The 115,343-nt window shown below is 34.0% G+C and carries 99 protein-coding genes and 2 tRNA genes (2 of these 101 only partly in view); 69 read left to right on the top strand and 32 right to left on the bottom strand.

Features of this window, described 5'->3' with window-relative positions:
* Window positions 1–1,114: the 3' portion of a M56 family metallopeptidase gene (locus BUA46_RS02615; RefSeq protein WP_019386119.1), read on the top strand. It extends 509 nt beyond the left edge of the window; only the last 1,114 of its 1,623 coding nucleotides appear in the window; the start codon falls outside the window, past its left edge; its stop codon occupies window positions 1,112–1,114.
* Between the two features lie 112 nt (window positions 1,115–1,226).
* The gene (locus tag BUA46_RS02610) at window positions 1,227–1,703 is read left to right on the top strand and encodes an energy transducer TonB (RefSeq protein WP_019386120.1); all 477 of its coding nucleotides are present in this window, start codon (window positions 1,227–1,229) and stop codon (window positions 1,701–1,703) included.
* Between the two features lie 128 nt (window positions 1,704–1,831).
* Here BUA46_RS02610 and BUA46_RS02605 read toward each other — a convergent pair whose 3' ends face one another.
* From BUA46_RS02605 to BUA46_RS02595, 3 genes are read right to left on the bottom strand one after another with little or no spacing between them, the layout of a single operon-like run.
* The gene (locus BUA46_RS02605) at window positions 1,832–2,566 is read right to left on the bottom strand and encodes a Bax inhibitor-1/YccA family protein (protein ID WP_019386121.1); all 735 of its coding nucleotides are present in this window, start codon (window positions 2,564–2,566) and stop codon (window positions 1,832–1,834) included.
* Between the two features lie 20 nt (window positions 2,567–2,586).
* Window positions 2,587–3,729 carry a glycosyltransferase family 2 protein gene (locus BUA46_RS02600; RefSeq protein ID WP_019386122.1) on the bottom strand — a complete coding sequence of 381 codons (1,143 nt, stop codon included), beginning with the start codon at window positions 3,727–3,729 and terminating at the stop codon, window positions 2,587–2,589.
* Window positions 3,726–4,700 carry a lysylphosphatidylglycerol synthase domain-containing protein gene (locus tag BUA46_RS02595; RefSeq protein WP_019386123.1) on the bottom strand — a complete coding sequence of 325 codons (975 nt, stop codon included), beginning with the start codon at window positions 4,698–4,700 and terminating at the stop codon, window positions 3,726–3,728. The genes BUA46_RS02600 and BUA46_RS02595 overlap by 4 nt, the downstream gene beginning before the upstream one ends.
* A gap of 30 nt (window positions 4,701–4,730) precedes the next feature.
* On the opposite strand from BUA46_RS02595, the gene BUA46_RS02590 reads away from it, so the two are divergent.
* The 8 genes from BUA46_RS02590 (at window position 4,731) to BUA46_RS02555 (ending at window position 10,471) form a co-directional block, all read left to right on the top strand.
* Window positions 4,731–5,372, top strand: a complete 642-nt coding sequence (locus BUA46_RS02590; protein WP_019386124.1) for a porin family protein — start codon at window positions 4,731–4,733, stop codon at window positions 5,370–5,372.
* Window positions 5,365–5,919 (top strand): crossover junction endodeoxyribonuclease RuvC, encoded by a 555-nt coding sequence (gene ruvC, locus BUA46_RS02585; protein WP_019386125.1) that lies wholly within the window; start codon window positions 5,365–5,367, stop codon window positions 5,917–5,919. Before BUA46_RS02590 ends, ruvC begins: the two co-directional genes overlap by 8 nt.
* The gene (hemW, locus tag BUA46_RS02580) at window positions 5,919–7,070 is read left to right on the top strand and encodes a radical SAM family heme chaperone HemW (protein WP_019386126.1); all 1,152 of its coding nucleotides are present in this window, start codon (window positions 5,919–5,921) and stop codon (window positions 7,068–7,070) included. The genes ruvC and hemW overlap by 1 nt, the downstream gene beginning before the upstream one ends.
* A complete protein-coding gene (locus BUA46_RS02575) occupies window positions 7,067–7,816 on the top strand; it encodes a cyclase family protein (protein ID WP_019386127.1) in 750 nt (249 codons plus the stop codon). Before hemW ends, BUA46_RS02575 begins: the two co-directional genes overlap by 4 nt.
* On the top strand, window positions 7,817–8,425 hold the full coding sequence (locus BUA46_RS02570) for a DUF4230 domain-containing protein (protein WP_019386128.1): 609 nt from the start codon (window positions 7,817–7,819) through the stop codon (window positions 8,423–8,425).
* Window positions 8,425–8,790: an MmcQ/YjbR family DNA-binding protein gene (locus tag BUA46_RS02565; RefSeq protein WP_019386129.1), complete on the top strand. Its 366-nt coding sequence runs from the start codon at window positions 8,425–8,427 to the stop codon at window positions 8,788–8,790. The genes BUA46_RS02570 and BUA46_RS02565 overlap by 1 nt, the downstream gene beginning before the upstream one ends.
* Before the next feature lie 156 nt (window positions 8,791–8,946).
* A complete protein-coding gene (locus BUA46_RS02560) occupies window positions 8,947–9,774 on the top strand; it encodes a hypothetical protein (protein ID WP_019386130.1) in 828 nt (275 codons plus the stop codon).
* A gap of 118 nt (window positions 9,775–9,892) precedes the next feature.
* Window positions 9,893–10,471 carry a PhnA domain-containing protein gene (locus BUA46_RS02555; protein WP_019386131.1) on the top strand — a complete coding sequence of 193 codons (579 nt, stop codon included), beginning with the start codon at window positions 9,893–9,895 and terminating at the stop codon, window positions 10,469–10,471.
* On the opposite strand, the gene BUA46_RS02550 is transcribed toward BUA46_RS02555, so the two are convergent.
* On the bottom strand, window positions 10,468–11,313 hold the full coding sequence (locus tag BUA46_RS02550; RefSeq protein WP_019386132.1) for an AraC family transcriptional regulator: 846 nt from the start codon (window positions 11,311–11,313) through the stop codon (window positions 10,468–10,470). The two genes, BUA46_RS02555 and BUA46_RS02550, sit on opposite strands and share 4 nt — an antisense overlap.
* Before the next feature lie 157 nt (window positions 11,314–11,470).
* Between BUA46_RS02550 and BUA46_RS02545 the strand changes: the two genes are divergently transcribed.
* The 5 genes from BUA46_RS02545 (at window position 11,471) to BUA46_RS02525 (ending at window position 16,686) form a co-directional block, all read left to right on the top strand.
* Entirely contained in the window at window positions 11,471–12,400 is a 930-nt protein-coding gene (locus BUA46_RS02545) for a dihydrodipicolinate synthase family protein (RefSeq protein ID WP_019386133.1), read from the top strand.
* 73 nt (window positions 12,401–12,473) lie between these two features.
* Complete coding sequence (locus tag BUA46_RS02540) at window positions 12,474–12,782, top strand: DUF1272 domain-containing protein (protein ID WP_019386134.1); 309 nt, start codon at window positions 12,474–12,476, stop codon at window positions 12,780–12,782.
* The gene (locus tag BUA46_RS02535; RefSeq protein WP_019386135.1) at window positions 12,779–14,365 is read left to right on the top strand and encodes an aldehyde dehydrogenase (NADP(+)); all 1,587 of its coding nucleotides are present in this window, start codon (window positions 12,779–12,781) and stop codon (window positions 14,363–14,365) included. Before BUA46_RS02540 ends, BUA46_RS02535 begins: the two co-directional genes overlap by 4 nt.
* A 21-nt stretch (window positions 14,366–14,386) precedes the next feature.
* Window positions 14,387–15,397 carry a 4-hydroxyproline epimerase gene (locus BUA46_RS02530; RefSeq protein ID WP_019386136.1) on the top strand — a complete coding sequence of 337 codons (1,011 nt, stop codon included), beginning with the start codon at window positions 14,387–14,389 and terminating at the stop codon, window positions 15,395–15,397.
* Window positions 15,398–15,438: 41 nt separating this feature from the next.
* On the top strand, window positions 15,439–16,686 hold the full coding sequence (locus BUA46_RS02525; RefSeq protein ID WP_019386137.1) for an NAD(P)/FAD-dependent oxidoreductase: 1,248 nt from the start codon (window positions 15,439–15,441) through the stop codon (window positions 16,684–16,686).
* Window positions 16,687–16,690: 4 nt separating this feature from the next.
* Here BUA46_RS02525 and BUA46_RS02520 read toward each other — a convergent pair whose 3' ends face one another.
* Window positions 16,691–17,122, bottom strand: a complete 432-nt coding sequence (locus BUA46_RS02520; protein ID WP_019386138.1) for a YybH family protein — start codon at window positions 17,120–17,122, stop codon at window positions 16,691–16,693.
* 289 nt (window positions 17,123–17,411) lie between these two features.
* Between BUA46_RS02520 and BUA46_RS02515 the strand changes: the two genes are divergently transcribed.
* Window positions 17,412–17,690 carry a hypothetical protein gene (locus BUA46_RS02515; protein ID WP_019386139.1) on the top strand — a complete coding sequence of 93 codons (279 nt, stop codon included), beginning with the start codon at window positions 17,412–17,414 and terminating at the stop codon, window positions 17,688–17,690.
* On the opposite strand, the gene BUA46_RS02510 is transcribed toward BUA46_RS02515, so the two are convergent.
* From BUA46_RS02510 to BUA46_RS02500, 3 genes are all read right to left on the bottom strand, one after another.
* Window positions 17,691–18,791 carry a DUF4407 domain-containing protein gene (locus BUA46_RS02510; RefSeq protein ID WP_019386140.1) on the bottom strand — a complete coding sequence of 367 codons (1,101 nt, stop codon included), beginning with the start codon at window positions 18,789–18,791 and terminating at the stop codon, window positions 17,691–17,693.
* Between the two features lie 84 nt (window positions 18,792–18,875).
* Complete coding sequence (locus tag BUA46_RS02505) at window positions 18,876–19,736, bottom strand: DMT family transporter (protein WP_019386141.1); 861 nt, start codon at window positions 19,734–19,736, stop codon at window positions 18,876–18,878.
* 120 nt (window positions 19,737–19,856) lie between these two features.
* Window positions 19,857–21,245, bottom strand: coding sequence for a dipeptidase (locus BUA46_RS02500; RefSeq protein ID WP_019386142.1), 1,389 nt, complete (start codon window positions 21,243–21,245; stop codon window positions 19,857–19,859).
* Window positions 21,246–21,346: 101 nt separating this feature from the next.
* Here BUA46_RS02500 and BUA46_RS02495 point away from each other — a divergent pair.
* Window positions 21,347–21,428, top strand: a tRNA-Leu gene (locus BUA46_RS02495).
* A 54-nt stretch (window positions 21,429–21,482) separates the two neighbouring features.
* Here the strand turns inward: BUA46_RS02495 and BUA46_RS02490 are convergent.
* Window positions 21,483–22,580 (bottom strand): endonuclease/exonuclease/phosphatase family protein, encoded by a 1,098-nt coding sequence (locus BUA46_RS02490; protein WP_019386143.1) that lies wholly within the window; start codon window positions 22,578–22,580, stop codon window positions 21,483–21,485.
* 261 nt (window positions 22,581–22,841) lie between these two features.
* Here BUA46_RS02490 and BUA46_RS02485 point away from each other — a divergent pair, with 261 nt between their 5' ends.
* On the top strand, window positions 22,842–24,890 hold the full coding sequence (locus BUA46_RS02485) for a transketolase family protein (protein ID WP_019386144.1): 2,049 nt from the start codon (window positions 22,842–22,844) through the stop codon (window positions 24,888–24,890).
* Window positions 24,891–24,905: 15 nt separating this feature from the next.
* On the top strand, window positions 24,906–25,562 hold the full coding sequence (fsa, locus tag BUA46_RS02480; protein ID WP_019386145.1) for a fructose-6-phosphate aldolase: 657 nt from the start codon (window positions 24,906–24,908) through the stop codon (window positions 25,560–25,562).
* Between the two features lie 88 nt (window positions 25,563–25,650).
* Here the strand turns inward: fsa and BUA46_RS02475 are convergent, their stop codons facing one another.
* The 4 genes from BUA46_RS02475 to BUA46_RS02460 all read right to left on the bottom strand — a co-directional run bounded on the left by BUA46_RS02475 (window position 25,651) and on the right by BUA46_RS02460 (window position 34,727).
* Complete coding sequence (locus BUA46_RS02475; protein WP_019386146.1) at window positions 25,651–28,533, bottom strand: alpha-amylase family glycosyl hydrolase; 2,883 nt, start codon at window positions 28,531–28,533, stop codon at window positions 25,651–25,653.
* 90 nt (window positions 28,534–28,623) lie between these two features.
* A complete protein-coding gene (locus tag BUA46_RS02470) occupies window positions 28,624–29,979 on the bottom strand; it encodes a SusF/SusE family carbohydrate-binding protein (RefSeq protein ID WP_019386147.1) in 1,356 nt (451 codons plus the stop codon).
* Between the two features lie 20 nt (window positions 29,980–29,999).
* Window positions 30,000–31,547, bottom strand: a complete 1,548-nt coding sequence (locus BUA46_RS02465; protein WP_035105927.1) for a RagB/SusD family nutrient uptake outer membrane protein — start codon at window positions 31,545–31,547, stop codon at window positions 30,000–30,002.
* Between the two features lie 12 nt (window positions 31,548–31,559).
* Window positions 31,560–34,727: a SusC/RagA family TonB-linked outer membrane protein gene (locus BUA46_RS02460; RefSeq protein WP_026009894.1), complete on the bottom strand. Its 3,168-nt coding sequence runs from the start codon at window positions 34,725–34,727 to the stop codon at window positions 31,560–31,562.
* A gap of 339 nt (window positions 34,728–35,066) precedes the next feature.
* On the opposite strand from BUA46_RS02460, the gene BUA46_RS02455 reads away from it, so the two are divergent.
* The 10 genes from BUA46_RS02455 (at window position 35,067) to BUA46_RS02410 (ending at window position 52,097) form a co-directional block, all read left to right on the top strand.
* Window positions 35,067–36,140: a LacI family DNA-binding transcriptional regulator gene (locus tag BUA46_RS02455; protein WP_019386150.1), complete on the top strand. Its 1,074-nt coding sequence runs from the start codon at window positions 35,067–35,069 to the stop codon at window positions 36,138–36,140.
* A gap of 189 nt (window positions 36,141–36,329) precedes the next feature.
* Window positions 36,330–37,691: an MFS transporter gene (locus BUA46_RS02450; protein WP_019386152.1), complete on the top strand. Its 1,362-nt coding sequence runs from the start codon at window positions 36,330–36,332 to the stop codon at window positions 37,689–37,691.
* Between the two features lie 3 nt (window positions 37,692–37,694).
* Entirely contained in the window at window positions 37,695–38,360 is a 666-nt protein-coding gene (gene pgmB, locus BUA46_RS02445; protein WP_019386153.1) for a beta-phosphoglucomutase, read from the top strand.
* 2 nt (window positions 38,361–38,362) lie between these two features.
* Window positions 38,363–40,672, top strand: a complete 2,310-nt coding sequence (locus BUA46_RS02440; protein ID WP_019386154.1) for a glycoside hydrolase family 65 protein — start codon at window positions 38,363–38,365, stop codon at window positions 40,670–40,672.
* Between the two features lie 30 nt (window positions 40,673–40,702).
* Complete coding sequence (locus BUA46_RS02435; RefSeq protein WP_026009895.1) at window positions 40,703–42,820, top strand: glycoside hydrolase family 97 protein; 2,118 nt, start codon at window positions 40,703–40,705, stop codon at window positions 42,818–42,820.
* An 8-nt stretch (window positions 42,821–42,828) separates the two neighbouring features.
* Window positions 42,829–44,808 (top strand): glycoside hydrolase family 13 protein, encoded by a 1,980-nt coding sequence (locus tag BUA46_RS02430; RefSeq protein ID WP_019386156.1) that lies wholly within the window; start codon window positions 42,829–42,831, stop codon window positions 44,806–44,808.
* A 45-nt stretch (window positions 44,809–44,853) separates the two neighbouring features.
* On the top strand, window positions 44,854–46,038 hold the full coding sequence (locus tag BUA46_RS02425) for an alpha/beta hydrolase (protein ID WP_019386157.1): 1,185 nt from the start codon (window positions 44,854–44,856) through the stop codon (window positions 46,036–46,038).
* A complete protein-coding gene (locus BUA46_RS02420) occupies window positions 46,038–47,918 on the top strand; it encodes an alpha-amylase family glycosyl hydrolase (RefSeq protein WP_019386158.1) in 1,881 nt (626 codons plus the stop codon). Before BUA46_RS02425 ends, BUA46_RS02420 begins: the two co-directional genes overlap by 1 nt.
* A 54-nt stretch (window positions 47,919–47,972) precedes the next feature.
* On the top strand, window positions 47,973–49,625 hold the full coding sequence (locus tag BUA46_RS02415; protein WP_019386159.1) for an alpha-amylase family glycosyl hydrolase: 1,653 nt from the start codon (window positions 47,973–47,975) through the stop codon (window positions 49,623–49,625).
* A gap of 99 nt (window positions 49,626–49,724) precedes the next feature.
* Window positions 49,725–52,097 (top strand): GAF domain-containing protein, encoded by a 2,373-nt coding sequence (locus tag BUA46_RS02410; protein ID WP_019386160.1) that lies wholly within the window; start codon window positions 49,725–49,727, stop codon window positions 52,095–52,097.
* Here BUA46_RS02410 and BUA46_RS02405 read toward each other — a convergent pair.
* On the bottom strand, window positions 52,094–53,374 hold the full coding sequence (locus tag BUA46_RS02405) for a Pycsar system effector family protein (RefSeq protein ID WP_019386161.1): 1,281 nt from the start codon (window positions 53,372–53,374) through the stop codon (window positions 52,094–52,096). The two genes, BUA46_RS02410 and BUA46_RS02405, sit on opposite strands and share 4 nt — an antisense overlap.
* Window positions 53,375–53,529: 155 nt before the next feature.
* Here BUA46_RS02405 and msrB point away from each other — a divergent pair, with 155 nt between their 5' ends.
* The 7 genes from msrB to BUA46_RS02370 all read left to right on the top strand — a co-directional run bounded on the left by msrB (window position 53,530) and on the right by BUA46_RS02370 (window position 61,969).
* Window positions 53,530–53,991 carry a peptide-methionine (R)-S-oxide reductase MsrB gene (gene msrB, locus BUA46_RS02400; protein WP_019386162.1) on the top strand — a complete coding sequence of 154 codons (462 nt, stop codon included), beginning with the start codon at window positions 53,530–53,532 and terminating at the stop codon, window positions 53,989–53,991.
* A complete protein-coding gene (gene msrA, locus BUA46_RS02395) occupies window positions 53,981–54,520 on the top strand; it encodes a peptide-methionine (S)-S-oxide reductase MsrA (protein ID WP_019386163.1) in 540 nt (179 codons plus the stop codon). The genes msrB and msrA overlap by 11 nt, the downstream gene beginning before the upstream one ends.
* Window positions 54,521–54,564: 44 nt before the next feature.
* Window positions 54,565–55,053, top strand: a complete 489-nt coding sequence (locus BUA46_RS02390) for a peroxiredoxin family protein (RefSeq protein WP_019386164.1) — start codon at window positions 54,565–54,567, stop codon at window positions 55,051–55,053.
* A 9-nt stretch (window positions 55,054–55,062) separates the two neighbouring features.
* Complete coding sequence (locus BUA46_RS02385; RefSeq protein WP_019386165.1) at window positions 55,063–56,625, top strand: protein adenylyltransferase SelO; 1,563 nt, start codon at window positions 55,063–55,065, stop codon at window positions 56,623–56,625.
* Window position 56,626: 1 nt separating this feature from the next.
* Window positions 56,627–57,166 (top strand): peptide-methionine (S)-S-oxide reductase, encoded by a 540-nt coding sequence (locus BUA46_RS02380; protein ID WP_019386166.1) that lies wholly within the window; start codon window positions 56,627–56,629, stop codon window positions 57,164–57,166.
* 42 nt (window positions 57,167–57,208) lie between these two features.
* On the top strand, window positions 57,209–58,171 hold the full coding sequence (locus tag BUA46_RS02375) for an aldo/keto reductase (RefSeq protein WP_019386167.1): 963 nt from the start codon (window positions 57,209–57,211) through the stop codon (window positions 58,169–58,171).
* Window positions 58,172–58,261: 90 nt separating this feature from the next.
* Entirely contained in the window at window positions 58,262–61,969 is a 3,708-nt protein-coding gene (locus BUA46_RS02370; RefSeq protein ID WP_019386168.1) for a metallophosphoesterase, read from the top strand.
* Here BUA46_RS02370 and BUA46_RS02365 read toward each other — a convergent pair.
* Window positions 61,966–62,766 (bottom strand): hypothetical protein, encoded by an 801-nt coding sequence (locus BUA46_RS02365; protein ID WP_019386169.1) that lies wholly within the window; start codon window positions 62,764–62,766, stop codon window positions 61,966–61,968. The two genes, BUA46_RS02370 and BUA46_RS02365, sit on opposite strands and share 4 nt — an antisense overlap.
* A gap of 134 nt (window positions 62,767–62,900) precedes the next feature.
* Between BUA46_RS02365 and BUA46_RS02360 the strand changes: the two genes are divergently transcribed.
* From BUA46_RS02360 to BUA46_RS02280, 17 genes are all read left to right on the top strand, one after another.
* Window positions 62,901–63,767: an acyl-CoA thioesterase gene (locus BUA46_RS02360; protein WP_019386170.1), complete on the top strand. Its 867-nt coding sequence runs from the start codon at window positions 62,901–62,903 to the stop codon at window positions 63,765–63,767.
* Between the two features lie 5 nt (window positions 63,768–63,772).
* The gene (locus BUA46_RS02355; RefSeq protein ID WP_019386171.1) at window positions 63,773–64,447 is read left to right on the top strand and encodes a glycerophosphodiester phosphodiesterase; all 675 of its coding nucleotides are present in this window, start codon (window positions 63,773–63,775) and stop codon (window positions 64,445–64,447) included.
* Window positions 64,444–65,661 carry a BaiN/RdsA family NAD(P)/FAD-dependent oxidoreductase gene (locus tag BUA46_RS02350; RefSeq protein ID WP_019386172.1) on the top strand — a complete coding sequence of 406 codons (1,218 nt, stop codon included), beginning with the start codon at window positions 64,444–64,446 and terminating at the stop codon, window positions 65,659–65,661. The genes BUA46_RS02355 and BUA46_RS02350 overlap by 4 nt, the downstream gene beginning before the upstream one ends.
* A gap of 2 nt (window positions 65,662–65,663) precedes the next feature.
* Window positions 65,664–66,077, top strand: a complete 414-nt coding sequence (locus BUA46_RS02345; protein WP_019386173.1) for a DUF4174 domain-containing protein — start codon at window positions 65,664–65,666, stop codon at window positions 66,075–66,077.
* Window positions 66,070–66,606 carry a DUF1697 domain-containing protein gene (locus tag BUA46_RS02340; RefSeq protein WP_019386174.1) on the top strand — a complete coding sequence of 179 codons (537 nt, stop codon included), beginning with the start codon at window positions 66,070–66,072 and terminating at the stop codon, window positions 66,604–66,606. The genes BUA46_RS02345 and BUA46_RS02340 overlap by 8 nt, the downstream gene beginning before the upstream one ends.
* A 3-nt stretch (window positions 66,607–66,609) precedes the next feature.
* Window positions 66,610–67,719 (top strand): diphosphomevalonate decarboxylase, encoded by a 1,110-nt coding sequence (locus BUA46_RS02335; RefSeq protein WP_019386175.1) that lies wholly within the window; start codon window positions 66,610–66,612, stop codon window positions 67,717–67,719.
* 71 nt (window positions 67,720–67,790) lie between these two features.
* Entirely contained in the window at window positions 67,791–68,720 is a 930-nt protein-coding gene (locus BUA46_RS02330) for a mevalonate kinase family protein (protein ID WP_019386176.1), read from the top strand.
* A gap of 52 nt (window positions 68,721–68,772) precedes the next feature.
* Window positions 68,773–69,675 (top strand): geranylgeranylglycerol-phosphate geranylgeranyltransferase, encoded by a 903-nt coding sequence (locus tag BUA46_RS02325; protein WP_026009896.1) that lies wholly within the window; start codon window positions 68,773–68,775, stop codon window positions 69,673–69,675.
* Window positions 69,676–69,857: 182 nt separating this feature from the next.
* Window positions 69,858–70,700 carry a pseudouridine synthase gene (locus BUA46_RS02320; protein WP_019386178.1) on the top strand — a complete coding sequence of 281 codons (843 nt, stop codon included), beginning with the start codon at window positions 69,858–69,860 and terminating at the stop codon, window positions 70,698–70,700.
* 515 nt (window positions 70,701–71,215) lie between these two features.
* Window positions 71,216–72,688, top strand: a complete 1,473-nt coding sequence (locus BUA46_RS02315; RefSeq protein WP_019386179.1) for an arginine decarboxylase — start codon at window positions 71,216–71,218, stop codon at window positions 72,686–72,688.
* Entirely contained in the window at window positions 72,675–73,652 is a 978-nt protein-coding gene (locus BUA46_RS02310) for a deoxyhypusine synthase family protein (protein ID WP_019386180.1), read from the top strand. Before BUA46_RS02315 ends, BUA46_RS02310 begins: the two co-directional genes overlap by 14 nt.
* A gap of 2 nt (window positions 73,653–73,654) precedes the next feature.
* The gene (locus BUA46_RS02305; RefSeq protein ID WP_019386181.1) at window positions 73,655–75,181 is read left to right on the top strand and encodes a GNAT family N-acetyltransferase; all 1,527 of its coding nucleotides are present in this window, start codon (window positions 73,655–73,657) and stop codon (window positions 75,179–75,181) included.
* A gap of 48 nt (window positions 75,182–75,229) precedes the next feature.
* Window positions 75,230–75,553 carry a hypothetical protein gene (locus BUA46_RS02300; RefSeq protein WP_019386182.1) on the top strand — a complete coding sequence of 108 codons (324 nt, stop codon included), beginning with the start codon at window positions 75,230–75,232 and terminating at the stop codon, window positions 75,551–75,553.
* Between the two features lie 17 nt (window positions 75,554–75,570).
* Window positions 75,571–75,792, top strand: a complete 222-nt coding sequence (locus BUA46_RS02295) for a hypothetical protein (RefSeq protein WP_019386183.1) — start codon at window positions 75,571–75,573, stop codon at window positions 75,790–75,792.
* 10 nt (window positions 75,793–75,802) lie between these two features.
* Window positions 75,803–76,213: a VOC family protein gene (locus BUA46_RS02290; RefSeq protein ID WP_019386184.1), complete on the top strand. Its 411-nt coding sequence runs from the start codon at window positions 75,803–75,805 to the stop codon at window positions 76,211–76,213.
* Window positions 76,213–76,992, top strand: a complete 780-nt coding sequence (locus tag BUA46_RS02285; protein WP_019386185.1) for an RMD1 family protein — start codon at window positions 76,213–76,215, stop codon at window positions 76,990–76,992. The genes BUA46_RS02290 and BUA46_RS02285 overlap by 1 nt, the downstream gene beginning before the upstream one ends.
* 144 nt (window positions 76,993–77,136) lie before the next feature.
* A complete protein-coding gene (locus BUA46_RS02280; RefSeq protein WP_019386186.1) occupies window positions 77,137–77,514 on the top strand; it encodes a hypothetical protein in 378 nt (125 codons plus the stop codon).
* Window positions 77,515–77,546: 32 nt separating this feature from the next.
* On the opposite strand, the gene BUA46_RS02275 is transcribed toward BUA46_RS02280, so the two are convergent.
* From BUA46_RS02275 to BUA46_RS02255, 5 genes are all read right to left on the bottom strand, one after another.
* Window positions 77,547–78,935, bottom strand: coding sequence for an MptA/MptB family glycosyltransferase (locus BUA46_RS02275; protein WP_019386187.1), 1,389 nt, complete (start codon window positions 78,933–78,935; stop codon window positions 77,547–77,549).
* 250 nt (window positions 78,936–79,185) lie between these two features.
* Complete coding sequence (locus BUA46_RS02270; protein WP_019386188.1) at window positions 79,186–80,676, bottom strand: cellulose synthase family protein; 1,491 nt, start codon at window positions 80,674–80,676, stop codon at window positions 79,186–79,188.
* Window positions 80,676–81,365 carry a glycosyltransferase family 2 protein gene (locus BUA46_RS02265; protein ID WP_019386189.1) on the bottom strand — a complete coding sequence of 230 codons (690 nt, stop codon included), beginning with the start codon at window positions 81,363–81,365 and terminating at the stop codon, window positions 80,676–80,678. The genes BUA46_RS02270 and BUA46_RS02265 overlap by 1 nt, the downstream gene beginning before the upstream one ends.
* Window positions 81,366–81,481: 116 nt before the next feature.
* On the bottom strand, window positions 81,482–83,071 hold the full coding sequence (locus BUA46_RS02260; protein ID WP_019386190.1) for a 4Fe-4S binding protein: 1,590 nt from the start codon (window positions 83,069–83,071) through the stop codon (window positions 81,482–81,484).
* A 2-nt stretch (window positions 83,072–83,073) separates the two neighbouring features.
* A complete protein-coding gene (locus tag BUA46_RS02255; RefSeq protein ID WP_019386191.1) occupies window positions 83,074–84,372 on the bottom strand; it encodes an NAD(P)/FAD-dependent oxidoreductase in 1,299 nt (432 codons plus the stop codon).
* 93 nt (window positions 84,373–84,465) lie between these two features.
* Between BUA46_RS02255 and BUA46_RS02250 the strand changes: the two genes are divergently transcribed.
* Window positions 84,466–85,473: a glycoside hydrolase family 113 gene (locus BUA46_RS02250; protein ID WP_026009897.1), complete on the top strand. Its 1,008-nt coding sequence runs from the start codon at window positions 84,466–84,468 to the stop codon at window positions 85,471–85,473.
* 55 nt (window positions 85,474–85,528) lie between these two features.
* Complete coding sequence (locus BUA46_RS02245; protein WP_019386193.1) at window positions 85,529–86,257, top strand: metallophosphoesterase family protein; 729 nt, start codon at window positions 85,529–85,531, stop codon at window positions 86,255–86,257.
* An 8-nt stretch (window positions 86,258–86,265) separates the two neighbouring features.
* Here the strand turns inward: BUA46_RS02245 and BUA46_RS02240 are convergent, their stop codons facing one another.
* From BUA46_RS02240 to BUA46_RS02200, 9 genes are all read right to left on the bottom strand, one after another.
* Window positions 86,266–87,054 (bottom strand): TIGR04283 family arsenosugar biosynthesis glycosyltransferase, encoded by a 789-nt coding sequence (locus BUA46_RS02240; protein ID WP_019386194.1) that lies wholly within the window; start codon window positions 87,052–87,054, stop codon window positions 86,266–86,268.
* 7 nt (window positions 87,055–87,061) lie between these two features.
* Entirely contained in the window at window positions 87,062–87,910 is an 849-nt protein-coding gene (locus BUA46_RS02235; protein WP_035105940.1) for a DUF547 domain-containing protein, read from the bottom strand.
* A 20-nt stretch (window positions 87,911–87,930) separates the two neighbouring features.
* A complete protein-coding gene (arsM, locus tag BUA46_RS02230) occupies window positions 87,931–88,902 on the bottom strand; it encodes an arsenosugar biosynthesis arsenite methyltransferase ArsM (protein ID WP_019386196.1) in 972 nt (323 codons plus the stop codon).
* 73 nt (window positions 88,903–88,975) lie between these two features.
* Window positions 88,976–89,788 (bottom strand): purine-nucleoside phosphorylase, encoded by an 813-nt coding sequence (locus BUA46_RS02225; protein WP_019386197.1) that lies wholly within the window; start codon window positions 89,786–89,788, stop codon window positions 88,976–88,978.
* The gene (locus tag BUA46_RS02220; protein ID WP_019386198.1) at window positions 89,781–90,410 is read right to left on the bottom strand and encodes a TIGR04282 family arsenosugar biosynthesis glycosyltransferase; all 630 of its coding nucleotides are present in this window, start codon (window positions 90,408–90,410) and stop codon (window positions 89,781–89,783) included. Before BUA46_RS02220 ends, BUA46_RS02225 begins: the two co-directional genes overlap by 8 nt.
* On the bottom strand, window positions 90,403–90,897 hold the full coding sequence (locus BUA46_RS02215; RefSeq protein ID WP_019386199.1) for a rhodanese-like domain-containing protein: 495 nt from the start codon (window positions 90,895–90,897) through the stop codon (window positions 90,403–90,405). The genes BUA46_RS02220 and BUA46_RS02215 overlap by 8 nt, the downstream gene beginning before the upstream one ends.
* 9 nt (window positions 90,898–90,906) lie before the next feature.
* The gene (arsS, locus tag BUA46_RS02210; RefSeq protein WP_019386200.1) at window positions 90,907–91,962 is read right to left on the bottom strand and encodes an arsenosugar biosynthesis radical SAM (seleno)protein ArsS; all 1,056 of its coding nucleotides are present in this window, start codon (window positions 91,960–91,962) and stop codon (window positions 90,907–90,909) included.
* Window positions 91,963–92,152: 190 nt separating this feature from the next.
* Entirely contained in the window at window positions 92,153–92,488 is a 336-nt protein-coding gene (locus tag BUA46_RS02205) for an arsenosugar biosynthesis-associated peroxidase-like protein (protein ID WP_019386201.1), read from the bottom strand.
* A gap of 130 nt (window positions 92,489–92,618) precedes the next feature.
* A complete protein-coding gene (locus BUA46_RS02200) occupies window positions 92,619–93,761 on the bottom strand; it encodes an acyl-CoA dehydrogenase (protein ID WP_019386202.1) in 1,143 nt (380 codons plus the stop codon).
* A 139-nt stretch (window positions 93,762–93,900) separates the two neighbouring features.
* On the opposite strand from BUA46_RS02200, the gene BUA46_RS02195 reads away from it, so the two are divergent.
* From BUA46_RS02195 to BUA46_RS02155, 9 genes are all read left to right on the top strand, one after another.
* On the top strand, window positions 93,901–94,962 hold the full coding sequence (locus BUA46_RS02195) for an anhydro-N-acetylmuramic acid kinase (protein ID WP_019386203.1): 1,062 nt from the start codon (window positions 93,901–93,903) through the stop codon (window positions 94,960–94,962).
* Window positions 94,963–95,119: 157 nt separating this feature from the next.
* On the top strand, window positions 95,120–96,346 hold the full coding sequence (locus tag BUA46_RS02190) for a Glu/Leu/Phe/Val dehydrogenase dimerization domain-containing protein (RefSeq protein WP_019386204.1): 1,227 nt from the start codon (window positions 95,120–95,122) through the stop codon (window positions 96,344–96,346).
* A 6-nt stretch (window positions 96,347–96,352) separates the two neighbouring features.
* A complete protein-coding gene (gene nhaD, locus BUA46_RS02185) occupies window positions 96,353–97,753 on the top strand; it encodes a sodium:proton antiporter NhaD (RefSeq protein ID WP_019386205.1) in 1,401 nt (466 codons plus the stop codon).
* 249 nt (window positions 97,754–98,002) lie between these two features.
* Entirely contained in the window at window positions 98,003–98,704 is a 702-nt protein-coding gene (locus BUA46_RS02180) for a MotA/TolQ/ExbB proton channel family protein (RefSeq protein ID WP_019386206.1), read from the top strand.
* A gap of 1 nt (window position 98,705) precedes the next feature.
* Window positions 98,706–99,098 carry an ExbD/TolR family protein gene (locus tag BUA46_RS02175; protein ID WP_019386207.1) on the top strand — a complete coding sequence of 131 codons (393 nt, stop codon included), beginning with the start codon at window positions 98,706–98,708 and terminating at the stop codon, window positions 99,096–99,098.
* A gap of 4 nt (window positions 99,099–99,102) precedes the next feature.
* Window positions 99,103–99,951 (top strand): hypothetical protein, encoded by an 849-nt coding sequence (locus BUA46_RS02170; RefSeq protein WP_019386208.1) that lies wholly within the window; start codon window positions 99,103–99,105, stop codon window positions 99,949–99,951.
* Window positions 99,952–99,954: 3 nt separating this feature from the next.
* Window positions 99,955–101,172 (top strand): bifunctional folylpolyglutamate synthase/dihydrofolate synthase, encoded by a 1,218-nt coding sequence (locus tag BUA46_RS02165; protein ID WP_019386209.1) that lies wholly within the window; start codon window positions 99,955–99,957, stop codon window positions 101,170–101,172.
* Between the two features lie 62 nt (window positions 101,173–101,234).
* Window positions 101,235–101,309, top strand: a tRNA-Val gene (locus tag BUA46_RS02160).
* Between the two features lie 178 nt (window positions 101,310–101,487).
* Window positions 101,488–102,258 carry a LuxR C-terminal-related transcriptional regulator gene (locus tag BUA46_RS02155; protein WP_019386210.1) on the top strand — a complete coding sequence of 257 codons (771 nt, stop codon included), beginning with the start codon at window positions 101,488–101,490 and terminating at the stop codon, window positions 102,256–102,258.
* Between the two features lie 142 nt (window positions 102,259–102,400).
* Here BUA46_RS02155 and BUA46_RS02150 read toward each other — a convergent pair whose 3' ends face one another.
* Both BUA46_RS02150 and gldJ read right to left on the bottom strand, forming a co-directional pair.
* Window positions 102,401–103,681 (bottom strand): UDP-N-acetylmuramoyl-tripeptide--D-alanyl-D-alanine ligase, encoded by a 1,281-nt coding sequence (locus tag BUA46_RS02150; protein ID WP_019386211.1) that lies wholly within the window; start codon window positions 103,679–103,681, stop codon window positions 102,401–102,403.
* An 88-nt stretch (window positions 103,682–103,769) separates the two neighbouring features.
* Entirely contained in the window at window positions 103,770–105,461 is a 1,692-nt protein-coding gene (gldJ, locus tag BUA46_RS02145; RefSeq protein WP_019386212.1) for a gliding motility lipoprotein GldJ, read from the bottom strand.
* A gap of 260 nt (window positions 105,462–105,721) precedes the next feature.
* Between gldJ and porU the strand changes: the two genes are divergently transcribed.
* The 5 genes from porU (at window position 105,722) to BUA46_RS02120 (ending at window position 114,303) form a co-directional block, all read left to right on the top strand.
* A complete protein-coding gene (porU, locus tag BUA46_RS02140) occupies window positions 105,722–109,603 on the top strand; it encodes a type IX secretion system sortase PorU (protein ID WP_019386213.1) in 3,882 nt (1,293 codons plus the stop codon).
* Window positions 109,604–109,701: 98 nt separating this feature from the next.
* Complete coding sequence (gene porV, locus BUA46_RS02135) at window positions 109,702–110,904, top strand: type IX secretion system outer membrane channel protein PorV (protein ID WP_019386214.1); 1,203 nt, start codon at window positions 109,702–109,704, stop codon at window positions 110,902–110,904.
* A 93-nt stretch (window positions 110,905–110,997) separates the two neighbouring features.
* Window positions 110,998–111,480 (top strand): cytidine deaminase, encoded by a 483-nt coding sequence (cdd, locus tag BUA46_RS02130; protein WP_019386215.1) that lies wholly within the window; start codon window positions 110,998–111,000, stop codon window positions 111,478–111,480.
* Window positions 111,481–111,666: 186 nt separating this feature from the next.
* Window positions 111,667–112,665, top strand: coding sequence for a pyruvate dehydrogenase (acetyl-transferring) E1 component subunit alpha (gene pdhA / locus BUA46_RS02125; RefSeq protein ID WP_019386216.1), 999 nt, complete (start codon window positions 111,667–111,669; stop codon window positions 112,663–112,665).
* A gap of 3 nt (window positions 112,666–112,668) precedes the next feature.
* Window positions 112,669–114,303, top strand: coding sequence for a pyruvate dehydrogenase complex dihydrolipoamide acetyltransferase (locus BUA46_RS02120; RefSeq protein ID WP_019386217.1), 1,635 nt, complete (start codon window positions 112,669–112,671; stop codon window positions 114,301–114,303).
* A 67-nt stretch (window positions 114,304–114,370) separates the two neighbouring features.
* On the opposite strand, the gene BUA46_RS02115 is transcribed toward BUA46_RS02120, so the two are convergent.
* A protein-coding gene (locus BUA46_RS02115; protein WP_019386218.1) for an outer membrane beta-barrel family protein crosses the window boundary here: on the bottom strand, window positions 114,371–115,343 show its end. Its footprint extends 1,445 nt past the window's final position; 973 of the gene's 2,418 nt are visible here — the last part of the coding sequence; its start codon lies beyond the right edge, outside the window; its stop codon occupies window positions 114,371–114,373.

The following is a 115,343-nucleotide window of genomic DNA, read 5'->3' as shown; positions in this document are numbered from 1 at the left end:
AATAGTGCATGTAAAACAAAAACACACTTTAGATTTATTGTTTTTTGAGCTATTACGAATTCTGTTTTGGTTTAATCCGCTGGTATACATGTACCAAAATAGAATCATGTCGTTACATGAATATATAGCCGATGCACAGGCAGTAAAAAGTCAAAGTAAAAACGCGTATTATCAAAACTTGTTATCACAAGTATTTGAGACTAGAAATATTTCATTCATCAATCCATTTTTTAAAAAATCATTAATCAAAAAACGAATCATTATGTTACAAAAAACAAAATCAAAACAGGTTAGCTTATTTAAGTATGTTTTAATTGTTCCAATTGTTTTTGGAATGTTAATTTATACTTCTTGTCTTGATGCTACTAATAACAAAGAGGATAGCGTTAGTGTAAATCAAGAACTTAAAAATGAAACGCCATTAATCAAAAAAATTAAGGCTTTAAAAAACCAAATTCAAAAGCAAGGTAACTTGAACGACCATGAAGAGAAAGGCTTAAGGTTGTTATTGAATACAGCTAAAGGCAGAGAATTTAATCAGGCATTGTTAGATGAGGTTACTGCTTATACTTCCCAAAAAACAGAGTCTGAATTAGTAGGGAAGATAGTTGCTGTTTTTGAACAAATTCAGGTACAAGGACATATTAGCGAAGGCGAAGATGTTGCACTTAAAAGTTTACTGGTTTTAACAAGTGAAGATGGTTTTAACGATCCGTTTTTTGCCGATGTGATTAAGTATGTAGATATCCCTTTTGCAATTATAGATCAGCCACCCGTATTTCTAGGTTGTGAAAATTTACCAGCAAATGAACAAAAGAAATGTATGTCGAAAAACATTTCAATGCATGTTAATAATAATTTTAATACCAAATTAGCAGATAGCCTAAAATTAACCGGCAGACAGCGCATAAACGTTATTTTTAAAATAAGTAATACGGGTGATATTGTAGATGTTCGTTCTAGAGCACCACACCCTGGTTTAGAGGCCGAAGCTATTCGTGTTATTAATACACTGCCTAAATTTACACCAGGTGAACATCAAGGTAAAAAAGTAAATGTACCTTATTCTTTACCAATTATTTTTGAAATAGCAGAGAAGAAATCAAAACAATAAAAGACAATTTAGTTGTAATCTTTTTTAAAAACCGAAGGCCATCCTTCGGTTTTTGCTTTTTTGAGTATATAAAATCTAAAAAAATTGTATTTTTCGGTTTCAGTTGCAATCCATGAGGAACCTCTTAGTTTTAATAGTCATTTTATCATGCACTTCGTGTGAATATTTTAATGTAAAAAAAACATCTTCTGAAGCTATTCTGAATGAAGAACTGCAAACCTTTAATTGGAATGATGTGGACGAATATCCAAATTTTTCTGCTTGCGATTCTTCTGAAACTAAAGCTGAAAAAACTCGTTGTTTTCAACAAACGATAACGACAACTATTGCCAATTTTTTAGAAGCGGAGCGTATTGTAGTTTCTGAAGATATTCATGATACCTTGATGCTCAAATTTATAGTATCTCAAAAAGGTGAGTTGGCTTTAATACATGCTAAAATTGATTCCCTCACACTTCAAGAAATTCCAAATATTAAAGATTTACTTGAAAATAGTTTAGATAGTTTACCCAAATTATTTCCTGCAATAAAGCGCGGACAACAAGTGACTACCGAATTTAAAATTCCTGTTGTTATTCAAGTGAATTAAAATCACTCTAAAATGTACTACTGCCACAAATTGAAGCTGCGTTAGGGATTGCAAAGGAAAGCCCACAGCGAGGTACGAGCGAGGACTTGTATTGTAAAGCCCGACCCTTTGGGTAACGCCATAAAAATTTAAAACTTAATAGCTAGTTTTCGCATGAGCCTTAGCACTTCCATATACAACCAAACCAATGTAACGAGAAGACCCCAGGTAGCGAGCCATTCTTTGTATTTGGGCGATTTGTTTTTATGGCGCTCTATATAATCGAAGTCGAGTAAAAGCGATAACGACGCGAATATGGCAGCGAGTATATTGAATATTATGGCTGGCCATGAGGTACCCCAAATGAATACTTTTATGCCGAAAAAACTTAAAATCCATGAGATAATATAGATTACGAAAATACTAGCTGCTGCTGTGATAATAACACTTCTAAGTTTTTTAGTAACTACGATAATTCTGGTTTGATAAAGTACTAGCATTACAATAAACGTAATGATGGTAATACCGATGGCTTGATATGGTAAATTAGGAAATTGGGCATGTGCATAAACTGTCATGGCGCCTAGAAAAAAGCCTTTGGCGATGGCATACATGGGCACTAAAATATGTGCCCAATGCTGGCGCACGGAAATAACAATACTAATAATTATAGCCGCTAACATACCACCTAAAGAATACCATTTTATGGGTGCTCCGGTAGCATGAAGTTTCCACATGCCAATAGAAATAATAACTATTATAGTAATGGAAAGCATAGATTTAATGAAAATTCCAGTAACCGTCATTGTTTTTTGTGAGGCACTTTTACCTCCAAAAAAGTGATTGGTAAATGCGGGGTTTGAAGTTTTGTTGAATAAATCCATAAGAGATAAAACTACTAAAATTATTTTTTAAAATGTCGCCCTTTCCATTTATAGCCTTTAAAGCCTGATAAAACGGCAATATAAACACTAAAAAAAGGATATAAAACGAAGCCGAAAATATATGTTATAAGCAGGTGTTTTTGATTGAAAAAGACAGCCGATTTATAAATTAAATAAAAATCGATGCTAAACTTGATAAACAATACATAAAAGAACGATTTGAAACTTATAATTTTTAGAAGTGAAAATATTAAACCTACTAAAACTGACGCATTCATCAGTAAAACGATTAAGCCTGTGAGTTTTCCAAACCAATTGTTATATGCGGTAGTTTTTGCTGCCCATCTCAATCGTTGGGCTTTTAAATCGTTCCATGTAGGTTGAGGTTGGGTTGTTACTATGGCTTTTTTACATTTTAGATAGTGTGTTTGTTTGGGGTATGTCTTCACTATTTTTTCGAGAAGAAAAATATCGTCGCCGCTAGCAATATTGGTATTTCCATTAAAGCCGTTTACTTCAATAAATGTCTCTTTTTTATAAGCCAAATTTGCACCGTTGCACAAAAATGGTTTTTTAAGTCCGAAACCGCCAATTGTGGCGCCTTGTAAACTTAACATGTCAAGAATTTGAAAGCGATTTAAAAACGAGCTATTATCGTCATAAATAACAGGTGCAGCGATAAAACGCGGACTATGGTTTTGAATAAAATCGTTGAAACTATCTAACCATAATTTTGGTAATTGGCAGTCGGCATCGGTGGTAATTATCCAGTCATATTGCGCCTTTTGTATTGCAGAAGTTATGGCATCTTTTTTAGGTGAATTCGTTAATCTTTGGTTAGAAATAATTTTAAAATTGATTTGAACACCATGCTCTGATTGCGTAATGACGAATCCACTTTTTATAATTTCAACAGACGAATCTTCTGAAGCATCATCAATAAAAATAACTTCGAATAATTCTGATGGATAGTCTAATTTAATAATGGAATCGATTAATTTTTGCAAATTATCGGCTTCATTTCTAAACGGAATTAAAATTGAAAACTTCGTCTGTTTCGCAAGGTTTTGTGGTTTGTACTCTGGTATTTTATTAAAGCCAAAAACAAAGCTTCCAATTAGAATAAGGTAAATGATGGTTATAATTGTAAAAATTAAAATCATTGTTCACTTTTGGTTTTAGGTAGTTTAAAACGCAGCACGTAATAACTTCCAATAATACTTGGTAGTACAAAGTTCAATATCCACATGAGAGTAATGATTGCAAGTATAACTATTTCGTTAATTCCTGCCAGCGAAAATAAATAAACCGCCACACTTCCTTTTATAACCACATCAAAAATAAAAATAGTAGGTACTATTGATGCTAATAGATACATGGACGTAATAATGGTCATAGCGTCTATATAATTTAACTCAACATGAAATATCTGCAACAGAACATAGAATTGAAATGAGAAAATTAAATACCTAAGTAATGACAATAGAAATCCGGCTAACAATTTAGTTTTAGGATATCTAAAAACAAAATGCTTGATTTTATCAATTGAAAACCCTTTTATTTTAAATTTATCTGAAGTTATACCAAAGCTGATTAGAATAACGGCAATAACAACTAACACTATGAATTTTGATATCCGGAAATAATTGATATCCGGATTATATTTTGAGATATAATAGTAAAATCCGATGATACCTATTAACAAGGTAACGCTCATCTGCAGCATATTACTCATCAGGTTTACGAGCAGAATTCGTTTTCTTAAGTTTGAAATGAAGTAAATAGCTTTAGCGCCATATTCTCCAATTCGGTTAGGTGTAAAAAGCGAGGCAGTTAAAGAGCCTAAACTTTGCTGAATCGCATTTTTAAATTGGATGGGCATCACATAACTAACCAGGGTTTTCCATTTTAGAATTTCAAAAAACCAATTAAAAAAGCTTAAAATCAGTAAAAAAATGATGTTTTTTACCGAAAACGTGTTGTTTTTGCTTAAAAGTTGAATAAATTCGGAAAAACTTAAATGATTGTTAGTTGCTAATTTTTGGTAGATAAAATAAAATGCTCCAACTACAATGCTTAATTTGATTAGCACAAAAAAGAATTGTTTAGTTTTGTATGGTAACGCGTATATCATTGCTGTTGCAAATTAAATTAATATTACCACATGACCTTAGATTTTAAATTGAATCGCCATTTTTGGTTTGTTTTCATGTTTCTGTTTTACAGTTTTTCAAGTTTTTCTCAAAGTGACACGAGAAAAGTTAAAGCACAATTTGCATTGGGAGTAAATAACCCTTCAACCAATGGATTTGTTAGCGATTTTGAAGCGAATACTATTAATTTTCCGACTATTAATTTGGGTCTACAATATATGTTAAAGTCGCCATTTGGAGCTAAATTAGATTTTGGCTTTAACCGATTTTCTAACATAAACAACACACCCGAGTTCAAAGTGAATTATTCTCGAATCAATTTGCAAGTAGTTTTTGATGGGTCGAGTATTTTTAATATTTCAAATAAAATAGGCACTTTTATTCATGCGGGACCAGGGTTTTCTATGGTGAAGCCTTTAGGGAATTACGGAGATAATAATCTGTCGTATTTAAATGTTTTGGGAGGTCTTGAGGTCCATTATGGCATTTCAGATAAACTTTCTATTTATATTGACGCCTCATACATAAAAGGATTTAGTGATAATTTTAACCCGGAATCGAATGGTTTTGGCTCGTTTAACGGAGATTTATTAACCATAACCATTGGCGCATCTATTTCGTTGAGTGGTTGCTATTATTGCGAAAATGACTAAAGAAAAAATAATATTGGGTATAGATCCAGGAACAACTATTATGGGTTTCGGACTCATAAAAGTGGTAGGTAAGACCATGCAATTTATGCAGCTTAATGAATTGGATTTAAAAAAGTACGACGACCATTATTTAAAGTTAAAACTCATTTTTGAACGCACCATAGAACTTATTGATACTCATAACCCCGATGAAATAGCTATTGAAGCGCCTTTTTATGGAAAGAATGTACAAAGTATGTTAAAGTTGGGGAGAGCACAAGGCGTTGCCATGGCAGCTGGATTAAGCAGAGAAATACCTATTACAGAATACTTACCTAAAAAAATAAAAATGGCTATTACAGGAAATGGTAATGCCAGTAAAGAGCAAGTGGCAAAAATGCTTCAAAGTTTATTAGGGTTAAAAACCTTACCAAAGAATTTAGATGCTACTGATGGTTTAGCGGCAGCGGTTTGTCATTTTTATAATTCGGGAAGAATTGAAGTAGGTAAGAGTTACTCTGGCTGGAACGCTTTTGTGAAGCAGAATGAAGATAGAGTTAAAAAATAATGGCCGGAATCTACATTCATATCCCATTTTGCAAGCAAGCTTGCCATTATTGTGATTTTCATTTTTCGACATCTTTAAAAAAGAAAGACGAACTTCTTCAGGCACTTATTCAAGAACTGGTATTAAGAAAAGGTGAATTAAAAAATATTAGCGTTGAAACTATTTATTTTGGTGGAGGAACACCAAGTCTTTTATCAATTAATGAACTTAAATTGTTGATTGATTCTGTTTTCAAAAACTATACAGTAGTTGAGAATCCAGAAATAACTTTAGAAGCAAACCCAGATGATTTAATAACAGTTCAGGGGCAATCAAAAACTATTTTTGAAGAATATAAATCCATCGGAATAAACCGATTGTCAATAGGCATTCAATCGTTTTTTGAGCGCGATTTAAAATTGATGAATCGTGCACATAATGCACATGAAGCTAAAGATTGTTTGACATTAGCAACCAAGTATTTTGATAATATATCTGTTGATTTAATATATGGAATTCCAGGTTTAACAAATAACGAGTGGATTGAAAACATTGATACCGTTCTCGCATTTAACATTCCTCATATTTCATGTTATGCTCTTACAGTTGAACCAAAAACTGCTTTAGAATCTTTCATAAAAAAAGGATTAATTGATAATGTTGATGATGATTTGGCTCAAGAACAATTCAATATTCTTGTTGATAAGTTAGAAGCAAATGGGTTCGTAAACTATGAGCTTTCCAACTTTGGGAAATCAAATTATTTTAGCAAAAACAATTCTGCATATTGGCAAGGGAAACCTTATCTAGGTATAGGTCCATCAGCACATTCTTTTAACGGTGACCAACGAAGTTGGAACGTGTCTAATAATACAAAGTACATAAAATCCATTCAATTAAATGAGTTGCCAAGAGAAGTAGAAATACTCTCAAAAACAGATAAGTTTAATGAATACATCATGACAGGTCTGCGTACCATTTGGGGTGTTTCACTTGAAAAGGTTGAGGAAAATTTTGGTATAACTTATAAAAATCACCTTTTACAGCAGGCAGAAATTTATATTAAGGAACAATTATTGTATATTGAAAAAGACAATTTATTAACTACAAAAAAAGGTAAATTTTTAAGTGATGGAATCGCTTCAAACCTTTTTAAAATTAATTTAATTTGATTGCAACAATACAATACAATTCTAGAAAATTACAAATAGATTTATCACAGCCATTAGATATTTCCATGCCACTTAAGTCGTCAAAAGATAATGTGAATGCATGGTATGTCGATGCTCCAGTTATAGAACCTGTTAAGGATGACGAATGGATAGCTTCTGTAAAAGATGGTGCGTGTATTAATTTTAATAACATTCATTTTAATCCACATGCGCACGGTACACACACCGAATGTGTAGGGCATATTACAGAAGAGGTGCACTCCATAAATCAAAATTTAAAGACATTTTTTTTCCTAGCTGAAGTCATTACTGTTGCGCCAGAACAGGAAAATGGCGATAGCGTTATTTCACAAAAACAAATTCAATTCGCTTTAGGGAATAAAAAGCGAGATGCTGTTATCTTAAGAACTATCCCAAATACAAAAAGTAAATTATCGCGTCAATATTCAAATACCAATTGGCCGTATTTAAAAGAAGATGCTGTAAAATTCTTAGTAAATAAAGGCATTAAACATTTGCTCATAGATTTACCAAGTATTGACAAAGAAAAAGATGAATGCGAATTATTGGGACACAATGCATTTTGGAATACTACTGGTAAACTACGTATGGATGCCACAATCACCGAGTTAATTTACGTGTCAAATCAAATAGAAGATGGCGAGTATTTCTTGAATTTACAAGTCGCACCATTTGAAAACGACGCAGCACCAAGTAAACCTGTTTTATATAAAGTATTGAGTTAAATGGAAATGTTCTTAGCTGTTATCATTACGATTTTAGTAACATTAGGTGTTGTTACCGTAATAAAATCTATAAAGAAAAAACAACTGGTAAATTCGCAGTCTACAATTCTTTTAGATAAAATTAAAAAAGTATGTAAATTCATTACTGTTGAAGGCGATTTTGCCGAAATTTACCATTATGAGGACGTTAAAGAACGTTTCTTAAAACTCCTTTCAAGCCGAAAAAAAGCACTCGTTGTTATCAATGCTAAAGCACATGTAGGGTATGATTTATCTAAGATTGAATTACAGGCAGATAATGATAAAAAGAAAATTATATTAAAGCACTTTCCGCAACCTGAAGTTCTTTCAATAGAAACCAACCTCAATTATTATGATAAAACCGAAGGTTATTTTAATAGGTTTGAAGCAAGGGATTTAACAGGGCTACATAAAGAGGCAAAACAACATATTCAGGATAAAATTCCGGAAAGTGGTCTTATAGAAGTTGCTCAAAAAGAAGCCTTAGAAACTATATTGCTTATTGAAACTATAGTTGAAACAATAGGGTGGAAACTGGATTATACAGCTTTAGAAATAGATTCGACAAGCACTAAAAAACTTCAATAATGAATATTGAACAAATTCGCGACTTTTGCTTGAGTAAAAAGGGAACTAGCGAAGATTTCCCGTTTGATGAGGACACTTTAGTTTTTAAAGTATTAGGTAAGATGTTTGCGCTCATTTCTTTAAAGAAGTGGGAAAGTGGTGAAGCTGCCATAAATTTAAAAGCGGACCCGGAGTATTCTGAAGAACTTAGAGCCTCGCATAATAGTATCCGTCCTGGATTTCACATGAGCAAAAAGCACTGGAATACGTTATATCTGCACGAAGGCGAATTACAACCTCAGTTAATTTTAGACTTAATAAATCATTCTTACGATATGGTTGTAAAAGGCATGCCTAAAAAACTAAGAGATCAATTGAAGCAATAATTAATTTGTAATTATCTAATAATCAATTATTTTTTGTTGTATATTTAGGTTCTCTCAATTCCCTATTTACATTTCGTAGCATAATCATTACCGCCTCAAAATCTTAAAGTAGAATTTATTTTAATCAATAATATTAACTTTAATTTTTAACAGATTATGAAAACAACCAATCGATTTTTTACAGCGTTTGCTGCTGCAATATTGCTGTTTAGTACAATTACAATTTCTGCACAAGATGAAGCCCCAAAAGGACCACAGTATGTCGTAATGACTACTTTACATTGGAATATGGATATCGAAGATTTTAATAAGGACGAATGGAAAGCCACTGAAAAAGAATACATGGATAAAGTAACTAAAAAGAACGAGCATATTATGTCTGCTGGTTTTTACTTGCACAGTATCACACCGGATAATACCGAGTTAGTGTATGTGCAGGCATTTCCAAGTTGGAACGCTATTGATTTAGCCTCTAAAAGAAATGGAGAGTTAGCGAGAGAAGCTTGGGCTGATGACGATGCTAGAAAAGCTTTTTTTGATAAACAAAATGCTTATTATACATCGATGCATTCCGATGAAATTTATGCCACTATGGCCAACGCTAAAGCTGTAAACGAAGTGAAAGATGGTAGTATCGTTTATGTACGTACAAGTCATTTCAACTTTCCAAAAGATGGCTCAAATGCCGAGTTTAATGAAACCTTTAAAGAATACGTTGAAAATGTAACTCATAAAAACGAATACATTAAAGGTTATTATCCTATGTCGCATGCCTATGGAGCTGACGGACGTGAATTTATAGAAGCTTATTTTTTAGATTCATTATCAGATATGGATAAAATGTTCGACAAAAATGGCGAGCTTTATAATGCACACTGGAAAGACGAAGCAGCTAGAAAAAAAATGGACGAAAAAGGAGGGAAATACTTTACGGGAGTTCATGGTGACGCGGTTTATAGTGTAGTTCCAGAACTTCGAAAATAAAATAAATTGACTTTAATGATTAAAAAGGATGCTTTCGCATCCTTTTTTTATTGTTATGGCTAGAATTTGTTCAACTTTGCATTTAATCTTATCATTGCAAAAATTTATCTAACTACTTATGAGTGTTCTTCAAACTTTACAAGAAAGAAGTAATAATACCTGCGAATTATGTACTTCTAACGAAGAATTAAAGCAGTACACCATTCCACCATCTTTGAATGAAAATGTGGATAACGATGTGTTGGTTTGTAAAACCTGTTTGGGTCAAATTAATGGCGACCAAGATATGGATCCAAACCATTGGCGATGTTTAAATGATAGTATGTGGAACGAACATGTAGCGGTTCAAATTATGGCGTGGAGAATGCTTCAAAGACTTCGTAACGAAGGTTGGCCAAAAGATTTGCTAGATATGATGTATTTAGATGATGAAGCTTTAGCGTTGGCGAGAGCAACTGGAGAAGACAAAGACGAAAGCGAAAAAATTATCCATCGAGACATTAACGGTGTTATACTTGAAAATGGTGATAGTGTTGTACTTGTAAAAGATCTTAAAGTAAAAGGTTCGAGTATGGTGGCAAAACAAGGTACTGCAGTTAGAAACATTCGTTTAGATTATGAAAACGATAAATACATTGAAGGTAAAGTTGGCGCTCAACAAATTGTAATTATTACAGAATACGTCAAGAAAATTTAATAAGCAATCTTTTTAAATTCCGAGGGATTACAGCTTTTCAAAGCTTTAAATTGCCGGTTGAAATTAGACATGTTGTTAAACCCAACTTGTTCTGCAATTTCCGTAATCGTTTGTTCGTCTTTAGCTTGTAATATACGACAAGCATGCTCTATTCTCAACTCGTTTAAAAACTGAATGTAGGTTTTATTAGTTCGCTTTTTAAAATATTTACAAAAGGCATTTTTAGTCATGTTCACTACATTCGAAATTTGATTTAATGTGATTTCTTCTTTATAATTATTCATGGTGTATTCAAAAATAGCGCGCATGCGTTCTCCTTCATTATCCGAATACGTTTTGTCATAAATAAAAGAAGATAAACTTCTACCTTGAGATTTTGCAGTAATTTTTAAAATATGAAGTAGTATCAAAAACCTATTAAACTTACTTTCCTTTTCAAGCTGAAAAAACAAAACTTTCAATTTTTTTAGATTGCTAGAAACTTTAAAACCATGTTTAGCACGTTTAAAAAAAGATTGTAAAGCTTTTAATTCCACCAGATTAAAGAAGTCTGTTCCAAACGATTCTTTAGTAAAAAACAAGGATATCATGTGCGATGGTACGGTTTTGTGCAAATCACTTTTAAACACATGCGGAATATGACTACCAATAATAAATGCATCATTTTCAGCATACTCATTTATTGAATCTCCAACAACTAAGGTGCCTTTGCCTTCAACAATAAAACTAATTTGAATCTCTTTATGCTGATGCAATTTATCGTAAAACGTAGTGCCATAATCAACTTGATAAATAAGAGCATCTTCTTCAGGTTTCGGTATTTTAAATGGTAATACTTTCATCAAATTCAATTTACTAGAAATTAAAATTACACAAATAATATTCAATTATAATATAATTTTATATTAATTGGATAATATAGTATGTATTCTGAATAACAAACTATTCATGAAAAACATATAACTGCATTAATTTTACAATAACAAAAAACTAATTATTATGAGTATTCAATGGAAAGGTGTCATGCCAGCAGTAATAACACCATTTACTGCACAAGATGAATTGGATTTACCACTATTCAGAAAAAATATAACTGCACAATTAAACGCAGGTGTTCATGGTATTGTTTTAGGTGGCACATTAGGAGAAGCCAGTACTTTAACAGATCAAGAACGCAGTATTTTAACCAGAGAAACCGTTGCATTGGTTAATGGTAAAGTACCTGTGCTTATGAATATTGCAGAACAAACTACTAAAGCCGCCATAAATTTAGCAAAAACAGCCGAAGAAGATGGTGCTAAAGCCCTTATGATGTTGCCACCAATGCGTTATAAAGCAAGCGATGAAGAGGTTGTTGCCTATTTTAAAGCCGTTGCCAAAAGCACTAATCTTCCGATTATGATTTACAACAATCCTGTAGATTATAAAATTGAAGTTACCCTTGATATGTTTGAAGAATTGTTAGCAGAATGTCCAAACATACAAGCCGTGAAAGAGTCTACCAGAGATACCACAAACATTACAAGAATAAAAAACAAATTTGGTGATCGTTTAGCCGTTTTGTGTGGTGTGGACACCATAGCTTTAGAGAGTTTACTTATTGGTGCCGATGGTTGGGTAGCAGGTTTAGTAGATGCATTTCCAGCCGAAACAGTAGCAATTTACGAACTTCAAAAAGCAGGTAAAATACACGAAGCTATCAAAATTTACAGATGGTTTATGCCTTTACTCGAACTCGATATCAATACAAAATTGGTGCAGTATATTAAATTCGCCGCGTCATTTACTAGTATAGGCTCTGAGCATGTTCGCGCTCCAAGATTAGTGTTACAAGGTGAAGAACGCCAAAGAATCGAAAAAATCATAACAGACGCTATTTCGGTAAGACCAAAGCTACCAAATTATAAAAATCTAAGTATTTTAGTTTAAATAATTGGGGAGCGACCGCGTATTGACGCGGGTGGGATTTTATTCAAGACTTTAATTTTTTTATTAAAGATTCATGAAGAAAAAAATTTCACTGCAACTCCTAACACAAATTGGAATGTTAGAAATAAGACCAACTTGCGAACATTGTAATAAAGCACTTCCTTATAATTCCAAGGAAGCTATGATTTGTACTTTCGAATGTACGTTTTGTAAAGACTGTGTAGATTATGTCTTGCAACTAGTATGTCCAAATTGCGGTGGCGATTTTCAACCACGGCCAATAAGACCAAGTCATTTATTATCTAAATATCCAGTGTCAGCAAAAACAGTGTATAAACCCGTTAATGTTGAAGCACATTTAAAAAGTATAAATAAAACATGATAACAGGCAAAAATTATATCGGAAACCATCTTTCAGCGCAAGGGAAAACAACTTATAAAACGTTTAACCCGCAATTAAATATTGAAAACAAGCATGTTTTTACCGAGGCAACTCCAGAAGAAATTGATAAGGCATTAAGACTTGCAAATAATGCTTTCAAGGTCTTTCAATCTGTGTCTGGAGCTAAAAAAGCGGAGTTTTTAAATGCCATAGCCGACGAAATTTTGGCTTTAGATGACGAGCTTATTAAAACCTATTGCTCAGAAACGGGATTACCAGAAGGAAGAGCACAAGGTGAGCGCGGACGTACAGTGTTTCAATTGCGAAGTTTTGCAGATTTAGTTCTAGAAGGTTCGTGGGTAGAAGCAGCAATTGATACCGCACAACCAGATAGAACACCCATGCCAAAACCAGATATTCGTAAAATGTTAACACCACTTGGTCCTGTAGTTGTTTTTGGTGCTAGTAATTTTCCATTGGCGTATTCTACTGCAGGTGGCGATACTGCGGCAGCATTGGCAGCAGGTTGCCCTGTAATAGTAAAATCGCATCCTATGCACGCAGGCACTGGAGAATTAGTGGCTAGCGCAATAATTAAAGCAGTACAAAAAACGGGAATGCCTGAAGGTGTATTTTCTAATTTGAATAGTAGTGGCATTTCGGTTGGTGAGCGTTTGGTAAAACATCCGCATGTTAAGGCGGTTGGTTTTACAGGAAGTATAAAAGGAGGAAGAGCCTTATATAATATGGCGGCACAACGCGATGAGCCCATACCCGTTTTTGCAGAAATGGGAAGTATCAATCCGGTTGTTATTTTGCCTGAAGCACTTCATGCTCGTAAAGAGTCGCTTGCTAAAACCTATGCGGGTTCCATTACATTGGGCACGGGGCAGTTTTGCACCAATCCTGGTTTAATTTTAGGCATTAAAGGAGCTGATTTAGTGGAGTTTGTTGAAATCCTTTCTGAAGAAATCATAAAAATAGACCCAACATGCATGTTGCATCCAAACATTCATCAAGCATATAACAGCAATAAAGACGCAGCCTTGTCTCATAAAGGTTTACACGTAGCGGCAGATTATAACACACAAGTCAAAAATAATTATGCTAAACAAACGGTAACCACAGTTTCAGGACAAGTATTTTTAGAAAACACACAACTACATCAAGAGGTTTTTGGGCCTTATTCTATGGTGGTTCAATGTGAAAATATTGATGAACTAGAACGTGTTATTACCAAGCTGGAAGGTCAGTTAACAGGAACTATTTTAGGGGAAGAGCGCGAACTTAGTAAATATACCAATATTGTAAACGCACTTCAAAACAGAGTGGGTCGATTAATTTTTAATGGCGTACCAACAGGAGTTGAGGTTTGCCCTTCTATGGTTCATGGAGGTCCTTATCCTGCCTCTACAGATTCGAGATTTACTGCAGTAGGCATTCATTCCATAAAGCGTTGGGTAAGACCGGTAAGTTTTCAGAATTGGCCAAATCATTTACTTCCAGATGCGTTAAAAAATGAAAATCTGCTAAATATTTCAAGATTGGTGAACAATCAAAACACAACAGATAAAATTTTATAACAAAATAAATTTGCTCAAAATATGTCCAGACACGTATTTGAATGTATTGATGCTCATACCTGCGGAAATCCTGTGAGAGTTATAAAACATGGTGGTCCAGAATTAGAAGGACAAACTATGAACGATAAACGTCTTCATTTTTTAAAACATTATGATTGGATAAGAACGGGTTTAATGTTCGAACCTCGAGGTCATGATATGATGAGTGGCAGTATACTTTATCCGCCACATAACCCTGAAAATGATTTTGCCATATTGTTTATCGAAACTTCTGGGTGTTTGCCCATGTGTGGACATGGTACTATTGGAACCATAACCATAGCAATACAAGAAGGCCTTATAAGGCCAAAAGTTGAAGGACAGATTAAAATGGAAGCACCTGCTGGATTAGTAACCATTGAATATAATAAAAAAGGTGATAAAGTAGAATGGGTAAAGTTTACAAACGTAAAAAGCTATTTAGCTGCTGAAAATCTTACAGTTGAATGTCCAGAATTAGGCGAAATAGTATTTGATGTGGCTTACGGTGGTAACTTTTACGCAATAATAGATCCTCAGAAAAATTTCTCAGGTATTCAAGATTTTACGGCAAGTAAGATAGTTCAGTTATCGCATACTCTTCGAAAAAACATTAATAAAAAGTATCCTAAAAGGTTTGTGCATCCTGAAAACCCAACGATAAAAGATGTTACTCATTTACAATGGACTGGTGAAACTCTTGATAATAATTCCTCTGGAAGAAATGCCGTGTTTTATGGTGATAAAGCTATCGATAGAAGCCCTTGCGGAACTGGAACATCGGCAAGATTAGCGCAACTATATGCTAAGGGGAAACTAAAAATTGGTGAAGATTTTATACATGAAAGTTTTATTGGTAGCACTTTTGTTGGTTGTGTAGAGGAAGAAACAACAATTGATGGGAAATTAGCCATTATTCCTAGTATTAAAGGTTGGGCAAAAGTGTATGGCTATAACACCATTGTTATTGATGGTGAAGAAGATAGTTACGCCCATGGTTTTCAAGTTATCTAAAGCGAAATTGTGAAACCTTTTCAGAATTATAAGAGATTTAAATGTCAAAAGAAGTCATAATTATTGGAGGCGGAATTATAGGTTTGTGTTCTGCGTTTTATCTGCATAAAGCAGGGCATCAGGTTACTGTTATAGATCAATCTAACATGGACTCTGGGGCTTCTTATGTTAACGCTGGGTATTTGTCACCGAGCCACCTTATCCCGTTAGCCGCTCCTGGCGTAGTTAAAACTGGAGTTAAGTGGATGTTTAATCCATCAAGTCCACTTTATATAAAACCTCGATTGGATGCTGATTTTTTAAGGTGGACTTGGGCGTTCAACAAATCCTGTTCATCAAAAAATGTAAATAAATCGATTCCCGTTATAAAAGATATAACTGTGTTTAGTCAAGAGCTTTATGATAATATTAAACAGGAAGGTCAATTCACTTTTCATTTGGATAAAAAAGGACTTTTGATGCTTTGCCAAACCGAAGAAATGCTCGCCAAGGAAGTTGAAGTGGCCGAAATTGCAAAACAAAACGGACTAGACGTGAGTCAGCTTAGTTTAAAGGAGTTAAAAGTGCTAGAGCCTCAAGTAGAATTGAATGTTAAAGGAGCTGTACATTTTAAATGCGATTCGCACATGACGCCACATGAGTTTATGAAAGACATGAAATCTTATTTAAAATCAAATGGTGTTACATGTTTAACCAATGAAAAGGTTGAAGATGTAGCGTTTGATAATGGAAAAATAAGGGCTATTAAGACGAGCAAACAGGCTTACAAAGCTGATGAGTTTGTTCTGGCAACAGGGTCTTGGGCGCCAATTTTAAGTAAAAAAGTAGGACTTAAACTTTTAGTTCAAGCAGGGAAAGGTTATCGCATAAATTCTATGAGCGATACCGGAATAACTATTCCTGCTATTTTAACTGAGGCTAAAGTGGCGATAACGCCAATGCGTGGCTTTACACGTTTTGCAGGTACTATGGAAATCGCGGGAATCAACCATAACATTAATAGGGTTAGAGTAGAGGCCATAGCCAATGCGGTTAGCAATTATTATCCAGAAATAAAGTTGACTCCTAAAGAAATGGAAAATGTTGCGGTAGGTTTACGTCCTGTTTCACCAGATGGGTTACCCTATATCGGGAAATCAAAAAAATGTGCTAATTTAACTATCGCAACTGGTCATGCCATGTTGGGATGGAGTATGGGAACAGCAACAGGGAAGTTGGTTTCGGAAATTATTTCGAATGCTAAAACCTCTTTAAATATTGATGCTTTTCATCCAGATCGCCGGTTTTAAGGCATTAAGTAGAGGTATCTGCGATTATTTTCCATTCGCCATTTATCTTTTTTAGGATGATCATAAAAATACCATCGGCATTCCCAACTTCACGTTTAATATGATACTCGCCTAAAACGTAGTATGCACCTTCACTTATTTTAGTCACATCATTTATCCTAAAACTAAGTTTTCCTGTATGATTTTTAGTTGGATATGCTTTTTGATAGCGTTCTAAAGTATTATCCCAGCCATAAGTTACGCCATTGCTACCGTAGAATTTTAAGGAGTCACTTTTCCAATACCCTTCCATAAATTCTTCCAGATTATTGTTAGACCATGCAATACGTTGTTTTTTCAAAACTTTGTTTATCGCTTTGATGTCATCTTCCTCATTACTTTGAGCATAGGTATTACAAAAACATATCAGACATAATAATACAATCAACTTCTTCATAACTATAAATATTTCTCTACTTAATTAAATTCTCATATGGGCTTGATTAAACAAAAGCCATACCAATATTACTTTAATAGTTGTTAAGCGAAAGTAAAAGTAACAAAATCTTGGAACTAAAAAAGGTTGCTCATCGATGAAATGAGCAGAAAGAATTTTTTTATCTATTGTAAATTTCTCTTAGTCGAAAAAATGATGAATTGCGCAAATGATTTTCTAAATTTAAACACTAATCAAAAACTTTCTCTCTCTCAGATCTATTATATTAATCCTTTAAAATCAGTTTATTATGGAATTTCAAATTACTAATTGCAACAATTTTTTCAAAATGAAAGGTGTTCTTAATAAGAACAGTCTCAACCTTTTTCAAAAAGAATTTAAAAATGTTTTTGAGCGTGTAAATAACCTTACTATCAGTATTGAAGACATAGAAAGTATGGATAAATATGGTGTTGATGCTATTGCCAAACTTCATGAAGAGGCATTATCAAAAAACAAAAGATTATCTATCGTTGGGTTTGGTTGTAAAGAATTATACGATCATTTTAAAACGGAAAAGGCAGCTTAATTATAAAATATTTTTCTGTTTTTTATAAAAGGCATCTGCCTGCAACTGCATAAGTTCCCTCGCTTTTTTGCGCTTGTAGGTGTATAATTCATCCTCTTTTTCGATATCGCTGTAAATACGATCGTTAATGGCATAATCTGTCTTTAATAATGCTTCGCACTGGTTTTTATTTTGTAGCACATTTGTTTTTAAAGCAGATTCTTGATCTTCTAGTTTAAAATCGTATGCGCCTTTTGGTGACAGAAGCTTAGCGAATATTGGAGAGGTTTCAATAGCCAAAAAGAGCATAAATATAAAAAACGATGGTAACCAAGGTAGTTTCCCTAGGGCATTCACTCGTGCCATTAAACCATCAAAATTATTAATTATGGGCTGCGTAGTTGCAACTTGGGTATCATAATCGCCTTTAAGAGAGGCTATTTCTGTTTCGATGTTATTTATTTTTTCTTTATTCTCGGTTTTAAGCTGTTGCAATTCGGCTAATAACGCATCGTGCTTTTCTCTTTTTTCTTTGTAAACTGGTCCTTTTCCTAGTAGTTTGGTGCCTGCAGTCCCTTCAGCTTCCGCGATATAAGTGTCGTAAAGCGCATTAACTTCTGCTTCTTTAATTACAATATCATTTTGTAAGCTCGAAATTTGGTTTTGGAGGGATGTAATAGTTGGGGTGTATTGTTCAGCAAGTTGTGTTTTATTTGCTAACGACATGGCGTTTTTCTGTTCTAATAAAACTTGATTGATTTCTTTCTCAAAAATTTTAAGTTCTAATGGTTTTGAAATAACAATAGCTATAATAACAGCTAGTGCAATTCTTGGTGAGGCTTGAATGAGCTCGTCGATAGCATTTCCTGTTTTATTTATGGTTGAAACGATATAACGGTCTAGATTGAAAATAAGTAAACCCCAAATAAGTCCGAAGAAAATGGATGTATATAAGTTATCGAAAACAGTATAAAGCGCATAACTAGCAGCAATAAATGCCATAACGGCGGTAAAGAAAACAGTAGCGCCAATTCCTGCGTATTTGTTTTGCTCACCTATGGAACAATCTTCTAGAATATGTGTGTCTGCACCAGAGCAGATGATGAAGAATTTTTTTAACATGATTTTCGTTTTGTTGATTGATTGACTATTAGAACGTAAAACAGGTGAGTTTGTTACATTTTTAACACCAAAAAAACATTGTGTTTATCTATTTCTAGATCGAACACTCTCAATAATTACGGTTGCAATGATTAAAGATCCTCCAAAAAAGGTGTTTAAGGTTGGAATTTCATTAAGGAAAAAGAAAGCCATAATTATTCCGAAAATAGGTTGTGCACTTCCAATAATACTGGCAGTACTTACTGAGAAATGCTTAAAACTACTAATGAATAATGAATGACCAATTGCGGTGGTAACCAACCCCAGAATAAGAAGGTATGGCACTTGCGATTGAATATTACTAATATCCATTGTAAACATAACAGGAAGTAATAGGATGCTAACAATAAAAACCTGTTGCATCATAAGTACCGTGCCATCGTATTTGTGTACATGACGTTTTAAAATGAGGTTTCTTAAGGAATAGCAAACAGCTGAAAAAATGCCGATTAGAATCCCTTTTAAATAGGTGTTTTCAAAATTTAAATCGGGTGCGAGCATATAAATGCCTAATAAAACCATTAGCCCTAAAATAATATGGATTGGGTTTAATTTAGATTTTGTAAACAAGGGTTCTAGGAATGCCGTAATTACAGGAAACGTAAACATAGCGAGCATGCCAATGGCAACATTGGATAATTTTAAGGCATAAAAATAGGTAACCCAATGGACGCCTAATAATATAGCGCCTAAAATAATAGTTGGAATGTCATTTTTTGATTGAATTTTAAGATTCAACTTTTTAAAACGACAAAAAACATATAGAAAAACTGCGCCTAACGCACTTCTTATCCAAATGATTACTGGGGTTGGTAAATCTATAAATTTCCCTAAAACACCCGAAGTACTAATGAGTAATGTGGCAAAGGCGAGTAATAAAAGTTGATTGCTATGTTGGTTTTTCATTGTATGTTGCTAATACGTGTTAGCGATTGAAACGGCATCCTTTTGCTTTTTTTGCAAAAGATATAGTGTAAAGCGCGACCCTTGTGGTAACCTGCCTTCCGGCAGGCAGGCGCCCAAGTTTTATTTAGAAAGCTCTGTAAAATATTTGTAAAAATAGGGAATTGTCTCAATACCCTTTAAGTAGTTCCATATGCCAAAATGTTCGTTTGGTGAATGAATGGCGTCGCTATCTAGACCAAAGCCCATTAATATAGTTTTACTTTTTAATTCTTGCTCGAAAAGTGCAACAATAGGAATGCTGCCACCACTACGCTGTGGAATTGGGGTTTTTCCAAACGTATTTTGGTAAGCTTTACTAGCCGCTTGATAGCCTATACTGTTTATTGGAGTAACATACCCTTGACCACCGTGATGTGGCGTTACTTTTACTTTTACGCCTTTAGGAGCAATTCTTTCAAAATGATTTTTGAATAATTCGGTAATTTCTATCCAGTCTTGATGAGGTACCAATCGCATGGAGATTTTGGCATAGGCTTTACTCGCAATAACGGTTTTAGCGCCTTCGCCTATGTAGCCACCCCAAATACCGTTGACATCGAGTGTTGGACGAATGGAGTTACGTTCGTTAGTGGTGTAGCCTACTTCACCGTAAACAGCATCAATATCTAAAGCCTTTTTGTAATTCTCGAGGTTGAAAGGTGCTTTAGCCATTTCTGCACGTTCTTCTTTTGATAGGTTTTCAACTTTATCGTAAAATCCAGGAATGGTTATATGATTGTTTTTATCATGAAGCGATGCAATCATTTTGGTTAACACATTAATGGGGTTGGCTACGGCGCCACCGTATAAACCTGAATGCAAGTCGCGATTGGGCCCTGTAACTTCAACTTCAACGTAACTTAAACCTCTTAGTCCGGTAGTAATTGATGGCACATCATTAGCAATCATTCCTGTGTCTGAAATGAGAATGACATCGTTTTTTAATTTTTCTTGATTGTTTTTTACAAAGGTTGCGAGGTTTGCACTTCCTACTTCTTCTTCACCTTCTATCATGAACTTAACGTTGCAAGGCAGTTGATTCGTACTTGTCATAAACTCCATAGCCTTAACGTGCATGTACATTTGGCCTTTATCATCACAAGCACCTCGAGCAAAAATAGCACCGTCTGGATGTTTTTCTGTTTTTTTAATTACGGGTTCAAAGGGTGGAGATGTCCATAAATCTAACGGGTCTGGTGGCTGCACATCATAATGTCCGTAAACCAGAATTGTTGGAAGATTTTTATCGATTGTTTTCTCGCCATAAACAATAGGATAGCCATCGGTTTCACAAATTTCAGCACGATCGCAACCTGCTTTTTCTAAACTTATTTTAATGGCTTGCGCAGTTTTTAAAACATCATTTTTATAGGCAGAATCTGCACTAATAGATGGGATTTTTAGAAGATCGAAAAGCTCATTTAAAAATCGATCTTTATGTTCTGAAATATAGGATTGTAATTGCTTCATAGTTGTTTTAGTAAGGATAAAACCAAAAGTATAAAAAAGAATGTTTTTTGAGACTATAAAGTTTGCAATTTAAAAATGTTGTTTATATTTGCAGTCCTTTAGCGGGCGTGGTGGAATTGGTAGACACGCTAGACTTAGGATCTAGTGCCGCGAGGTGTGGGAGTTCGAGTCTCCCCGCCCGCACTGTAAAGGAAAAGCTTCTTGTTAACAAGAAGCTTTTTTTATTTTATTAGCTGATTATATATCAAATTTTGCCCAAACGGCGCCATGGTCTGAAGCTTGATTGGTCCAATGCGTAACGGTATCAAATTGTTCTTCAATAGGTATGGTACCATTAGAATTTGTTGTTAACTTTTTCAAATTATACATACCTCTACGTTCAACACCTCCACTTATAAAATGGTTTTTTAAAGCGCTAGAAACTAGTATGTAATCAATTTGCTCGAAATCATTATAATGATACGTCCATCTTTTCGACATGTCGTTGCCGTGCTCTAAAAACAAAACATCGTGCATTTTAGTCATGTTTAAAAGTGGTTTTAAAGGATCGCTGTTTGGGGTGTCATTTAAATCGCCCGCAACAACGACGAAATCATTATCCAAATTATAGTTTTGGAGGATTTCTTTAACTCGATTTGCTTGCCGTTTTCTTTTAGTTGCTGATGAGCCATCCATATCATAACCTTTACTTTTAAAATGATTTATAAGGAAGTGAATAGATTTAGTAGCTGAAATTTTAACTTCTACTTCTAAACAATCTCTACTAAAAACCGTTTTGTTACTTTTTTTATCATAGATGTGGGTTTGAATATTACCAAATACATGTTTACTGATTATACCAACATCAATTCCTCTTTGGTCGTTGCCGTCAATTAGCATTTCATGTTTGTATTTTGAATTAAGCAAATGTGTATCGAATCGTTTTAATGCAATTCTGTTATCTGCTTCAATAACACATGCAATGTCGGCATTAACTTTTTTAATTACTTTGGCGGTGTTTTCGCGGGCCATATCAGAAAAACTTGCTTTTTTATACTCAATAAAGCCATCCCAATCACCGCTACCATTCGCTTTTACGCCAATTACTGCCCATCCTCTTTTTTTGAATAATTTACCTCGATCTTCTCGAATAATGATATATTTTTTCAAATCCTTGTACAGATTTAAAATTCTAGTTTTTCTATAGGGGGTGTAGTTAGTATACTTTAAAAGTTTCCTAAGTTTATCTACGTTTTCTAGAATTTCGTCACCTATAGAGTGGTCTTTAAAGTTAAAAACAATAGGACGTTCAAATAGGTTTTCTACATTGAAAGTTGCGATTTTAATGGTACTCATAATTTAAATTTCTTAATGAATGGGTTAGAGTACTATCGAAAAGATTAAGGAGACTTAAAGGTAATAAAAATATAGATGTTAACATCTGTTATTAAATTATTTTCAGATACAGGACACCTAAGCAAAGTAAAGATTATATATTTGCAAAAACTTAGGTTTTTTTGGTGGTTTATTCAATAAAATAAGGTTTATAATTTTCATTAAAGCCTTCATAGTAAGTCTCCTAAAGAATAGAAAATAAACATAAATTATAATTAAAAAATGAACAAAAACATTGATCAAAGGTCTGCTGATAATATAAGAGCATTAGCAGTAGCCATGGTAGAAAAGGCAAATTCGGGTCACCCAGGTGGTCCCATGGGAGGAGCAGATTTCATGCATATTCTTTATTCAGAATTTTTTAATTATGATCCTTCAGATATGACTTGGCCATTTAGAGATCGTTTCTTTATGGATGCAGGGCATTTATCTACTTTAATGTATGCACAATATTACCTTTTAGGAAACTATGCGAAGGAAGATGTTGCAAATTTCAGACAATGGGGGTCTATCACACCTGGGCATCCAGAAGTTGATGTAGCAAGAGGTATTGAAAACACATCTGGTCCTTTAGGACAAGGCCATACTATGGGTGTAGGAGCCGCTATTGCTGCCAAATTTTTAAAGGCAAGATTCGGTGATTGGATGAATCATAAAGTATACGGATTTATATCAGACGGTGGTGTTCAAGAAGAAATATCGCAGGGTGCTGGTAGAATTGCAGGGCATTTAGGATTGAATAACTTTATTATGTTTTTCGATTCAAACGATATACAATTATCAACATCCACAGATGAGGTAACAAGTGAAGATACCGCTAAAAAATATGAAGCTTGGGGATGGAAAGTTGTGACAATTGATGGTCATAACCACGACGAAATTAGAAAAGCATTAACAGACGCTAATAACGAAACAGAAAAACCAACACTTATTATTGGTAAAACCATTATGGGTAAGGGTGCTGTTGCAGCCGATGGTAGTAAGTTTGAAGGTTATTGTGAATTACACGGTCAGCCAATTGGACATACAGGTGCTGATTACGAAAAGACCTTATTGAATTTAGGAGCCTCAGTTGAGAACCCATTTGATATTTACAGTGATGTAAGTGATTTTTACAAGAATTTAATTTCAGAAAAAACAGCACAAGCTGCTAAAAAGAAAGCAGTAATAAATGCTTGGAGAAACGAAAATAAAGCGTTAGCCGATAAATTAGATTTTTTCTTTTCAGGAAAACTTCCTGAATTAGATTTTGAATCTATAGAGCACAAAGCGGGATTAGCAACACGAGTTGCATCTTCAAATGTGTTAGCTTATTTAGCAGAACATGTTGAAAACATGATTGTGTCTTCAGCAGATTTATCCAACAGTGATAAAACCGATGGGTTCTTGAAGAAATCTTCAGCATTGCAAAAAGGAGATTTTTCAGGTTCATTTTTACAAGCAGGTGTTGCAGAGTTAACCATGTCTTGTATTGCCAATGGTATTGCTTTACACGGAGGTATCATCCCGGTAGTAGCGACATTCTTTGTTTTTTCAGATTATATGAAACCTGCCATTCGATTAAGTGGTATTCAAGAATTAGGCGTGAAATATGTTTGGACACACGATGCGTTTAGAGTAGGTGAGGACGGACCAACACATCAGCCTGTTGAACAAGAAGCTCAAATTCGTTTATTAGAAAAATTAAAAAATCATAGTGGTAAAAATAGTTTCTTAGCCTTACGTCCTGCAGATTCGGCAGAAACCAGTGTGGCTTGGAAAATGGCTTTAGAAAACAATGATACACCAACAGGTTTAATTTTATCAAGACAAGGCATTAAAGATATTCCGGCTCAAGGTCAATCAAGGTATCAAGAAGCGCTTGAAGCTACAAAAGGCGGGTATTTAGTGAAAAAGGTTGATAATCCTGATGTTGTATTAATAGCCAACGGATCTGAAGTTTCAACATTAATTGATGCAGCACAAATTCTGGAAGAAAGAGAGAATTTAAAAGTTAGTATTGCGAGTATTATTTCAGAAGGTGTCTTCAGGCAACAGTCAAAAGCATACCAGGAAAGTGTGATTCCAAAAAACAAACCTTTATTTGGTTTAACCGCTGGATTACCAGTAAATTTAGAAGGCTTAGTTGGGGAAAATGGAAAAGTATTTGGTTTAGAACATTTTGGTTATTCAGCTCCCGCTAAAGTATTAGACGATAAATTTGGTTTTACTGGTGAAAAAGTAGCTAAAAATGTACTAGAATATATAAACGAAACCGTTTCAGTTAACTAATAAATAAAACATAAGATGAAATTTTTTATAGATACAGCAAACCTTGATGATATTGCAGAAGCACAAGCTTTAGGTGTTTTAGATGGGGTAACCACAAACCCATCGTTAATGGCTAAGGAAGGCATTACAGGCGAAAGCAATATTATTGCGCATTACAAAAAAATTTGTGAGTTGGTTGAGGGTGATGTGAGTGCAGAAGTTATTTCAACAGATTTTGAAGGTATGGTGAGAGAAGGTGAAGCCCTAGCTGCTTTAAACCCTCAAATTGTAGTTAAATTACCATTGATTGCAGATGGAATAAAAGCTTGCAAATACTTTTCAGATAAAGGGATAAAGACTAATGTAACATTAGTGTTTTCTGCAGGACAAGCTCTTTTAGCAGCAAAAGCGGGTGCAACATATGTATCTCCTTTTATAGGAAGGTTAGATGATATTTCAACCGATGGATTAAACCTAATTGCAGAAATCAGACAAATTTATGATAACTACGGTTTTCAAACTCAAATTTTAGCAGCGTCTGTTCGTCATACCATGCATGTTATTGATTGCGCTAAATTAGGAAGTGATGTAATGACTGGACCGCTATCAGCCATTAAAGGGTTGTTAAAACACCCATTAACTGATATAGGGCTTGCTAAATTTCTGGAAGATTATAAAAAAGGAAACAGCTAGTTAACGCGATTCCTTATAAAGTAAAAGCTTCTCACGTTCCATAAAAGAATTGAGAAGCTTTTTTTTGGAATTAACAATCTAAATTGTTTTAATTCTTTACCAGCTTTACAATACTTTCTTCGTTTTCAGTATTGATGGCTTTTACGATATAAATGCCTTGATTCAGCGTTGTAATATCAAAATTATATCCTGCTTTAAAATCACCATTAAAGGATTTTATGAGTTTTCCAGTGATAGAATATACATTTATTATGTTCAGGTTTTTGTTCACTGAAAAAGAGTTGTTTGCAGGGTTCGGATAAATAACAAAATCACCAGCAAATATTTCATTATTTGAGCTTAATGTAGAAGCCTGATTTCCATACACTCTAAATTCACCTGGATTAAGAGTGATTGCAGTTGTGGTTCCAGCTATAACTGTGCTCCCTGAATTATCCATTAAATCATACCAATCATCAGAATAAGGGAAATTTGGATTTAACACTTGAGTTGTTACTGAAAAATTAGCAAGAACAATTACATTTTTAAGTTCGGTACCTGAAGTGTTTTCATTACCAGTGTAAATACTTATTCTTGGTGTTTGTGTACCTGAGCTCATGTTGTAACTACCTTCAAATACTGGTTCGTTAATTTTTAAAGCATTTAGTCTAGCCCAATCGTTATAAATTTGACTTCTGTTAGCATCACTAAGCCAGTTGTTAACCCATTGTGGTTGTGGTTTAGTATCTAACTTACAATCGCCATCATTATTACCGTCGTAATCAGAATTAACTACGCCATTGTTACATGTCCATATAGAGTTTTCCATTCCTAATTCTGCAAAATGCCACACCATTTTAGGACCTGGAATAGTTAAAGTTACTGCTCCTAAAGCGGACATTCTTGACAAAGCTGTATTTAAATCTTTAACATCATGAGATGGATTGGTACTTATACCGAATTCTGTCATTTCGTACATGATACGATCTTTATCATGACTTTCTGGGTATCCTAATGTTCGTTTTTCTGTAAATCCATGTGCGGTATGTCCCATTCTATCGAAATTGATATCGCTTGACTGCCCTTGAGCTAAGTTTTTATATGGCGTCCACATTTCACTCCACATCATAACACCTTTAGGAATGGCATCTCCTAGTCTGTAATTAGCCCATTGCTGTTCTTCATTATCAGCTCCTAAGTGTTCAAAAATAACGTAATGAGTTTCATCTAAGCTCCATGAATAATCGGCATATTCTTTTAAAACATCTACACGGTCTTGCTTGTAGCTATTTGTACAACCCTCATCTCCGGAAGAACATAATTGTGTAAATCCTTTGGTTAAATCCCAACGGAAACCATCAATTTTAAATTCTTCTATCCAATGTTTTACAACACGCTTCGTGTAAATTTTTGTAAATGAATTTGAATGATCGAAATCAGAACCAACACTATAAGCGTGTTTTGCAGTTTCGTTAAAATAAGGGTTTTCAGAACTTGGATTGCCCCAACCATCACCATCTGGGTCGTTCATCCACATACGCACCATTGGGTTTCTACCAAAAGCATGGTTTAATGCGACATCTAGAATAACAGCGATTCCATTTTGATGACAAACATCTACAAGTTCTTTAAACTTGTCTTCAGTACCATAAAATTTATCTAAAGCCATGTGATACGCTGTATTGTAACCCCAGCTTTCATTGCCTTCAAATTCCATTACAGGCATGAGTTCAATGGCATTGATGTTTAAATTTTTAAAGTAATCTATTTTATCAATAACATCTTGAAAATTCCTGTCTGCATCAAAATCTCTAATTAAAAGCTCATATACTACTAAGTCTTCTTTTTTAGGCTTATTGAAGTTTGTAATTTGCCAGTTATAAGGTGTTTTGTCGGTTTGTAGAACCGTAACTTCACGTTCTTGCCCTGTTGGATAAGCGGGTAAATTAGGATATGTACTAGAAGGAATCCAAGGGTCATCAAAAGGTGACAATACCAAAGTTGAATAAGGATCTGCAGTTTTTACCAATGCTGGCGAATTTGTTGCCGGTGTTTTGTCTACAACCCAATATTGATACGTTTCAATTTGTCCTGGTGTTAAACCAGTTAGGGTAATCCAGAACTTATTGTTTCTAGAAGGATCTCTTTTCATGGCATACGCTGCATCTGGTTCCCAATTATTAAAACTCCCTGCAACATAAACAAAATCTTTACCCGGCGCATATAGTACTAAAGTCGCAGTGGTAGGATCGGTGTCATCAAAATTGATACCATCTAAATAGGTTTGTGGCATGATGCTAAAGTCTGTTCCTGGATCAACTATAACAGAAAACGATTTTGATTTAGTGGTACCGCCAACTGTTGCTTCAAGGGTGTAATTTTTATTAATTGTAATATTAGAGTCTGTATATGAATATGAAGAAATACCTGTTTGCGTATTAATAGTATTGCCGTTTGCTTTTAAAACATAATCTGCGTTGCCACCAGTGTTTGTTGCTGTAATATTTAAATTACTGCCTGAAGATAGAATGGTAGTCGTGTTAGTAGGTGCAGTTAACGATAGTTGAAATGCACCAACATCAACAAGAATGTCTTGAGATTTTTTATCGCCAGAACCGTCTTTAGCTTTTATTAAAAACCCGATTCTACCAATTCCTGTTCTTGAGAAAAATGTCGTAGGCACAAAAGAAATAGTGTACGTATCTGAAACACCATTGTAAGTTAATTTATTTGTTTCGTTTGAATTATCCCAAGTTCCATTTGTAGGACAGTCTTGCTGGTTGCCTAAATTAGTATCATAAGACCATGCCCATAAATAGAGTTCATTGCCTGTGATGCCCCATGTAACTTCGTTAACACTGCTGCCTTGTATAGTAATCGTTATATTATCCGATTCTTCAAACGGAGATGGGCTAACAGAATATGTTACAGTTTGTTGTTGTGAGAAACACCAGTTTATTGAAAGTAATAGAATGAGTAATAATTTCTTCATAGAATTGTATTTTATAAAAAAGAGAGATTGCAATTGGTAATAATGCAACCTCTCTTTAAAATTTGTAATATTAGCTTTTAAAAAGTATAATTACCTTGAGCCTAAATAATACGCAGGACCTGCAGGATCATTAAAATCAATAGAAATTACATAATTTCCAGCAGTTACAGCAATATTATTGTCTGCATCTTGGTCTAAAATGTTATCGCCGTTAGCATCACCATAATCTCCACTCCAAGTATTATTTGGACGGAATTTTAGTTCGCCATCTACAAGAGTCACATTTTCAGCATACCAAACACCTGGTTGAATTTCGGTTAAAGCTGCATCAGGACCAGCCCCACCCCAATCATTATATCCAGAACCTACGGCTCCCCAAACAGTACCTTCAACTATGCTATAAGAGTTATCATTTAAGTTTACAGTAACTACATAGTGACCTTCGGTTGTAGCGATGTTATTGTCTGCATCAGCATCTAATACACCATCACCATTGGCATCACCTAAATCGCCTCCCCAAGAATTATTCATTCTAAATTTAATTTCACCAGTTAATAGTTTAACATTGGCTTTAAAAGTATCTGTAGTGTGATCATAATATAGTTTAGCATCAGGACCTGCGCCTCCCCAATCGTTATAACCAGAACCTACAATACCCCAAGAGAAAGGCTCGATAGTATAAGAATTATCATTCGTATTGATAGTGATTTTGTAATCGCCAGCAGTTACGGCTATATTATTGTCTGGATCAGCATCTAAAACACCATCACCGTTAGCATCACCTAAATCGCCTCCCCATTGATTATTTTCTCTGAATTTAATTTCTCCATCAACTAAATTTACGTAAGATACAATTACGCCAGGAACAGCAGTTGTATAGAATTTGCCATCTGCAAATGCACCCCAGCTATTGTAACCAGAACCTACTACACCCCATGAAGCAATTTCAAATGCGCCTCCACCTTCTACGATTTCTGGAAGTACTACGGTAAGTTCTTGAACTGGAGAATAGGTTGGAAGCCCTTCGGTTCCAATAAATCCTTTTACTCTAAAGTAAAGTGTTCCTGTGTTCGGTAAATCAGTATTTGGGTCGTTATCTAAACCAGCTGCTGTGGCAAATTCGAGCATTTTACCAATGGTAACTGCAAGTTCATTCCCATCGGTAGTGCCTACTGTTGTTACATCAGTAAAATCACCTATGATTGAATTTTCTAATTCGTAAGTTACATTTGTTGGAACTCCAAAATTAGCATCCTTCCAAGTGAAGCGTTCACCTAAATTATTAGAAGCAGCAACAGTAAGTACATATTCATCTAAAAATGAATTAGAGAATACAATACCATCGGTTGGTTCTTGTGCAGTGAATACTAAATCATCATCCTGATCACAGGCATTGAAGCCTATGATAGCTAGTAATAAGAGTGATAAAATTTTTATATTTTTCATAATCGTTTAAATTTAGTTTTTTAAAATCCTGGGTTTTGTGTTAGATTAGGGTTTGCTTGTAATGCCGAAGACGGAATAGGATATAAATTATAAGTATCTGGTATTGAAGTACCATCTTTTACACCACCTTTCCAAGGCCATAAATAAGACCCTCCGGTAAACTTTCCAAATCGAATTAAATCTGTACGTCTGTGACCTTCAAGATTTAACTCTCTTGCGCGCTCGTCAAGAATAAATTGTTCTGTTAAATCTGTTTGCGTTATACTGCTCGCATTCGATCTTGTTCTTACTGCATTAACGTATTGCACAGCAGTTCCCATATCAGCACCTGCAGCTCCACGAACAGCGCATTCTGCATACATTAAATAGGCATCGGCTAGTCTGAATAATGGAAAATCTGTACTAGAAAAAGCAGATGGAGAAGAAGCACCACTAAAACTAGTGTTTCTGAATTTTACAACAGGATACCCATCGGTCCATTCTTTGTAATCTTCCATTTCATAATTATGTCCGTCTGTCCAGAATAAACTTGCTCGCACATCGGTTGAGGTTCCTAAATCGCCAAATAAACTATACCAGGCTTTTGAAGATCTGTGACCTCCCCAACCTTCAGTTGCACCGAATTGCGCTAATGGCGTAGTATCAGAATTTAAACTTCCATTTACAATATAAGTTGTGTTTCCGAAACTTTGACTCACTTGAGCATCTGCAATTAAAGGGAATATAATTTCTGGCGATGAATCATTATCGGCGGAAAAAATACTCACAAAATCTGTAGCTAAACTATAAGGGCCTTCCGTAATAACTTTATTAGCAAATGTTGCTGCCTTGTCATATTCCGGCGTACCTGTATATACTTCTGCGTTAAGATACAATTTAGCAAGTAGCATTTGCGCAGCACCTTTAGTTGCTCTACCATAAGTGTTTGTTTCTGGTAGAAGTGCTTCAATTTCCAATAATTCAGATTCTACATATTCGAATAATTCTTGTCTTGAAGCTTCTGGTAACGATTCTGATTGTCCAAAATTTTCTTCCGTTGCAATTACACCTTTTCCGAATACGTCAATTAAATAATAGTTTGCAAGTGCTCTAATAAATCTCACTTCTGAAATTACCGCGTCTTTGTTTTCAACATCAACATTTGGTAAAATAGAAAGCAAGTTATTACATTGCGGAATGGTAAAGAATATTCTATTGTATAAATATCTGAAGAATTTATTTTCGGCAGTCCAATCACTAGTTGTTGTTAATTGGTCCAAACCATTATCTCCCCAACGATTTTTCATAGCATCTGCTGCAAAATCTTGAAGGTTAACAATTCCTCTTAAAAATGGCGATTCTCCTGCATCGTCACTAATATCTGAACTTCCAGGACCGTTTGCGCCAGAAAGCGCGAAAGAACCATAAAGTCTAGACACAATGCCTTCAACAGCTTGTGGGTCTTGAGCTAAAAGCTCATCTAAAGATAATTCTATTAGAGGTTCGGTATTTAAGTCGTCTGTACAGCTCACCGTGAAAGTGCAAACAACCACTAAACCAAATAGAAATTTTAAAATGTTATTTTTCATAATTTTCATAGTTTAAAAATCAATATTTACACCAATGTTATATACAGTAGCTCTCGGGTAGAAGTTGTTATCAATTCCCGTAAAATTCTCTGGATCTTGCCCTGAATAATTTGTGATTAAGAAAGGATTGTTAACTGCACCGTATAATTTAACGTTTGCGTTTTTTACTAAATTAGTTAAAGTATGTCCAATTACAATGTTTTCACATCTTAAAAAGGACGCGCCTTCTAAGAAGTAATCAGAATACTGAACTGGATCTAGAATATCAGTAAACACTGGGTTTGCCGCTCCGCTATAGAAGTCTAATGAGTTCACGAAGAATGTACCATCTAATGATTTAGCATTATCTATGGCTCCATGTGTTAAACGTCTTGAGTTGTAAATTTCTCCATCTAATTGACCTCTAAAACTTGCACTGAAATCCCAGTTTTTGTAAGTCATATTAAATCCAAAACCGAAAGTCCAGTTTGGTTGAATGGCTCTGTAATATCTATCGGCCTCTGTAATTCTACCATCATCATTTAAGTCTACAAACGAACCTAAAACAGGATCGCCATCTGCATCATATACTTGTTTTAAAACCCATGCAGAACCAGCTTGTTCACCTAAAGCATGACGTAATAAAATATTACCTGTACCAATTGCTAATCCGCCATTTGGCGCATTGATTTGTTCTACACCTTTTAAGTCTGTAACCTCGGTGAAGTTATAGGATAGGTTTCCGTTAAATGAAAGATTAAAATCTGTAGTTCTAACTGGGTTAAGATTTAAGTTTAACTCGAAACCTTTACTTTCAGTAGAACCTACATTTTGAATAACTTGATCACTTAAGGCTTGCCCTGGAGGCACACCCGTCAATACTAATAAATCATTGGTGTCTCTTTTATAAATATCGAAAGAACCAGATATAAAACTGTTTTTGAAAAAGTCGAAATCAACACCTAAATTGTAAGTTGTTGTTTTTTCCCAAGTTAAATCAGGATTAAATTCTTTAGCGTTATAAAGATTAACACCAGAAAGATATTGACTGTTCTGTGATCCAATTTCAAACAATGGAATTGAAGGGTAGAAACCAACTTGACCAGAAATATCTTGCTGACCAGTTTCACCCCAACCTAAACGTACTTTAAAATCGTTTATGAAATCAACATCTTGTAAAAATGTTTCTTCTTTCGCTTTCCACGCTAAAGCAGCTGAAGGGAAATAACCCCAACGATTTTCTTCAGTAAAGAAAGACGAGCCATCAGCTCTGAACGAAGCAGTCACCAAGTACTTGTTGCCTAAATTAACGTTGGCTCTTGCAAAGAACGATTGTAAGTTTAGTTCGTTAAAAAATCTACTGTTAGGATTATTAGGGTTGATGTTTGGAACTCTATCTCCTGTGATGCCATCAAGATCTAAATCAAAATCTTCACCAGCTACACCATCAGCTGTTGCAATTGGGTCAGATTGAAATTCATCTTTATTACCATCGTTTTTAAAATTCTGATATGAGTAACCAGCTTGAACATCGAAATTGTTAATGAACAAATCTTCAAATTCTTTTCGATAAGCTAAATAATATTCAGCGGTTACGTTGGTAATGTGTTGTCTTTCAGCATAAGTTAAACCTGGTTGAAGAATATAAGTTCCATCTGCAAGTGGATTAGCTAAATCTGCACTAAAAATCTGTGTGTAGCTATTAACTGCATTGTCTAAATACTGCTCTTCAATTTCAGCTCTTGTGGCTTCTAAACCTAAATTAACAACAGCACGTAATTCTGGTAAAAAATGGAATTTATAGTCTAATTCTAAATTTCCTAAAATACGCTTTACTTTTTCAGGTCTTTGTCTTTGTAGCAATACCGCTAATGGGTTACTAGCTCCAGCTTTCGCATTTGGTGCATTTGTAAACGAAGACAATTGTAATTGCTGATAGTATCCACCAAACATAGAATTTGCATCATAAATAGGTTTTGTTGGGTCTGCAGAAATTGCACCACCTAAAGCACCACCTTCATCAACAGCATTCTTGTTAACCGATGTACCTTTCGCATTAAAATCTATTTTTAAATGGTCGTCTAAAAGTTTAGGCGTTAATCTAATAGATGCCGTAAATCTTTCGTAATCGTTTGTTTTAACAACACCTTCAGTTTCGTTGTAACCTACAGATGCTCTAAATGGTATTTTTTCAAATAAATTAGCTCTAACTCCAAAATTGTAATCTTGAGTTACGGCTGTTCTATAAATAGCATCTTGCCAATTGGTATTGTAAATAGCGCGATCGCCTGCAGGCGTGTTAAAAACTCTAAAAGGTTCGTCATTATCTACAGAGCCTAAAGGTACACCTATAGAACCGATATCATCTGGGAAATATTGATTAGCAAATCGTAAAAATTCGTTGCCATCAAACACGGGTATTTGATTGTTAGTACCAATTTCACTTATTGAGGTTCTAGCAGAAAAATTAAATTTAGCTTCACCAGAAGTTCCCTTTTTAGTAGTAATAATAAGTACACCATTAGAGGCACGAGAACCGTAAATAGCGGTTGCCGATGCATCTTTTAAAATACTGAAACTTTCAATATCATTCGGGTTAATTAAACTTAAAGGGTTGCCTACACCAGCAACACCACCGTTGTCTAACGGCACACCATCAATAACAATTAAAGGAGAGTTGTTTCCAGAAAGGGAAGATCCACCTCTAATTCTAATATTGGGTGCTGCATCAGGTTGTCCACCTGCACTAGTAATTCTAACACCAGCTGCTTTACCTTGAAGTAATTGATCTGGAGAAACTACTGCCCCTTGGTTAAAGTCTTTTGAAGAAATAACATCGACAGAGCCAGTTAAATCTTCTTTTCTAACGCTTCCATAACCAATAACTACAATTTCGTCTAATTGCGATGTGTCTTCAGTTAATTGGACATTTAATTGTAATTGTCCGGTGTAAGTTACTTCTAACGTTTGGTATCCTATATAGGAAAATACAATAACGTCGCCGTTATTTACTTCAATCCGGTAATTCCCATCAAAGTCTGTTGCAGAACCAGTATTGGTTCCTTTTATAACAACATTAACACCTGGGAGCGGTAAGGAAGTAGATTGTTCTGTTACTGTTCCTGATAATGATGTTTGTCCAAAAACATAGACGGGTGCCATTAACAGTATAAACAGCAAACTATGAATACTTGTTTTCATATAATTTGGTTTAAATTTTAGTTTGAATAATTCAGTTATATTTTCACTCCTCATGTCAAAAATATGTAAAGCGTTTGTAAAGATGTAAATTTGAATTACGAAATATTCTACGAAAACGATTTCGTGTTAACAACTTTATTGAGAAAATCGACATAAAATAAGAATACCACATTTTTAACAGCGTAAATTATTAAAAATCTTCTTCAATACATTAGAATAATTGTTATTTTAGACGAATGCTAATTAGTAGTTAATTGCGTTTTACGATTGACCCATTTATTTTTGATTATTTATCACAAATTACATCTTGCATACCTATTAAACTAAGGTTCAAAATCGATGAAAAGAAAAATAACATTAAAACAAATAGCAAAAGAATTAGATGTCTCTGTATCAACGGTTTCAAAGGCGTTGAGTAATAGCAAAGAAATTAGTGAAGACACTACTAAAAAAATACAAGCCTTCGCTAAGCTTTATAATTACAGACCCAACAATATTGCACTTAGTTTAAAGAACAGAAAAACAAAAACTATCGGAATTTTAATTCCAGAAATAGTTCATCACTTCTTTTCTACAGTAATTCGAGGTATAGAACGTGTAGCAAACAGACGTGGGTATAATGTAATTGTTGGATTATCAAATGAATCGTTTACAAAGGAAATTATAAACATGGAAATGCTTGCTAATGGCAGTATAGACGGGTTTATTTTATCTATTTCTAAAGAAACTTTGTTGAAACAAGATTACCATCATTTTCATGCAACCATAAACCAAGGTATGCCTATTGTTATGTTTGATAGAGTTGTGAATGAGGTAGATTGCGATAAGGTTATTGTAGATGATTTTAATGGTGCTGTAAAAGCTGTAAAAAAATTGATAGAAAACGATTGTAAAAACATAGCATTAATAACCACGATGGATTATGTGAGTGTTGGTCGATTAAGAACTCAAGGGTATTTAGAAGCGTTGCAAACCAGCGGAATAGAGCACAATTCAAATCTTATTTTAAAGATTGATGATAGTTTAGATGTTGAAAATCATTTAGAACTTTTAGAAGCAGAAATAGCTCAATTTTTTAAAACAAATCCGAACATAGATGGTGTATTTGCAGTGAATGAACTCTACGCGGTATCATCAATGAAAGTGGCAAGGAAACTAGGATTAAAAATACCTGACGATATGCAGGTTATAGGCTTTACAGACGGCGTGCTCTCTAAACATGCAACTCCTAGCTTAACCACTGTAAGTCAGCATGGTCAAAAAATAGGTGAGCAAGCTGCCAATTTATTGATAGATAGGTTGGAGGCTGAAGAAGCTGAACCCGAGCAATACTTTACAAATAATGAACAAAAAAAAGACTTTATAAAAGTGGTAATTGAAACCGAAATTATTGAAAGAGAATCAACTAAATAATTTCGTAGAATCTCAACACATGAATGTATGTATTAGGAAAAACAAAATTCTTTTTTATCTTTGATTCGAAATCAAAACTTATATTTTCACTTCTCATGAATAAGTTTTGATAAGTTGCATCCATATAGCTTAATAAATTATGAGGTGTGTTATTGCTTATCAAATAGTATCAATGTTAAATACTATTTAATGGAAAAGCGCAGATTAAGTTTCTGGCAAATCTGGAACATGAGTTTTGGGTTTCTAGGAATACAAATGGGGTTTGCACTCCAAAATGCCAATGCAAGTAGAATTCTTCAAATTTTTGGAGCCGATGTTCACGAACTATCATGGTTCTGGATAATAGCACCTTTAATGGGTTTAATTGTTCAGCCAATAGTTGGACACTACAGCGATAAAACTTGGGGGAAATTTGGTAGACGTAAACCTTATTTTTTGGTAGGGGCTATTCTAGCATCTTTTGGTTTAGTGCTCATGCCACAAGCAGATATTTTTATAGCATTTTTGCCAGCGCTTTGGGTTGGTGCCGGAATGCTAATGATTATGGATGCTTCTTTCAATATTGCCATGGAGCCATTCCGTGCATTGGTAGGAGATAATTTAAGAACGGATCAACGTACTTTAGGATTTAGTGTGCAAACTGCACTCATAGGTTTTGGAGCCGTTGTTGGGTCATGGTTGCCTTATGTATTAACCAATTGGTTTGGTATTTCAAACGAAACTATTGAAGGTACGGTGCCATTTAATTTAATCTTATCTTTTATTATTGGTGCCATTGTATTAATCGTTTCAATTTTAATTACTGTTTTTACAACTAAAGAATATACTCCACAAGAGTTAGTAAGTTTTGAAAAAGCACATTTGGAAGCAAATGATAAAATAGTTGAAACTGAAGATGTAAAATCAAGTTTGTTGGATATTTTTGAAGATTTTAAAAAAATGCCAACAACGATGCGCCAATTAAGTTGGGTGCAGTTTTTTTCTTGGTTTGGGCTGTTTGGTATGTGGGTGTTTGCTACACCAGCCATTGCGCAACATGTTTACGGTTTACCATATACCGATAGTAGCAGTTCTATGTACCAAAATGCAGGTGATTGGGTAGGCATTCTTTTTGGAGTGTATAATTTAATTTCTGCACTTTATGCCTTTGCTCTCCCTTACATAGCTAAAAAAATAGGTCGTAAAAAAACACATTCAGTATCGCTTATTATTGGAGGACTAGGATTATTATCCATCTACATTATGCCAGATAAAAATTGGCTTATCGTTTCAATGATAGGTGTTGGTATCGCATGGGCAAGTATTTTGGCAATGCCTTACGCAATTCTAGCTGGTTCAATTTCACCAAAAAAAATGGGTGTTTACATGGGGATTTTCAATTTCTTCATAGTAATACCTCAAATTATCAATGCCTTAATTGGCGGTCCACTTGTTAAATATGCTTATGACAATCATGCCATTTTCGCATTAATGATGAGTGGATTTAGTTTTTTAATTGCAGCATCTTTAGTGTATAAAGTTAAGGATGTTGATGACGTAATTCAATCATAAAAGATGAACAAAATAGGAGTTATATTCGATTTAGACGGTGTTATTGTAGATACCGCTAAATATCATTTTCTGGCTTGGAAACAACTTGCTAACCACTTAGGGTTCGAGTTTACAGAAGCACATAACGAACTTTTAAAAGGTGTTAGTCGTGTGCGTTCTCTAGAAATCCTTTTAGATATTGGTAAGGTTTCACTTTCCGAAGAAAAAAAACAAGAGTATCTAAAAAGTAAAAATGAACATTACTTAAAATACATAATGAAAATGGGGCCAGAAGAAATACTTCCTGGTGCTAATGCCCTTTTAGATAAATTAGATAACTTAGGCATAGAATATGTTTTGGGTTCTGCAAGTAAAAATGCGCCCTTAATTTTGAAACAAGTGAATCTGTTTGAAAGATTTTCTGGAATTGTTGATGGCAATAGTGTTACTAAAGCCAAACCAGACCCAGAAGTGTTTTTAATTGGTGCGCAAAAATTGAATTTAAAGCCCGAACAATGCGTGGTTTTTGAAGATGCTATTGCGGGTGTTGAAGCTGCAAATAAAGCCAATATGATATCCATTGGGATTGGAGATAAAAACACACTCCATGAAGCCGATTTTAATTTTAAAAGTTTAACTGAAATACCACATGATTTCTTCACTGCGGTAATTCCAGAAAAAATAATGTAAAAATGAACCAAGATTACATAATACCAAATAATTGGTCCATCATAGAAGAAGGATTTGATACAAGTCAGGTTAAATCCTCAGAAAGTTTGTTCAGTATTGGCAACGGTGCTATGGGTCAACGCGCAAATTTTGAAGAGAAATACTCTGGCGATACCTTTCAAGGGAGTTATATTGCTGGTGTTTATTATCCAGATAAAACCAGAGTGGGTTGGTGGAAAAATGGATATCCTGAATATTTTGCTAAAGTATTAAATGCGCCAAATTGGATAGGAATAAACGTTAGTATAAACGGAGAACCATTAGATTTAAACACCTGTAAAACGGTAGAAGGTTTTAAACGCGAGCTCAATATGAAAGAAGGCTGGTTGTCCAGACATTTCATCGCAACATTGCCAAATAATGTTCAAGTTGAGGTATCTGTTAAACGCTTTTTGAGTTTAGATTTAGATGAAGTTGGTGCTATTCATTATCAAGTTAAACCATTAAATACGGATGCTGAAATTGAATTTCAACCATATTTAGATTCTGGTATTACCAATGAAGATTCCAATTGGGACGATCAGTTTTGGGACACAACAAACATAAGTTTCGAAGACGATCAAGCCTTTATTGAATCGAAAACCATGAAAACCGATTTCCATACCTGTACATTTATGGAATCTATAGTTTTTAGTTCTGGAGACCCAATTTTTTCTGCACCACAGGTTAAAAAAGAATCTAATTACATTGCTTTAAGCTATGTTAACCAAATAAAAAAGGGTGAAACATATAGCATTCAGAAATTTGGTGGTTATACAGTAGATAGAAACCATGATAAGACTAAACTTGTTGATGCAGCAAAAGAGGTTTTAATAACCGCTATAACAAAAGGCTTCGATCAATTACTTGAAGATCAAAAACAAGCATGGGCGAATATCTGGGAAATGGCAGATATAACTATAGAAGGCGATACCAAAGCGCAACAAGGCATTCGCTTTAATATCTTCCAATTAAATCAAACTTATTTAGGGAAAGATTCTAGATTAAATATAGGGCCAAAAGGATTTACTGGCGAAAAATACGGCGGAAGTACCTATTGGGATACCGAAGCGTATTGTATTCCGTTTTATATGGCTACTAAAGATCAAAATGTGGCGCGTGCACTTCTGGAATATCGCTACAATCATTTAGAGAAAGCTATTGAAAATGCTGAAAAATTAGGCTTTAAAAATGGTGCTGCTTTATATCCAATGGTAACTATGAACGGTGAAGAGTGCCATAACGAATGGGAAATTACTTTTGAGGAAATTCATAGAAACGGTGCTATTGCATTTGCTATTTACAATTACCATCGTTACACAGGCGATTATAGTTATATTCCAGAAAAGGGGCTTGAAGTATTAATTGCCATTGCTCGTTTTTGGCATCAGCGTGCTAACTTTTCTACTGATAAAAACAAGTATGTCATTTTAGGCGTTACAGGACCAAATGAATATGAAAATAATATAAATAATAACTGGTATACAAACTATCTTGCAAAATGGTGCATCAATTATGCTATTGAAAATATAAATAAAGTAGCTGCAGAATACGCCACAGATTATACCAAAATCATGAACAAAATAAAATTATCTGAGGCTGAAATTAAAGAATGGAAGGCTGTTGCAGATAATATGTACTTTCCTTATTCAGAAAAACATCAAGTCTATTTACAGCAAGATGGTTTTTTAGATAAAGAACTAATAACTGTAGCAAACTTACCAAAATCAGAAAGACCAATAAATCAAAAATGGAGTTGGGATAGAATTTTGCGTTCACCTTATATTAAACAGGCCGATGTTTTGCAAGGTTTCTACTTTTTTGAAGATCGATTTACGGAAGAAGAATTGGAACAACATTTCGATTTTTACGAACCGTTTACTGTGCATGAAAGTTCGTTGTCGCCTTGTGTTCATAGTATACAAGCTGCAAAATTGAATAGAATGGATCAAGCTTATACATTCTATTTACGTACATCGCGATTAGATTTAGACGATTATAACCACGAAGTACATGAAGGATTACATATTACCTCAATGGCAGGAACTTGGATGAGTATTGTTGAAGGATTCGGAGGCATGCGAATTATAGATAACAAACTTTCGTTTACACCAAAAATCCCAAAACAATGGGAAGCGTATTCCTTCAAAATAAATTTCAGAAACCAGATTATAAAAATAAATGTATCTCAACAGCAATTAAATTTTGAATTGCTCACAGGCAACGATTTAGAAATTTTGGTTAACAACAAACCAGTTGTATTGAAAAATAAAATTTTGAAGTCGGTTAGTTAATATAGAACCACTTAATAAAAAAAATAAAGAATGAAATTTCTGAATATTTTAAGTCTCTCAATCTTATTGTCAATTTTCAATTTTGTAAATGCTCAAGAGCTGAAATCACCCAATGGTGAGATTACAATGAATTTTTATTTAGAAGATGGAGGCGTACCAACGTATCAGTTATCTTATAAAAATCAAGAAGTTATAAAGCCGAGTCATTTAGGATTGGAGATGAAAGATGATGAAAAATCATTGTTAGATGATTTCGAAATTCTTAAGACTGAAAATTCAACCTTTAATGAAATTTGGACTCCAGTTTGGGGCGAAGAAAAGGAAATACAAAATGAGTATCATGAATTAGCCGTAAGTCTAAAACAAAACCAAACCAATCGTACTATTATCATTCGTTTTAGATTGTTTAATGAAGGCTTAGGCTTTCGTTACGAATTTCCTTCACAGGAAAATTTGGTGTATTTCGTTATAAAGGAAGAGCGGTCACAATTTGCAATGACTGGCGATCATACGGCTTTTTGGATTCCAGGTGATTATGATAGTCAGGAATATGATTATACAAAATCAAAACTTTCAGAAATAAGGTCAAAATTTGATAATGCAGTAACTGGAAACGCTTCACAAATACAATTTTCTAAAACTGGTGTACAAACGGCATTAATGATGAAAACCGAAAATGGATTATACATCAATTTACACGAAGCCGCTTTAATTGATTATGCATGTATGCACCTCAATTTAGATGACGAAAGCATGGTTTTTGAATCGTGGTTAACACCAGATGCACGTGGCGATAAAGGCTACATGCAAGCGCCTTGTAGTTCACCATGGAGAACTATTATGGTAAGTGATGATGCTCGAGATATTTTAGCTTCCAGAATAACATTAAATCTAAACGAACCTTGTGAAATAGAGGATACTTCTTGGATAAAACCTGTAAAATATATTGGTGTTTGGTGGGAAATGATTACCGGTAAAAGTTCTTGGGCTTATACTAATGATTTGCCTTCGGTACAATTAGGTGTTACCGATTATTCAAAAGTAAAACCAAACGATAATCACGCTGCTAATAATGCGAATGTAAAACGCTATATCGATTTTGCTTCAGAGCATGGTTTTGATGGTGTTTTAGTTGAAGGCTGGAATGAAGGTTGGGAAGATTGGTTCGGAAAATCTAAAGATTACGTATTCGATTTTGTAACACCTTATCCGGATTTTGATGTTGAAGAGATTCACCATTATGCCAAAAGTAAAGGAGTAAAAATGATAATGCATCACGAAACATCAGGTTCAGTTAGAAATTACGAGCGCCATTTGGATAAAGCTTATCAATTCATGAAAGACCATGAATACAACGCTGTAAAAAGCGGATATGTTGGTAATATTTTGCCTCGAGGTGAATATCATTACAGCCAATGGATTGTAAATCACTATCAATATGCTCTTGAAAAAGCGGTTGAATACGAAGTTATGATTAATGCTCATGAGGCTGTACGACCTACAGGTATTTGTAGAACATATCCTAATTTAATAGGTAATGAATCGGCTAGAGGAACCGAGTTTCAAGCCTTCGGCGGTTCAAAACCTAATCATGTTACTGTTTTACCGTTTACAAGATTAATAGGAGGCCCTATGGATTATACGCCTGGGATTTTCGAGATGGATATTTCAAAATTAAATCCAAACAATAACTCGCATGTCAATAGTACACTGGCAAATCAATTGGCATTGTATGTTACTATGTACAGCCCGTTACAAATGGCAGCAGATTTACCTGAACATTACGAGCAGTTTATGGATGCCTTTCAGTTTATAAAAGATGTTGCCATTGATTGGAACAAAAGCGCGTATTTAGAGGCTGAACCAGGAGATTATGTAACCATTGCACGTCAAGAAAAAGGAAGCACCAATTGGTTTGTTGGTAATGTAAACGGAACAAATGGAAGAACGTCAACTTTTAATCTAGATTTTCTTGAAAAAGGCAAAAAATATACAGCTACTATTTATGCCGATGCAAAAAATGCCCATTATAAAACAAACCCGCAAGCTTATACGATTTCATCAAAAAAAGTAAATTACAAATCAAAATTATCAATTTGGTCTGCACCAGGTGGTGGATTTGCAATAAGTATTAAAGAAATTAAATAAAGCGATTTATGAAAACTTACGCCATTGAAAAAAACATTTTAAAACACTTGGGTTTTATGATGATTCTAATTGTATTTGCAGTAAATTTATCTTGTAAAAATAACAATGAAATGGATGCAGATGCGCAACAATATTCTACTTCAATAACTGACAGACGAGATATTGCCAGAGTAGAGCCTTTAAATTGGTGGGTTGGATTTAAAAATCCAAAGTTGCAACTCCTAGTTCAACATCCTGATATTTCAGAAAGAACAGTAGAAATTAATTATCAAGGCGTCTCAATTGATAAAGTTCATAAAGCTGATAGTCCGAATTATCTGTTTATTGATTTAGATATTTCCGAAGACACACATGCAGGTAAATTCAACATCATTTTTAAAAAGGAAGATGATCAGGATTTATTGTATACTTTCGAATTAAAACCACGACAAAAACCATCAGAAGACTACGTAGGTTTTAATAGTAGTGATGCTATTTATTTAATTACACCAGATCGTTTTTCAAATGGTAATCCAGATAACGATATTGTAGAATCTCTTAACGAAAAAACCATTGATAGAAATGATAATTACGCTAGGCATGGTGGAGATATTCAAGGCATTACAAAGCATTTAGATTATATAGAAGATTTAGGTTTCACTGCTATATGGCCTTGTCCGTTGCTTACCAACGATATGCCTCAGGGATCGTATCATGGATATGCCATGACTAATTTTTATGAAATAGACCCGCGTTATGGAAAATTAGAAGAATATTTGGAATTGTCTGATTCTATGTCTAAAAAAGGCATGAAATTAATAATGGATCAAGTAGCGAATCATTGCGGTTTAGAGCATTGGTGGATGAAAGATTTACCTTTTAAAGATTGGATAAATCATCAAGCACATTTTGAAAAGAATGCCCATAATTCAGATGGCTATAGAAGCATTACTACTAATCATCGTAGAACTACCAATCAGGATATTTATGCATCAAACATTGATAAAAAAAGCATGACTGAAGGTTGGTTTGTTTCTGCTATGCCAGACTTAAACCAACGCAATCCATTTATGGCTCAATACACGATTCAAAATAGCATTTGGTGGATAGAAACTGCTAATTTAGGAGGGATTCGTCAAGATACATATCCGTATCCAGACAAAAACTTCATGAGTCGTTGGGCAGGTGAAATAATGAATGAGTATCCTAATTTCAGTATTGTTGGCGAAGAATGGACAAGTAATCCACTACTCATTGCCTATTGGCAACAAGGAAATCCTAATAAAGACGGTTATAATTCCAATCTTAAATCACCAATGGATTTTGCGATGCAAGAAAAAGTGGTTAAAGGGCTTTCTGAAGAAGAAGATTGGGGTTCTGGTTTAATTGAAATCTATAGAGCATTGGCTAATGATTTTGCTTATGTAAAACCTCAGGATCTTATGGTTTTTCCAGATAATCATGACATGAGCAGGATTTATACTCAATTAAAAGGTGATATTACTAATACAAAAATGGCGTTAAGTTATATTTTAACCTTACCACGTATTCCGCAGATTTATTACGGCACCGAAATTTTAATGAATGATTTTGATAAACCTGGAGACCATGGATTAATTCGTACAGATTTCCCAGGAGGTTGGGATGGAGACGAAGTTAATGCATTTACTGGGGAAGGGCTCACCGAAGATCAAAAAGACATGCAATCCTACTTGAAAAAGGTTCTAAATTATAGAAAAACGAGTCAAGCCATTCACCAAGGAAAAACCATTCATTTTGCACCAGAAGATGGAGTTTATGTTTTGTTTAGAATTCACGAAGATGAGACCGTCATTCATATTATAAATAAAAATGACAAACCTTTTGAATTAGATTTAACTAGATTTGCAGAAATTGGATTAAAAGGAAAGGCTGTTACAAATATTATATCAAATCATCAATTTTTTTGGGGTGATAATATTACTTTAGAAGATAAAGGAAGCGTGATTTTAACCACGAAACTAAATTAAATAGGTTTTTATAATTTAGAGCAATTTTAGTAATCTTTGTATCAAATGAAAAATCAGTTTTTCATATTCTTTTTAGTTTTAATTCAATTCTCCTGTGCTACAACACAAGCACAAACTGAAAATACTATTTTAGCAGATAAGGTTGTAACTTTCATTGTAAAAGATTTGCCCAAAAATCACAATTTTAAAGATGAAGTTTTTATTTCGGGTGATTTTGAAGGGTGGACGGGTGGTCAAGAACTATTCAAATTAAAAAAAGTTAAGAACACCTACCTTATAAACATACCAAAGGATAAGGAAACCATAAGTTATAAATTCACAAAAGGAAACTGGGGTAATGTAGAGTGTAAATTAGATGGAAACCCTATTGATAACCGCATTTATTCGTTTAATAATACTAAGGACACAGTTTTAGTAAGTATCTTGAATTGGAATGATGGACAGCCACAAAACAAACCATCAACTGCCTCTGAAAATGTTCATATTTTTTCAGAAGAATTTTTCATTCCTCAATTAAATAGAAAGCGAAAAATAAGTGTGTATTTGCCGCCCAATTATGAAACTACCAAATCTCATTACCCCGTACTTTATATTCAAGATGGGCAAAATGTATACGATGTTTCTACCTCTTATAGTGGTGAATGGGAGGTTGATGAAACTTTAAACACATTGCATCAAGAAACAGGTTTTGGTCTCATTGTAGTTGCTATTAATCATGGTAATGAAAAACGAATAAATGAATATTCGGCATGGGACAATGTTAAATATGGAAAAGGCGAAGGGGAACAGTATTTAGACTTTATAATTAACACATTAAAGCCTGAAATTGATAAGGCTTTTCGAACCAAATCGGATGCTGAACATACCGCTATTATGGGTTCGTCTTTAGGAGGCTTATTTTCGTTTTATGCTACTATGTCGAAACCAGAGATATTTGGAAAAGCAGGTGTTTTTTCTCCTTCTTTTTGGTTCGCGAATGAAAGTTTTGAATTCACAAAATCGCGTGCTAATTTAAAAGAGAACCGCATGTATTTTTTAACAGGTGGAAAAGAGAGTGATAATATGGTGGAAAATGCTCGAAACATGGTTTCGCTCATGAAAGAAAATGGGTTTAACAGTGAAAATATTCATGAAAAAACAGTTGCCAATGGAATTCACAGTGAGTCGTTTTGGAAATCTGAGTTTAAAGAAGCCATAACCTGGTTATTTAATTTGAATAACAATAAATAATGAAATCAATAAAAAATATAGTTTTAGTAATAATGATAATGGGATTAAGCTGCGAAAATAGTAAGAAAGCGGATCAAGAAATGCAAGGAAATGAAGATGTAACTTTAAAGAAGAAGTACGTTGTATATCAAGTTTTTACACGTTTGTTTGGTAATACAAATACCACTAATAAACCTTGGGGAACCATTAAAGAAAATGGCATAGGTAAATTCAATGATTTTACAGAGAAAGCTTTAAAAGAAATTAAAGATTTGGGTGTAAGTCATATTTGGTATACTGGTGTTCCTCACCACGCTGTTATAAACGATTATTCAAAATTTGGTATCTCAAACGACGACCCAGATGTTGTAAAAGGACGTGCAGGATCTCCCTATGCGGTAAAAGATTATTACAATGTAAATCCAGATTTGGCAGAAAATGTTGAAAATAGGTTGGAAGAATTTCAAGCCTTGATTGAACGAACTCATCAAGCTAGCTTGAAGGTGATTATTGATATTGTGCCCAATCATGTAGCACGAAATTATATAAGTTTATCAAAACCAAAAGGAGTTAAAGATTTCGGAGAAGAAGATGACAATTCGGTGGTTTATCATGTAAACAATAACTTCTATTACAATCCTAACGAAAGTTTTAAAGTACCAATATGGAAACATGGTTACTCACCTTTAGGAGATGAAAAACATCCATTAGAAGATGGTAAATTCTTAGAAAAACCCTCTAAATGGACAGGAAATGGGTCCAGAAAGTCTCAGCCCGATATGAACGATTGGTATGAAACGGTAAAGGTAAATTACGGAATTACTCCTGACGGTCAAAAAGATTTTGATGAGCTTCCAGCAGGCTTTGAAAATGAAGATTATAAAAAGCATTTCGAATTTTGGCAAGATAAAGTAGTTCCTAATTCATGGATTAAGTTTAGAGATATTGCTTTGTATTGGATAGAAAAAGGTGTGGATGGGTTTCGTTACGATATGGCAGAAATGGTTCCAGTTGAATTTTGGAGTTTTATGAACTCAGCTATAAAAATGAAAAACCCCGATGCTTTTCTATTGGCCGAAGTTTACAATCCTACATTGTATAGAGATTATATAAAAAAGGGAAAAATGGATTATCTGTATGATAAAGTACAGTTGTATGATACCATAAAAAGCATCATGCAGGGTAAAGGCAAAACCAAGCACATCCCTCCAATTTTAGATGATTTAAAAGATATAGAACACCATATGCTTCATTTTCTTGAGAATCATGACGAACAACGTATTGCAAGTCCGGATTTTGCAGGAAATGCTAGAAAAGGCAAGCCTGCTATGGTTGTTTCTGCAACATCAACAACGGCTCCTACAATGATTTATTTCGGACAGGAAGTAGGCGAAGATGGATCAGAACATGCAGGATTTGGATCACCAACCAGAACGTCAATATTTGATTATATTGGTGTTCCCGCGCATCAGCGTTGGTTAAATAATAAACAATTTGATGGTGGTCAACTGACTTCAGATGAAAATGAATTAAGAGATTTTTATAAGCGGCTGTTAAACTTCACCTTAAACAGTTCTGCTCTAACAGGATATTATCAAGACATACACATACATAACATTCAAAATACCGAATGGTATAATAACAAAGTGCTGTCTTTTGTACGTTGGAGTCATAATGAAAAATTAATAATTATTTCAAATTTTAATGCAAAAAACACGTACGGATTTGAGTTAAGTATTCCTCAAAATATTATAGAGAAATGGGATTTAAAAAATGGTGATTATACTGTTGTTGATCAATTATATAAAAGCTATACTTCGAAATTAAAAGTTAGCGGTAATAAAGCAGAAGTTAGGGTGGATATTAAACCATTGGAGTCGTTTATTTTGAAATTGAATTAATAAATAAGTCTAACTTATTTTTAAACCCTTAAAGTTGTAAAAAATAGAAACATCATGAAGTATTATTTAATCCTCTTTGCTTTTTTAGTTTTTTTTAATTGCGATAACAAAAAAACAGTAGCCCAAGAAAAACCTGAAGCGCCTTTTGTATGGGAAGGTGCCAATATCTATTTTTTACTTACCGATAGGTTTAATAATGGCGACACCTCTAACGATGTTAATTTTGATAGATCACTGGAAACAGGAAAACTTCGTGGATTTAAAGGTGGCGATATTAAAGGTGTTACACAAAAAATAAACGAGGACTATTTTTCCGATTTAGGAATAAATGCTATTTGGATGACTCCGATTGTGGAGCAAATTCATGGTGGAACAGATGAAGGCACTGGTTTAAGTTATGGGTTTCACGGTTATTGGGCTAGCGATTGGACCACCTTAGATCCTAATTTTGGAACCAAAGCAGACTTGCACGAATTGATTGAAGCTGCACACAAAAAAGGCATTCGTGTTTTATTAGATGCGGTTATAAATCACACAGGGCCAGTAACAGTAAAAGACCCTGTATGGCCATCAAGCTGGGTTAGAACAGAACCGCAGTGCGATTATCAATCTTACGAGAATACTATTACTTGTACTTTGGTTAAAAACTTACCAGATATTAAAACAGAAAGTAACGAGCCAGTAGAATTGCCAGAACAACTTGTAGAAAAGTGGAAAACAGAAGGCAGATATGATAAGGAGGTTGAAGAGTTAAATGCTTTTTTTGAACGAACAGGACACCCAAGAGCTCCGAGATTTTACATTATGAAATGGCTTACCGATTACATAACAGAATTTGGGATTGATGGTTATCGAGTGGATACCGTAAAACATGTTGAAGAATATGTTTGGCAAGAATTTAAAGATGAATGTGATTATGCCTTTGAAAAGTTTAAACAGAATAATCCAGATAAAGTCCTTGATAATAATAACTTTTATTTAGTTGGTGAAGTTTATAATTATGGAATTTCGGCAACAAAAGCGTTTGATTTTGGCGATAAAAAAGTCAACTATTTTGACGATGCTTTTAACGGTTTAATCAATTTTGAGTTAAAATGGAATGCGTCTCAACTTTCAACTGAGTCTATGTTTAAAAAATATTCTGATATTTTAAATTCAGAATTAAAAGGCTATAGCGTTTTGAATTATTTAAGTTCTCATGACGACGGACAGCCTTTTGATGCAAACAGAGAAAAGCCATTTGAAACTGCAACGAAATTATTGTTATGTCCTGGTGCTTCTCAGGTGTATTATGGTGATGAATCTGCACGCTCCTTGGTTGTAGAAGGCACTGTTGGAGATGCTACTTTGCGTTCTTTCATGAATTGGGAGGCTATTGATAATAATCCGGAAACACAACACATATTATTACATTGGCAAAAACTAGGGAAGTTTAGGGCGAACCATCCTGCCATTGGAGCTGGTATGCACCAAATGATTACGGAAGAACCCTATGTTTTTTATAGAAGCTTTTCAAAAGATAAATTTAATGACTTAGTGGTTGTAGGTTTAGATTTACCTTTAGGCCAAAAGGTTATTAATGTTTCTAGAATATTCAATGATGGAGATATGTTGCTAGATAACTATTCTAATAAGTCTCAGAAAGTAAAGGATGGCAAAATTATTATAGATTCAAAATTCAATATTGTTCTTCTGGAAAAGCTATAAAATGATACGTTATTGGAGTAACAAAAATGCTGTTAGGTAGTCTCTTAGATATCGACTAAGTCATTAATTTGTAACTTTGTATTATAAGCATGTTATTCAATGGATATCAACGACAATATTAATTCGCCTTTTAAATTAAAAATTAGTTTTAGTAAGTTGCTAGAGCACTATGAAACTTTGGCTAAAAGCAAAGACGAAATTGTAGTTGCTAATGCTTCTCGCATTTTAAAAATTGCTAAAAACCACCCAGAGTTACGTGAGGGTTTTAGCGATTTATCTATGCTGAAAAGTAAAGAAAACGAAATTAAAGCTGTCTTGCGCGATACTTTTAATCCTATTTTAACTAATAACGAGATTAAAACAGCATCAGTACCTCTTCATAATTTGGTATTTAATGCTTCAGAACGTTTTAAGAATATAATAAAAACGGCAGGGAAAGATTTTGAACTTCAAATAAAAAACATGCCAGAAGATGATACCTACATTTTTGCATGTGCTATTATTTTAAATTTCTGTTACGGTTACGATTTAAATTTTAAAAGACCCTTTTATTACGAAATTCCGGATGCAAATGGAGTCATCCGTTATTATAAAATTCTTTATAATGCAGACTTTTGCGAAATCACTCCCACTGAAAATGCAAAAAAAATTACTGAAGCAGATTACAATGAATTGTTGGATAATTTTGAAAACATAGCGCTTTGGAAAGAGAAATTTCCACCTAACAGTTATACATTTAAAGGCTTCGTAATATCTAATATGTTTGATGTTACCGACGATCAATCCATTTCCAATATAAAATCAAGTCTTATTGGTGAAGAAAAGCGAAAAGACGAAAGCTTTATGAATGAGTTTCATAAAATCTTTTCTTCATTATTAGGAATTAAAAACATTAAAGTTGGTTTTTCAATTTATGACGAAGAAACGGATACGTTTCAGCATGTTCATGGCGTGGGAATGAATAGTTATTTACTCGGAGATTTAGAAAGTAACAGTTGTTTTGATGCTTTGTGTAGTTGGTCTTATAACAGATTATTAAAAGAAAATAAATACTTTTCGGTGTCAGATGTTGATGCCATGTATAAAAAATCCAAAGGACGTGCACCTCATATCTTAAGTTTATACAATCAACAGATTAAAAGTGCCATTTTTGCACCCATTGCTAATGACGATGGTTTAATGGGTATTTTAGAAATTGTATCCGATAAACCAAGGGTTTTAAACAGTATTAATGCCAACAAACTGGTTGATGTGATGCCATTCATCGTTTCAGCGGTAGAACGTTCTAAAAATGAAGAAGAAAATTTAATTGAGGCCATTATTCAGCAAGAATGCACCTCTATTCACCCTAGTGTGAAATGGCGATTTATAATGGAAGCCAGAAACTTCATTAAAGATGAACTTAACGGTCTAGAACCAAATTTTAAAAAGATAGCTTTTGATAATATTTATCCTCTTTATGGGCAAATGGATATTAAAGGATCTTCAGAAGCGAGAAATACGGCTACGCAACAAGATTTATCTTTACAACTCAAAGCTGTAAAAGATATTATTGAAGGTGTTCTAAAAGAAGAACCGCTTCCTATTTACGAGCAGTATATTTATCAAATTAATAATTACCTGGAAGGTATAAAATCGAATTTTCAGGTAGATAGTGAGCAGCAAATCTCGTCATTTTTAAAAGATGACATAGAACCCGTTTTAGAGCATTTGCAAGTCAATGATAAATGGAAAGAACAAATACATCAATATCGCGAAAGTATAGATGATAGCTTGAATGTGCTTTATAAACATAGAAAGGCTTATGATGAAACCATCGCAAAAATAAATTCTGAAATGGCTTTCTTGTTAGATAAAAAGCAAGAAGAAGCACAAGCTATGTATTCACATTATTTTGAACGTTTTAAAACTGATGGCGTGGAGCATAATATGTACATTGGTGAATCTATTACAAGGGAAGATAGCTTCAATCCTATTTACCTGTATAATTTGCGTTTATGGCAATTGCAAGTGATGTGCGAAATGGAAAATAATTATTACCAGATGAAATCTGATTTTCCAGTAGCTCTTGATGTGGCCTCTATGATTTTAGTGTTTAGTCAGCCATTATCCATTAGTTTTAGAATGGACGAAAAACAATTTGATGTTGATGGAACTTACAATGCACGATACGAAATCGTAAAGAAGCGTGTAGATAAAGCCTTTATTAAAGGGACTAATGAGCGTGTTACCCAAAAAGGTAAAATAAGTATTGTATACTCGCAAAAACAAGACGAAATAGAATACCTAAGATATATTAAATTCTTGCAGTCTAAACACTATTTAGATGACGATGTTGAAATTGTTGAGCTTCAAGATTTACAAGCAGTAACAGGCTTAAAAGCCATTCGTGTAAGTGTACTTTATCATAAAAATGAAGATGATAAAGCATTTTATACCTACCAAGATTTAATGAAAGAAATAGAATCTTAAGAGATTACAAAATCATGTTCCTTACTAGTTTGTTCAATGTTATTTTGAATGCTGGAATTAGGGAGAGCTTCATCAGGTAAAACATCCTCCAATTTAGCACCATTTATTTTTAAAGCAACTCCAAATGAAATTACAGAAACAATCATACCTATCATAAAAATAGTGTAAGTAACTCTAAGAATTCTATACTTGCGCTCCAACACTTTTCCTAAAAAATATAAATCTTTTGTTAAAGAGGTATAAACGTAGTTTTTGTCTTTTAAAAGCTCACTTACAGCCCACTCATATTCTTTTAGTTCCATTTTATGGAAGTTACCAAAAAAGGTGAGATTCACGTCTTTGTTGGCAACATCTTCTTTTGTAAACTCGCCTCTTGTAATATTTGGTCTGGTAGCAATAATGGATAAAACCATTGAGATAACACAGGACAAGGTAAAAATGGCTGTTGGGTATACCAAATAAGCATTGGTATCTAGTTTAGAAATTAAATTTGCTAATACAAGAGAAATAATAATGGCATTAACCGAGAGTAAAATATTAGCTTTTGTATCTGCAATATCACTAAGTTTAATATGGTTCCTCAAAGCTACCCTATAAAAAGTTTGAATACCTCGTTCTGGGCTTTCATTTTTATACTGTGCTTTGTATTTGGCTTTAAGCTCTTCGGTGTTGAGTTTGCTTTTTCTTTTCTTTTTAGATTTCATGAGTTTCGAAAGGTTTTTTTCCTTTCGTGGTTGCCAGTTTTTTAAAGCATAATCTGTATAAAACTCATGTTGTTTAGTTAGTACTTTTATATTTTCATTTAGCCATTCAGAAGGCGAATAAGTTGCAATACCTTGCACTTCTAATTCTTTTCTTAAAAACTCACTAGCTTCTGCAAAATATTTCTTTCCAAAATGTGAGGCATCGGCATCCCTTATAATTTTGCCAAGTTCTGTTTTAGGCGAATCTTTAAACTTTGTTGCCATAATGCATTCGCTTACAGCCTCAATAACTTTATCGTCTGCTTCTTGTTCTTTTAAAAATTTTGTTGCAATTTTTACACTTTCCTCTTCGTGGTTTTCTCTTGATTTGGTATAGCCAGTATCATGTAAAAGCGCTGTTAATTCAAGAATTTCTGCGTCTTTTTTATTGATTTTTGTATTTTCTGTAATTTCTCTTACGCTTCGCAACACACGATCGGTGTGCGTATAGTTGTGATATATAAAAGTTTGATCTAATTCGTTTTTAAACAAATCGAACACAAATTTCTCAGCATTTTCTACCAATTTCGACATATAATCTTTTTTATTTTGAATTCACAAATTACGAAATTTAATAAAAGTATAGTAATATTTAGCATTCTATTAAGTCGTAAGGTAAATACAAAAATATCGACTACCTTTATCTTGAAAAGCAGATAATAATTAATAAAAAAAGAAAGGATCCTATTATGCTAACTTGGAAAGAAGTTATCAACTTTTCCGTAAAAGGAAATCCAACTCCAGACCAACGTGTCGAGAAAACTGAATCCGAATGGAAGTCTCAATTAACTCCAGAACAATTTAGAATTACAAGACTAAAAGGAACAGAACGCCCCCATAGTGGTGCACTTTGCAGTATTCATGAAGCTGGAAAATACAATTGTGTGTGTTGTAACACGCCATTATTCGATTCTACAATAAAGTTTGAATCGGGAACAGGATGGCCTAGTTTCACACAACCTATTAAAGAGAATGCTATTAAATATGAGCGCGATACTGCTTTTGGGATGGTACGTGTTGAGGTGATGTGTAATACTTGTGATGCGCATTTAGGACATGTTTTTCCTGATGGACCCAAGCCAAGTGGTTTGCGATATTGTATCAATTCGGAATCTATGAAATTAGAACAGGAGTTTTCAAATGAGCAATAAAATTTTAAAAATGGCCACGGTTGGAGGTGGTTGCTTCTGGTGTACAGAAGCCGTATTTCAAGAAATTAAAGGTGTAGAAAAAGTAGTGTCTGGTTACTCTGGTGGTACTGTGCCAGGGCATCCTACCTATCGTGAAATTTGTTCTGGATTAACAGGTCATGCTGAGGTGGTGCAAATTACTTTTGATCCCAATGTAATTTCTTATGAAGAAATTCTGGTTATTTTCATGACGACCCACGATCCTACAACATTAAATAGACAAGGGGCAGATAGAGGTACGCAATACCGTTCGGTAATTTTTTATCATGACAACACTCAAAAAGTAATAGCCGAAAATGTAGTTAAAGAAGTTGCCAAATATTATGAAGATGCTATTGTTACAGAAATAGCACCTTTAGATGTTTTCTATGAAGCGGAAAAGGAACATCAAGATTATTACAGGAATAATCAAAACCAGGGTTATTGCAGTTTTGTTATCACGCCCAAATTGGCGAAACTTAGAAAGTTACATGCAGATAAATTGAAATAACCAATAAGTGTTTCAAAAAACAATTAAAAGAAAGGGACAATAATATGTCTAATCAAGTAGAGGATAAACAAGTGTTTAAAGCACCAGAATTTGGAGTTAAAGAATGGATTGATGCTCATGGATTTACAACGCCAGCTATAAAGCTTTCGGATTTCAGAGGAAAATTTAAGGTGGTATATTGTTTTCAAAGTTGGTGCCCTGGTTGTCATAAAAAGGGATTTCCAGATTTACAAAAAATGGTGAAGACTCTAAAAGGCAATGAAAATGTCGCTTTTTTAGCGATTCAAACGGTTTTTGAAGGGCATGAAGAAAATACTTTCGATAAAATTATAGAAACTCAAAAACAATATGATTTAAAAGTACCTTTCGGACATGACGCTGGAGATGATGGTAAATCCATTTCTAATGTCATGAAAAACTATCAAACAGGCGGAACCCCTTGGTTTTTGTTTATAGATAAGCACGATAATGTGGTTTTTAGTGATTTTCATTTGAATCCAGATGCAGCTATCGAAGTGCTTAAAACTGTTTAAAACACTACAATGAAATTAAACATAAAAGATAAATTCAATAAAATTTTACCTGCAGATCCTGTTCTGGAAAACTCAAGAAGACAGGTTGCAAATGCCTGTTTTTCATATGTAAATCCAAAACAGACTTCCAAACCGCAATTGATGCACGTGTCTCCAGAAATGTTGAAAAATTTGGGGATATCAGAAAAAGATGCTAAAAGTACAGACTTCTTAAACATTTTTACAGGCAATAAAGTTTTACAAAACACGAAACCTTATGCCATGTGCTATGGCGGACATCAATTCGGAAATTGGGCAGGACAATTAGGTGATGGTCGCGCCATAAATTTATGTGAAGTTGAACATGACTCTAAGAACTGGCAGTTACAATTAAAAGGTGCTGGCGAAACGCCATATTCAAGGACCGCTGATGGTTTAGCGGTATTACGTTCATCGATTAGAGAGTATTTGTGTAGCGAAGCTATGTTTCATTTGGGAGTGCCAACTACCAGAGCTTTGTCTTTAGCGCTTTCAGGGGATAATGTTATGAGAGATATCATGTACGATGGCAATCCAGCCTACGAAAAAGGTGCCATTGTATGTAGGGCAGCTGAATCTTTTTTGCGTTTTGGAAGTTATGAAATATTTGCGTCGAGACAGGATGAAGCAACGCTTAGGACATTAGTTGATTATACCATAAAACAGCATTTTTCGCATTTAGGTAAACCTTCAAAAGGCACTTATATTCAGTTTTTCAAGGAAGTCTCAGAACGTACTTTAAAAATGATAATTCATTGGCAACGGGTTGGTTTTGTTCATGGGGTTATGAACACAGATAATATGTCAATCTTAGGTTTAACTATAGATTACGGACCTTATGGTTGGTTAGAAGGCTACGATTATGGTTGGACACCAAATACTACTGATAGGCAGCACAAGCGCTACCGTTATGGCAATCAACCCAATATTGGTTTATGGAACTTATTGCAATTAGCAAATGCACTTTATCCATTGATTGATGAAGCTGAACCCTTAGAGGCCATTCTTAATCAATATAAAACCGATTTTGAATCGGGTTCCCTTAGCATGATGCGTTCTAAACTAGGATTGCAAAATGAGCATGAGAATGATCAAAAAATGATTCAAGACCTTGAAGATATTTTGCACTTAACGGAAACGGATATGACCATTTTCTTTAGAAATTTAAGTCGTTTTAAAAAGGAAAATCCTTCAGAGGGCATAAAAATAATTAGGGATGCTTTTTACAAACCCGATGAAATTGTTGGAAACATTGAAACGCGTTGGGACGATTGGTTTAATCGGTATGCCGAAAGATTGCAGCTAGAATCACTTTCAAATTATGAAAGACAAAAAGAAATGAATGATGTTAATCCAAAATATGTGTTACGAAATTATATGGCACAATTGGCTATTGATTCAGCTGATAAAGCTGAATATGGCTTAATAGATGAACTATTTCAAATACTAAAAAAACCCTATGATGAGCAACCAGAATATGAAAAATGGTTTGCTAAACGTCCTGAATGGGCGCGTCATAAAGTTGGTTGTTCCATGCTATCTTGTAGTTCTTAAGATGAAATATGCTCAAAAAATAGCGTTTGGTGGTGGTTGTCATTGGTGTACAGAAGCAGTGTTTCAATCACTCAAAGGGGTTTTAAAGGTCGAACAAGGATTTGTAGCTTCAACTAAAAAAAATAGCAGCTTTTCAGAAGCTGTTATTGTGCATTTTGAAGATTCTAAAATAGCGCTTAAAACCCTTATTGAAATTCATTTGCATACACATAAAAGCACCTCAAATCACTCCATGAGAAGCAAATACAGGTCTGCTATTTATACCTTTTCAGAAGTGCAAAATAAAAAAGTACAATCTGAATTGGAATTATTTCAGTTTCAATTTCAACATCAATTAATTACTCAAGTTTTACCATTTAATGAGTTTAAAGCTTCTCGAAAACAAATTCAAAATTATTACTATAACAATCCTAAAAAACCGTTTTGCGAAAGGTTTATCAATCCGAAGTTAGAATTATTACTTAATAAGTTTTCCGATTTTGCAGATCAAAACAAATTAAAACATATACAAGAGTCGCGATTGGTTAATTATTCAGAATAATAGCAAAATTCATTTAATCCAATCATCAAAAGCAATAGATTTATGGGAAAGAATATAACAAAATTGGGATTAGGGTTGGCCGCATTAGGTAGACCAGAATACATTAATATTAGGGAGGACGAATCTATTGATAAATCCGAAATAGTTTTCAAGCAAAACACCTTTTCGGTATTAGATGAAGCTTACCAATTAGACGTTCGTTATTTTGATACGGCACCTTCATACGGAAAAGGAGAGGCGTTTTTACAAGAGTGGATAGATACAAGAAAGTATCAAGATGTTATTTTAGGAACAAAATGGGGTTATACTTATGTGGCGAATTGGGAACTAGGGTATGAAGGTAAACACGAAATAAAAGAACATTCTTTAAACAAACTGCTAGAGCAATGGGAGGTTTCAAAAAAGCTATTGCCAAATTTAAAATATTACCAAGTGCATTCTGCAACTTTTGATAGCGGTATATTAGAAAATGAAGAAGTTTTAAATCAATTACATCTCATTAAAAAACAAACAGGTTTAAAAATTGGAATTACAACAAGTGGTGCAAATCAAAAAGATATTATTGAAGCAGCTCTAAAAATTCAGACTGAAAATAGGCCTTTATTCGATAGTTTTCAAGTTACCTATAATATTTTTGAGCAATCTACTTTTTCAATTTTAAAGACTATTTTGAATACTGGTAGATCGGTTATTATTAAGGAAGCTTTAGCCAATGGCCGCATTTTTCAAAATGAAAAATTTCAGCATTATTCTGAAACTTACAGAATTTTAGATCAACTTTCTGAAAAATATGGAGTAGGTGCCGATGCCATTGCGTTACGATTTGTAATGGATAATCTTCAACCAACTTTCTTACTGAGTGGTGCATCAAATCTCAATCAATTACAAGAAAACTTAAAAGCAAAGTCGTTTCATTTAACTAACCCTGAATTGAGTATCTTAGAATCAATGGTTGTATCGCCAGACAATTACTGGCAGGAGCGTAGTGATTTATCATGGAACTAATATTAATTTGCTTACTTATATTTTAATCATTAATTTATCCAATAGTTTTAAAAAAGTGTTTGTTTAAGAATTGAACACAAAAAAAGATCTATGAAGTTTATAAGAATTGCGCTAATTTCTACAATTACTTTTCTATTTACAGCATGTGCAACTTATGCGCCACAATATGCCGATGAAAAACACAACGAAGTTCAGTTTCCCGATAAAGAAATTGATAAGCGGTTTTATTTGGTTGGAGACGCAGGTTTATCTCCCCAAGATGGCATGTCTCATGCCTTAACAGCTTTTAATAAGCACCTTGAAGGTAAAAAAACCAAAGGCGATTATACTATTTTTCTTGGTGATAATATTTATCCTGATGGTTTGCCATCTAAAAATTCTAAAAAAAGAGCCAGTGCAGAAAATGCATTGAATGCGCAAGCAAAAGCGATAGCTGGGTTTAAAGGTAAAACCGTATTTATTCCTGGAAATCATGATTGGTACGCGAACGGACTAAAAGGACTAAAACGCGAAGAAAAATATATTGAAGATTTAGTTGGTAAAAATACCTTTCAGCCTGAAAATGGTTGTCCGTTAGAAAGTATTGATGTTAGTGAAACCATCCAATTAATTATTATTGACACTCAGTGGTATTTAGAAAACTGGAATTTGCATCCCACAATAAATGACGAATGCGAAATAAAAACTAGAGAACGGTTTTTTCTGGAAATTGAAGGTGAATTGAAAAAAGCCCAGAATAAAACAACTGTTTTTGCAATGCATCATCCTATGTTTACAAATGGTTCTCATGGAGGTAAATATGCACTAAAAAAACATCTATATCCTTTTCAACAAAAAATTCCGCTTCCTGGTATAGCATCTTTTATTACTCAGTTAAGAACGCAAGGAGGCGTTTCTATTCAAGATCGTTATAACGAGCGTTACCATGAGTTAATGAGTCGTTTAGAAACGATGACTTTAAATGCCGAAAATGTTGTTTTCGTATCTGGTCATGAACATACGCTTCAGTATATTGAACAAAGAGGATTAAAACAAATTGTATCGGGTTCTGGAGCTAAAGAATCTTTTGCGGAACTTGGTACTAGCGGATTATTTTCTACTGGAAAACAAGGGTTTGCTGAACTCACTATTTTCAAAGATGGAAGTAATTGGGTACGGTACTATGTTGCCGAAAATGAACACCCAAAATTAGCGTTTACTAAAGAAGTATTTCCACCGAGAAAAACATACGATTTATCACATTTACCTGAATCATTTCCACAGGAGGTGGAAGTATCCATCTATTCAAAGGACGAAACCGATGTCTCTGGATTTTTTGAATCGGTTTGGGGTAGCCATTATCGCGATATTTATGGGACAAAAATAAAGGCAAAAGTAGCGACGCTAGATACACTTTACGGAGGCTTGGAAGTAGTTAGAAAAGGCGGAGGTCACCAAACCAGATCGTTACGTTTAAAGACTAAAGATGGTAGAGAATTAAATATGCGAGCTCTAAAAAAAAGTGCGACACAATATTTACAAACAGTATTATTTAAAGATACTTATGTACAAAATGAATTTGAAAAAACAGCCATAGAAGAATTGATTCTAGATTTTTATACGGCTGCACACCCATATGCGTTTGCTGTGGTTCCAGATTTATCAGATGCTGCAAAAATTTATCATACCAATCCTAAATTATATTTTATTCCGAAACATAAACACTTAGGGGAATATAATGAAGAGTATGGAGGTGAATTATATTTAATTGAAGAACGACCTGAAGAAAATTATACCGATGATAGAAACTTTGGGTATGCCGATGATATTGAAAGTACACACGACATTATAGAGAAAATTAGAGAAGATGAAAAACATAAAATTGACGAAAATGCTTTTGTAAGAGCAAGACTTTTTGATATGCTTATTGGCGATTGGGACAGACACCAAGACCAGTGGCGATGGGCGCAATTTAACATGGAGAATGGCGATAAATATTATAGACCCATTCCTAGAGATAGAGACCAAGTATTTTCAAATTTTGACGGTGCGTTACTCGATGTTATGAAAATTATTTCAGGCTCTACAAAACAGCTTCAAGTTTATGACGAAAAGTTGGAAGATATAGAATGGATGAATGCAGCAGGTATAAAACTAGACCGCGTATTGGTGCAACAAGCAGATAAAGAAACTTGGCTAAAACACGCCAAATTTCTTGAAGAAAATGTAACCGATGAAGTCATAGAAAAAGCATTCTCTAAAGTACCAAAAGAAGTTCAAGATAAAACCCTCATTGATATTAAAGAAAAACTAAAAGGACGGAGAGGTAACTTGCAAGATATTGCTTTGCGCTATTATAATTATTTAAATGAATTGGTTGTTTTAACGGGAACCGATAAAGATGATTATATTGAAATTACACGAACAGGTGACAAAGAAACCAATATTAAAATATCAAGAATTATTGATGGTGAAAAAGGTGAAGTTATTGTCGATAAAACCTTCAATAAGGACATTACAAAGGAAATGTGGATTTATGGTTTAGATGATAAAGATATTTTTGAAGTTACAGGAAAAGCAAGTAATCCTATTTTTATAAGGCTCATTGGTGGGCAGGAAAACGATACTTATATTATAAAAAATGGAACTAAAATTAAGGTGTATGATCATGAAAGTAAGACAAATACAATTAAAGAAAACAAAGGTGCGCAGATTCGATTAACCGATGTTTATAAGCTTAATTTGTTTGATTTTAATAAGAATATAACAAAGTCGAGTGTGATTACACCAGCAATAGGATTTAATCCAGACGATGGTTTTTTATTGGGAGTGTCATTCTCTAAAACAACAAAGGGCTTTCAAAGAAACCCATTCTCGGTTCAACACAGATTTAAAGGTGGTTACTATTTTGCAACTTCCGGATTTTCATTACAATATGATGGTGAAATAGCTAACATAATGAACGATTGGAATTTGCATTTAGGTGGGCAATTTACTACTGAGAATTTTACAAATAACTTTTTCGGATACGGAAATGAAACCGTTAATAACGATGACGGTTTAGATCTGGATTACAATCGTGTAAAAACAAGTATTTATGCAGTTCGAGCAGGCATAATTAAAAAAGGAAATTTTGGTAGCGATTATGGGTTTAGAACCATTCTTGAAGGTATTGAAATTGAAAATACTCCAGATAGATTTATTACCGATAATCATGTTCCTGCTTCTGAGACTGAATATTTCAAACGTCGCTATTTTGGTGGTTTAGAAGCGCAGTTTAATTATAAAAGCTTTGATGATAAAATTAACCCAAAACGTGGCATGACATTTATGTTACAAATAGGAGGGAAAACAGAATTTGAAGAAACTAAAAACACCTACGGATATATAAACTCCAATCTTGGTTTTTACAACGCTTTGACAAAAAATAAAAAGCTAGTTTTAAAAACAGATGTAAGAACACAAATTCGTATAGGCGATGAGTTACTATTTTATCAGGCTGCAAATATTGGTGGTAAAAACGGTTTGAGAGGTTATAGAACCGAGCGATTTACAGGAAAAAATGCCTTTGTTAGTAGTGCTGATTTGCGCTATAGCTTTCCGTCATTCAAAACAAATACGTTGCCTTTGCAAATAGGAATTTTTGCCGGTGGCGATGTGGGAAGAGTATGGGTTGCTAACGATACATCAAAACTTTGGCATAACGATTACGGGGGCGGTTTCTGGATTACAGCAGCCGAAAGTTTATCAGGAACCTTTAACTTTTTCAATAGTAAAGAAGGATTAAGATTTTCGTTCGGTTTCGGACTTAACTTTTAATTCAATTTGAAAGTATACAAGTTACCACCTTCGCTTTTGTCTTTTTCGTCGGTAATATAAACGGTAGTATTGTTTTTAAAGCAAATGCCTTCTTTTTGAGAATCGTGGTCAAATTTTTGTTCGTCTATGTTACCATCAAAGAAATTATCGCCTTTAAAATTTGATATTTTCCAGAGTTTATCATGATTTAAAAGCACAATAATTTCACCATTATCGCTAATATCCGCCGAGGTTATTTTATGATGTTTTCCATCTAAATTAAAGTTTTCAACTAAAATAGCGGTATGTTTTCCAATCTTATTGGGCACTTTTAGTAATATGCTAGATTTGTTTTCTTTACTAAAAATGTAGAAGAAATTATTGTAGAGAAAAAATGCTTCAAAGTCTTCCGAATTAACCTTTTTTGGTAAGATGAAATTAATACGTTCGGCAGTTGTTTTGTCATTTTTAAGATCAGAAACTTTATAAATGGTAAAATCATCACGATTTTTACTGTTATTACCAAAATCACCTATATACAAATTACCTTCATTATCAGAAGTTAAATCTTCCCAATCAATATTACTTGAATTACTAATGTCAATATCTTTTATAAGTTTTCCTTTAGTGTTGAATCCGTAAATATTGTTTTTATTTCCAGCATCTTCTATCGTCCAGAGCAAATTTGACCCAGAAACCTTTTCCACAGCCGAAGCTTCTTCTAAGCTATTTGGTAAATCGGCAATAACATCAAGTTTACCAGTGTGGCAAGCGGTGAACAGAACAGTTATAATGAATAAATTTCGAAAATAATACATAGCTTTCTTTAATTTATTTCAAAATTACAATTTAGAAGTTTTAAATTATAGGCTAAAATCATAAACTATTTATAAAAGATGCATGAAAACCCTAATATATTTAATAGTTTTATCCTGAAATTGAAAAGTAAAATATGACAACAGTTGATGATTTGTTAAATCTACTGGTTTTAGATAAAATAAGTGACACCGAATTCAATGGTGAAAGTAAAGCCATTGGAAGCCCAATTGTGTTTGGCGGTCAGGTTTTAGCTCAAGCAATAAATGCGGCGAGTAGGACCATTACGAACAAAAGAGTATTACATTCAATGCATGCTTATTTTTTAGAAGCAGGCAATTTAGAGTTGCCAATAACTTACAATGTGAGTTTGGTTAGAGATGGAGGGAGCTTTTCAGTAAGACGAGTAACAGCGCATCAAAAGGATTCAACAATTTTTATTTTATCGGCTTCATTTCATAAAAAGGAGGATGGTTATAATCATCAAGTAACAATGAATTCTGATATAAAACAACCTGAAGAATTGTTAAGTTGGACCGAGATGCGGGAAGAGTTTGGAGAAGCTTTACCAAGAGGTTTAAAGTCGTTTTTAGAAATTAAGCGTCCTATTGAATTTAAACCTACGGCTTTTGCAAACCCTTTAGACCCGAAAAATTTGCCACCAAAACACCATGTTTGGTTTAAACTTAAAGGTGATATAAATGGTTTAGATTTAAATACAAAACAACAAATTTTAACGTATATTTCAGATTATAATATATTGACATCTACTCTAAACCCACACGCAAGTAAAGCACATTGGGGTAATACACAAACCGCAAGTTTGGATCACTCCATGTGGTATTTTAGAGATTTTGATTTTTCCGATTGGTTATTGTATGCCACGGAGTCACCCAGTGCTTCGGGGGGAAGAGGTTTTGCTCGAGGCAATATTTTTACACGAAACGGTGAGTTGGTTGCAACCGTTGCTCAAGAGGGTTTAATACGTCCCATAAAAAAATAAAAGACATGTTAAAAATAGGACATAGAGGTGCTAAAGGGCACGCAGCAGAAAACACATTGGCTTCTATTGAAAAGGCTTTGAAGTTAGGTGTTGATGGTATTGAAATAGATGTACACAGATGTGCTTCGGGCGAGTTAGTCGTTTTTCATGATTTTACAGTCGATAGAATGACTAATGGTAGTGGAGAAGTGTCTAAATTAACTTATAAAGAGCTTAAAAAATTTAAAACAAGAGGGAATTTTGAAATTCCAACTTTATCTCAAGCTTTAACTTTAATAAATAACAAATGCCTCTTAAATATTGAACTCAAAGGACTCGATACGGCAAAAGAAGCAGCCAGAATAGTGGCGTTTTTTGTAGATAAAAAAGGATGGGATTATCAAAACATTGTCATCTCAAGTTTTCACGAAGATTTGTTAGAAACCGTATTTAAGATTAATGATAAAATTCCATTAGGAGTACTAACAGATATTAATGTAAATAGAGCAGTTACTTTTGCTAAAACCATAAATGCGAAATCAATACATATAGATTATACGATGTTAACTGCAGAGATTGTTGAAGATTTAAAACAAAACTTCAAGGTTTATGCATATACCGTAAATAACTTAAATCCCATCGCACGAATTAAATCTTATGGAGTTGATGGTATTATTTCTGATTACCCCGACAGATTATGATTCAAAAGGATGTTGTGATAATTGGCGGAGGTGCAGCAGGCTTTTTTGCAGCAATAAACATATCAGAACAAAAACCAAATTTAAAAGTTACATTATTAGAACGCGGAAAAGAAGGATTAGCCAAGGTTAAGGTTTCTGGTGGCGGACGCTGTAATGTTACACATGCCGAATTTATTCCTCAAGATTTAATAAAGAATTATCCTCGTGGTGAAAAAGAATTATTGGGACCTTTTCATCAATTTATGACGGGAGATACTATTGAGTGGTTCGCTAACAGAGGTGTTGAATTAAAGATTGAAGAAGATGGTAGAATGTTTCCAGTTTCTAATTCATCACAAACTATAATAGATTGTTTTTTAAACGAAGCCGATAAATATGGAGTAGAAGTGTTATATAATCATGCTGTAAAAAACATTGAAAGTACAAAAGACGCTTTTAAAATTGAAACTTCCCAAGGTGAATTTTTAGCAGAAAAAATTTTAGTAGCTACAGGGAGTAATCCAAAAATCTGGAACCTTTTAGAGCGTTTAGGGCACTCCATTGCTCAACCTGTACCTTCATTATTTACATTCAATATAAAAGATGAACGCATCAATGATATTCCGGGTGTAGTGGCTAAAAATGTAGAAGTAAAAGTATTAGGAACAAATTTATGGAGTGAAGGACCATTATTAATTACGCATTGGGGATTAAGTGCGCCATCAATTCTAAAACTATCAGCTTTTGGTGCGTTAGAATTGGCTGAAAGAAACTATAAATTTGAAATTGAAATCAATTTTATAAAAATGACTTTTGAAGATTGTTTAGATACATTAAAAGCACTGAAACAAGATTTAGCTAAAAAAACAGTATTCAAATCGACACAGTTCGATATTCCGAAACGATTGTGGCATAAATTGGTGTTAGCCTCAAATATGACTATGGAAACACGTTGGGCAGATTTAAATAAATTACAATTAGAATCGTTAGCGAGCCAGTTAACACAAGCGGTATTTCAAGTAGATGGAAAAAGTACATTTAAAGAAGAGTTTGTAACTGCAGGTGGTGTAAATCTTAAAGAAATCAATTTTAAAACCTTTGAAAGCAGAATTGTAAAACATCTTTATTTTGCTGGTGAAGTTTTAAATATTGATGCGGTTACCGGTGGTTTTAACTTTCAAAATGCATGGACTGGGGCTTACATTGCAGCAAAGTCTATTCTAAATTCAGAATAAATATGAAATATGTGATAGCTATTTTGTTACTTTCAAACGTTATGTGGTCTCAAAACTTAGAACCTCATCAATGGAAGGACCGTGTTATTGTTATTAATGCTGCAGAAAGTTTTCGAGAGTTAGCAGATTCACAATATGAGCTTTTTAAAGTTGAACAGCAAAAACTTTTAGACAGGAAAATTGTCCTTTATAAATGTGTAGCAAATACCTGTGTGTTTTATAATTGGAAACAAAAACCGAAAAAGTTTCAAATTAAAAATTCAATACGTGATTATAGTTGTGTTTTAATTGGGTTGGATGGATTTCAAAAATATAAATCCAATAAAATAGAGAATGTTAGTGTGTTTTTAGATTTAATTGATACTATGCCAATGAGACGTCAAGAACTCGAAAATCGTAGAAAGAAAAATGACTAAGTTTATAGCACTACTTCGTGGTATTAATGTTAGCGGACAAAAGAAAATCCCAATGGTGGAGCTTCGTGAGTTACTTGCTAAAATGGGTCTTTCAAATGTTCAAACTTACATTCAAAGTGGCAACGTAATTTTTCAGTCATCAGAATCAAATAAAGCAAAATTAGCATTGCAAATTCATAATGCTATAAAAGCTCATTTTGGTTTTGAAGTGCCAGTTCTGGTATTAAAACCGAAAGAATTAAAAGCGATTTTTGATGCATGCCCATTCCCGGAAGATCAGAAAACAAATAGTTATTTTATGATGTTGTATGAAGTGCCGGATAAGATATTAGTCGAAGAAGTCTCAAATTTATCATATTCCAATGAAACATTTCATATCAAGGATACGTGTATTTATTTTTATTCTGCTATCGGCTACGGGAAATCAAAATTTAGCAATAATTTTTTCGAACGGAAATTAAAAGTTACTGCTACTGCAAGAAATTATAAAACTATGGCAAAGTTATTATCTTTGTCAGCTGATAATTAGTTTATGATAGAAGAAAGCTTCATCCCAAAAAAATATTCAAATTCAGTTGAAAACGGAAGTTTTACTTGGTCGTCTCCTAGTAATATTGCTTTAGTTAAATATTGGGGCAAAAAGGAACATCAAATACCAGAAAATCCATCTATAAGTTTTACGCTTAACAATTGTAAAACGATTACTACAGTGGGTTTTTCGAAGAAAGAGAATCATGATAGTTACTCTTTTGAAGTGTTTTTAGATGATGAAAAAAAAGACGATTTCAAACCTAAAATTGAAACATTTTTTAAACGTGTTGAAGTATATTTACCCTTTCTGAAAGCTTATCATTTCAAAATTGAAACATCAAACACATTTCCTCATAGTTCTGGTATTGCTTCTTCGGCATCAGGAATGAGCGCTTTGGCATTGTGTTTAATGAGTATTGAAAAGTTAATAATTGAGTCTGATGAGGCCATGAGCGCAGAAGAAAGTGCTCTAAGTAATGAACATTTCATTCAAAAGGCATCGTTCTTAGCGAGGTTAGGTTCAGGAAGTGCGTGTAGAAGTTTAGAAGGCGATTTGGTGGTATGGGGAAAACATGAAGCGATTTCAGGAAGTTCAGATTTATTTGGTGTTAAATACCCAAATGAAGTTCACGGTCATTTCAAAAATTATCAAGACACTATTTTATTAGTAGATAAAGGAGAAAAACAAGTTAGCAGTACTGTTGGGCATAATTTAATGCATGGGCATCCTTTTGCGCAACAGCGATTTAAACAAGCTAATACCAATCTAACGAACATGGTGACTATTTTAAAAGATGGTGATTTAGATGCCTTTATTGCACTCGTTGAAAGTGAAGCCTTAACTCTGCATGCGATGATGATGACGAGTATGCCATATTTTATTTTAATGAAACCAAATACTCTAGAAATTATTAATAAAATATGGAGTTATAGAAAACGAACAGGCTCTAAAGTTTGCTTTACACTAGATGCCGGTGCAAATGTACATGTGCTATATCCTGAGTCTGAAGCTACTTCGGTATTAGAATTCATTCAGAATGAATTAGTTGCATATTGTCAAAATGGACAGTATATTTGCGACGTTATTGGTTTGGGAGCTAGTAAATTATAAGAATTATTTATTTTTTGTTTAAAAAAACACTATATTTGTTAAACAGATTGCTCCAGCTAAAATAGCTATTTATGAAAGGACCTCTTTTTTACTCGAAAATTCTACTCTTTGGTGAGTACGGAATTATCAAAGATTCTAAAGGTTTATCCATCCCTTATAGTTTCTATAATGGCGCTTTAAAAAAGGATGAAAATCCATCTGAAGCTGCTTTAAAATCTAATCAAAGTCTAAAGCAATTCGCTAACCACATTCAAAGTATAGACGATAGTATAGTTCGTTTTGATATCGATAGATTAATTGAGGATGTTAACTCTGGAATGTATTTCGATTCTTCAATTCCTCAAGGCTACGGTGTAGGAAGCAGTGGTGCTTTAGTTGCAGCTATTTATGATAAATATGCATTCGATAAAATTACCGTTCTAGAAAATTTAACCAGAGAAAAACTGTTAAAACTAAAATCTATTTTTTCTGCAATGGAATCTTTTTTCCATGGAAAATCTTCAGGTTTAGACCCTTTAAATAGTTATTTAAGTATTCCAATTCTTATCAATTCACAAGATAATATTGAAGCTACAGGTATTCCTGCGCAACAAAGTGAAGGTAAAGGCGCTGTCTTTTTAATTGATAGTGGTATTATCGGAGAAACTGCACCAATGGTTAGCTTGTTTATGGAAAACATGAAGCAAGAAGGTTTCAGAAGCATGCTTAAAAATCAATTCATAAAACATACTGATGCCTGTGTTGACGATTTTCTTAATGGTGATATAAAATCGTTGTTCAGAAATACAAAACAACTTTCAAAAGTTGTACTTAATCATTTCAAGCCAATGATTCCTCAGCAATTTCATGAGCTTTGGAAAAAAGGAATTGATACAAACGATTACTATTTAAAGCTATGTGGATCAGGTGGTGGCGGATATATCTTAGGCTTTACAGAAGATATTCAGAAGGCTAAACAAGCACTATCAGATTATAAATTAGAAGTCGTTTATAACTTCTAAAACTTTCCAAATTGTTACTCTAAGCGCAGTCGAAGAGTCTAAAAAAAGACTTATGCTATCTCGTAAACAGAAACATATTCTACTTAAATTTTTTAGTATGTTTTCTGTAGTTCGCGGTTATAACATTTTAGTTGTAGTTATCGCTCAATACCTCACATCTATTTACATTCTGGCGCACGATAAACCTTTAAAAGAAGTCGTTTTCGATATTAATTTACTAGTCTTAGTTTTAGCATCGGCGGCAACTATTGCTGGAGGTTACATTATAAATAGTTTTTATGATTCAGAGAAAGATTTAATAAACCGCCCCGTAAAATCAAGATTAGATAGGTTGGTGAGTCAAAACACCAAATTATCATTTTATTTCGTGCTCAATTTTATAGCCGCAGTTATGGCCAGTTATGTGTCTTTCAAAGCAGTAATATTCTTTTCCTTATACATTTTTGGCATTTGGTTGTACTCGCATAAACTCAAGCGAATGCCTTTTATAGGTAATCTCACTTCTGCTATTCTTACTATTACACCGTTCTTCGCTATTTTTATGTATTACAAAAATTTCGAAACCGTCATTTTTGTCCATGCTATTTTCTTGTTTTTAATGATTTCAATGCGCGAACTCACCAAAGACCTCGAAAATATAAAAGGCGATATTGCACAAAACTATATAACCATTCCAGTGGCGTATGGAGAAAAAACATCCAAAGTCATGCTAACCATTTTAGCGCTATTAACACTAGTGCCAGCTTACTTGTTACTTTTTAAATTTCAGGTAGGTTACATGTATTTTTTCTTCTACTTAAGTATATTTCTGCTCATTATATTTTTGTTTTTACTTTGGAGGTCTAAAACCAAAATACAGTATTTAATACTTCACAACATCCTAAAATTTATCATTCTTGCAGGCGTGTTCAGCATTCTTTTAATCGATGTAAGTGTTATACTAAACCGCATTTAAATTTTGGCCGCCTGCCTGCCGGCCGGCAGGTTACCACAAGGGTCGCGCTTTGCGTTGCAAGTCCTCGTTCGTGCCTCACTGTGGGCTTTCCACTACAATCGCTAACGCTATAGCAACAAATCGATAAGCTTTAAATAAAGATTCATAATTTTTAAGTATATCTTTGCAAAAAATTATAAGTAATGAACAGACATCAAGGGAGTAAAGGAAAAGGAAAGCCATCAGGACGAGGAGGAGGTAACAAACGTTTTACAAGTTATGCTCGCGGAAATGCACCCATAAAAAAAGGACCATCATCACCTAAAAAGCCAAGTAATCCAGATGAAATAAGGCTAAATAAATATGTAGCCAACTCAGGTATGTGTTCACGTCGTGAAGCAGATGTGCATATTGCCACAGGTTTAGTTTCTGTAAACGGAAAAATTATAACAGAAATGGGCTATAAAGTAAAACCAGGAGATGAGGTGCGTTATGATGGTGCCAGAATAAACCCAGAAAAAAAAGCTTATGTATTGCTTAATAAACCTAAAGGATTTGCTACAACTACTAGCGAAGGTAAAGGAAGAACAGTAATGGATTTAGTTGCCAACGCTACATCTTCTAAAATAAAGCCTATTGGTCGTTTAGGACGAAACTCAAAAGGGTTGTTGTTATTTACAAACGACGATGCTGTAGTTAAGAAATTCACGAACTCTAAACATGGTGTGCCGCGTTTATTTCATATTGAACTCGATAAAAATTTAAAACTAGAAGATTTAAAAAAGATTCAAAACGGATTTAAAGTAGAAGGTAAACTTATTGAAGTTGAAGAAATAAGTTATATTGATGGTGCTTCAAAAAAAGAGATAGGACTAAAAATTAAAAATACAGGTAATACTATTATCCGAACTATTTTTGAATATTTTAAATATGATATTATAAGTTTAGACTGCGTAGCCATTGGGCACTTAACCAAAAAAGATATTCCTCGAGGGCACTGGAAACATTTAACAGAGCAAGAGTTGAATACTTTAAAAATGTTATAGTTAACAGTTTAATTCAGCTTTAAAATTTACATCAAAATCAGTGTGACTTACAAGAGGGTATTAATAAATACCCATGTAGTTATACTGATTTTCTTTTTCTATCGGTTCAGAAAATATCTTTAATTAAACACAACCAAAATAGCACACAAAAATTCGTTATAACTACCTGATAATCAATATAAAAAAACGAATAAAAAAAATGCAAAAAAAAAGGTAAAAAAACATTGTATATCAAAAAAACAATTATTTTTGCTGCACTATTAGCTGAACACATTGATACCTGTTTCTATGTTCGGGCTTTTGAAAATTAGGAAGTCATATTCAAAAGCAGCTTACAGATTAAGTGACCGAATTTTAAAGCTAACTTCCTTTTCACCCATATATGCTATACAGCATAAATACGCCTTTGTGCCTACAACTTGCCGAGAGTTTCAGATTTGATATTGTTATTTTTTTATTATTTTAACGAGTAGTTAATACACCTATCTATATCTTTAACTTTTTAAATATACAATTTGAATACAAAATATATTGATTTAATAAATCAAACCTTCGATTTTCCACAGGAAGAATTTCAAGTAGCCAAAGGCGAATTGCAATTTCATAATATTGATTTAATGGCGCTTACCAGACAATACGGTGCACCATTAAAGTTTACCTATTTACCGCAAATCTCGAACAATATTAATAGGGCAAAAAGCTGGTTTGCAAATGCCATTGAAAAGCATGACTATAAAGGAAAGTACAACTATTGCTATTGCACTAAAAGTAGTCATTTTAAGCACGTATTAGATGAGGCTTTAAAAAACGATATACATATTGAAACCTCATCGGCGTTTGATATTGATATTGTTGAAAATTTAAAAGCAGAAGGAAAAATAAATGATAATACTTATGTTATCAGTAACGGTTTTAAGCGTGCACAATACATTACAAATATTGCTAGATTGATTAATGATGGGCATAAAAATGCTATTCCTATTATTGATAATTACGAAGAAATAGATTTGCTTTCGCAAGAAATAAAAGGCAAATTTAATGTGGGAATTAGAATAGCATCAGAGGAAGAGCCAAAATTTGAATTCTATACCTCGCGTTTAGGAATTGGGTATAAAAATATATTACCTTTTTATAAAAACCAGATTGCTAATAATAAGAAAGTTAACCTTAAAATGTTACACTTTTTTATTAATACAGGAATTCGTGATAATGCTTATTACTGGAATGAATTGCTTAAATGTTTAAAGGTCTATACGAGTCTTAAAAAAATCTGCCCAACCTTAGATAGCTTAAATATTGGCGGTGGTTTTCCTATAAAAAACTCGTTAGCTTTTGAATTTGATTACGAGTACATGATTGATGAAATCATTAATCAAATAAAATTAACTTGCGAGGAAGAAGATGTAGATGTGCCAAATATTTTTACAGAATTTGGAAGCTTTACCGTTGGTGAAAGTGGCGGCGCTATTTACGAGGTGTTATACCAAAAGCAACAGAATGACCGAGAGAAGTGGAATATGATTAATTCATCATTCATAACAACTTTACCAGACACATGGGCAATAAATAAGCGTTTTATTTTATTACCATTAAATAGGTGGCAAGATAGTTACGAACGCATTTTATTAGGCGGTTTAACCTGCGATAGCGACGATTATTATAACAGCGAACAGCATATGAATGCCATTTATATGCCAAAATACAATAAGGATAAGCCATTATATATAGGATTTTTCAATACAGGCGCGTATCAAGAAACTATTGGCGGCTATGGCGGGCTTCAACACTGTTTAATTCCGTCGCCTAAGCATATTCTAATTGATAGAGATGATGAAGGTAATTTAACTACCAAATTATTTAGCGAACAACAAAAGAGCGAAGATTTGCTAAACATATTAGGTTATAAACAAAGCACTACAAAAATCAATAATAAAAAAATCGAAAGTACTAAAAACACTGTAAAAATTTCTGAAAATGACAACTACTAAAGGACCAATTTCTCAATTTATAGAAAAGCATTATCTACATTTTAATGCTGCAGCATTAGTTGATGCTGCAAAAGGATATGAGGCTCAGTTAAACAATGGTGCTAAAATGCTAGTGTCTTTGGCAGGAGCTATGAGTACTGCAGAGTTAGGCAAAAGTTTTGCAGAAATGATTCGTCAAGATAAAGTACAAATCATTTCTTGTACTGGAGCTAATCTTGAAGAAGATATCATGAATTTAGTAGCACATTCACATTACAAACGTGTGCCTAATTATCGCGATTTAACACCTCAAGAAGAGTGGGATTTGTTGGAAAAAGGACTTAACCGTGTTACCGATACGTGTATTCCAGAAGAGGAAGCATTCCGTAGGTTACAACAGCATATTTATGAAATCTGGAAAGATGCTGATGACAAAGGAGAACGCTACTTGCCTCATGAGTATATGTACAAAATGTTAATGTCTGGTGTTTTAGAGCAATACTACGAAATTGATGTAAAAGATTCATGGATGTATGCAGCAGCAGAAAAGAATTTACCTATTGTTTGCCCGGGTTGGGAAGATAGTACGATGGGGAATATTTTCGCAAGCTATGTATTAAAAGGCGAGTTAAAAGCAAGTACCATTAAATCTGGAATAGAATATATGACCTTTTTAGCAGATTGGTATACAGATAATTCAAAAAACGGTATTGGTTTCTTCCAAATTGGTGGCGGTATTGCGGGCGATTTCCCAATTTGTGTTGTGCCTATGTTATATCAAGATATGGAACGTACAGATACACCATTTTGGAGTTATTTTTGTCAAATATCAGATTCTACCACAAGTTATGGATCTTATTCTGGAGCTGTTCCAAATGAGAAAATCACATGGGGTAAGTTAGATATTAATACACCAAAATTCATTATAGAAAGTGATGCAACCATTGTTGCGCCTTTAATTTTTGCTTACCTTTTAGGTCAGTAACCATGGATACACAAAATATAGACAATATCGAGCTTAAATATTTAACTCTTGATGATTATCAAGAATTAAAAGAAGCAACTCTAGAATCGTACGCAGGTGTGCTTGATTCTTACTGGAAGAAAGGACATATTGAGCAACTCACTTCTATTTTTCCTGAAGGACAGGTAGTTATTAAAATAGACGGTGAAATTGCTGGTTGTGCATTATCGCTGATTGTTGATTATGATAAGATTGATGATAACCACACTTATGCTGATATTATTGCAGGTGAATCATTCAAAAATCACGACCCAGATGGCGATGTCTTATATGGCATCGATGTTTTTATCAAACCAGAGTTTAGAGGCTTGCGTTTAGGAAGACGGTTGTACGATTATCGTAAAGAAATTTGCGAAAACCTAAACTTAAAAAGTATCATTTTTGGTGGCAGAATGCCAAATTATCATAAGCATAAAGAGTATTCGCCTAAAGATTATATTGAGAAGGTAAAGCGTAAAGAAATTCATGATCCTGTTTTAAACTTCCAAATTTCAAACGATTTCCATCCAGTAAGAATATTAAAAGGTTATTTAGAAGGCGATACAGCATCAAACGAATATGCAGTTTTAATGGAATGGGATAATATTTATTATACCAAACCCACCAAAAAAGCAGCCACAGTAAAAACTATAGTACGTTTGGGTTTAATCCAATGGCAAATGCGTAGCTATAATAGTTTGGATGATTTAATGCAACAATCTGAGTATTTTATAGATAGTTTAGCAGCATACAGATCAGATTTTGCAGTGTTTCCGGAGTTTTTTAACGCGCCACTTATGGCGGAGTTTAACCATTTGCATGAGCCTGAAGCCATTCGAAAATTAGCCGAATTTACGGAGACCATAATTAACAAATTAAAACAATTAGCCATTTCGTATAATATTAATATTATATCTGGTAGTATGCCAGAGGTGGTTAATGATAAATTATATAATGTTGGATATTTATGTAGACGGGATGGGAGTTTTGAGCGTTATGAAAAAATACATGTAACACCAGATGAAGCCAAAGTTTGGGGGATGCAAAAAGGGAATAATTTGCAAACCTATGAAACCGATTGTGGTAAAATAGGGATTCTAATTTGTTACGATTCAGAATTTCCAGAATTATCAAGATTATTAGCGGATGAAGGAATGGACATTCTATTTGTGCCGTTTTTAACAGATACTCAAAACGGATATTCAAGAGTGAGATTATGTGCTCAGGCAAGAGCTATTGAAAACGAATGTTATGTGGCTATAGCGGGCAGCGTTGGTAATTTGCCTAATGTAAACAATATGGATATACAATATGCCCAATCTGCCGTATTTACACCATGCGATTTTTCATTTCCTAGTAATGGTATAAAGGCCGAAGCCACTCCAAATACCGAAATGATTTTAGTGGCAGATGTTGATATTAGTTTGCTAAGAGAATTGCACACATTTGGCGCAGTAAAAAATTTAAAAGATAGAAGAAAAGATTTTTACGATGTTATTCGAAAAAAATAATCATAAAATAGTATATTTAACTTGTCAGTAATAAATATTACCGAAAAAATGAAAAACAAAAGCGATAATTTAAAAAGAGTCATTGTCGATTTCAAAAAATTAACCCCTGAAATTTTGGCGTTGTTAGTTGAAAAATACCCAGATGGATATGACGATGACCATATTATTTCGTTTAGAAACCAACATAATGAAATTATTGAAGCTGTAGAAGTAACTACTGAAGATACCAAATACTTGGTAAAAGTAAGTTCGAAACTATCTGTAACAATGGAGAATTATGATGAAGATGATTACGACGATTTTGATAACAACGATCCTGAAGCTGTACAAGACCCAGACCCTGAGTTGATGGATGATGATAATGAAGAATAAAATAAAAATAAAGTACTATGAGAACAGCTGTTTTTAAGTCTTACAAAAACGGTCTTTACAAGTTTTGGTTTGAAAATGGAGAGGAACTCTCTTTTGAGGAAGTACATCCTCGCGTATTAAAACAATTTGATTTAAAAAATGACAAAAGCTTAAGAGAAACGGAGTTTAGAATCACCTTCATTGAAGATGGTGACGACGAGAATCCTATCTATAGAGTAGAAAGTTTAAAACCTCTTTAATTTATGCAATATGCAAACAGCTTTCCACATGTCTTTACCTTGCCAGAGTGTAAGAGAGACTAGCAGTTTTTACACCAATATTGGTGCTTCTCTGGGGAGAAAAACCCAAAATTGGGTTGATGTAAATTTGTATGGACATCAAATGACTTTCATTAAATCAGGGAAATTTAATTTTAGTAATCCTAATTACGTGTTTGAAGGTAAAATACTGCCGTCATTCCATTTTGGAGTCATTTTAGATTCAGAAACTTGGAATTCAGTTTATAAAAAACTAAAAGAGCAGAATTTAGATTTAGTAACTGAATCGGTATTCTTAAAGGATAAAACTGGTGAACACCAATCCTTTTTTGTCAAAGATCCTAACGATTATATGTTGGAATTTAAAAGTTTTAAAACTCCAAAAGACATTTTTAATTCATAATGTACGTAACTGTTGCTTATCAAGTAGCAAGTGCCATCAATATAAAAGAAAGTAAAACGCATTTAACATGGCGATTACGCTTTCAAGATAGTGATGAGTTGTATTACAAAGTATCAGATGATGCTTTTGTATATCTTTTTCAGTACGGAATGGTAAGTTTTTTTAATGTTGAAAAAAACGCCATTGACCAAATTTTGCAAGAAATTAAGCCTTTTTGCACACATTACTTTTTTGATAAATTATCCGAATCTATTGAGGTTATTGTTAAACCAAACACCATTAAACTAGAGTTTGATAAAATTGTTTTGCCTAGTCTAAACGAAGAAATGATTCGTTTGGTTATGTTAAACACATCCCAATCTGTTGCTTTAGATAGGTATTCTGAGATTACTGAAGAGTTGCTTAATGAAACCAATACACACACTGCTTACCTTGAAGAAAAAGGCAAGCTAGATATCACTGGAAATAAATTAAAACGTTTTATTGGTAGGGTGTTGAACATTAAAAATAAAATTTCAGAGAACTTATATATTTTCGATTCTCCTGAAATTACTTGGGAAAATGAACAACTTAATAGATTAAACCAAGATTTAAAACGTTCTTTCGATTTAAAAGATAGGTACCGATTAATACATGATCGCATTGAAATTATTAAAGAAAACTTAGAACTCTTTAAAGATATTATGGATCATAAAGAAAGTAGTCGACTAGAATGGATTATTATTATCCTGATTGTTATTGAAGTTATTGATTTATTTATAGCAAAAATTTTTACATAATTTAATCTGAACAAAAGGAATAAAACGTATATTTAATGCAATGATTACCAGGTGGTTTCAGGTTGAAGTCATCTCAAAGCAATTCGGGCTTGGTGTTTAGTAATTACTGAATAATAATATTTATAAAATTTTATTTTTTTAAAAATGAACGCAAAAAAAATAATGTTAATTAGTGGATTAATATTGGCTTTATTCTCACTATCTAGTTTTAATTCTGCAATGGTTTCTAATACTTCTGAAACGGTGGTTGCTCAAGAAGGTTTGGTTGTTTATGCTACTTTTGACGGTAAAGAAGATTATGGTTATAATTTTATAGCTACAGGTAAAGATGGTGAAGAGCATATGTTAACTTTTCAACAAGTTGAAGAAGATGTATTGAGTGCCTTTAATTTAAACGATAATTCTTTAGTAGGCGCTAAGTTCAAAATCACTTTTAATAGAGATTTAAAACTTTCAAAAGACGAAGATAACATGGATGATGAAGATGAAATTAACACCATCACTAAACTAGAAAAACTTTAATTTTAAAGATAGATTACAGTTTTAGATCAATATTAGGCTTCCAGATTTCTGGGGGCCTTTTTTATGAACGCTTCCCAAATAAACACACCGTAAACAACGGTATATTCTAAAGCAATGACGAATAAGTTTTCAGACTTATCAGCTGAATTTAGATTCACATAAGCTAAATAACTAAGTATAATTACAAAACTCCAAACTAATGGGAATTTGTATTTTGTAAAAACAGACAAAATTAAAAGTGTTGCCAAATACCAAGGGTGAATTGTTGTTGCAGTAAAGTAGTAAAAAGAAAGCACCAATAACATGGCTGTAATGAGTGCAATAAACGATTCATTTTTTCGAATAAAAGTAACTGCTAATACAAATAACAGCACAATTAGCGCTGTTGCTTTTCCTATAATTGCGATTTCGTTATAACCCCGGAAAGAGTAACCAATGGCTTTGGCGATATAATATAAACTCGCATTGAACTCAAAATTTTGGAACCAAAGTGCAACAGTTTGGGTGTAATTTTCTATAAACTGAGAGGAATGAAAAGGAGCAAATAGTAATAGAGTAGTAATTCCAACAATGCTGTAGAATCCTAATAATTTTGAAATGCGATTAAAATATGAAATTGAAGCATCCTGTTTTGTAAACCATTGAAAAAACAAGGGCAAGAATATTAATGGAATCAATTTTACCGAAATTGAGAAGGCTAAAACCACTGCAGCCCATGCCCACTTTCTGGAATATAGCAAGTACATGCTCCAAATAAGAAAGAAAATCATAACACCTTCAAAATGAAGATTACCTGTTAGTTCAATAATAATAAACGGATTTAAAATATACCAAAAAATGTGGTAAACTGGGGTTTTAAGTTGTTGCAGTAGTCGTTTTCCAAAATAGAGTGTTCCGAAATCTGCAGCTATAATTATGATTCGCATAACAATCACCGATCCTAAGATACTTTTACCTGCAAATAAACCAGCAATAACAAAACACAATTGATTAATAGGTGGATAATTAGTGTAATGTGATGCATTTAAAAACCCCATACCTGCTCGTAATTCTTGCGCTTGAGCTACTGGAAATTGGCCTTGACTTATAAACGATTCTACGGTATGTAAATACGGATTGAAACCTTCTAAAATCATACGGCCGTCCCAAATAAATCGATAAAAATCTTGAGATAGATTAGGGATGGCTAAAATAAAAATAGCGCGAAACCCAAAAGCTAAATAAGTTAAAAATGAGCTGTTATTTTTGAAACGCTGTACGAGTTTATAGAACAAAACAAATAGAGCGATGTAAAGCGATAGGAGTTTTATATAATCCGTTCTAACTAAATTGTAAGCGAAAACCCAATAAAAAACTAGGCATAACAACACCATGAGTAATGGCGTTTTATTTAGTTTTAAAAACGATGGGTTTAAAAGCATGCCGTAAATATATGATTATTTGTTTGTGATGATGAATAGAAACTTACTCCTTTTGATAGACAGAATAAAATCACGATTTACTTTATTTTTAATAAGTTGCTAAGTAGGATACTTTATGATTTCGCGAACTCATACGTTTTGCTTTAGCGATTGAACGACATGTTTGAGCTCGCCGACGCAGGAGGAAGCGAGTAGTGAAAGCGCGACCCTTGTGGTAACCTGCCTGCCGGCAGGCAGGCGCCCAAATAATTTAAACCTTAGAAGCTAAGGATTTAAAAAAGACATAACCGAAGCCAATAAATAACATGAGGTGAAATGGGAAAAGTCCAAAATCGCCACCTTGGTTGCCTACTATAAAAGCGCTATACATGCCAAATGCAAAATAGAGCATTAGTAACCCTTCGAAAATTACATGAACAGAGATGTTGCGTTTCATGTATTTGTTGTTTTTCCAATTGTCTTTATATTTTGACAGATTGAATTTTGGTGTGCGTACAAATTCTGATTTTTTACCCCAATGACCTTCTAAAACTGCTATAGAATTATGCAGTGAGAAGCCCATGGCTATTGAAAAAAACACGAAAAACATGCCAATGTAGCGTATAAAATTTTTGAATCCGCTACCATAAATATTTTTGTACATAAACCAGTAGCAAACAAAAAAGATTACCGTGCTCATTACGAAAAAACTCATAACATAAAAGTATGGGCGTAAATGGGCATATTCGTTTTTAATGTACAGCATTGGGATACTTAATACCCCTACAATAAGCACGTTTAAAAACATGGTGCTGTTAAGTAAATGCAGTAAACCGTGAATTTTTGTTTTGGCAGAAATATTTTTACTTTTTACGACGCGACTAAGCATTTTACGGAAGTTTTCTGCGCCGCCTTTGTTCCATCTAAATTGTTGTGAGCGTGCAGCACTTATGACTACGGGAAGTTCGGCAGGAGTTTCTACATCTTCTAAATACTTGAATTTCCAGTTTTTAAGTTGTGCACGGTAGCTTAAATCTAAATCTTCTGTTAGGGTGTCACCTTCCCAATTTCCAGCGTCGATAATACATGTTTTTCTCCAAACGCCTGCTGTACCGTTAAAATTTATAAAGTGTCCTTTGCTGTTTCTACCAACTTGCTCTAATGTGAAATGCGCATCTAAAGCAAAGGCCTGAATTTTTGTGAGTATAGAATAGTTTCGGTTTATATGTCCCCAACGGGTTTGTACCACCCCAACGGAATCGTCTTTAAAATAAGGAACAGTAAGTTTTAGCCAGTCTTTTTTAGGAAGAAAGTCTGAATCGAAGATGGCAATAAACTCGCCTTTAGCAATTTTTAAACCCTCTTTTAAAGCTCCTGCTTTGAACCCTTTGCGATCTAATCTAGTAATGTGTTTAATATCTAACCCTTTGGATCGAAGTTTTTCTATCTGAGCTTTTGTGGTTTCAACAGTTTCATCGGTTGAATCATCTAAAACTTGAATCTCTAATTTATCTTTTGGGTAGTCTATTTTTGCGATATTTTTAAGTAAACGATTCATAACATACATCTCGTTGTAAACAGGAAGTTGTATGGTTACAAAAGGTATTTCGTCTGGATTATAGAAGTCGAATTTTGGGCTGTCATCTTCTTCCTTTTTTGACGATAGGTAGTTAAATAACAGATTTAGCTGCGCTAAAGCATACAAAAAAATGAGTAAGAGCGAAATAGTATATATAACTATAACTACTGTTTGTAAAATCATTATTTAAAACTGTATTTAAAAATCCAACTTAAGATTTTAATGCCTGCAAATATAGCACCTTTTAACGTACCAGACACTTTTGAAACACCAATTCTGTTTCTGTAATTCACTGGAATTTCAGTATATGTGAGATTTTGCTTAAGGGCTTTGAGCTGCATTTCTACAGTCCAGCCATAGGTTTTGTCTTCCATATTCAATCCTAATAACTTTTCGTATTTTATGGCTCTAAAAGGCCCTAAATCTGTGAATTTAGCTTTAAAAAACAACTTCATTAAAGTTGTGGCAAGCCAATTCCCAAAAATTTGAGGTACGGTCATAGAACCTTTTTCTCTAAGTTTTTTATCTCGGGCACCAATAACAAAATCAATATTGTCGTTAATTATTGGTGCTACAATTTTGTTTAATTCTTCCGGGTAATCACTATAATCGCCATCAAGAAATACAATAATATCTGGCTTTTTGTTTTGCTCACTTATATACTGCATCCCTTTTAAACAAGCATAGCCATAGCCTTTATTTGTTTCGGTTAAAACTGTAGCTCCTGCTTTTTTAGCATTAAATTCAGTATCATCGGTAGAATTGTTACTTACAACAATAACCTCGTTCACATTGCTAGGAATGTCATTGATAACATGAGATATTGAATCAGCTTCGTTATACGCTGGAATGATGACTTTAATATGTGTCATTTAAGGCTACTTCGTATTTTCTTGTTTTAAAAGTTGCAAAGGTAACCTATTCTTTTAATTTTAGTCACTAGTAATTTGAGTTGAATATCTTTGTTTTAGAATGAACGGGTTTATAGCTATTGTTTATTCACCAAATCCATTAAATCGACATCGTTACCTAGTAATATTTCATTCGGATTAATTCGTCCATCCATACTATCGTTTTCTAGTTTTAAAACACCTCTTGGGCATACTGCAGCACAAATACCACATCCTACGCAACTCGACCTAACAATGTTTTCTCCTTTTTGGGCATAGGCTCGTACATCAATACCCATTTCGCAATAGGTTGAACAATTTCCGCAGGAAATACATTGTCCGCCATTAGTTGTGATTCTAAATTTTGAAAATAGACGTTGTTGGAACCCTAAAATAGCGGCCATAGGGCATCCAAATCGACACCATACCCGATTACCTAAAATGGGATAAAAACCAGTACCTATCACACCTGAAAATATCGAGCCTATGTAAAGACCGTAAGCAGAACGCAGTGCGCTTCCTTTTATATAAAATACATGGTTGGTAGTTCCAGTAAAATGCATCAATAACAAAACCATAATTACAACAAAGAAGCCAATGGCACCATATTTTGCGTCTTTACCCAATTCATGTCTTTTAAAGAGTATTACGCCCGTAAAAACTAATGTAAGAAGTCCAATAACTAGGGAAATAAAAAGACCTCGAGTAAGCCAGAAATCATTTTTATCGTAGCCTAAATAGGTATAAATCATTGCGGTGGTCATTATTACTGAAAAAACGAGCACAGTATGAATTAACCAACGCTCTATTTTCCAAGCTGATAGTTTTTTTGATGATAATTGTCTAAAAGAATCGCCTGCTGTTTCGGCAAGACCCCCACAGCCACAAACCCAAGAACAGTACCAACGTTTACCGTATTTGTAAGTCAATATAGGTGAGACCACAAAAATCGAAACAATCCCAAAAATCAAAAAAGCTAGCCCAATATTGCCACTAGAAAGAAAGCCTTTAACAGACCATTCGTCAAAAATATAATAATTTAAGGGCCACATCGATTTTAGGTCGTAGTAAGGCAAATCGCTATTCATGACATACATAAACTCGGGAATCAAAAAAGCAAAGGCTAATTGAAAAAACATCACCGAAATTGTACGTAACTGCTGGTAACGATTGTGGCGGTATTTTAAAATGAATTTATAACCAAATACCAAAATTGCAACAGTGTAAAGTGTGCCGTAAACAAACCATTGACTTGCCGGTCTTCCGCTTAATAATTTGCTTAATGGGTCAAAAAAACCAATTAAACCTGCGTTTTCCTCGCCATTGGTTCCTAGTCCCAAATATTTTGGATAGAAGTATAATACAATGTAAAAACTGGTGAGTACTATACCTAAAATCCAGCCCCAAAACCCTCGAGATGAAATAGATTTAAACCAAACGCCGTCATTTTTGATGCCTTCTAGTTTTGATAAATATGAACTTCTGGAATAAATAATAACACCAACAAATAGTAACGCTAAGGCCAAAGTTAAAAACAAGTTTTTGCTAGGAAAAGATGTGTTGAAAAAGGCAAGCGTTAAAAGAAATAACCCTATAAAACCTATGGCTATAGCAATTTTTTGTTTGATTGGCATATTCGTAGCATCAGGTTTCGCTAAAGACATGCTTTCATTTAATTTATTGCTCATAACTATACAGTTTGTAGTTTTTTATTAAAAGCAGAAAGAATTTCTGCTTCATATTTAGTGTAAAATTCAGGGTCAAAATTGGCTTCAGGTAAATGATTTATCACATATTCTACATCGCGCTTTTCGGTTAACCATTCATCAAAAATTTCATGACGCATTCTTATGCCGAAAGTGTTAATTCCAAGAAATTCATTAGTATTAGTGTTATAGCAAACAGTGATGCATTTGGTGTCGTCTTCATGTTTCCAATGAAAATGCGCTTCATCTTCTCTTGGTTTTGAAAAAACCCACCCGTAAGTTTGATATTCAATATCTAAAAATTTAGCAGAATTGAACCAATGCCCGGGATTATAAGCTAATCTATTGCTGCAAATGGTTTGTGCCACTGTTTCTCCCATCATTCGGCCCGTATACCAAACAGCTTCAATAGTTCTACGGCCATTAATACCTTCATGTTGTTCGGCACAATCGCCAATGGCATAAATATCGGGGATGTTAGTTTCTAGAAAACGGTTGACTTTAACACCTTTAGCTGTTTCAATATTTGAGTCTTTTATAAAATCGATATTTGGTGTTACTCCTGCGGTTAAACCTACTAAGTTACATTCAATTTCTTCACCAGTTTCTTCAATAATAATGGATTTTACTTTTCCGTTTTCATCCGATTTAATTTCTTTTAAATTAGTGCTTAGGCGCAAATCGATATGATGATTTTTTATATGTCTATTTATCATTTCACTTTCTCCTTGCGGCAAAACACCATTCCAGAAACTGTCTTCTCTAACTAAAAAAGTTACTGGAATATCTCTTGAATTTAGCATTTCAGCAAGTTCAATACCAATTAAACCACCACCAACAATTACGGCACGTTTGCATATAGAATTATTAGGCGCATGTTTTTCAAGGTTTTCAAGATCTTGTTTATGATACATGCCCATAACGCCATCTAAATCTTGCCCAGGCCATCCAAATTTATTTGGTTTACTACCTGTTGCAATAATTAGTTTGTCGTAATTGAGCGATTCACCACCTTTAAAATGAAGCGTTTTTTGTTCAGTATCAATTTGATTTACTAAACCTTGTTTAAGATTGATATTATTTTTTTTCCAAAACCAATTTTCGTAGGGTTGGGTGTGTTCGAATTTCATATGCCCCATGTAAACATACATGAGCGCTGTTCTTGAAAAAAAGTATTCGGTCTCAGCTGAAACTATGGTAATTTTTTTGTCTGAAAGTTTTCTAATATGTCTGGCAGCAGTTACACCAGAGATACCATTTCCTATTATTACAATATGTTCCATGAATTTGGTTTGGTTGTGTTTTTGTCGAAGGTTTTGTTAAAACCTTAACTCGGTATTTCCAATTTGTTTAAATTTAGAGATAAATTAATAGTTATGCGCTTTATTTTAAAGTTTTGTTTATTACTATTTTGTTGTTCCTGTTCAATGGCTCCTGTAAAAAGAGAGAAAATTAACGGCGTAAGTTTTGTGGCTTCGCGAGAAGCTATTAATAATGAACATGTAAAGCCTGTACTTAACGTAAATGCAAATTTTGCAGCGATAATGCCTTTTGGTTTTATAAGAGATTTAGAGCATCCTGAAATTGTTTATAATACCGAAAGACAATGGTTTGGTGAAACTAGTTTAGGTGCAAAACAATATATTGAGGAGCTCCGTTATTCGGGAGTTAAAATAATGATAAAGCCCCAAATCTGGGTTTGGCGTGGTGAGTTTACGGGATTAATTGAAATGAAAGATGAAGCGTCTTGGAAACAATTAGAAGATGCTTATACCAAATTTATTCTTGAATATGCTTTATTAGCTGCGGAAACAAAAGCAGATATTTTTTGCATTGGTACAGAATTAGAACGATTTGTAGATAATAGACCTGCTTATTGGTTCTCTCTGATTAAAGAAATTAAAAAAGTATATAAGGGCATGTTAACTTATGCCGCTAATTGGAATGAATATCATAAAACACCTTTTTGGAAAGAATTAAATTATATTGGTGTTGATGCCTACTTTCCTGTAAGTTCGAGCAAAAAACCAACCGTAGAAGAATGTTTAATAGGGTGGGAAAAACACAAACAAGAAATTAAAGAGGTTCATGATAAATTCAATAAGCCCATTTTATTTACGGAGTATGGCTACCGAAGTGTAGATTTTTCAGGAAAAGAACCTTGGAAAAGTGATAGAAGTATGAATCAAGTCAATCTTGACGCTCAAACAAATACAACACAAGCGTTATTTGAAACCTTTTGGAGAGAAGATTGGTTTGCTGGGGGATTTATTTGGAAATGGTTTCATAAACACGATAAAGTAGGAGGACTAACTAACCATCAATTCACGCCACAAAATAAGCCAGTAGAGGCTTTAATTAAAAAACAATACAGTCTTTATTAATTCATTTTCTCAATCGCTTTAAATCTTTTAGATTTGCGCATAAAACAAATTTAGTATGCGCGTTTTAGCAATAGGAGATATTCATGGAGGTTTAAAAGCTTTAATTCAGGTTTTAAATAAAATGGAAGTGAAGGATGAAGACACCTTGATTTTTGTTGGAGATTATGTTGATGGTTGGAGTGAATCCGCTCAAGTAGTTCAGTTTTTAATAGATCTTTCAGAAAAGATTAAATGTGTTTTTATAAAAGGAAATCATGATGTTTGGTGCGAAGCTTGGTTGAAAACCGGCGATGTAAATCCTACCTGGTATATGCACGGAGGTAAAGAAACTATAGAGAGTTATGAAAGTTTCTCTGAAATAGATAAAAAACGACATCTCGAATTTTTTGAAAGCATGCCACTGTATTACATAGATGATGAAAACAGACTCTTTCTACATGCAGGATTTACTTCCATGCATGGCGTAGAAAAAGAAGTTTTCAATACCACATTATATTTTGATAGAACGCTTTGGGAAATGGCTTTAACCATGGATAAACGTATCGAGAAAGATTCTGTAATTTATCCCAACAGATTAAAGCATTATTATGAAATTTTTATAGGGCATACGCCTACAATAAACTTTAAATGTGATACACCGATGCATGCCGTTAATGTTTGGAATATTGATACGGGTGCTGCTTTTACGGGAAAATTGTCAGGGATAAATGTGAATACCAAAGAAGTGTTCCAAAGTGATAATTTACCCAGTTTATATCCTAATGAAAAGGGAAGGAATCGATAGGAGCGAATTTAAATAAGTGATTTTTTATAATAGGCGTACAATTCGTCTGCACTGGCTCCAAACCATTTTTTTACATAAATAGTCCAGTAGAAATATTGCAGTTTCCAAACACCATATTTGTTATACATTCTAGCCGAAGTTTTTAGTTTCTTATTAATTACCACAAATTCGTTTCTTGCATATAATGCATTTATTAATATGTTGTCTTCGTAAATCATATAGTCCTCATTAAAGCCGCCAATTGTATAGAATAGACTTTTTGTGATAAACTGACTTTGGTCACCGCCTCGACAAGCACGCCATTTAAATTTTGTTAACCAACTGGCTAATCGCAACCACCAATGTTGGCTGTCAAACTGTAACCTAAAACAACCGGCTTGATTACTTTTTTTTACTTCATCAATAATTAACTGATCGAAATATTTTGGTGGTAAAGAATCGGCATGTAAAAAATATAAAATATTACCTGTTGCGCCTTTAGCGCCTAAATTCATCTGTTTTGCACGCCCTTTTTCTGAATTCAACAACTTTATTGATGTTTTTGATTCTATGGAAGGTCTCAACATGTCCTTAAGCACGTTCTCATTGGTGTAAAGAAACGCTTCTTTTTTGTCAAGAGCCACAAAATTAGAAAAGGCATGAACAATGTCTTGGGTGCCGTCTTCACTACCACCATCAACAACTATAATTTCTGCAATATTTTTAGCTAATGCATTTGCTAATAGATGTTCTAATAATTTTCCAATAAAATTGGCTTCGTTTAAAACGGGAATGATAATGGAAATTTTATATTTCATGTAAATTTCAATTATTCAAAGACCAGTCGTAATCTTTGAACTTCTTAGGTGTTTTTGGAGAAATTTTTATGTTCGAATAGCGGTTAATATATTCAATAATACTTCCTGTTCCGTTTATCAAAAAATCTTTATCAAACCAAGCAAAAATTTTAGACAAGCCTATTTTACTTGGTGTTAAATCATTTTTTTCTGGGTCGTTAATAAATGATTTGGTGGCGTTTGTTAGCTGCTCTTCCAATTTGGAAGCAGTAAAGGCTTCGTTTTGCAATTTTGGGCATGAGTAAGAGGCGCAAACAATAGCAAAATGAATTCTAGGTTCTTTCATTTTTCTTAAAATATCATGCTCAATTTCGTTTAAATTATACCATTTATCACCTAATTGCCAATAGCGTTGGTCCCATGGGTTTTTTATGTCTTTGATACTTTCAACTGGATAATGACGTAAAATTAAATCTATGGTTAACGCGTTGTAAGTGTTTATCCAATATGCTAATTTGTCTTCTTCTGTCCAGGTGTCGCTAGGCATATTTTCACCTAAACTACCGATGTATGATAATAATGCTTTTCTATCGGTATTAAATCCATTGTAATTGACATTGCCTTCGTTTGAAACATGTTTTTGAAGTAACTCTGTCCAAGCGAGAGGAGTAAATACTTCTTGTTTAGTATTGGGTTTAGAAGTGATTGTATCTTTCGTTTCTAAAACATCTATTAATTCTGAATTTTCAGTAACAGAAGTATTTTGTTCTGTAGCTTGCTCTTCTGTTACCTGGATTTCTGTTTTTTCAGAAACACGTTTAGAGCTCGAGCATGATGTTATTAAAAAGCATGCTATAAATATTGGAATAAACTTCATTTTAGTGTATTTGTTTGAATTTAGCAACATCCTCCACCATCATAATGATACGTTGATTCACTGATAAAAATATCATCTCTTCCTAAAGATGCTAAATCTCCAGCCGTTTTATCACAAATAGCTATGGGCTGATTTTTTAATAAAATATGCCCTTTTTTATCATCGAAATAATCCTCAGAACCAAAAAATATAGCAGCTTTACCCGTAAAAATACAAGGACCATCTTCTGGCATTGGGTCTTTTATGGCTGCTACTTCTATGGATTCTATATAAATCAATTCATCTGTTGGGTAGTTTTTAGGATCTAGGATGCGATAGGGTTTACGTGCACGAATTTCTATGGTTCCAAAACCAGCATCGGTTAGCGCTTTTACATATTCAGCTATAGGTAAACTTCCACTTAAACATAAGGCACGCAGGCGCTCGTCGTTACGCAACGTGTCGTTCATGGGTTGTTCGCAAGTTGGATCGCTCATGACTAAACGTCCGTGAGGTTTTAATACACGATACATTTCTGCAATGGCTTTTTTTAAATCATCTGCTTTAAAAATATTAAATAAACAGTTTTGAGCCGCCACATCAATACTATTATCTTCCACTGGTAAATTCATGGCGTCGCCCTTTTTAAGGTCTACGAACTCGCTTTTGAACCAGTCATTTTGAGCTTCAGCTTCAATAAAATTTTGTCTTGAGGCCTCCAACATTTCATCAACTACATCAACACCTATAACACCATCTTTTTGGCGATTAAAATAAGCGAACTGTAATAACTCCATACCGCCTCCAACGCCAACGTAAAGCATTTTTGGATTATTGGTTAAATCGCGAGCATGCACGGTTGAACCACAACCATAATTCATTTCTTGCATGATTTTAGGAATTTTTAATCCTGGCAATTCCCAAATAGGGTTGGTCGTGCAGCATAAACCAACATCAGGAGTTAAGGCTGCTTCTTTATAGACGTTGTGTGTGGTTTCTAGATATGTGCTCATTTTTTTTGTGTTTAGTTCACAGTTTTAAGTTAGCAGTGAATAAGAACTGCAATCAGAATCCTGAAGACTTATTTTATAGTGTTTTAATCAATTCTTTAAAAAGTGTTACCATTTTGGGTTCGGCTTTTCCTGCCATAGCGATAATTTCTGCAATGTCAACCGGGGCTAGGTTATCTGGGTCGCACTCATCGGTTAAAACTGACACTGCTGCAGCTCTTAATTTTAAATGATTCGCCACAATAATTTCAGGAACGGTACTCATGCCCACGGCATCTGCTCCTATTAATTTTAGCATACGATATTCAGCTCTTGTTTCTAGTTGCGGCCCAACCACACTGGCATAAACACCTTCGTGCAACTTAATATTATTGTTTTTGGCAATAGTCTTAAATTTTGAATTAATTTCGGCGTCATACGGCGCGCTCATGTCTGCAAAACGTTCGCCTAAAGTTTCTACGCCTTTAAATGCTAGAGGTGAGCTACCTTGAAGGTTGATGTGGTCTTCAATAAGCATTAATTCGCCTTTTTTAAAGTTTAAATTAATTGCTCCTGAAGCATTAGAAACAAGTAAGGTGTGGATTCCTAATTTTTCCATGATACGCACAGGATAGGTAACATCTTGCAACGAGTAGCCTTCGTAAATATGAAAGCGCCCTTGCATAACTACTACTTTTTTGCCAGCCATAGTGCCGTAAATAAGTTTGCCTTTATGAAATTCTACGGTGGCAGTTGGGAAATTTGGAATATGGTTATAACTAACCTCTTTTATAATATCTATATCGTTTATTAACTGACCTAAACCGGTGCCTAAAATGATGCCTATTTCAGGTTTGTCGAAACCTTTATCATGTAAATAATCAACCGTTTCTTTAATGTACTTAATCATGTAATTGCTTGATTTTTTCTTGTAAGTTTATGTTGTTTTGATAGAATTTTGAATCAACTAAATCTTCAAAAGTATCAATATCGTTTAAAGTATCTAAGGTAGTAAATGTGACGTTGTTTTTCTTTAATTCTGAAAGTGTTTTTTCTAATAAATTATCTTCGCTCCATGGTTTATTATTAAAAACAAAATCATGCATTTTTGATAATCCTAAAAGGTAGTAGCCACCATCAACAGCAGGACCAAATACGACTTCGCTTTGCTTTAAAGCTTGTAAGCCCTTGTTAATATGATTAGCGGTTATATCGGGTAAATCTGAGCCAATTAAAACAATGTGATCATAACCATCTTCAAACCCTTTTTTAAAGGCGTTTTTCATACGCTCTCCTAAATCTTTGCCTTGTTGAATCGCTTTTTGTTCGTTTTTCCATTGGCTGTCAACAACAGCTTCAGAGAAGTAAATACATTTATCTGCTGAAAGGTTTTGTGTTGCTTTTTCGGTAACTTTTACCAATTCAGAATAAACCACAAACGCACCTTGATTGCCTATGGTTTTGGCGAGTCGCGTTTTTACGTTGCCTAATTTTAAGTTTTTTACAAAAACAATAACAAGTGCTTTACTCATATACTTTTATTCCTTTTTTTAGCCATTTGCTCCATATTTTGGAAAATGTATGGATAGAGTCTGTTGGGGTTTCTTGAGCATTCAATACTTCTAAATTGTTGTTTTTCCATTCGAAAATACCACCGTATAAATTATAAACATTCGAGTAACCTGCTTTTTTGAGTTTTTCTGCGATATCTTCAGAACGAATACCTAAAGAGCAATACACCACAATTTTTGAATCTTTTTCAGGTAGTTTATCTTGAATAGAGTCCAAATTAAAAAAATCGTATCCTACGCAAATGGCATTTTTTAAATGGCTGGTTTCAAATTCATTTTTTTCACGAGAATCTAAAATAATCACTTCATCTTTTTCATTAAGAAGTTTTTCGACAGAGATGTATGGAACGCTTTCTGTGTTATGTTTTTTTAGCAACTTCGACAGGTTTTTCTGGGAGAAACCTAAAGCTGAAATACATAAAAAGAGTATAATAATTAAATTTTTCATTTTGTTGTTCTATGCAACACTACCTTGACAGCTGCTTCCAGCGCCAGCGGTACAACCATAACAGTGTTGTGAAATGACTATATTTCGTCCTTCTAAAAGCGATTCGTCGTATTCTGAAATGTGTTTTACTTTGCTGTTTACAGGCAATTCTAACATTTGATTAAAATCGCAATCATACAAATAACCATCCCAACTTACTGAAAGCGTATTTGTACACATAACATTTGCTACAGCAGTCGGATTATAAGCTTCAACTAAAGCATACATGTAATCTTCGTAGTTTTCTGAAGCGATTAAATAATCTAAAAAACGTGAGATTGGTAAGTTGGTAATAGCGAATAAATTGTGAAAATGAATATTAAAATCTTCTTTTAAAGCCTTTTTAAAATCTTTTTCCATAGTGGCTTGATCGCCTGGTAAAAAGGCACCCGAAGGGTTATAAACCAAATCTAGTTTTAAACTGCTTTCTGGCATACCATAGCCAACAGCATTAAGCACTTGAAGTGCTTTTATGGATGCATCAAAAACACCATCGCCACGTTGTTTGTCGGTTTTTCCGCGTGTCCAATGTGGCATTGAACTTACTACATGGACGTTGTGTTTTTTAAAAAATTCCGGTAAATCGTAATATTTTTTGTTGGCTCGAATAATAGTAAGGTTAGAACGAACTATAAAATCTTTTATTCCTGCTTTGGCAGCTTCTTCAACAAACCAACGGAAATCTGGATTCATTTCTGGTGCGCCTCCGGTTAAATCTAGTGTATGAGCGCCTGTATTTTTTATAACTTCTAAACATTGACGCATAGTATCTCGCGTCATGATTTCTTTACGGTCTGGACCCGCATCAACATGGCAATGATCGCATACTTGGTTGCACATATAGCCCACATTAATTTGCAGAATTTCTAGTTTTTTAGCTTTAAGCGGAAATTGATTGGATTCAGCAATTTTATTTTTAAAAGTTGGCAATTCGCCATTTTGGAAAATACCGTTAGATAGAATTTCTAATTGCCTATTACTATTTGCTAAATCGCTTTCGCGTTTATGTAGAGACTTTGTTGCCATTAATTGTCTTTTGTTTAATATAAGCTATTGTGTTTAAATTTTAGTTGAATGTCGCTTAGGGATTGTAGCGGCATACTTTTTTGCTTGTTACTTAGGTCCTTTTTTGATCAATAATTAGGAAGCAAAAAAGATAAAGCGGAAAGCCCGACCCTTGTGGTAACCTACCTGCCGGCAGTCAGGCGCCCAAAATTTACCCATCTAACTTATTTACTTTATTCATCATTTGAACACCATGCACCAAGGTAGCTCCGCCTTTTATGGCTGCACCTACATGAATGGCTTCCATCATTTCCTCTTTTGTAACTCCGCGCTGAAGTCCATCTTTAGTGTACGCGTCAATGCAATAGGGGCATTGCTCTGTGTGTGCAACTGCTAGAGCGATTAATGATTTTTCGCGGGCGGTAAGCGCGCCTTCTTCGAAAACTTTACCGTAATACTCGAAAAATTTATCACCTAGTTCTTGGTTCCAATCGCTTATTTTTCCAAATTTTTTTAGGTCTGCTGGATCGTAATATGTTTTCTGCATAAAATATTTTTGCTTAAAGATAGAAATCTAGTTTATTATGTCGGAAGCTTTATGCCAAAATAACAAAAATCGCCAATTAATATATAAAAGGCGATTTTTTAAAAGTAGCTAGTTAATGGAGATAATATAATTATTGCTTTATTAGGCTTCTTGAAATTACTATTTTTTGAATTTCGGATGTGCCTTCGTAAATCTGAGTAATTTTTGCATCTCTCATAAGGCGTTCTACATGATATTCTTTTACAAAGCCATTTCCACCGTGAATTTGTACTGCTTCTACGGTGTGTTCCATGGCAACTTTAGATGCGTATAGTTTAGCCATGGCACTTGAATAATCGTAATTATTGCCTTGGTCTTTATCCCAAGCGGCTTTCATTACTAAATGTCTTGCAGCATCAATATCGGTTGCCATATCTGCAAGTTTGAAAGCTATGGCTTGATGGTTGCATATTTCTGTTCCGAAGGCTTTACGTTCTTTGGAGTATTTTAATGCCAACTCAAAAGCACCAGAAGCAATACCTAAGGCTTGTGCAGCGATTCCAATACGTCCTCCAGAAAGGGTTTTCATTGCAAATCGGAAGCCTGAACCATTCACTCCAATTCTGTTTTCTTTTGGCACTTTTACATCGTTAAATTGTAAAGTATGTGTGTCGCTACCACGGATGCCTAATTTATCTTCTTTAGGTCCTATATCAAATCCTTTTGTGTCTTTTTCAATAATAAAAGCGTTTATTCCATGCGATCCTTTATCTCTATCAGTTTGGGCAATTACAATGTAAACATCGGCGCGCCCACCATTTGTTATCCAGTTTTTGGTACCATTAATTAGATAGTGGTCACCTTTATCTATTGCAGTGGTTCTTTGTGATGTGGCATCGCTTCCAGCTTCAGGTTCACTCAAACAAAATGCGCCAACAAACTCCCCAGTTGCAAGTTTTGTAAGGTATTTTTGTTTTTGCTCCTCTGTTCCGTAAGCTTCAATACCGTAGCAAACCAAACTATTGTTTACAGAGACAATAACCGATGCCGAAGCATCTATTTTTGATAATTCTTCCATGATAAGAACATAAGAAATAGCGTCCATTCCACTACCTCCATATTTTGGGTCTACCATAATGCCCATAAATCCTAAATCGCCCATTTTTTTAACAAGCTCTTGAGGGAATTGTTGTTTTTCATCGCGCTCAATAACTCCTGGTAGTAATTCTGTTCTGGCAAAATCGCGAGCCGCATCGCGAATCATTATATGTTCTTCAGAAAGGCTAAAATTCATAATTCGTAATTAAAATGTTGTTTTGATAAAAAATGTTTACAAATATAGCTTTTTAATGTGAATTCCTAAAAGCAAATACATGATTTCACGAGTTTAATCTTTTATATATTTACCCAAGTTAATTACTTTTACGTTTAAGATGAAAGAAGATTACTTTGTTGTTGGTGTTATGTCCGGAACCTCATTAGATGGTATTGACTTAGCCTATATTAAATTTTCTAAAAAAGTACAGTGGGGTTTTAAAATTCTGAAGGCAGAAACCATTAAATATCCAACAAAATGGTATGAAATATTAAAGGGCTTGACAAATACGAGTCTGCAAGAATTAGAAGGAATTGATATAGCGTATTCAAATTATCTAGCACAAGTAATTCAAGGGTTTATTAAAAAACATCAAATTAAAAAATTAGATGCTGTTTGCTCGCATGGGCATACTGCATTACATCAACCTGACCAAAAATTAACCTATCAAATTGGAAACAAACCCCATTTAGCACAAGTACTTCAACAAACAGTAGTTTGCGATTTTAGAGTGCAAGATGTAGAATTGGGAGGTCAAGGAGCGCCGTTAGTGCCTATTGGAGATAAGTTGCTGTTTTCACAATACGATTTTTGTTTAAACCTTGGTGGGTTTGCTAATATTTCAACCGATGTCAATCAAGAGCGTATTGCTTATGATATTTGTCCAGTAAACATTGTATTAAATCATTATGTGATACAACTTGGTTATGACTTTGATGATGAAGGTAATATTGCAGCTTCCGGAAAAGTGCATAATGAATTACTCAATCAATTAAACGCTCTAAGCTTTTATAATAAAGAATATCCAAAATCATTAGGATTGGAATGGGTGAATACAAATATTTTTCCACTTATTGACGAATTTCAATTACCAGTATCTGATGTATTATGCACTTTTGTTGAGAATATTGCAATTCAAATTGCCTTCCAGATAAATAAACGAGAGAAATCTACTCTTTTAATAACTGGTGGAGGGGTTTATAATACCTTCCTTATAAATAGACTTAAAGCACTTACGCATCAAACTATTATAATTCCAGAAAAAGATGTCATAGAATTTAAGGAAGCTTTAATTTTTGGGTTTTTAGGCGTTTTAAAACTTGAAAATCTAATAAATTGTCTCAAAAGTGTTACTGGAGCGTCAAAAAATCATAGTACCGGTAAGATTTTTCAACCTTAAATTTCACATAAAATTAATCTGATTGGATTTTTAGTTTTTATATTTGTTACATTAATAATTTTAATTCGATTTATATGACTCAATTATAGCTACACCTTTTTTTACCTTCGGAATAACAAAAATGTACGCTAATTATCAATTGAATATAATATAGAGAATGAAAGAATTATTAAAAATATACGAAAACAAAGCGCCTGAAATAGTCTTTAATTGGAAAGATTCTGAAACCGATGCAGAAGGATGGGTAGTTATAAATTCTTTACGTGGTGGTGCAGCAGGTGGCGGAACACGAATGCGCAAAGGGCTAGATATGAATGAAGTTTTATCGTTAGCGAAAACCATGGAAATTAAATTTACGGTTTCTGGTCCCGCCATTGGAGGCGCTAAATCTGGAATTAATTTTGACCCTAAAGACCCAAGAAAAAAGGAAGTATTAGAACGTTGGTATGCTGTGGTTTCTCCCTTGCTTAAAAGTTATTATGGTACTGGTGGAGATATGAATGTAGATGAAACTCATGAGGTTATACCAATTACCGAAGAAAGTGGTGTTTGGCATCCTCAAGAAGGTGTTTTTAACGGACATTTTAAACCCACTGAAGCCGATAAAATAAACAGAATTGGGCAATTACGTCAAGGTGTAATAAAGGTTATTGAAAATCCAGATTATTCGCCAGATGTATCCAAAAAATATACCGTAGCCGATATGATTACTGGTTTTGGTGTGGCGGAAGCGGTAAAACATTATTACGATATTTATGGTGGTTCTGTGAAAGGAAAACGTGCAGTAGTGCAGGGTTTTGGTAATGTAGGAGCCGCTGCGGCATTTTATTTATCAAAAATGGGTGCAAAAGTGGTTGGAATTATCGATATTGGTGGAGGCTTAATTAATGAAGATGGATTTACATTTAATGACATTTGTCATTTTTTCCTTGCTAAGAAGGGTAATACATTAGCAGCCGATAATTTAATCCCTTTTGAAGAGATTAATAAAAGAATATGGTCGTTACAAACAGAAATTTTTGTGCCTTGTGCTGCATCAAGATTAATAACGATTCATCAAATAGATGAAATGATTGATAGTGGATTAGAGGTTGTATCTTGCGGCGCAAATGTGCCTTTTGCTGATACTGAAATTTTCTTTGGACCTATAATGGAACATACAGATTATAAAGTCAGTTTAATACCAGACTTTATATCAAATTGTGGAATGGCTCGAGTTTTTGCTTATTTTATGGAAGGTAAAGTGCAAATGACCGATGAAGCCATTTTTAATGATACATCAAATAAAATAAAAGAAGCAATAGAAAAAGTTTACAATAAAAATAAATCAAAAACAGAAATCAGTGCTACAGCTTTTGAAATAGCACTTAACCAACTAGTATAACATCATATGGAAACAGCAATTATTTTAGTATTCGTCATGGGCTATTTAGCCATTACTTTAGAGCACAGTATAAAAATTGACAAACTTATTCCGGCACTGGTCATGATGGCCATTTGTTGGGCATTAATTGCTTTAGGGCTTGATACCTTCCCACAGTGGTTTGATTCTGCAAAACACTCTCTTTTAGAAGGTTTCGGAGCTTTAGGGTCAGAAGAAAAAATGCATATGATGGAAGAAACGCTCTTGCATCATTTAGGTAAAACTTCTGAGATTTTAGTTTTCCTTTTAGGAGCTATGACCATTGTTGAAATAATTGATTACTTCGATGGTTTTTCAACCATTAAAGACTTTATAAAAACAAAAAAGAAGAGTAAAATTCTATGGATTTTTGCCATACTAGCTTTTATTCTTTCTGCAATAATCGATAATCTTACAGCAACCATTGTACTCATTTCTATTCTTCAAAAAATTGTTAAAGATAGAGATGTGCGAATTTGGTTTGCGGGTTTAATTATTATTGCTGCAAATGCCGGTGGGGCTTGGTCGCCTATTGGTGATGTTACAACTACCATGCTATGGATAGGTAAAAAAGTAACTACAGGACATTTAATAGGTTATTTATTATTACCATCATTTTTATGTATGGCGGTTCCAACATTTATTGCTTCATTCCTTCCAGCTTTTAAAGGCGATTTAGAATTTGAAGAAGTAGAAGAAAAGAAAAAATCTAAGTTCAGTAGTACGATGTTGTATTTAGGTTTAAGTGCTATTGTGTTCGTGCCAATTTTTAAGATGGTAACACATTTACCACCATACGTTGGTATGATGCTTTCATTAGGAGTTGTTGCTACATTCGCAGAGATTTATAGTAGTTCTAAGTTCAGCATGACCGAACATGGCTCAGAAGAAAGCGATGCCCACGCCATGCATAGTCCAGTACACTATTCGTTATCTAAAATAGAATTACCAAGTATCTTATTCTTCTTAGGTATATTAATGGCCGTTGCCGCCTTAGAATCTTTAGGAATACTTTTCAATTTCGCAGGCTCACTTCAAGATACTATGCCAATGTTAGGAACAGAATTACATCAGGAAGGTCATACAGGCGTTTCAGATTTAGTGGTTTTATTACTAGGTGTAGGTTCCGCAGTTATCGATAACGTACCACTAGTAGCAGCAAGTTTAGGTATGTTCCATGAACCAATCGATAACGAGTTATGGCATTTCATTGCATATTCAGCAGGAACGGGAGGTAGTATGTTAATTATCGGTTCTGCCGCTGGTGTTGTAGCTATGGGGATGGAAAAAATCGATTTCTTCTGGTATCTTAAAAAAATTGGTTGGTTAGCATTGGTAGGCTTCTTAGTAGGTGCCGTGGCATTTATGTATACAAGAACCTTGTTCTAGAATTAGAGCATTCATTTTTTGGCGCCTGCCTGCCGGCAGGCAGGTTACCACAAGGGTCGGGTCATGCGCTATATCTTTTTTTGCTATAAATGGCAGCAAAAAAAGGATGCCGCTACAATCCCTAACGCAAATGCATTACTTTGTTTTAAGTCTAATAGTTTATAATTAACGTATATAAAACATTAGAAAAAAATGTATTATACTTTAATAAAAAAAGAAACGTTATACATTTGCAACAAATAATATTCTATGCTCAATACATTATTACAAAACACACAAACCGAAACAGCAGTGTTAACCGATGGAGAGTCAGTTGAAAAAACACTATCTATTATCGAATTAATAAGCAGCGGAGGCGCTGCAGGACAAGTTATTATAGCTGTTCTGTTTTTGCTCCTTGTCGGTGCAATCTATATTTATTTCGAACGCATATTTGCAATTAAAGCTGCTTCTAAAGTTGATGCTAATTTCATGAATCAGATAAAAGACCATGTTAGCAATGGTAAAATTGATTCGGCTCAAGTGCTATGTGCGCAAGTGAATACGCCTGTATCTCGTTTAATTGGTAAAGGTATTTCTAGAATTGGTAAGCCACTTGCGGATATTAACACAGCTATTGAAAATGCGGGTCGTTTAGAAATTTATGGATTAGAAAAAAACGTTAGTATTCTGGCAACAATTTCTGGAGCAGCACCCATGATTGGGTTCCTTGGTACAGTAATTGGAATGATATTAGCCATATTTGAATTAGCTAACGCAGGAGGTTCTATCCAAATGGATGTTTTAGCCAGTGGATTATATACAGCCATGACTACTACTGTTGCAGGTTTAATTGTAGGTATTGTGGCTTATATGGCTTACAATCACTTGGTAGTTAAAACCGATAAAGTGGTGTATCAAATGGAAGCAAATTCATTAGAGTTTTTAGATCATTTAAACGAGCCTACGTAGTATGAACTTTAGAGGAAGAAATAAAGTAACACCAGAATTCAATATGTCATCAATGACAGATATTGTATTTCTACTACTTATCTTTTTTATGATTGCTTCTACCTTAGTTACCACAAATGCAATAGATATTTTATTACCTAAAGCCAGTGGTAAGACAGAAAACAAAAAATCTGTTGCAGTAAGTATTAAAAAAGACTTAACGTATTATATAGACCAGAAACGTGTTGGCGAAAGTGTATTAGAGAATGAATTAATGGCAGTTTTAGCATCTAAAGATAAACCAACCATAATACTAAGAGCTGAAAAATCTGTACCTGTAGAAAATGTAGTAAAGGTTATGGATATTGCTAACCGAAATAAGTTTAAAGTTATTTTAGCGGTAAAACCAAAATAGAATAATGAAGTACTTCAAAACAAAACACGAAAAGAATTCTGCAAAATTAACAGCGTTAATTGCTATTATTTTGTTGCTTTTGTTGTTTGTTGTTGGTACTACTTATATGGATCCGCCAGAGGAATATGGTGTTGCAGTAAATTTTGGAAATTCAGATTTTGGTAAAGGCAATGTACAGCCTTTAAAGCCTGTGAAGTCTGAGCCATTAAAAATTGAAGAACCACCGCAACCCGATGTTTCAAAATCGGAACCTACCAAATCATCAGAAACTAAAGAGGAGGTATTAACTCAAGAAGATGCCGAATCTATAGCTATAAAAAAGCAAAAAGAAGCAGAAGCAAGGGCGAAAGCTATTGCAGATGCCAAAGCAAAAGCCGAAGCCGATAGAATTGCTAAAGTAAAACGCGAGCAAGAAGAAAAAAAGAAAAAATTAGATGCCTTAATTGGAGGTGTAAGCAAATCCGAAGGCTCCGAAACCGGTAGTGAAGGAAATGACAATCAATCGGGAGATAAAGGTCAGTTAGATGGTAATCCGTATGCGCCTAGTTATTTTGGTGGGCAAGGAACGGGCAGTGGAGGTGTTGGTTATGGTTTAAACGGACGTGGCAACGCTTCATTCCAAAAGTTAAAACAAGATTGTAATGAGTCTGGAATGGTAATTGTTAAAATTGTAGTTAATCAAAGCGGAAATGTCATTTCAGCAGAACCTGGTCAAAAAGGAACTACAAATACAGCACCGTGTTTATTAGAACCAGCAAAAAAAATAGCCTTATCTCATAAATGGCCAGCCGATCCTAAAGCACCAACACGACAATTAGGGTTTGTTAGTGTTAACTTCAAATTAAGTCAATAGTCAATGACATATCAAGATACACTTAATTGGATGTTTTCTCAACTACCAATGTATCAAAGGCAGGGTAAAACGGCTTTTAAAAAAGATTTGAAGAACACCTTAAAGCTCGCAAGTCGTTTAAATCATCCAGAACTTAAGTTTAAATCGGTTCACGTTGCAGGCACCAACGGTAAAGGTTCTTCAAGCCATATGCTGGCTTCAATTTTGCAAGAATCAGGATATAAAGTTGGTTTATATACTTCACCACATTTAAAAGATTTTAGAGAACGCATTAAAATTAATGGTAAGGAAGTAAGTAAACAATTTGTTATTGGTTTTATTAAACGAAATAAGGTTTTTTTTAAAGCTAATAAATTGTCGTTTTTTGAAATGACCGTTGGAATGGCGTTTGATTATTTTGCAAAACAGAAAGTAGATATTGCAATTATTGAAGTTGGGTTGGGCGGACGATTAGATTCAACAAATATTATTACTCCTGAAGTTTCTGTAATTACTAATATCGGGTTAGACCATACGCAGTTTCTTGGTGATACTCTTGAGGCCATTGCTTATGAAAAAGGAGGAATAATTAAACCTAGAATACCGGTTGTAATTGGCGAAACCCAAAAAGAAACGACTCCTGTATTTAAAAAAATAGCAGAAGAAAATTATTCAAATATAGTTTTTGCAGATAAAGAGATTACCTCAGATTATAAATCCGATTTAATAGGGAGCTACCAATCTAAGAATATCAAAACTGTAATTCGAACTATTAAAACGCTACAAAAAAAAGGTTTCAAAATATCAGAGAACAATTTGAAACAAGGTTTGCAAAATGTTGTAAAAAATACCGGATTACTGGGGAGATGGCAAACATTAAATGTAAACCCGAAAGTAGTTTGTGATACAGGACATAATAAGGAAGGTTTAACCTATGTTATGCAACAACTATCAAATGAGACTTTTAATAAATTACTTATTGTATTTGGTGTTGTAAATGATAAAGATTTAACTTCAATAATAGGCTTACTGCCTAAAAAAGCAACATACTATTTCTGCAAACCAGACATTTCAAGAGGATTAGATGCCACTGAGCTAAAAAATGAATTTTCTAAATATAATTTGAAAGGCGAAGCATATAATTCTGTAAATGAGGCCTATGAAATGGCTCTAAACAATGCTGATATAGATGATTTTGTATTCATTGGAGGAAGTACTTTTGTTGTAGCAGAAATAATTTAAATTTTTATTGAAAAAGTTTTTGCAATATTAAAAACTAGGTTATATTTGCAGTCCAATTTAGAGGGCGCGTAGCTCAGTTGGTTCAGAGCACTTGGTTTACACCCAAGGGGTCAGGGGTTCGAATCCCTTCGCGCCCACAGAAAAATCCTGATAGAAACTATCAGGATTTTTTATTTCTTATTGTTTCGATTTTAAAATGGCTTAGATTGTGAGTTGTGAATTATGTATTTAATAAACTCGCATTTACTTAGTAATTAATTATTGTAGGAAAGCTTTAGGTTTTTTTCTATTTTTAGAAAAAAAAGTCTCACATCTATGAATACGCGTACAATTAAAGAAGCTTACAAAGAAATTTTTAAATCGCACGATAATCCTTCATTAGAAAAACACATTGAAAAAATAATAGAATTGGATGCATTCATGCCCTATAATTCTACGTTTTTTTGTATCACAAATACACAAAATTTAGCCTTTGAATATATAAGTAAAAACCTGACTGCTTGCTTAGGTATGGATAGGGAAGAACTTAAGGCTAAAGGCATGAAATACCTCTGGAGTAAAATGCATCCAGATGATTTAGAAGTTTGGTTAGAGGCCTTAAATGAGCTTATGAATTTTACATTGAATGAGATTCCTGTTTCTGAAAGAAACAAAATGAGCTATACATGGAATTATCGATTAAAGAATAGTAAAGATGAATACGTAAATGTGATTCAGAATACAACACCACTTGAATTCGATAATAATAATAAGCCTATTATTGGATTAGCTCATTATACGGTATTATCAAATCATATTGAAATGCAAGTTTGTGCTTCTGCAAAGATATTAAATGATAATAACGAATATGAAACAGTATATTTCAATAATTTTTCTCAGAAATTATTGTCGGATGGTATAAGTAATCGGGAACGCGATATTATTAGACTTTTGGTGTTGAATTACAGTAGCAAAGAGATAGCAAAAAGACTTAATATTACTGCCAATACTGTGGACACACACCGAAGAAATATTCTAAAAAAATTAAAAGTATCTTCCACTGGAGAAATTATTGGCATGTTAAAAAATAATAAAATTCTTATATAATTTGTAAAATACTCAATTTGAGTATTGCTAAATCGGAATTAAAGGTGCATCTTTACATTGCTATTAATTAGTTCTTAGGGAGAATTATATTAAATGAAGTGTCAGTTTATTTTAAACTGGCATTTTTTTTGAATAATTTTAATTAAAGTAGCTCTAGAATGCGCTCTAATGCCATTCCTCTTGATCCTTTTATTAGAATTGTTTGATTTTTTATTTTTGAAAAATCAAAATTATTTTTAAAATCTTCAAAAGATTTATACTGCATTTTAACATTAGAATTTGTTTGAGAATTATAAAAATTTTCTCCTATCAATACAACTTGATTCAAATCTAAAGAATATGCTAAATCAGCGATATTCTGATGTTCTTTTTTAGCTTCATTTCCCAATTCGAACATATCACCTAATATGGCTAGTTTTTTACCAGATTGTTTTTCAAAATTTAATAATGCCGCGCGCATACTGCTCGGGTTAGCGTTATAGGCATCTAAAATGATTTTATTAGAATTTTTAGTGATAATTTGGGAACGATTGTTAGAAGGGATATAGCCTTCAATTGCATTTTTAATATCTTCGTTATTAACCTTAAAATAGTGACCTATAGCTATAGCTGCAGCTATATTGTTAAAGTTGTAATCGCCTATAAGCTGACTTTGAATTTCTAAGTTGTCATATTTGCATGTTACGAAAGGTTGTGCTTCTAAAAAAGTAACCTCAATGTCGATACCTTCGGTAGCGTTTCCAAAAATGTATCTTTTAGTGGTCATAGTTTTATCAATTTGAATAGCATCGTTGGCATTTACAAAAACAAGTTTATTATTAGAAATTAAATAATTATACATTTCACTTTTACCTTTTATAACGCCTTCAATCCCTCCAAAACCTTCTAGATGGGCTTTCCCAAAATTTGTAATATAACCATAATCTGGTTGTGCAATTTGGCAAAGGAATTCAATTTCTTTTTGATGGTTTGCGCCCATTTCAACAATGCATATTTCTGTATCCTTACTCATGGATAATAAGGTTAATGGTACGCCAATATGATTATTTAAATTACCAATAGTTGCGGTTGTGATATATTTTTTAGATAACACTGCATTTATCAATTCTTTCGTAGTGGTTTTTCCATTACTGCCTGTTAGCGCTATTATTGGGATTTTTAAATAATTTCTATGAAAGCTAGCCAGTTCTTGTAAAGTCTTTAAAACATTGTCGACAAGAATGGTGTTTGGAGAGTTATTATATTTTGCTTCATCTACAATGGCATATTTTGCGCCTTTATTTAATGCAGATTCGGCATATTTATTACCATTAAAATTTTCGCCTTTTAAAGCGAAAAACATATCATTTTTATTAATGTTTCGAGTATCCGTTGATACTGCATTGCATTTTAAAAAAAGTGCGTGTAATTGGGATGTTTTCAAAAATTTAAGATTTGTTATGCGAAAATAAAAGTATAAAAAAAGGTTCTAACTCTAGTTAGAACCTTTATATTATTTTAAAATCTAAATTTTAGTTTTTCTTTTTGGTTTTATTTTTACTCTTTGATCCAACTCTAGACATAGCACATCTAAATCCAATGTAGTCTGTTGCCATATCTTGCGGGAAGTAACGCCTTTGAGCAGGATCTAACCAGTACTCTCTATCTTTCCAAGAACCTCCTTTATAAACTCTTACTTTATCATTAATTAAAGATGTTCTACTGTTTCTTTTGTCGTATTCTCTAATAATATTCCCTAAAGAATCTCTGGTAATAGTATGTTTCGGAGAATTGTACATTTTTCTGGTTTCAGATTCAGCTCCACCTTCATTTTCATCATCATTAAAGCTTTCAAAATAGCGAGAAGAACGTTTGTCTCCGTCTCTAAAGTTTATTTGGTCACTTTTATCAAAGTTTGAACGTAAGTAAGTTTCGTTTTCATCCACAGGAACCTGTAAAATTTCACCAGGTAAATTTCTTGCAACTACTTTACCGTTAGATAAAGTGTCATAAACAATGTCATCTATAGTTACCACTTTTACAGTACCGTCGTCGTTTAATGCATTTTTCGTATAAACATTTCCACGGTAGTAGTTAAAATCATTAAATTCATCATCAATTATAGGTCTGTAAACATCTGCAACCCATTCGGCAACATTTCCAGCCATATCATATAATCCAAAATCGTTAGGTTCGTATGATTTTACGGCGTTGGTAATATCTGCACCATCGTCAGACCAACCAGCAATTCCACCATAATCACCTTTTCCTTGCTTAAAGTTCGCCATTTGGTCGCCACGTATTTTACGCTTACCCGAACGAGTGTATTGTCCGTCCCATGGGTATTTTTTACGACCACGATATAGGTTATAACTTCTAAGTTCACTTAACCCTAAAGCAGCATATTCCCATTCAGTTTCTGTTGGGAGTCTGTATTTTGGTGAGATAATTCCAGTTTCACGAGTAGCAAAAACACCAGATTCGTTACCATCTTCATCAACTCTTACATTTCTTCTTCCTCTACCTTCTGGTCTGATAATTTCTTCATTACCACCATACGTTAAAGTAGGTGCATTGATGTATGTATCCGTACTAAATGTTTGTTCTGCATTGACATCTTTTATCATTGCATCGCGTTTTAAGTATCCAGCTTCCGTCAGTTTATGTTCATTAACACGGTCTGTACGCCAGTTAGCAAATTCAACAGCTTGAATCCAGCTTACCCCAACTACAGGATATTCGCCGTAACCAGGATGACGTAAGTAATTCTCCGTCATAACTTCATTAAAGCCTAAACGATTTCTCCATACTAAAGTATCTGGTAAGGCACCATGATAAATGGCTCTGTAAAAAGGATCACTTGGTGGATAAGTTCTTTTAATCCAATCTAAGTATTCCATATACATAGCATTGGTTACCTCGGTTTCGTCCATATAGAAAGATTGAACATGTTGCTGATTTGGGCTATTATTCCAATCATGCATAACATCATCTTGTACACGTCCTTTCGTGAATGTACCACCTTCTACAAAAACTAATCCAGGAGCAGTTTCTTGTTCTTTGAAGTCTGTATTGTACTGGAAACCACCCTCTCTAGAGTTTATGTCCCATCCAGTAGCTCTGGAGCTGTTTTTTGAACTCGAAGATTTTTTACAACTAGTTGATACCACTGCTAGTGCTAAAACTAATAAAATCTTGAATGCTACTACTTTTTTCATATCCATATTTTAAGTAAGCTAATAATAATTTTGGTGCTGCAATATAAGAATTAAACCTAATAACGCAAGCTGTTTTCTGCATTTTATCCAAAAAATAGTGTATTTCGTCCTATTTTTATGTATTTCAACGATGATTTTGACCTTTCAAACCATAGTTTTGTGTTGTATTAACGCATGATTTCATAATTTATTATTGTATTTTTGAATCAGTTTTTAAAAAAGTGGATTTTTAATAATAACAATCTGTTAAAGACGTTATTTTACCAATGAAGAAGAAAATTTTATTATTACTACTGACGTTTTCGGTAGGTGTGTTTGCGCAACAAAAAAAGTATACCATTAATTGGGAGGAGTCTAAAACTTTAACTGGTGGTAGTTTTTCATTTGAAATACCCGCTTTCAATCCAACGTATTTTAATTTTGATTTAGATAAAGGATTACGGTTTATAGATCAATGGGTATCAAAGGGATTGGTCAACGAATCTTCAGTTTCTGTAACTAATGTGGTGTATCAATCCATAACGAAAGCAGATTTAAAGGATTTAGACGTCAATACAATTCCCAATACTTTACAATTCACCTTAAAAAATACTGTAGCAAGAAATAAAAGGTATATCTATTTTCAACTTTCGCCTATAGTAAAGGATGAGAGCAACCGTTTTAAAAGAATTACTTCCTTTCAGGTAAATTATAAAATTGGTTCATCAAATAACCAAACGTTTTTAAAAAACAACAACGCTTCCAGAGTAATTTCGAATTCTGTGTTGAGTTCTGGTGAATGGTATCGGTTTTATGTAGATACCACAGGGGTTTTTAAGCTTTCAAAAAGTTTTTTACAGCGTTTGGGCGTGAATGTGAACAATGTAGATCCGAGAACTATTAAATTGTTTGGTCATGGTGGACGCATGATTCCGTATTCAAACGCAGTAACCTACCCTTATGATGTGCCTGAAAATGCAATTAAATTCGTAGGTGAAGCAGACGGCGAATTTAATAATGACGATTATATTTTGTTTTATGCTCAAGGACCAAAAGAGTATAACATAGAAAAAGGTACGCATATAAATTGTTATACCGATAAAACCTACTACTTCATTAATGTAAGTTCGGGGAATGGTAAGCGTATCCAGCCATTTAATCAACCCATTGGTAATGTAGATATGATTATTGATACTTTTGAAGATTATCAATTTCATGAGGTTGATGATTATAACCTAGTGTCTCTGGGTAGACGATGGTTTGGTGATAAATTTGATGTAGATAGCTCGAAGTCTTTTGAGTTTAATTTTCCAGATTTGGTAACCACCGAACCAGTAAATTTAAAAGTAGTTTTTGCAACGTCAACAACAGCAGACAGTCAAATCAATATAAGTGTTAATAATGCAGCAGTTTCTTCATTGTTTATTGGAGGGGTGTCATCGCCAACATTTGCAAATGGATCTACTTATAATGGTGATGTTAATGTAAATTCCTCTACGGTTTCCGTTGGACTTGATTTTGATAACTTAGGAAACCCAAGTATTATTGGGTATTTAGATTATATTGGAGTTAAAGCAACCCGTAAACTAAATTTTAATGGAGAGCAATTTTTATTTAAAAACTCAGATGTGGCAACCGCTTCAGGAATTGGGCAGTATAACATAACAAATACCGCGAATCTTTCAGAAATTTGGGATGTTACAGATTTATATAATGTTGCAAATTTTATTAATGTTGATGAAGCATCAACTTTAAGCTTTACAGCAACACTTGGAAGTTTAAAAAGCTACGTAGCGGTATCACAATCAGATTATTATGTTCCTAAATTCGATTCACAAACTTCTATAGCTAATCAAAATATTAAAGGAACAATTTTTCAAAATACACAAGGTGATTTTCAAGATGTCGATTACATAATCGTAGCGCCAAATAACATGCTTTCTCATGCTGAAAAATTAGCGCAAATTAATAGAAATCAATATGGTTTAAATGCAAAAGCTATCGGGCTAAATGAGATTTATAATGAGTTTAGTTCTGGAAATCAAGATATTGGAGCTATAAGAAATATGGTGAAATATGTTTATGATAATGCAAGTTCAACAGAGAACAGAATTAAATACTTGTGTTTATTTGGCGATGGTTCTTTTGATTATAAAGATAGAATCCCAAATAACACTAATGTTGTGCCTTCATGGTACTCTTATAATAGTTTTAGTTTAGCTACTTCTTTTGTTTCTGACGATTTTTATGGTATGATGGATGATTCTGAAGGAGCCATGAATACATCTGACTTATTAGATATTGCCGTTGGAAGAATTCTTGCAGATACACCGCAACGCGCCAAAGAAATGGTAGATAAAATCGAGTCTTATTATATAAAGGAAGCCTACGGCAGTTGGCGAAATAATTTTGTTGTAATTTCTGATGATAATGATAGTAAGCTTCTCGGGGAATTACAAGAAACCACAAATGATATAGGTGACCTTGTGTCTCAAGAAAAGCCGTTTATGAATGTCACTAAAATACATACGGACGCGTTTCAGCAAGAATCTTCGGCTGGAGGTGATCGATATCCCGATGTTACAAACGAAATTGTTAATGCCATTGACAATGGTGCACTGGTAGTCAATTATTTTGGTCATGGTGGTGAAGAAGGTTTAGCCGAAGAGCGCATTTTGTTAAAGCCTGATATTACCGAATTTCGGAATGTTTGTAAACTCAATTGCTTTGTAACAGTAACTTGCGAATTCACTAGATTTGATAATCCGTACAGAGAAACTGCAGGCGAATTTACGTTTTGGAATAAAGATACGGGAGCGGTAGGATTAATCACAACAACGCGTCAAGTATTTGTGAATTTTGGGATAACTTTTAATGAAGAATTAGGGCAGTATTTGTTTTCGTATAACGATAATGATACTTATGAAGATTATGAATATCCTTCAATGGCAGAAGCTTTAAGGCTAGCTAAAAACGATCCATTAATTTCAGGAAATAGCCAAAAAAGTTTAGTGTTTTTTATTGGTGATCCTGCCATGAAATTGGCATTTCCAGAACCCAATATTAAACTCACCAGAATTAATGACGTGCCAATTGGTCAAGCCACAGATACTTTAAAAGCTCTGAGTTATGTAAAATTAGCTGGCGAGGTTACAGATCTTTCAGGCAATCTTTTAAGTAATTATAATGGAACCTTATCGACCACTATTTATGATAAGTTTATAAACAGACAAACTTTGGCTAATGATGGGATAAGAGATAGTAATGGCGTCATTATTCTAGATTTCTCTACACTAGGTGAAATTATTTTTAGAGGTCAAGCCTCGGTAACAAATGGCCAATTTGAATTTGATTTTGTCGTGCCAAAAGATATAGGGCTTCCAGTAGGTCAAGGAAAAGTTAGCTTTTATGCTAAAAATGAAACTTCAACTCAAAACCAAGCAGGGGCAGATATAAGTTCAGTTAAAATAGGAGGGCTTAATGAAAATGCGCCAGAAGATAATACGGGTCCAGTTATTACATTATATATGAATGATGAAAACTTCGTTACTGGAGGTATTACCAATGAGTCACCAACGTTATTAGCTAAATTAGAAGACGCCAATGGAATTAATACGGCTAGTGGTATAGGGCATGATATTGTAGCCATAATTGATGGCGATGAAACGAATCCCGTTATATTAAACGATTATTATCAAACGGAAGTGGATGATTATACCAAAGGAACATTAAGTTTTTTATTTAGAGATCTTGAGCCTGGGTTGCATACTTTAACTTTAAAAGCATGGGATGTTTATAATAACTCATCAATTGCAGAAATTCAGTTTGTGGTATACGATGAAGATCAAAGTTTAGTGATTAACAATGTACTTAATTACCCAAATCCGTTCGTAAATTATACAGAATTTTGGTTTAATCACAATAGTTCGGAACCTTTAGACGTTTCTATACAGATATTCACGGTCTCCGGGAAATTAGTTCGAACGTTAAATGGTCAAACCACAGGTGGTATAAAAGCCACGAGTTCGTTGTCAAGAGATATAGTTTGGGATGGAAGAGATGATTTTGGAGATAAAATAGGAAAAGGTGTTTATATTTATAAACTTAAAGTCCACTCAAACTTATCAAATAAAACAGTAGAAAAAATAGAAAAACTTGTAATTCTTTAACTAATTGTGTCGTTTCTCTGTAATGATTGTTAGTATGTTACAGAATTATAAAGCAAGTTTTAAAATAAAAATTATATTTGCTAACTAAAATTGAATTCATGAAGAATCAAATATTGCTATTAATAACTCTTGCTTTTATATTTAAAGCTAATGCACAGGAAACCATCATTTTCCCTAATCAAGAAAGAAGAGTTATTACAACGGGTGTACCGTTTTTATTAATTGCTCCAGATGCACGAGCTGCAGCTATGGGAGACATGGGAGTTGCCACTTCTGTAGATGCTTTTTCACAACAATGGAATCCTTCAAAATATGCGTTTTCTGAAACGAAATCAGGAGTTGGCGTTAGCTATACCCCATACTTAAGTAAGTTAGTAAATGATATTTTTTTAGGAAATGTGACCTATTTTAATAGAATAGATGAGCGTAGTGCATTTTCGGCAAGTTTAAAATACTTTTCTTTAGGTGATATAGAGTTTGTTACAGATGAATTTTCAGAAGCACTTATTCAAAGACCAAATGAGTTGACAATAGATGCATCCTATGCTTTACGATTAACTGACCAATTTGCTATGGCAGTTGCTATGCGTTATTTACGTTCAGATTTAAGACTTGATGGTGTAGATGGCGATGCAACTCCAGCAAGTACTTTTGGTGTCGATATTACTGGTTATTATCAGAGTGAAGAAGAGGCGTATGCCGATTTTAATGGACGTTGGAGAGCAGGATTTGCAATTCAAAATATTGGTCCTAAATTTAAGTATGATGAAGGCGGGCAAGAAAACTTTCAACCAACAAATTTAAGGCTAGGAGCAGGATTCGACTTTATATTTGATGATTATAATAAAATTGCAGTTACTGCTGAAATTACAAAACTTTTAGTGCCAACACCACCTGTATATGGTTATGTGGATACTGATGGTGATGAAAATCAAGATAGTGATGAGCCAACCATTATCGTAGAAGGGAAAGATCCGGATGTAAGCTTCCTTTCAGGAATGTTCCAGTCGTTTGGTGACGCCCCTGATGGTTTTAGTGAAGAGATGAAAGAATTCACATGGGCCTTAGGAGCAGAATATTTATATCAAGATTCATTTGCATTTAGAGCAGGTTATTTTAATGAAAGTGAAGACAAGGGAGCTCGTAAGTTTTTAGCTTTAGGAGCCGGTTTCAAAGCCAATGTTGTTAATATCGATTTATCATATTTGTTTTCAGCATCTAAAGTTCAAAGTCCGTTGGAAAATACTTTGCGATTTTCACTTACTTTCAATATCGGAGCTGGCGAGTATAACGAATATTAGTAACAACTAAATAAACGTATTAAAAAACTATTGCTATTTAGCAGTAGTTTTTTGTTTAAAGGCTTTTCTTAACTTTATTATTTACATTTGAATATGAAGGAAAAAAAAATAGAATCGACGTTATATGTTTTTGATAGCATAAATGAGCTATCAAACCAAGTAAAGGCACTAATGCAAAAAGCTATAGAAGCTAGGGCTAATGCTTATGCGCCGTACTCCAATTTTACCGTAGGAACAGCAATATTGCTAGATAATGGCCAAATTGTTACTGGTAGTAATCAAGAAAATGCTTCTTATCCGTCAGGGTTATGTGCAGAACGTACTGCCATTTATTATGCAGGGTCTCAGTTTCCAGAGGCAAAAATGTTACTTATTGCCATAACAGCGGGCTCGAAACGAAATCAAACCACCAAGCCTATTCCGCCATGCGGCGCTTGCAGACAGGCAATAGCTGAATATGAAATAAAACAGAAAACACCTATAGAAATCTATTTTATGGGCGAAACGGGAGCCGTAGCTAAATCCAATTCACTCGCTAATCTTTTACCTTTTGTTTTTGATAAATCTGTATTATAGAGCAATTATAACGATGTAGTTTTTCAGATATGTAAGTTTTTGATATAAAAAATTAGTAATTGGTTAATCTATCAAGAATAATTTAATTGAATTTTTATTTTTTACACTTTCGTTAATTAGGGTTTTTTCAATACAACACAATGTGTTACTTTTGTATTTCGCTAATTAGTAATATAATATCATTCGATGCAAAAAATCACAAAAGAAGTTTACCTTAAATGGTATGAGGATATGTTATTCTGGAGAAAGTTCGAAGACAAACTTGCTGCCGTTTATATCCAACAAAAAGTAAGAGGGTTTCTTCATTTATATAACGGTCAAGAAGCTGTATTAGCCGGTGCTTTACACGCCATGGATTTAACTAAAGATAAGATGATTACGGCATATCGTAATCACGTTCAGCCTATTGGAATGGGTGTAGACCCAAATCGTGTAATGGCAGAATTGTATGGTAAAGTAACTGGAACTTCCCATGGTATGGGAGGTTCGATGCACATTTTTTCTAAAGAATTTAGATTTTATGGCGGACATGGCATTGTAGGTGGTCAAATCCCATTAGGGGCTGGAATTGCTTTTGGTGATAAGTATCACGGAGTAGATGGTGTTACTTTATGTTGTTTCGGAGATGGTGCAGCAAGACAAGGTTCACTTCATGAAACTTTTAATTTAGCAATGCTTTGGAATTTACCGGTAGTTTTTGTTTGTGAAAACAATGGTTACGCCATGGGAACTTCTGTTGAGCGTACTGCAAATCATACTGAAATCTGGAAACTAGGTTTAGGGTACGATATGCCTTGTGGACCAGTTGATGGTATGAATCCGGTTAAAGTTGCCGAAGCTTTTGATGAAGCAATCACACGTGCTAGAACTGGTGGCGGACCAACATTCTTAGAGTTAAAAACATATCGCTATAGAGGTCACTCAATGAGTGATGCGCAGCATTACAGAACCAAATCTGAAGTAGAAGAATACAAGAAAATAGACCCTATTACTCAAGTAAAAGAAATCATTCTTGATAAGAAGTATGCCTCGGAAGAGGATATTAAAGTAATAGATAAGCGCGTTAAAGAACGTGTTGCTGAATGTGAAAAATTCGCTGAAGAATCTCCATTCCCAGAAAAGCAACAACTTTACGATATGGTTTATGAGCAAGAAGATTATCCATTTATTCAACATAAATTATAAAATATGGCGATAGTAGTAAATATGCCGCGATTAAGCGACACGATGGAAGAAGGAACCGTTGCTGCATGGTTAAAAAAAGTAGGAGATAAAATTGAAGAAGGTGATATTCTAGCTGAAATTGAAACCGATAAGGCTACAATGGAGTTTGAATCATTTAATGAAGGTACATTGCTTCATATAGGTGTTCAAGAGGGCGAGACTACAAAAGTAGATGAGCTTTTGGCAATCATTGGAGATGAAGGTGAAGATATATCTGCGCTTTTGAGTGGAGGTGGAAGCAGTGATGCTGCTGAAACTAAAGAAGAGGCAAAACCTGTTGCCGAATCAAAAGTAGAAGACGCAGCTAAGCCAGAAACAACATCAGCACCAGCTGAATTACCAGAAGGCGTCATAGTTGTGACTATGCCACGTTTAAGCGATACCATGGAAGAAGGTACTGTTGCCACTTGGTTAAAGAAAGTTGGAGATACGGTTAATGAAGGAGATATACTAGCTGAAATAGAAACAGATAAGGCTACTATGGAATTTGAATCATTCCAATCTGGTACTTTATTAGAAATAGGATTACAAGAAGGAGAGTCTGCAAAAGTAGATTCACTTCTAGCAATAATAGGTCCTGCAGGAACAGATGTTTCTGGAGTAGCGGCTAACTTCTCATCGCCAGCAGCACCTGCTAAAAAAGAAGAAGCGCCTAAAGCAGAAGCTAAAAAGGAAACTCCTAAAGCCGCTGCATCTAGCGCTCCTGCTAAATCGAGTAAACCTGCACCTACGCCAGTTACTGAAAACGGACGTGTGTATGTGTCTCCACTTGCTAAAAAATTAGCCGAAGAAAAAGGTATTAATTTATTGAAAGTTCAAGGATCTGGAGAAAATGGGCGTATCGTAAAACGCGATATAGAAAATTATGAACCTGCAGCTGGAGCCGCTGCGGTTGGTAAATTTGTGCCTTCTGGACAAGAAGATTTTGATGATGTAGATAATTCGCAAATGCGTAAAGCGATTGCTAAGGCATTAACAAATTCTAAATTCTCTGCACCTCATTATTATTTAAGCGTAGAGTTTGATATGGAAAATGCTATGGCATTCCGAGCGCAGTTCAATTCTATACCAGATACCAAAATTTCGTATAACGATATTGTTGTTAAAGCATGTGCTTTAGCATTAAAACAACATCCTCAAGTAAACTCGCAGTGGTTTGCAGATAAAATGCGTTTAAATAATCACGTACATATTGGTGTGGCTGTTGCTGTACCAGATGGTTTGGTTGTACCTGTAGTAAGGTTTGCTAACGAGCAATCTTTACCTCAAATTGGTGCAGCTGTAAAAGAGCTTGCAGGAAAGGCTAAAAACAAAAAGTTAACGCCAGACGAAATGCAAGGTAGCACGTTTACGGTGTCTAACTTAGGAATGTTTGGTATCGATACGTTTACATCAATTATTAACCAACCAAATTCAGCCATTCTTTCAGTTGGAAACATTGTTGAAAAACCAGTGGTTAAAAATGGTCAGATAGTAGTTGGGCATACCATGAAATTATCATTAGCATGCGATCATAGAACGGTTGATGGCGCAACAGGAGCTTTATTCCTTCAAACGTTAAAAGGATATATTGAAAACCCTGTTACTATGTTAGTATAATCAATTCATGCGGAAGCAAGAATCTCAACATATTAAAACCTGTTTCATACAATTGAAGCAGGTTTTTTTAATTTACTCTCTGTCTTTCTTCCTCTGAACCTGTTTCACGATTACGTGAAGATTTAAGTTTTGTATTTCCGAAATTTCGAGAATAACTCAACGAAAATGTTCTGTTGAAAAAGTCGAAGGTATTGTTCGTTTTTATATTTTGTTCAGGCAAGTCGGTTCCGCCGTTAAACTCAATACTATCTAAAATATCACTTATTGAAAATTTAAGTGTTCCCCATTTATCGCTAAACTTCTTTTGAAGCCCTAAATTAATACCATATACTTCATCGTATTTTGCAGATCCAAAAAATCCTGGGCCATTATAAAATCCAGATAATTCTGCCGAAAAACTATCGGATATTTTAAACGAATGTGTACTGTTTGCTGAAAAATTACCTAAGCTTAATTCGATAGGTTCATCATTGTAAAAGACTCTTACCTTTTGTTTAATAAAAGTAAGGTTGTTTTGGGTGCGCCACCAATTCGTTAACTTTATTGGCACTCCTAAGGTAATGCCAAATGTTTTGGTATAATCTAAATTAGCAGCTTCAAAAATTAATCTTCCTGTTGCTTCATCTATACGTTCTTGAAAATTGGCTATAGAGGAATCTTCTACGGTATATTGAAAGGATAAAAAATAAGATTTGATATTTACATCAAACTTAAAAGCGTTGGATATTGCGGGTTGTAATGATGCGTTACCAGACAAAAACGTATTGGGATCAAAAAAGATAACAAAAGGAGCTAAATCGTTAAACGTTGGTCTGGTAATTCTTTTGGAGTAAGAAAGATTAAGGCTTAGTGAATCGTTAATTTTTCTATTTAAAAATACACTTGGAAACCAAATACCGTAATTTCTATCAACTACAGTACCCTGGGTGTCGGTATCTAATTTTGAGTCTGTATGTTCGTAGCGAACACCTGCTTTAAGACTGGTTTTATCATTAAATTTGTATTCTAAAGCACTATAAGCTGCATATATTTTTTCGTCT

It is taken from the genome of Algibacter luteus (assembly GCF_900141715.1).
Classification (GTDB): domain Bacteria; phylum Bacteroidota; class Bacteroidia; order Flavobacteriales; family Flavobacteriaceae; genus Arenitalea; species Arenitalea lutea.
Note: the sequence above shows the minus strand (reverse complement) of the source record. Positions and strands in the feature narration are given on the sequence as shown.

Bases quoted from the DNA above. Each gene is read 5' to 3' on its own strand.
- BUA46_RS02610 (WP_019386120.1), top strand. From the start codon at position 1,227: ATGAGGAACCTCTTAGTTTTAATAGTCATTTTATCATGCACTTCGTGT.
- BUA46_RS02605 (WP_019386121.1), bottom strand. From the start codon at position 2,566: ATGGATTTATTCAACAAAACTTCAAACCCCGCATTTACCAATCACTTT.
- BUA46_RS02600 (WP_019386122.1), bottom strand. From the start codon at position 3,729: ATGATTTTAATTTTTACAATTATAACCATCATTTACCTTATTCTAATT.
- BUA46_RS02595 (WP_019386123.1), bottom strand. From the start codon at position 4,700: ATGATATACGCGTTACCATACAAAACTAAACAATTCTTTTTTGTGCTA.
- BUA46_RS02590 (WP_019386124.1), top strand. From the start codon at position 4,731: ATGACCTTAGATTTTAAATTGAATCGCCATTTTTGGTTTGTTTTCATG.
- ruvC (WP_019386125.1), top strand. From the start codon at position 5,365: ATGACTAAAGAAAAAATAATATTGGGTATAGATCCAGGAACAACTATT.
- hemW (WP_019386126.1), top strand. From the start codon at position 5,919: ATGGCCGGAATCTACATTCATATCCCATTTTGCAAGCAAGCTTGCCAT.
- BUA46_RS02570 (WP_019386128.1), top strand. From the start codon at position 7,817: ATGGAAATGTTCTTAGCTGTTATCATTACGATTTTAGTAACATTAGGT.
- BUA46_RS02565 (WP_019386129.1), top strand. From the start codon at position 8,425: ATGAATATTGAACAAATTCGCGACTTTTGCTTGAGTAAAAAGGGAACT.
- BUA46_RS02560 (WP_019386130.1), top strand. From the start codon at position 8,947: ATGAAAACAACCAATCGATTTTTTACAGCGTTTGCTGCTGCAATATTG.
- BUA46_RS02555 (WP_019386131.1), top strand. From the start codon at position 9,893: ATGAGTGTTCTTCAAACTTTACAAGAAAGAAGTAATAATACCTGCGAA.
- BUA46_RS02550 (WP_019386132.1), bottom strand. From the start codon at position 11,313: ATGAAAGTATTACCATTTAAAATACCGAAACCTGAAGAAGATGCTCTT.
- BUA46_RS02545 (WP_019386133.1), top strand. From the start codon at position 11,471: ATGAGTATTCAATGGAAAGGTGTCATGCCAGCAGTAATAACACCATTT.
- BUA46_RS02540 (WP_019386134.1), top strand. From the start codon at position 12,474: ATGAAGAAAAAAATTTCACTGCAACTCCTAACACAAATTGGAATGTTA.
- BUA46_RS02535 (WP_019386135.1), top strand. From the start codon at position 12,779: ATGATAACAGGCAAAAATTATATCGGAAACCATCTTTCAGCGCAAGGG.
- BUA46_RS02530 (WP_019386136.1), top strand. From the start codon at position 14,387: ATGTCCAGACACGTATTTGAATGTATTGATGCTCATACCTGCGGAAAT.
- BUA46_RS02525 (WP_019386137.1), top strand. From the start codon at position 15,439: ATGTCAAAAGAAGTCATAATTATTGGAGGCGGAATTATAGGTTTGTGT.
- BUA46_RS02520 (WP_019386138.1), bottom strand. From the start codon at position 17,122: ATGAAGAAGTTGATTGTATTATTATGTCTGATATGTTTTTGTAATACC.
- BUA46_RS02515 (WP_019386139.1), top strand. From the start codon at position 17,412: ATGGAATTTCAAATTACTAATTGCAACAATTTTTTCAAAATGAAAGGT.
- BUA46_RS02510 (WP_019386140.1), bottom strand. From the start codon at position 18,791: ATGTTAAAAAAATTCTTCATCATCTGCTCTGGTGCAGACACACATATT.
- BUA46_RS02505 (WP_019386141.1), bottom strand. From the start codon at position 19,736: ATGAAAAACCAACATAGCAATCAACTTTTATTACTCGCCTTTGCCACA.
- BUA46_RS02500 (WP_019386142.1), bottom strand. From the start codon at position 21,245: ATGAAGCAATTACAATCCTATATTTCAGAACATAAAGATCGATTTTTA.
- BUA46_RS02490 (WP_019386143.1), bottom strand. From the start codon at position 22,580: ATGAGTACCATTAAAATCGCAACTTTCAATGTAGAAAACCTATTTGAA.
- BUA46_RS02485 (WP_019386144.1), top strand. From the start codon at position 22,842: ATGAACAAAAACATTGATCAAAGGTCTGCTGATAATATAAGAGCATTA.
- fsa (WP_019386145.1), top strand. From the start codon at position 24,906: ATGAAATTTTTTATAGATACAGCAAACCTTGATGATATTGCAGAAGCA.
- BUA46_RS02475 (WP_019386146.1), bottom strand. From the start codon at position 28,533: ATGAAGAAATTATTACTCATTCTATTACTTTCAATAAACTGGTGTTTC.
- BUA46_RS02470 (WP_019386147.1), bottom strand. From the start codon at position 29,979: ATGAAAAATATAAAAATTTTATCACTCTTATTACTAGCTATCATAGGC.
- BUA46_RS02465 (WP_035105927.1), bottom strand. From the start codon at position 31,547: ATGAAAAATAACATTTTAAAATTTCTATTTGGTTTAGTGGTTGTTTGC.
- BUA46_RS02460 (WP_026009894.1), bottom strand. From the start codon at position 34,727: ATGAAAACAAGTATTCATAGTTTGCTGTTTATACTGTTAATGGCACCC.
- BUA46_RS02455 (WP_019386150.1), top strand. From the start codon at position 35,067: ATGAAAAGAAAAATAACATTAAAACAAATAGCAAAAGAATTAGATGTC.
- BUA46_RS02450 (WP_019386152.1), top strand. From the start codon at position 36,330: ATGGAAAAGCGCAGATTAAGTTTCTGGCAAATCTGGAACATGAGTTTT.
- pgmB (WP_019386153.1), top strand. From the start codon at position 37,695: ATGAACAAAATAGGAGTTATATTCGATTTAGACGGTGTTATTGTAGAT.
- BUA46_RS02440 (WP_019386154.1), top strand. From the start codon at position 38,363: ATGAACCAAGATTACATAATACCAAATAATTGGTCCATCATAGAAGAA.
- BUA46_RS02435 (WP_026009895.1), top strand. From the start codon at position 40,703: ATGAAATTTCTGAATATTTTAAGTCTCTCAATCTTATTGTCAATTTTC.
- BUA46_RS02430 (WP_019386156.1), top strand. From the start codon at position 42,829: ATGAAAACTTACGCCATTGAAAAAAACATTTTAAAACACTTGGGTTTT.
- BUA46_RS02425 (WP_019386157.1), top strand. From the start codon at position 44,854: ATGAAAAATCAGTTTTTCATATTCTTTTTAGTTTTAATTCAATTCTCC.
- BUA46_RS02420 (WP_019386158.1), top strand. From the start codon at position 46,038: ATGAAATCAATAAAAAATATAGTTTTAGTAATAATGATAATGGGATTA.
- BUA46_RS02415 (WP_019386159.1), top strand. From the start codon at position 47,973: ATGAAGTATTATTTAATCCTCTTTGCTTTTTTAGTTTTTTTTAATTGC.
- BUA46_RS02410 (WP_019386160.1), top strand. From the start codon at position 49,725: ATGGATATCAACGACAATATTAATTCGCCTTTTAAATTAAAAATTAGT.
- BUA46_RS02405 (WP_019386161.1), bottom strand. From the start codon at position 53,374: ATGTCGAAATTGGTAGAAAATGCTGAGAAATTTGTGTTCGATTTGTTT.
- msrB (WP_019386162.1), top strand. From the start codon at position 53,530: ATGCTAACTTGGAAAGAAGTTATCAACTTTTCCGTAAAAGGAAATCCA.
- msrA (WP_019386163.1), top strand. From the start codon at position 53,981: ATGAGCAATAAAATTTTAAAAATGGCCACGGTTGGAGGTGGTTGCTTC.
- BUA46_RS02390 (WP_019386164.1), top strand. From the start codon at position 54,565: ATGTCTAATCAAGTAGAGGATAAACAAGTGTTTAAAGCACCAGAATTT.
- BUA46_RS02385 (WP_019386165.1), top strand. From the start codon at position 55,063: ATGAAATTAAACATAAAAGATAAATTCAATAAAATTTTACCTGCAGAT.
- BUA46_RS02380 (WP_019386166.1), top strand. From the start codon at position 56,627: ATGAAATATGCTCAAAAAATAGCGTTTGGTGGTGGTTGTCATTGGTGT.
- BUA46_RS02375 (WP_019386167.1), top strand. From the start codon at position 57,209: ATGGGAAAGAATATAACAAAATTGGGATTAGGGTTGGCCGCATTAGGT.
- BUA46_RS02370 (WP_019386168.1), top strand. From the start codon at position 58,262: ATGAAGTTTATAAGAATTGCGCTAATTTCTACAATTACTTTTCTATTT.
- BUA46_RS02365 (WP_019386169.1), bottom strand. From the start codon at position 62,766: ATGTATTATTTTCGAAATTTATTCATTATAACTGTTCTGTTCACCGCT.
- BUA46_RS02360 (WP_019386170.1), top strand. From the start codon at position 62,901: ATGACAACAGTTGATGATTTGTTAAATCTACTGGTTTTAGATAAAATA.
- BUA46_RS02355 (WP_019386171.1), top strand. From the start codon at position 63,773: ATGTTAAAAATAGGACATAGAGGTGCTAAAGGGCACGCAGCAGAAAAC.
- BUA46_RS02350 (WP_019386172.1), top strand. From the start codon at position 64,444: ATGATTCAAAAGGATGTTGTGATAATTGGCGGAGGTGCAGCAGGCTTT.
- BUA46_RS02345 (WP_019386173.1), top strand. From the start codon at position 65,664: ATGAAATATGTGATAGCTATTTTGTTACTTTCAAACGTTATGTGGTCT.
- BUA46_RS02340 (WP_019386174.1), top strand. From the start codon at position 66,070: ATGACTAAGTTTATAGCACTACTTCGTGGTATTAATGTTAGCGGACAA.
- BUA46_RS02335 (WP_019386175.1), top strand. From the start codon at position 66,610: ATGATAGAAGAAAGCTTCATCCCAAAAAAATATTCAAATTCAGTTGAA.
- BUA46_RS02330 (WP_019386176.1), top strand. From the start codon at position 67,791: ATGAAAGGACCTCTTTTTTACTCGAAAATTCTACTCTTTGGTGAGTAC.
- BUA46_RS02325 (WP_026009896.1), top strand. From the start codon at position 68,773: ATGCTATCTCGTAAACAGAAACATATTCTACTTAAATTTTTTAGTATG.
- BUA46_RS02320 (WP_019386178.1), top strand. From the start codon at position 69,858: ATGAACAGACATCAAGGGAGTAAAGGAAAAGGAAAGCCATCAGGACGA.
- BUA46_RS02310 (WP_019386180.1), top strand. From the start codon at position 72,675: ATGACAACTACTAAAGGACCAATTTCTCAATTTATAGAAAAGCATTAT.
- BUA46_RS02305 (WP_019386181.1), top strand. From the start codon at position 73,655: ATGGATACACAAAATATAGACAATATCGAGCTTAAATATTTAACTCTT.
- BUA46_RS02300 (WP_019386182.1), top strand. From the start codon at position 75,230: ATGAAAAACAAAAGCGATAATTTAAAAAGAGTCATTGTCGATTTCAAA.
- BUA46_RS02295 (WP_019386183.1), top strand. From the start codon at position 75,571: ATGAGAACAGCTGTTTTTAAGTCTTACAAAAACGGTCTTTACAAGTTT.
- BUA46_RS02290 (WP_019386184.1), top strand. From the start codon at position 75,803: ATGCAAACAGCTTTCCACATGTCTTTACCTTGCCAGAGTGTAAGAGAG.
- BUA46_RS02285 (WP_019386185.1), top strand. From the start codon at position 76,213: ATGTACGTAACTGTTGCTTATCAAGTAGCAAGTGCCATCAATATAAAA.
- BUA46_RS02280 (WP_019386186.1), top strand. From the start codon at position 77,137: ATGAACGCAAAAAAAATAATGTTAATTAGTGGATTAATATTGGCTTTA.
- BUA46_RS02275 (WP_019386187.1), bottom strand. From the start codon at position 78,935: ATGCTTTTAAACCCATCGTTTTTAAAACTAAATAAAACGCCATTACTC.
- BUA46_RS02270 (WP_019386188.1), bottom strand. From the start codon at position 80,676: ATGATTTTACAAACAGTAGTTATAGTTATATATACTATTTCGCTCTTA.
- BUA46_RS02265 (WP_019386189.1), bottom strand. From the start codon at position 81,365: ATGACACATATTAAAGTCATCATTCCAGCGTATAACGAAGCTGATTCA.
- BUA46_RS02260 (WP_019386190.1), bottom strand. From the start codon at position 83,071: ATGAGCAATAAATTAAATGAAAGCATGTCTTTAGCGAAACCTGATGCT.
- BUA46_RS02255 (WP_019386191.1), bottom strand. From the start codon at position 84,372: ATGGAACATATTGTAATAATAGGAAATGGTATCTCTGGTGTAACTGCT.
- BUA46_RS02250 (WP_026009897.1), top strand. From the start codon at position 84,466: ATGCGCTTTATTTTAAAGTTTTGTTTATTACTATTTTGTTGTTCCTGT.
- BUA46_RS02245 (WP_019386193.1), top strand. From the start codon at position 85,529: ATGCGCGTTTTAGCAATAGGAGATATTCATGGAGGTTTAAAAGCTTTA.
- BUA46_RS02240 (WP_019386194.1), bottom strand. From the start codon at position 87,054: ATGAAATATAAAATTTCCATTATCATTCCCGTTTTAAACGAAGCCAAT.
- BUA46_RS02235 (WP_035105940.1), bottom strand. From the start codon at position 87,910: ATGAAGTTTATTCCAATATTTATAGCATGCTTTTTAATAACATCATGC.
- arsM (WP_019386196.1), bottom strand. From the start codon at position 88,902: ATGAGCACATATCTAGAAACCACACACAACGTCTATAAAGAAGCAGCC.
- BUA46_RS02225 (WP_019386197.1), bottom strand. From the start codon at position 89,788: ATGATTAAGTACATTAAAGAAACGGTTGATTATTTACATGATAAAGGT.
- BUA46_RS02220 (WP_019386198.1), bottom strand. From the start codon at position 90,410: ATGAGTAAAGCACTTGTTATTGTTTTTGTAAAAAACTTAAAATTAGGC.
- BUA46_RS02215 (WP_019386199.1), bottom strand. From the start codon at position 90,897: ATGAAAAATTTAATTATTATACTCTTTTTATGTATTTCAGCTTTAGGT.
- arsS (WP_019386200.1), bottom strand. From the start codon at position 91,962: ATGGCAACAAAGTCTCTACATAAACGCGAAAGCGATTTAGCAAATAGT.
- BUA46_RS02205 (WP_019386201.1), bottom strand. From the start codon at position 92,488: ATGCAGAAAACATATTACGATCCAGCAGACCTAAAAAAATTTGGAAAA.
- BUA46_RS02200 (WP_019386202.1), bottom strand. From the start codon at position 93,761: ATGAATTTTAGCCTTTCTGAAGAACATATAATGATTCGCGATGCGGCT.
- BUA46_RS02195 (WP_019386203.1), top strand. From the start codon at position 93,901: ATGAAAGAAGATTACTTTGTTGTTGGTGTTATGTCCGGAACCTCATTA.
- BUA46_RS02190 (WP_019386204.1), top strand. From the start codon at position 95,120: ATGAAAGAATTATTAAAAATATACGAAAACAAAGCGCCTGAAATAGTC.
- nhaD (WP_019386205.1), top strand. From the start codon at position 96,353: ATGGAAACAGCAATTATTTTAGTATTCGTCATGGGCTATTTAGCCATT.
- BUA46_RS02180 (WP_019386206.1), top strand. From the start codon at position 98,003: ATGCTCAATACATTATTACAAAACACACAAACCGAAACAGCAGTGTTA.
- BUA46_RS02175 (WP_019386207.1), top strand. From the start codon at position 98,706: ATGAACTTTAGAGGAAGAAATAAAGTAACACCAGAATTCAATATGTCA.
- BUA46_RS02170 (WP_019386208.1), top strand. From the start codon at position 99,103: ATGAAGTACTTCAAAACAAAACACGAAAAGAATTCTGCAAAATTAACA.
- BUA46_RS02165 (WP_019386209.1), top strand. From the start codon at position 99,955: ATGACATATCAAGATACACTTAATTGGATGTTTTCTCAACTACCAATG.
- BUA46_RS02155 (WP_019386210.1), top strand. From the start codon at position 101,488: ATGAATACGCGTACAATTAAAGAAGCTTACAAAGAAATTTTTAAATCG.
- gldJ (WP_019386212.1), bottom strand. From the start codon at position 105,461: ATGGATATGAAAAAAGTAGTAGCATTCAAGATTTTATTAGTTTTAGCA.
- porU (WP_019386213.1), top strand. From the start codon at position 105,722: ATGAAGAAGAAAATTTTATTATTACTACTGACGTTTTCGGTAGGTGTG.
- porV (WP_019386214.1), top strand. From the start codon at position 109,702: ATGAAGAATCAAATATTGCTATTAATAACTCTTGCTTTTATATTTAAA.
- cdd (WP_019386215.1), top strand. From the start codon at position 110,998: ATGAAGGAAAAAAAAATAGAATCGACGTTATATGTTTTTGATAGCATA.
- pdhA (WP_019386216.1), top strand. From the start codon at position 111,667: ATGCAAAAAATCACAAAAGAAGTTTACCTTAAATGGTATGAGGATATG.
- BUA46_RS02120 (WP_019386217.1), top strand. From the start codon at position 112,669: ATGGCGATAGTAGTAAATATGCCGCGATTAAGCGACACGATGGAAGAA.